At 39.6% G+C, this 102,715-nt stretch carries 100 protein-coding genes, 2 tRNA genes, 4 pseudogenes and 1 riboswitch; of the genes and pseudogenes, 21 read left to right on the forward strand and 85 right to left on the reverse strand.

Annotation, left to right across the window (positions count from 1 at the left end; genetic code table 11):
* The 4 genes from IEX94_RS08615 to sfsA all read right to left on the reverse strand — a co-directional run.
* Nucleotides 1-673: AAA family ATPase (locus tag IEX94_RS08615; RefSeq protein ID WP_229782632.1), on the reverse strand; the 673-nt coding region annotated here is incomplete at its 3' end.
* Between the two features lie 406 nt (nucleotides 674-1,079).
* The gene (locus tag IEX94_RS08620; RefSeq protein ID WP_188856843.1) at nucleotides 1,080-2,579 is read right to left on the reverse strand and encodes an amidase; all 1,500 of its coding nucleotides are present in this window, start codon (nucleotides 2,577-2,579) and stop codon (nucleotides 1,080-1,082) included.
* Between the two features lie 50 nt (nucleotides 2,580-2,629).
* Nucleotides 2,630-2,929 (reverse strand): AbrB/MazE/SpoVT family DNA-binding domain-containing protein, encoded by a 300-nt coding sequence (locus IEX94_RS08625; RefSeq protein WP_156857953.1) that lies wholly within the window; start codon nucleotides 2,927-2,929, stop codon nucleotides 2,630-2,632.
* 97 nt (nucleotides 2,930-3,026) lie between these two features.
* Nucleotides 3,027-3,710 (reverse strand): DNA/RNA nuclease SfsA, encoded by a 684-nt coding sequence (gene sfsA, locus IEX94_RS08630; protein WP_188856844.1) that lies wholly within the window; start codon nucleotides 3,708-3,710, stop codon nucleotides 3,027-3,029.
* Nucleotides 3,711-4,055: 345 nt separating this feature from the next.
* Between sfsA and IEX94_RS08635 the strand changes: the two genes are divergently transcribed.
* Together IEX94_RS08635 and IEX94_RS08640 are read left to right on the forward strand one after the other, a co-directional pair.
* Complete coding sequence (locus tag IEX94_RS08635; RefSeq protein WP_229782646.1) at nucleotides 4,056-5,069, forward strand: MBL fold metallo-hydrolase; 1,014 nt, start codon at nucleotides 4,056-4,058, stop codon at nucleotides 5,067-5,069.
* The gene (locus tag IEX94_RS08640; RefSeq protein ID WP_188856922.1) at nucleotides 5,066-6,454 is read left to right on the forward strand and encodes an FAD-binding oxidoreductase; all 1,389 of its coding nucleotides are present in this window, start codon (nucleotides 5,066-5,068) and stop codon (nucleotides 6,452-6,454) included. Before IEX94_RS08635 ends, IEX94_RS08640 begins: the two co-directional genes overlap by 4 nt.
* Nucleotides 6,455-6,521: 67 nt before the next feature.
* Here IEX94_RS08640 and IEX94_RS08645 read toward each other — a convergent pair whose 3' ends face one another.
* The gene (locus tag IEX94_RS08645) at nucleotides 6,522-7,439 is read right to left on the reverse strand and encodes a chemotaxis protein (RefSeq protein ID WP_188856846.1); all 918 of its coding nucleotides are present in this window, start codon (nucleotides 7,437-7,439) and stop codon (nucleotides 6,522-6,524) included.
* Nucleotides 7,440-7,638: 199 nt separating this feature from the next.
* The gene (locus tag IEX94_RS08650) at nucleotides 7,639-8,610 is read right to left on the reverse strand and encodes a DMT family transporter (RefSeq protein WP_188856847.1); all 972 of its coding nucleotides are present in this window, start codon (nucleotides 8,608-8,610) and stop codon (nucleotides 7,639-7,641) included.
* 139 nt (nucleotides 8,611-8,749) lie between these two features.
* Here IEX94_RS08650 and IEX94_RS08655 point away from each other — a divergent pair, with 139 nt between their 5' ends.
* Nucleotides 8,750-9,628, forward strand: coding sequence for a LysR family transcriptional regulator (locus IEX94_RS08655; RefSeq protein ID WP_188856848.1), 879 nt, complete (start codon nucleotides 8,750-8,752; stop codon nucleotides 9,626-9,628).
* A 68-nt stretch (nucleotides 9,629-9,696) separates the two neighbouring features.
* Here the strand turns inward: IEX94_RS08655 and IEX94_RS08660 are convergent, their stop codons facing one another.
* The 3 genes from IEX94_RS08660 to pdxS all read right to left on the reverse strand — a co-directional run bounded on the left by IEX94_RS08660 (nucleotide 9,697) and on the right by pdxS (nucleotide 12,761).
* The gene (locus tag IEX94_RS08660; protein WP_229782633.1) at nucleotides 9,697-10,227 is read right to left on the reverse strand and encodes a VanZ family protein; all 531 of its coding nucleotides are present in this window, start codon (nucleotides 10,225-10,227) and stop codon (nucleotides 9,697-9,699) included.
* A gap of 184 nt (nucleotides 10,228-10,411) precedes the next feature.
* Nucleotides 10,412-11,461, reverse strand: coding sequence for a C45 family autoproteolytic acyltransferase/hydrolase (locus IEX94_RS08670; RefSeq protein WP_188856850.1), 1,050 nt, complete (start codon nucleotides 11,459-11,461; stop codon nucleotides 10,412-10,414).
* Nucleotides 11,462-11,876: 415 nt separating this feature from the next.
* Nucleotides 11,877-12,761 carry a pyridoxal 5'-phosphate synthase lyase subunit PdxS gene (gene pdxS, locus IEX94_RS08675; protein WP_255454389.1) on the reverse strand — a complete coding sequence of 295 codons (885 nt, stop codon included), beginning with the start codon at nucleotides 12,759-12,761 and terminating at the stop codon, nucleotides 11,877-11,879.
* 115 nt (nucleotides 12,762-12,876) lie between these two features.
* Here pdxS and pdxR point away from each other — a divergent pair, with 115 nt between their 5' ends.
* The 4 genes from pdxR (at nucleotide 12,877) to IEX94_RS08695 (ending at nucleotide 17,759) form a co-directional block, all read left to right on the forward strand.
* Complete coding sequence (gene pdxR / locus IEX94_RS08680; protein ID WP_188856851.1) at nucleotides 12,877-14,277, forward strand: MocR-like pyridoxine biosynthesis transcription factor PdxR; 1,401 nt, start codon at nucleotides 12,877-12,879, stop codon at nucleotides 14,275-14,277.
* 381 nt (nucleotides 14,278-14,658) lie between these two features.
* Nucleotides 14,659-14,811, forward strand: coding sequence for a hypothetical protein (locus IEX94_RS08685; protein ID WP_188856852.1), 153 nt, complete (start codon nucleotides 14,659-14,661; stop codon nucleotides 14,809-14,811).
* A 178-nt stretch (nucleotides 14,812-14,989) separates the two neighbouring features.
* Nucleotides 14,990-16,351: a PQQ-binding-like beta-propeller repeat protein gene (locus IEX94_RS08690; RefSeq protein WP_188856853.1), complete on the forward strand. Its 1,362-nt coding sequence runs from the start codon at nucleotides 14,990-14,992 to the stop codon at nucleotides 16,349-16,351.
* A 133-nt stretch (nucleotides 16,352-16,484) separates the two neighbouring features.
* Complete coding sequence (locus IEX94_RS08695) at nucleotides 16,485-17,759, forward strand: glycosyltransferase family 2 protein (protein ID WP_188856854.1); 1,275 nt, start codon at nucleotides 16,485-16,487, stop codon at nucleotides 17,757-17,759.
* Nucleotides 17,760-17,774: 15 nt separating this feature from the next.
* Here IEX94_RS08695 and IEX94_RS08700 read toward each other — a convergent pair whose 3' ends face one another.
* From IEX94_RS08700 to IEX94_RS08710, 3 genes are all read right to left on the reverse strand, one after another.
* Entirely contained in the window at nucleotides 17,775-18,911 is a 1,137-nt protein-coding gene (locus IEX94_RS08700) for a DegT/DnrJ/EryC1/StrS family aminotransferase (protein WP_229782634.1), read from the reverse strand.
* Complete coding sequence (locus IEX94_RS08705) at nucleotides 18,874-20,226, reverse strand: nucleotide sugar dehydrogenase (protein ID WP_188856855.1); 1,353 nt, start codon at nucleotides 20,224-20,226, stop codon at nucleotides 18,874-18,876. Before IEX94_RS08705 ends, IEX94_RS08700 begins: the two co-directional genes overlap by 38 nt.
* A 104-nt stretch (nucleotides 20,227-20,330) precedes the next feature.
* The gene (locus IEX94_RS08710) at nucleotides 20,331-21,548 is read right to left on the reverse strand and encodes a glycosyltransferase (protein ID WP_188856856.1); all 1,218 of its coding nucleotides are present in this window, start codon (nucleotides 21,546-21,548) and stop codon (nucleotides 20,331-20,333) included.
* 88 nt (nucleotides 21,549-21,636) lie between these two features.
* On the opposite strand from IEX94_RS08710, the gene wecB reads away from it, so the two are divergent.
* A complete protein-coding gene (gene wecB / locus IEX94_RS08715) occupies nucleotides 21,637-22,710 on the forward strand; it encodes a non-hydrolyzing UDP-N-acetylglucosamine 2-epimerase (RefSeq protein ID WP_229782635.1) in 1,074 nt (357 codons plus the stop codon).
* Between the two features lie 42 nt (nucleotides 22,711-22,752).
* On the opposite strand, the gene IEX94_RS08720 is transcribed toward wecB, so the two are convergent.
* Genes IEX94_RS08720 through IEX94_RS08735 form a run of 4 tightly spaced genes read right to left on the reverse strand, consistent with a single transcriptional unit; the run spans nucleotide 22,753 to nucleotide 26,669 of the window.
* Nucleotides 22,753-23,757: a glycosyltransferase family protein gene (locus IEX94_RS08720; RefSeq protein WP_188856857.1), complete on the reverse strand. Its 1,005-nt coding sequence runs from the start codon at nucleotides 23,755-23,757 to the stop codon at nucleotides 22,753-22,755.
* 22 nt (nucleotides 23,758-23,779) lie between these two features.
* Nucleotides 23,780-25,006: a glycosyltransferase gene (locus IEX94_RS08725; protein WP_188856858.1), complete on the reverse strand. Its 1,227-nt coding sequence runs from the start codon at nucleotides 25,004-25,006 to the stop codon at nucleotides 23,780-23,782.
* A gap of 37 nt (nucleotides 25,007-25,043) precedes the next feature.
* Nucleotides 25,044-25,724, reverse strand: a complete 681-nt coding sequence (locus IEX94_RS08730) for an acyltransferase (protein ID WP_188856859.1) — start codon at nucleotides 25,722-25,724, stop codon at nucleotides 25,044-25,046.
* 18 nt (nucleotides 25,725-25,742) lie between these two features.
* Nucleotides 25,743-26,669 (reverse strand): glycosyltransferase family protein, encoded by a 927-nt coding sequence (locus IEX94_RS08735; protein ID WP_156856966.1) that lies wholly within the window; start codon nucleotides 26,667-26,669, stop codon nucleotides 25,743-25,745.
* 136 nt (nucleotides 26,670-26,805) lie between these two features.
* Between IEX94_RS08735 and IEX94_RS08740 the strand changes: the two genes are divergently transcribed.
* Complete coding sequence (locus IEX94_RS08740; protein ID WP_188856860.1) at nucleotides 26,806-27,741, forward strand: Gfo/Idh/MocA family protein; 936 nt, start codon at nucleotides 26,806-26,808, stop codon at nucleotides 27,739-27,741.
* Nucleotides 27,742-27,931: 190 nt separating this feature from the next.
* On the opposite strand, the gene IEX94_RS08745 is transcribed toward IEX94_RS08740, so the two are convergent.
* From IEX94_RS08745 to IEX94_RS08780, 9 genes and pseudogenes are all read right to left on the reverse strand, one after another.
* On the reverse strand, nucleotides 27,932-28,141 hold the full coding sequence (locus tag IEX94_RS08745) for a hypothetical protein (RefSeq protein WP_188856861.1): 210 nt from the start codon (nucleotides 28,139-28,141) through the stop codon (nucleotides 27,932-27,934).
* 16 nt (nucleotides 28,142-28,157) lie between these two features.
* Nucleotides 28,158-28,520: a DUF2642 domain-containing protein gene (locus IEX94_RS08750; protein WP_156856963.1), complete on the reverse strand. Its 363-nt coding sequence runs from the start codon at nucleotides 28,518-28,520 to the stop codon at nucleotides 28,158-28,160.
* A 32-nt stretch (nucleotides 28,521-28,552) separates the two neighbouring features.
* Nucleotides 28,553-28,987 carry a spore coat protein gene (locus IEX94_RS08755; RefSeq protein WP_188856862.1) on the reverse strand — a complete coding sequence of 145 codons (435 nt, stop codon included), beginning with the start codon at nucleotides 28,985-28,987 and terminating at the stop codon, nucleotides 28,553-28,555.
* Between the two features lie 20 nt (nucleotides 28,988-29,007).
* Nucleotides 29,008-29,571 carry a spore coat protein gene (locus tag IEX94_RS08760; RefSeq protein ID WP_229782636.1) on the reverse strand — a complete coding sequence of 188 codons (564 nt, stop codon included), beginning with the start codon at nucleotides 29,569-29,571 and terminating at the stop codon, nucleotides 29,008-29,010.
* 121 nt (nucleotides 29,572-29,692) lie between these two features.
* Nucleotides 29,693-29,902: a spore coat protein gene (locus IEX94_RS08765; RefSeq protein ID WP_188856863.1), complete on the reverse strand. Its 210-nt coding sequence runs from the start codon at nucleotides 29,900-29,902 to the stop codon at nucleotides 29,693-29,695.
* A gap of 299 nt (nucleotides 29,903-30,201) precedes the next feature.
* Complete coding sequence (locus tag IEX94_RS08770; RefSeq protein ID WP_156856959.1) at nucleotides 30,202-30,354, reverse strand: hypothetical protein; 153 nt, start codon at nucleotides 30,352-30,354, stop codon at nucleotides 30,202-30,204.
* Between the two features lie 426 nt (nucleotides 30,355-30,780).
* Nucleotides 30,781-31,059 (reverse strand): CD3324 family protein, encoded by a 279-nt coding sequence (locus IEX94_RS08775; RefSeq protein ID WP_156856958.1) that lies wholly within the window; start codon nucleotides 31,057-31,059, stop codon nucleotides 30,781-30,783.
* 577 nt (nucleotides 31,060-31,636) lie between these two features.
* A pseudogene (locus tag IEX94_RS20410) lies at nucleotides 31,637-31,890 on the reverse strand (DUF7986 domain-containing protein).
* A complete protein-coding gene (locus IEX94_RS08780) occupies nucleotides 31,890-32,108 on the reverse strand; it encodes a DUF7986 domain-containing protein (RefSeq protein WP_188856864.1) in 219 nt (72 codons plus the stop codon). The pseudogene IEX94_RS20410 and the gene IEX94_RS08780 overlap by 1 nt, the downstream one beginning before the upstream one ends.
* Before the next feature lie 165 nt (nucleotides 32,109-32,273).
* On the opposite strand from IEX94_RS08780, the gene IEX94_RS08785 reads away from it, so the two are divergent.
* Nucleotides 32,274-32,552 carry a hypothetical protein gene (locus IEX94_RS08785; protein ID WP_188856865.1) on the forward strand — a complete coding sequence of 93 codons (279 nt, stop codon included), beginning with the start codon at nucleotides 32,274-32,276 and terminating at the stop codon, nucleotides 32,550-32,552.
* A gap of 217 nt (nucleotides 32,553-32,769) precedes the next feature.
* Here IEX94_RS08785 and IEX94_RS19710 read toward each other — a convergent pair whose 3' ends face one another.
* From IEX94_RS19710 to IEX94_RS08915, 27 genes and pseudogenes are all read right to left on the reverse strand, one after another.
* Nucleotides 32,770-33,351 carry a cob(I)yrinic acid a,c-diamide adenosyltransferase gene (locus tag IEX94_RS19710; protein ID WP_229782647.1) on the reverse strand — a complete coding sequence of 194 codons (582 nt, stop codon included), beginning with the start codon at nucleotides 33,349-33,351 and terminating at the stop codon, nucleotides 32,770-32,772.
* Between the two features lie 267 nt (nucleotides 33,352-33,618).
* Nucleotides 33,619-34,125 (reverse strand): annotated as a pseudogene (locus IEX94_RS20000) (flavoprotein); the annotation flags it as partial.
* Entirely contained in the window at nucleotides 34,109-34,963 is an 855-nt protein-coding gene (gene eutJ, locus IEX94_RS08795; protein WP_156856954.1) for an ethanolamine utilization protein EutJ, read from the reverse strand. The gene eutJ and the pseudogene IEX94_RS20000, both read right to left, overlap by 17 nt.
* A gap of 57 nt (nucleotides 34,964-35,020) precedes the next feature.
* Complete coding sequence (gene mdh / locus IEX94_RS08800; RefSeq protein WP_370459773.1) at nucleotides 35,021-35,968, reverse strand: malate dehydrogenase; 948 nt, start codon at nucleotides 35,966-35,968, stop codon at nucleotides 35,021-35,023.
* Nucleotides 35,969-36,095: 127 nt separating this feature from the next.
* A complete protein-coding gene (locus tag IEX94_RS08805; protein ID WP_188856867.1) occupies nucleotides 36,096-36,380 on the reverse strand; it encodes a BMC domain-containing protein in 285 nt (94 codons plus the stop codon).
* A 20-nt stretch (nucleotides 36,381-36,400) separates the two neighbouring features.
* Nucleotides 36,401-37,897 carry an acetaldehyde dehydrogenase (acetylating) gene (locus IEX94_RS08810; RefSeq protein WP_229782637.1) on the reverse strand — a complete coding sequence of 499 codons (1,497 nt, stop codon included), beginning with the start codon at nucleotides 37,895-37,897 and terminating at the stop codon, nucleotides 36,401-36,403.
* 42 nt (nucleotides 37,898-37,939) lie between these two features.
* Nucleotides 37,940-38,152, reverse strand: a complete 213-nt coding sequence (locus IEX94_RS08815) for a hypothetical protein (RefSeq protein ID WP_188856869.1) — start codon at nucleotides 38,150-38,152, stop codon at nucleotides 37,940-37,942.
* A 46-nt stretch (nucleotides 38,153-38,198) separates the two neighbouring features.
* Nucleotides 38,199-38,693 carry a EutP/PduV family microcompartment system protein gene (locus tag IEX94_RS08820; RefSeq protein ID WP_373290819.1) on the reverse strand — a complete coding sequence of 165 codons (495 nt, stop codon included), beginning with the start codon at nucleotides 38,691-38,693 and terminating at the stop codon, nucleotides 38,199-38,201.
* 46 nt (nucleotides 38,694-38,739) lie between these two features.
* Nucleotides 38,740-39,081 carry an ethanolamine utilization microcompartment protein EutS gene (eutS, locus tag IEX94_RS08825; protein ID WP_188856871.1) on the reverse strand — a complete coding sequence of 114 codons (342 nt, stop codon included), beginning with the start codon at nucleotides 39,079-39,081 and terminating at the stop codon, nucleotides 38,740-38,742.
* Nucleotides 39,082-39,166: 85 nt separating this feature from the next.
* A complete protein-coding gene (eutH, locus tag IEX94_RS08830; protein ID WP_188856872.1) occupies nucleotides 39,167-40,270 on the reverse strand; it encodes an ethanolamine utilization protein EutH in 1,104 nt (367 codons plus the stop codon).
* Nucleotides 40,271-40,303: 33 nt separating this feature from the next.
* The gene (locus IEX94_RS08835) at nucleotides 40,304-40,570 is read right to left on the reverse strand and encodes a EutN/CcmL family microcompartment protein (RefSeq protein ID WP_188856873.1); all 267 of its coding nucleotides are present in this window, start codon (nucleotides 40,568-40,570) and stop codon (nucleotides 40,304-40,306) included.
* 242 nt (nucleotides 40,571-40,812) lie between these two features.
* A pseudogene (gene eutD / locus IEX94_RS08840) lies at nucleotides 40,813-41,427 on the reverse strand (ethanolamine utilization phosphate acetyltransferase EutD); the annotation flags it as partial.
* A gap of 26 nt (nucleotides 41,428-41,453) precedes the next feature.
* Nucleotides 41,454-42,242, reverse strand: a complete 789-nt coding sequence (locus IEX94_RS08845; protein ID WP_188856874.1) for a cobalamin adenosyltransferase family protein — start codon at nucleotides 42,240-42,242, stop codon at nucleotides 41,454-41,456.
* A 113-nt stretch (nucleotides 42,243-42,355) separates the two neighbouring features.
* Nucleotides 42,356-42,640: a BMC domain-containing protein gene (locus IEX94_RS08850; protein WP_188856875.1), complete on the reverse strand. Its 285-nt coding sequence runs from the start codon at nucleotides 42,638-42,640 to the stop codon at nucleotides 42,356-42,358.
* A 69-nt stretch (nucleotides 42,641-42,709) separates the two neighbouring features.
* Entirely contained in the window at nucleotides 42,710-43,291 is a 582-nt protein-coding gene (locus IEX94_RS20130) for a BMC domain-containing protein (protein WP_188856876.1), read from the reverse strand.
* Nucleotides 43,292-43,300: 9 nt separating this feature from the next.
* Nucleotides 43,301-43,954 (reverse strand): ethanolamine utilization microcompartment protein EutL, encoded by a 654-nt coding sequence (gene eutL, locus IEX94_RS08860; RefSeq protein WP_188856877.1) that lies wholly within the window; start codon nucleotides 43,952-43,954, stop codon nucleotides 43,301-43,303.
* A 43-nt stretch (nucleotides 43,955-43,997) separates the two neighbouring features.
* The gene (eutC, locus tag IEX94_RS08865; protein WP_188856878.1) at nucleotides 43,998-44,897 is read right to left on the reverse strand and encodes an ethanolamine ammonia-lyase subunit EutC; all 900 of its coding nucleotides are present in this window, start codon (nucleotides 44,895-44,897) and stop codon (nucleotides 43,998-44,000) included.
* Nucleotides 44,898-44,909: 12 nt separating this feature from the next.
* Nucleotides 44,910-46,277, reverse strand: coding sequence for an ethanolamine ammonia-lyase subunit EutB (locus tag IEX94_RS08870; protein ID WP_188856879.1), 1,368 nt, complete (start codon nucleotides 46,275-46,277; stop codon nucleotides 44,910-44,912).
* Between the two features lie 44 nt (nucleotides 46,278-46,321).
* Nucleotides 46,322-47,749, reverse strand: coding sequence for an ethanolamine ammonia-lyase reactivating factor EutA (eutA, locus tag IEX94_RS08875; protein WP_188856880.1), 1,428 nt, complete (start codon nucleotides 47,747-47,749; stop codon nucleotides 46,322-46,324).
* 135 nt (nucleotides 47,750-47,884) lie between these two features.
* Nucleotides 47,885-49,249, reverse strand: coding sequence for a histidine kinase N-terminal domain-containing protein (locus tag IEX94_RS08880; protein WP_188856881.1), 1,365 nt, complete (start codon nucleotides 49,247-49,249; stop codon nucleotides 47,885-47,887).
* Nucleotides 49,242-49,814 carry an ANTAR domain-containing response regulator gene (locus IEX94_RS08885; protein ID WP_188856882.1) on the reverse strand — a complete coding sequence of 191 codons (573 nt, stop codon included), beginning with the start codon at nucleotides 49,812-49,814 and terminating at the stop codon, nucleotides 49,242-49,244. Before IEX94_RS08885 ends, IEX94_RS08880 begins: the two co-directional genes overlap by 8 nt.
* 712 nt (nucleotides 49,815-50,526) lie before the next feature.
* Nucleotides 50,527-51,657 carry a 1-propanol dehydrogenase PduQ gene (locus tag IEX94_RS08890; RefSeq protein ID WP_188856883.1) on the reverse strand — a complete coding sequence of 377 codons (1,131 nt, stop codon included), beginning with the start codon at nucleotides 51,655-51,657 and terminating at the stop codon, nucleotides 50,527-50,529.
* Between the two features lie 171 nt (nucleotides 51,658-51,828).
* Nucleotides 51,829-52,017 (reverse strand): hypothetical protein, encoded by a 189-nt coding sequence (locus IEX94_RS08895; protein ID WP_188856884.1) that lies wholly within the window; start codon nucleotides 52,015-52,017, stop codon nucleotides 51,829-51,831.
* A gap of 192 nt (nucleotides 52,018-52,209) precedes the next feature.
* A riboswitch (cobalamin riboswitch) is annotated at nucleotides 52,210-52,393 on the reverse strand.
* 170 nt (nucleotides 52,394-52,563) lie between these two features.
* Nucleotides 52,564-54,096, reverse strand: coding sequence for an IPT/TIG domain-containing protein (locus IEX94_RS08900; protein ID WP_188856885.1), 1,533 nt, complete (start codon nucleotides 54,094-54,096; stop codon nucleotides 52,564-52,566).
* Between the two features lie 3 nt (nucleotides 54,097-54,099).
* Nucleotides 54,100-54,624 carry a hypothetical protein gene (locus tag IEX94_RS08905; RefSeq protein WP_188856886.1) on the reverse strand — a complete coding sequence of 175 codons (525 nt, stop codon included), beginning with the start codon at nucleotides 54,622-54,624 and terminating at the stop codon, nucleotides 54,100-54,102.
* Nucleotides 54,625-54,890: 266 nt separating this feature from the next.
* Entirely contained in the window at nucleotides 54,891-56,576 is a 1,686-nt protein-coding gene (locus IEX94_RS08910) for a methyl-accepting chemotaxis protein (protein ID WP_229782639.1), read from the reverse strand.
* 273 nt (nucleotides 56,577-56,849) lie between these two features.
* Nucleotides 56,850-57,038 carry a hypothetical protein gene (locus tag IEX94_RS08915; protein WP_188856887.1) on the reverse strand — a complete coding sequence of 63 codons (189 nt, stop codon included), beginning with the start codon at nucleotides 57,036-57,038 and terminating at the stop codon, nucleotides 56,850-56,852.
* A 537-nt stretch (nucleotides 57,039-57,575) separates the two neighbouring features.
* Here IEX94_RS08915 and IEX94_RS20385 point away from each other — a divergent pair.
* Nucleotides 57,576-57,749 carry an EamA family transporter gene (locus IEX94_RS20385; RefSeq protein ID WP_229782640.1) on the forward strand — a complete coding sequence of 58 codons (174 nt, stop codon included), beginning with the start codon at nucleotides 57,576-57,578 and terminating at the stop codon, nucleotides 57,747-57,749.
* A gap of 299 nt (nucleotides 57,750-58,048) precedes the next feature.
* Here the strand turns inward: IEX94_RS20385 and IEX94_RS08925 are convergent, their stop codons facing one another.
* The 5 genes and pseudogenes from IEX94_RS08925 to IEX94_RS19735 form a co-directional block, all read right to left on the reverse strand.
* Complete coding sequence (locus tag IEX94_RS08925; protein ID WP_188856888.1) at nucleotides 58,049-58,663, reverse strand: Fic/DOC family protein; 615 nt, start codon at nucleotides 58,661-58,663, stop codon at nucleotides 58,049-58,051.
* Nucleotides 58,656-58,844 (reverse strand): hypothetical protein, encoded by a 189-nt coding sequence (locus tag IEX94_RS08930; RefSeq protein ID WP_188856889.1) that lies wholly within the window; start codon nucleotides 58,842-58,844, stop codon nucleotides 58,656-58,658. Before IEX94_RS08930 ends, IEX94_RS08925 begins: the two co-directional genes overlap by 8 nt.
* Before the next feature lie 97 nt (nucleotides 58,845-58,941).
* Nucleotides 58,942-59,349 carry an HAAS domain-containing protein gene (locus IEX94_RS08935; RefSeq protein WP_188856890.1) on the reverse strand — a complete coding sequence of 136 codons (408 nt, stop codon included), beginning with the start codon at nucleotides 59,347-59,349 and terminating at the stop codon, nucleotides 58,942-58,944.
* Nucleotides 59,339-59,554: pseudogene (locus IEX94_RS19730) on the reverse strand (hypothetical protein); the annotation flags it as partial. The pseudogene IEX94_RS19730 and the gene IEX94_RS08935, both read right to left, overlap by 11 nt.
* Nucleotides 59,555-59,569: 15 nt before the next feature.
* Nucleotides 59,570-59,857: a site-specific integrase gene (locus tag IEX94_RS19735; RefSeq protein ID WP_229782642.1), complete on the reverse strand. Its 288-nt coding sequence runs from the start codon at nucleotides 59,855-59,857 to the stop codon at nucleotides 59,570-59,572.
* 187 nt (nucleotides 59,858-60,044) lie between these two features.
* Between IEX94_RS19735 and IEX94_RS08945 the strand changes: the two genes are divergently transcribed.
* Nucleotides 60,045-60,314 carry a restriction endonuclease subunit S domain-containing protein gene (locus tag IEX94_RS08945; protein WP_188856891.1) on the forward strand — a complete coding sequence of 90 codons (270 nt, stop codon included), beginning with the start codon at nucleotides 60,045-60,047 and terminating at the stop codon, nucleotides 60,312-60,314.
* 234 nt (nucleotides 60,315-60,548) lie between these two features.
* Here the strand turns inward: IEX94_RS08945 and IEX94_RS08950 are convergent, their stop codons facing one another.
* The 7 genes from IEX94_RS08950 to IEX94_RS08985 form a co-directional block, all read right to left on the reverse strand.
* Nucleotides 60,549-61,547, reverse strand: a complete 999-nt coding sequence (locus IEX94_RS08950) for a bile acid:sodium symporter family protein (RefSeq protein ID WP_188856892.1) — start codon at nucleotides 61,545-61,547, stop codon at nucleotides 60,549-60,551.
* A 375-nt stretch (nucleotides 61,548-61,922) separates the two neighbouring features.
* Nucleotides 61,923-62,180 (reverse strand): phosphotransferase family protein, encoded by a 258-nt coding sequence (locus tag IEX94_RS08955; RefSeq protein WP_188856893.1) that lies wholly within the window; start codon nucleotides 62,178-62,180, stop codon nucleotides 61,923-61,925.
* Between the two features lie 12 nt (nucleotides 62,181-62,192).
* Nucleotides 62,193-62,828, reverse strand: coding sequence for a choline/ethanolamine kinase family protein (locus tag IEX94_RS08960; RefSeq protein ID WP_188856894.1), 636 nt, complete (start codon nucleotides 62,826-62,828; stop codon nucleotides 62,193-62,195).
* Nucleotides 62,829-63,260: 432 nt separating this feature from the next.
* Entirely contained in the window at nucleotides 63,261-64,508 is a 1,248-nt protein-coding gene (locus IEX94_RS08965; RefSeq protein ID WP_188856895.1) for a glutamate-5-semialdehyde dehydrogenase, read from the reverse strand.
* Nucleotides 64,505-65,620 carry a glutamate 5-kinase gene (gene proB / locus IEX94_RS08970; protein ID WP_188856896.1) on the reverse strand — a complete coding sequence of 372 codons (1,116 nt, stop codon included), beginning with the start codon at nucleotides 65,618-65,620 and terminating at the stop codon, nucleotides 64,505-64,507. The genes IEX94_RS08965 and proB overlap by 4 nt, the downstream gene beginning before the upstream one ends.
* A 301-nt stretch (nucleotides 65,621-65,921) precedes the next feature.
* Nucleotides 65,922-66,338, reverse strand: a complete 417-nt coding sequence (locus tag IEX94_RS08975; RefSeq protein ID WP_268239586.1) for a T7SS effector LXG polymorphic toxin — start codon at nucleotides 66,336-66,338, stop codon at nucleotides 65,922-65,924.
* Between the two features lie 364 nt (nucleotides 66,339-66,702).
* A complete protein-coding gene (locus IEX94_RS08985) occupies nucleotides 66,703-68,184 on the reverse strand; it encodes a methyl-accepting chemotaxis protein (RefSeq protein WP_188856899.1) in 1,482 nt (493 codons plus the stop codon).
* Nucleotides 68,185-68,356: 172 nt separating this feature from the next.
* Here IEX94_RS08985 and IEX94_RS08990 point away from each other — a divergent pair, with 172 nt between their 5' ends.
* The 4 genes from IEX94_RS08990 (at nucleotide 68,357) to IEX94_RS09005 (ending at nucleotide 73,888) form a co-directional block, all read left to right on the forward strand.
* Nucleotides 68,357-69,385, forward strand: a complete 1,029-nt coding sequence (locus IEX94_RS08990) for a ketopantoate reductase family protein (protein ID WP_188856900.1) — start codon at nucleotides 68,357-68,359, stop codon at nucleotides 69,383-69,385.
* Between the two features lie 1,150 nt (nucleotides 69,386-70,535).
* Nucleotides 70,536-71,372 carry a DUF6398 domain-containing protein gene (locus IEX94_RS08995; protein ID WP_188856901.1) on the forward strand — a complete coding sequence of 279 codons (837 nt, stop codon included), beginning with the start codon at nucleotides 70,536-70,538 and terminating at the stop codon, nucleotides 71,370-71,372.
* A gap of 115 nt (nucleotides 71,373-71,487) precedes the next feature.
* Nucleotides 71,488-72,279 (forward strand): ABC transporter ATP-binding protein, encoded by a 792-nt coding sequence (locus IEX94_RS09000; protein WP_188856902.1) that lies wholly within the window; start codon nucleotides 71,488-71,490, stop codon nucleotides 72,277-72,279.
* Complete coding sequence (locus tag IEX94_RS09005) at nucleotides 72,272-73,888, forward strand: hypothetical protein (RefSeq protein ID WP_188856903.1); 1,617 nt, start codon at nucleotides 72,272-72,274, stop codon at nucleotides 73,886-73,888. The genes IEX94_RS09000 and IEX94_RS09005 overlap by 8 nt, the downstream gene beginning before the upstream one ends.
* Before the next feature lie 76 nt (nucleotides 73,889-73,964).
* On the opposite strand, the gene IEX94_RS09010 is transcribed toward IEX94_RS09005, so the two are convergent.
* From IEX94_RS09010 to IEX94_RS09020, 3 genes are all read right to left on the reverse strand, one after another.
* Complete coding sequence (locus tag IEX94_RS09010) at nucleotides 73,965-75,047, reverse strand: M20 family metallopeptidase (RefSeq protein WP_188856904.1); 1,083 nt, start codon at nucleotides 75,045-75,047, stop codon at nucleotides 73,965-73,967.
* Between the two features lie 44 nt (nucleotides 75,048-75,091).
* Nucleotides 75,092-76,141 (reverse strand): ATP-grasp domain-containing protein, encoded by a 1,050-nt coding sequence (locus IEX94_RS09015; RefSeq protein WP_188856905.1) that lies wholly within the window; start codon nucleotides 76,139-76,141, stop codon nucleotides 75,092-75,094.
* A 167-nt stretch (nucleotides 76,142-76,308) separates the two neighbouring features.
* The gene (locus IEX94_RS09020; RefSeq protein ID WP_229782643.1) at nucleotides 76,309-77,124 is read right to left on the reverse strand and encodes an alpha/beta fold hydrolase; all 816 of its coding nucleotides are present in this window, start codon (nucleotides 77,122-77,124) and stop codon (nucleotides 76,309-76,311) included.
* Between the two features lie 343 nt (nucleotides 77,125-77,467).
* Here IEX94_RS09020 and IEX94_RS09025 point away from each other — a divergent pair, with 343 nt between their 5' ends.
* Nucleotides 77,468-77,782, forward strand: coding sequence for a hypothetical protein (locus IEX94_RS09025; protein ID WP_188856906.1), 315 nt, complete (start codon nucleotides 77,468-77,470; stop codon nucleotides 77,780-77,782).
* Nucleotides 77,783-78,148: 366 nt separating this feature from the next.
* On the forward strand, nucleotides 78,149-78,430 hold the full coding sequence (locus tag IEX94_RS09030) for a hypothetical protein (RefSeq protein ID WP_188856907.1): 282 nt from the start codon (nucleotides 78,149-78,151) through the stop codon (nucleotides 78,428-78,430).
* Nucleotides 78,431-78,664: 234 nt separating this feature from the next.
* Here the strand turns inward: IEX94_RS09030 and IEX94_RS09035 are convergent, their stop codons facing one another.
* The 8 genes from IEX94_RS09035 to groES all read right to left on the reverse strand — a co-directional run bounded on the left by IEX94_RS09035 (nucleotide 78,665) and on the right by groES (nucleotide 90,759).
* Nucleotides 78,665-80,242 carry a SagB family peptide dehydrogenase gene (locus IEX94_RS09035; protein ID WP_188856908.1) on the reverse strand — a complete coding sequence of 526 codons (1,578 nt, stop codon included), beginning with the start codon at nucleotides 80,240-80,242 and terminating at the stop codon, nucleotides 78,665-78,667.
* 12 nt (nucleotides 80,243-80,254) lie between these two features.
* Nucleotides 80,255-82,201 (reverse strand): TOMM precursor leader peptide-binding protein, encoded by a 1,947-nt coding sequence (locus tag IEX94_RS09040; protein ID WP_188856909.1) that lies wholly within the window; start codon nucleotides 82,199-82,201, stop codon nucleotides 80,255-80,257.
* Complete coding sequence (locus tag IEX94_RS09045) at nucleotides 82,198-84,147, reverse strand: putative thiazole-containing bacteriocin maturation protein (protein WP_188856910.1); 1,950 nt, start codon at nucleotides 84,145-84,147, stop codon at nucleotides 82,198-82,200. The genes IEX94_RS09040 and IEX94_RS09045 overlap by 4 nt, the downstream gene beginning before the upstream one ends.
* Nucleotides 84,148-84,305: 158 nt before the next feature.
* Nucleotides 84,306-84,539, reverse strand: a complete 234-nt coding sequence (locus IEX94_RS09050; RefSeq protein ID WP_188856911.1) for a heterocycloanthracin/sonorensin family bacteriocin — start codon at nucleotides 84,537-84,539, stop codon at nucleotides 84,306-84,308.
* Between the two features lie 301 nt (nucleotides 84,540-84,840).
* On the reverse strand, nucleotides 84,841-86,622 hold the full coding sequence (locus IEX94_RS09055) for a S9 family peptidase (protein WP_188856912.1): 1,782 nt from the start codon (nucleotides 86,620-86,622) through the stop codon (nucleotides 84,841-84,843).
* Between the two features lie 1,057 nt (nucleotides 86,623-87,679).
* A complete protein-coding gene (locus IEX94_RS09070) occupies nucleotides 87,680-88,093 on the reverse strand; it encodes a hypothetical protein (protein ID WP_229782644.1) in 414 nt (137 codons plus the stop codon).
* Nucleotides 88,094-88,620: 527 nt separating this feature from the next.
* Nucleotides 88,621-90,252 carry a chaperonin GroEL gene (groL, locus tag IEX94_RS09075; protein ID WP_156856927.1) on the reverse strand — a complete coding sequence of 544 codons (1,632 nt, stop codon included), beginning with the start codon at nucleotides 90,250-90,252 and terminating at the stop codon, nucleotides 88,621-88,623.
* Between the two features lie 222 nt (nucleotides 90,253-90,474).
* The gene (gene groES, locus IEX94_RS09080; protein ID WP_156856926.1) at nucleotides 90,475-90,759 is read right to left on the reverse strand and encodes a co-chaperone GroES; all 285 of its coding nucleotides are present in this window, start codon (nucleotides 90,757-90,759) and stop codon (nucleotides 90,475-90,477) included.
* A 304-nt stretch (nucleotides 90,760-91,063) separates the two neighbouring features.
* Here groES and IEX94_RS09085 point away from each other — a divergent pair, with 304 nt between their 5' ends.
* A complete protein-coding gene (locus IEX94_RS09085) occupies nucleotides 91,064-91,780 on the forward strand; it encodes a CPBP family intramembrane glutamic endopeptidase (protein ID WP_188856914.1) in 717 nt (238 codons plus the stop codon).
* A gap of 51 nt (nucleotides 91,781-91,831) precedes the next feature.
* Here the strand turns inward: IEX94_RS09085 and IEX94_RS09090 are convergent, their stop codons facing one another.
* Nucleotides 91,832-92,764: a Cif family virulence factor gene (locus IEX94_RS09090; RefSeq protein WP_188856915.1), complete on the reverse strand. Its 933-nt coding sequence runs from the start codon at nucleotides 92,762-92,764 to the stop codon at nucleotides 91,832-91,834.
* A 213-nt stretch (nucleotides 92,765-92,977) separates the two neighbouring features.
* Nucleotides 92,978-93,613, reverse strand: coding sequence for a redox-sensing transcriptional repressor Rex (locus IEX94_RS09095; RefSeq protein ID WP_156856923.1), 636 nt, complete (start codon nucleotides 93,611-93,613; stop codon nucleotides 92,978-92,980).
* A gap of 146 nt (nucleotides 93,614-93,759) precedes the next feature.
* Here IEX94_RS09095 and IEX94_RS09100 point away from each other — a divergent pair, with 146 nt between their 5' ends.
* The gene (locus tag IEX94_RS09100; RefSeq protein ID WP_188856916.1) at nucleotides 93,760-95,682 is read left to right on the forward strand and encodes an ABC-F family ATP-binding cassette domain-containing protein; all 1,923 of its coding nucleotides are present in this window, start codon (nucleotides 93,760-93,762) and stop codon (nucleotides 95,680-95,682) included.
* A gap of 18 nt (nucleotides 95,683-95,700) precedes the next feature.
* Entirely contained in the window at nucleotides 95,701-97,032 is a 1,332-nt protein-coding gene (locus IEX94_RS09105; protein WP_188856917.1) for a hemolysin family protein, read from the forward strand.
* Between the two features lie 73 nt (nucleotides 97,033-97,105).
* On the opposite strand, the gene IEX94_RS09110 is transcribed toward IEX94_RS09105, so the two are convergent.
* The 8 genes from IEX94_RS09110 to IEX94_RS09145 form a co-directional block, all read right to left on the reverse strand.
* On the reverse strand, nucleotides 97,106-98,287 hold the full coding sequence (locus IEX94_RS09110; protein WP_188856918.1) for an FtsW/RodA/SpoVE family cell cycle protein: 1,182 nt from the start codon (nucleotides 98,285-98,287) through the stop codon (nucleotides 97,106-97,108).
* A gap of 277 nt (nucleotides 98,288-98,564) precedes the next feature.
* Entirely contained in the window at nucleotides 98,565-99,491 is a 927-nt protein-coding gene (gene tsaD / locus IEX94_RS09115; RefSeq protein WP_188856919.1) for a tRNA (adenosine(37)-N6)-threonylcarbamoyltransferase complex transferase subunit TsaD, read from the reverse strand.
* Nucleotides 99,488-99,937: a ribosomal protein S18-alanine N-acetyltransferase gene (gene rimI / locus IEX94_RS09120; RefSeq protein WP_156856918.1), complete on the reverse strand. Its 450-nt coding sequence runs from the start codon at nucleotides 99,935-99,937 to the stop codon at nucleotides 99,488-99,490. The genes tsaD and rimI overlap by 4 nt, the downstream gene beginning before the upstream one ends.
* Nucleotides 99,930-100,637 (reverse strand): tRNA (adenosine(37)-N6)-threonylcarbamoyltransferase complex dimerization subunit type 1 TsaB, encoded by a 708-nt coding sequence (tsaB, locus tag IEX94_RS09125; protein ID WP_156856917.1) that lies wholly within the window; start codon nucleotides 100,635-100,637, stop codon nucleotides 99,930-99,932. Before tsaB ends, rimI begins: the two co-directional genes overlap by 8 nt.
* 13 nt (nucleotides 100,638-100,650) lie before the next feature.
* Nucleotides 100,651-101,055 (reverse strand): tRNA (adenosine(37)-N6)-threonylcarbamoyltransferase complex ATPase subunit type 1 TsaE, encoded by a 405-nt coding sequence (tsaE, locus tag IEX94_RS09130; RefSeq protein WP_370459774.1) that lies wholly within the window; start codon nucleotides 101,053-101,055, stop codon nucleotides 100,651-100,653.
* A 63-nt stretch (nucleotides 101,056-101,118) separates the two neighbouring features.
* A complete protein-coding gene (thiL, locus tag IEX94_RS09135; protein ID WP_188856920.1) occupies nucleotides 101,119-102,087 on the reverse strand; it encodes a thiamine-phosphate kinase in 969 nt (322 codons plus the stop codon).
* Nucleotides 102,088-102,259: 172 nt separating this feature from the next.
* A tRNA-Asp gene (locus tag IEX94_RS09140) sits at nucleotides 102,260-102,336 on the reverse strand.
* 34 nt (nucleotides 102,337-102,370) lie between these two features.
* Nucleotides 102,371-102,447, reverse strand: a tRNA-Met gene (locus IEX94_RS09145).
* Nucleotides 102,448-102,715: the final 268 nt, after the last annotated feature.

The following is a 102,715-nucleotide window of genomic DNA, read 5'->3' on the forward strand; positions in this document are numbered from 1 at the left end:
GGATCGAGCGGTCGACATACACATCATCCACTTCAGCTTGAATCATCGTTAGTTCTGCATTGGACATGACGGCTTGAATGGTTTCAATCGGGTGCTTTAACGAGGTTTTCTCCAACAGGTCAATTTCTTCGGCAAAGGCCGGATAGCCCATTTTTAACTTTAAAATAAACCGGTCCAACTGCGCTTCTGGCAGTGGATAAGTCCCTTCATACTCAATCGGGTTCTGGGTTGCCATGACAAAGAATGGTTGGTTTAGTGTAATCGTGCGGCCGTCAACACTGACACTTTGCTCTTCCATCGCCTCAAGAAGTGCGGACTGGGTTTTCGGAGAGGTGCGGTTAATCTCATCCGCTAAAATAATATTCCCTAAAATCGGACCACCCCGGAATTCAAACTCCATTTCTTTCGGATTATATATGGAAATTCCAGTAACATCGGACGGAAGTAAGTCCGGGGTGAATTGAATCCGTTTAAAATCACAATCTAATGATTTCGCTAATGTCCGGACGAGCATCGTTTTCCCAACACCTGGAACATCCTCTAGTAGGACATGCCCCTTCGCAAGTAAAGCAACTAGGCTGAGGGTAATAACTTCCTCTTTCCCAATAATTACCTGGTTCATATTCTGAATGACTGGATTAATCTTTTCATTATAAACGATCACTTCTGCCATCTTATCCAACCCTCTCTCAACTTCTATATATCAAGCTATTGTTCTAGCATTTAGTATGTAACAGATTATTAGTAATTATACCATCACTATACAAAAAAAGAGTAGTGATGTAAAAGGAAGATAGCTGGATTTATTATAGTTCAGGGGACGCAAAAGAATGTAGGCTACAGGGTGAGGTTAGGATGTTAGAATTTGCGAGATTAGATCATCGGTATTCTAGCAAAGTAGCGAGAATCGGTGGCATTTGAGCGATTAAATCAGCCTTATTCAAGCGAAAGTGCGCAAAATCCGGGCATTCAAGCGATTAGAGAAGCGATAAGCATCCAAACAAGCATACTCGTCCACCTTCATAGATGTAAAAAACAAAAAAGCAGTGAACCATCACATCGTCCACTGCTTTCATCATTTATTTTACAAAATATGGATTCCCTTTCAATCCAATCCAGTGATCCGTCTGCTCGAGCTCGGAAGCAAGCTTCAGCAAGCGATGCTCCTCACCCTTCGAAGCAATCACTTGAACACCAAGCGGCAATCCTTCTTCCGATAAGTAAACAGGCAAGGACATCGCCGGCTGACCCGTCAAGTTAGCAAGCATGCCAAATGGCGTATAGGTCAAGCTCGGCAGGAACATATCGTAAACAAGCTGCTGTTGTTCGTCTTTCGTTCCTTTATGAATATCGCGCAGGAACGCCTCTTTCTTCTCCCCTGTCACTTCAAGCTGTCCAATTTTCGGAGCGATATCCGCTGTCGCAGGAGTAATATAGAAATCATACGTTTCATGCAGTGTCGCCATCTGAGCAGCTGCTGTATCCCAGGAAGCAAGACTTGCGGAGAAGTCTGCTCCGGAGATGGATTTTCCGGCAACATGCATCATCCAACCCTCAAGCTCGATATCATCTTCCGTCAACTCTCGACCGAGTGCCTGCTCCAAACCTTGCACGGTCATATTCATTTCACCGCTATTCATGATGTAGTAATCCTTCATCAATTGTATGCCATCTACACCATTCGTGCGTTCATCCACCTCATGCCCTTCCGACTCAAGCCAATTCACGACTTTCATGACGGCATTCTTCGCATCGTCTGACACCGGTGTGCCAACTGGAGACTCGGTGGTAAATGCAACTCGGAGCGGCTTTTTCTGACCGCCCTTCAAACTGTCCAAATAATGATCTACAAAAACAGGTGCATGGAAAGCCGCTTCTGGTTGGAACGTCTGCAACTGATCCATCATCGCTGCTGCGTCACGCACGGTTTTCGTCAGCATAAAGTTAATCGATGCACCTTGCCAGTCACGCCCTGCACCGGGACCAACTGGCATTCTTCCTCTTGTCGGCTTCAGACCAAATAATCCAGAGAAAGACGCCGGGATACGAATCGATCCCCCACCGTCACTCGCACCGGCAACAGGTACCACGCCGGAAGCAATTGCGGCTGCCGCTCCCCCGCTGGAACCACCCGGTGAATACTCGGGATTCCACGGGTTACGGGTTGGCCCATATAATTTTGGTTCGGTAATATTTTTTAAAGCAAATTCGGGTGTATTCGTATGCCCTAAAAATACAAACCCTGCTTCTCTTAGTTTTCTTACAAAATGAGATTCTACTTCAGCAACATAATTTGCAAGCAGTTTCGAGCCGGAGCTTAAAATTTCCCCGGGAAGTGATTGGGATACGTTTTTAAGCATCGTTGGCACACCGGCAAAGGGCGCCTTCCCTACTTCTATCTCTTCTGCTTCTGTTAATGCTTTGTCTTTCCGGATACTTGTTGCTAGATTCAAGTCTGGTTGGACTTCCTCCAAGCGATTCAGTGCTATTTCAGTTAATTCTTTCGGTGACACTTCTTTTCTTTCTAATAGTTCAGCTAAGCCTACTGCGTCATAGTGTACATATTCTTCTGTTTTCACTTCATCACCTCAAGTAAAAATTTGGCATTGCAACTTCACTATATCGTAATCTAGTCTTTTTTCAATATAAAAGCCTCTTTCTCTATGTCGACATAAAGAGAAAGGGGTGTTGGTTCCGTGATGCCTAATAGTCTTCTAAACTCGGCAGGGATTGTAATCGAACCTTTCGTTGAGACATACCGCTGATTTTTCTTGTCATCGAGGCCTGAATGGTAAATCCAAATTTCCTTTCCTTTTAGATGGATCTCAAGTAATGTACCCGGTTCAAAACCGAATTTTGTCCGTTCTTTTTTAGGCAGATTAATAATACCCGATTTATCGGATGCTCTCACTTTTTTCAGGAAAATCATACTGTTCACTCCTATGCTTCTTGGATTCCTGCTATACCAATATGAAAAAACTCACTCATTCCAATAGAACGCACAGGAAAAGAAATCTGTAAATGGATTATACAATGGGAAGTAGACGATCGAGTTGAATCGTGGATGCTGTTACATGACTATCATAAGCAAGAATGCTTACACCTAGACGTTCCGCCTCTTGTAAAGCCTCGTGAAAATGGGGGTCCATGACGCGATGTGACGTAAATGAATGACAGCCTTTCATCTGGATGACAAAAAGAACCGTCGCCTCATAGCCTTCTTGCACTGCTTGAATAAGTGTTTCCACATGCTTCGTTCCTCTTGTTGTCGGAGCATCAGGAAACATTGCAAGCCCGTCTTGTTCTAACGTGACACCTTTCACTTCGATAAAACCACCGCGCTCATCCCGGTAATAAAAAAGATCAAACCGACTGTTTCCGAAACGCGCCTCACGTTTCAAATCTCTTATTCCATGAAACTCTTTTATTTTTCCCGCGGCAAGTGCATCATAAACAAGCTTGTTCGGAATCTGTGAATCAATGTTAACCCAGCGTTCTTCCTTACGTGCTGCAATGATGGAAAAGCGGGTTTTCCGATTTGGATTATCTGAAGTTTCTAAAGAAAGCGGAACACCAGGCTTTAAAATTTCTGTTAAACGACCTGTATTTTTTATATGGACTTTTTCAAGTTCCCCATTAATATAAACTTCAGCGACAAAGCGGTTTAACTTCTTCGCAAAAATTCCTTCCACGACCTTCCCGTACTTCATCTCTACACATCCAATCCACTTGGGTTCCTATAAAATATTTCTAATTCCTCATTTTAGCATATCATGTTCTGCTCATTAGAGAAATTTTCATCACGTATTAACGGTCTGTAATACCCCCACTTCTAAACATGAGGGAAGCCCATTATGTGAGGGGTGGGGATAACAGTTCGTAAATCCCTGATTCTGTTCAACTAACATTCAGTGGGGAGAAGGGATCCCCACTGAATGAAGTTTCACTTTATGGAGTAAGTATTTGTATTTAGCAATCTTTCCGCTTATGATAGTACTATATATTTTCTGTAAAACTCTGACAACTCAACTGGGAGAATGGAGGAATCCATCTTGATGACCTATACGATTGAAAAAACAAATACGAAAATTATTCCGCTGGAAGTGCCAGCACCTAATACGTTAAAGAGCATTAACTTTTATTTACTTCAAAAAAATGACCGGACGTTTTTAATCGATGCTGGCCTTGATAAAGATACCTACTGGGAATACTTACAGCAATCCATGCAAGCAAACGGCATCCGGTTCCGTGATTTGACGGCAATTTTATTAACGCATCATCACTTCGACCACGTGGGGCTTGTTCACCGGATTTCTAAAGAATACGATACTCCGGTCTATATCCACCCCTACGCACTACCGAAGATAAAAGGAGACCCGGAATTTTTATATAAAAACTATACATTCTTCGCTGATTTACTGAATAAATTAAATACTGGAGAATTCGGAGCAGAACAGGTAAAGGCTAGATACAAGCGGCAAATGAACAATCCGAAAACAGCTTTAAACTGGAATGTGAAAGCAATTGAATCAAGTACACTATTCGACTTTGAAGTGATTGAAATCCCCGGACATGCGCCGGATCAAGTTGCGTTTTATTTACCAGAAGAAAGTATTATCTTCATCGGGGATTTATTAATCGATCATTTAAGGAGTAACGCCTTTGTCGAACCAGCACTGGATGGGACCCGAATCCCTGCCCTTACGCAACACGTAGCTTCGCTTGAAAAAATTATCGAGCTCAATCCGGAAACTGCCCTTTCTGGACATGGGAAGGTCATCTATGAACCTGCTAAACTAGCAAAGAGAAGGCTTGATGCGATTGAAGCAAAAGCAAAAAGCATCAAGTCCATCATCGAAGCAGGCATTACAACCGGAAGGGAAATCGTGAAAAAACGGCACCCAAACAAATACGAAGATATCTTCTTCACGCTCATGTCCGACACGCTAAGCTTCCTCGACTACCTCGAAACAAAAGGCCAACTAACCAAAAAAGAAAAAAACGGAATCTGGCACTGGGACACGGGGTCAGAGAATTTGTCCCAAAAACACTACGGTAAATGGCAATGAAAGGAGTCTACACATTGGAACAACTATTACAACATTTAAAAGAAAACTTAACAGAAGATCAGGTAACAACGAATAAAACCGTAAGAGAATTACATGGTCGCGACGAAACATATCTTGCAGAGAGTCTACCGGACGTTGTCGTCTATCCGAAATCAACAGCAGACGTTGCCCACATTATTAAAGTTGCCCAAAAGTTTAATACACCTGTCACCCCTTTTGGAGTCGGGTCCAGCCTAGAAGGTCATATCATTCCGTACAAAAACGGAATCACAATTGACTTCTCTTTAATGAATAAAATCTTAGAAATTAAAGCTGAAGACTTGCTCGTGAAGGTCCAGCCTGGTGTGACGAGGGAACAGCTCAATAAAGAACTGAAAAAACACGGATTGTTCTTCACCGTCGATCCAGGAGCAAACGCAACACTTGGAGGTATGGCTGCAACGAATGCAAGTGGTACAACTTCTGTTAAGTATGGTGTGATGCGAGACCAAGTGAGAGATATGGAAGTTGTTCTTGCAGATGGCAGCATTATCCATACAGGAAGCTTAGCAACGAAATCATCTTCCGGCTATCATCTGAACGGACTTTTCGTCGGGTCGGAAGGTACACTCGGCTGTTTCACGGAATTAACATTGCAAGTATACGGAATTCCTGAGCATATTGTAGCAGCCCGCGCGGTATTCCCGGATCTCTCCGATGCTTTCCAGGCTGTAACATCAATTTTACAAGCTGGTATTCCGATTGCACGGGTAGAATTTGTCGATGAAGCATCGATCGTTCAATTAAATAAATTCAGTGATACAGATTACCCGGCAGTCCCGACACTTTTCCTTGAGTTCCATGGAAATGCAGAAGGTCTCAAGGCAGACCTCGCCTTTGCAAAAGAAATTATGGAAGATCAGGGCTGTCAGGAGTTTATTTCTGAATCGGATACAGCAGCCCGCAATCACTTATGGGAAGCCCGTCATAACTTGGCCTATGCCTTTGCTCATGATTATCCAGGTAAAAAAATGATGCTCACCGATGTAGCCGTACCGATTTCGGAACTAGCGAATGCTGCAATTTATGCACGACAGGAAGTTGATAAATTAGGGATACCGGGCGGAATTGTTGGGCACGTAGGGGACGGAAATTTCCATTCCATACTAATGATTGATTTGGATAACGAAGAGGAGATCAGGAAGGCAAAAGAATTCAACAAAAACATTGTTCTCTATGCGCTGGAACGCGGTGGAACTTGTACGGGTGAACATGGTGTCGGGATTGGGAAAAAGCCATACCAAGAGCAAGAACATGGTGCTTCTCTTGAAATAATGAAGCAGATTAAGAAGACATTAGACCCGAATAACATCTTAAATCCAATGAAGATTGTAGATATCGATTAAGCGAAAGAAACGCATCGCAGCGGCTCAAACCCTTGAACCGTTGTGATGCGTTTTACTTTTCTCTAACCTATAAGATATATTTATCGATTTCTTTCACAAGGTCGACAAGCTGCGGTTTACTCACTTGTGCACTTGCTCCGACCTTTTCCCCCTTATGATATAAATCATCCGTGATCAGGGAGGAGAAAATAATGACCGGGATACCTTTCAGACGATTATTTTGCTTAATCCGGTGGGTCAGATGATGCCCGTCCATCTGGGGCATTTCAATATCTGTCAGTACAAGCTGCACGATTTCTTCGGGATCGACCGTTTGATCCTTCGCAAGTACTTCCAAATACTCCCAAGCTTCCTTCCCGTTTTGAAAAACTGTCACATTATCATAGCCGGATTTTTCCAATGTATCTTTAAGCAATGCCCGCAATACACCTGAGTCTTCTGCGAGAATGATTTTTTTCATCGTGCGTTCCCTCGGCCCTAACGCCTTAATACTGTCCACATTCCCGCCTAATTCCGGATTAATTTCGACGACGATTTTCTCAATATCAAGGAAGACCGCGAGCGTGTCATCATGAAGTTTAATCAAGCCTGTCGCATACGGTTGGTTGCCTGTGGCGAGTTCGCTTGGCTTCTCAATTTGCTCCCAGGAAATCCGGTTGATACGCTTCACTTTATGCACCCGAAAGGCAATCTTGATCTGGTTTAGTTCGGCGATAATAAAATGATCTTGCTCTGGATTTATCGAATCCTCTTTATTTACAATGTCTGAAAGCTTGACTACAGGTATGATTTCTCCCCTCAAGTGGATGACACCTTCTACATAGTCAGGAGCTTTCGGAATGCTTGTAATCGGAATAGGAGTGATGATTTCCCGCGTTTTCAGCACATTAATCGCAAAGGTTTCATCCCCTAATTCGAAAAGGATAATTTCCAGTTCATTCGTTCCGCTTTCTAATAAAATTCCATTGTTTATACTTTTTGTCATACCGATTCTCCTATCTCCAATACGTGAGATATTTTACACTATATTTTACGGTGTTACCACCATATTTTCAATCGATATTGACATGAAGCATTTTATATATCAAAATCCCATCGCTGTGACATGGTAAATTCTAGAATTTTTTTCATAATATGCAGCTCCCCCACCTGATGGAAATAGCTTTTTCCAGAAATCTGATTCATTACGATGTATGTTCCGCGAGACGTGAATTGGCGCTTTCTCTCATTTGCTTTTTCCGCTCGGTCATTCTTAAATAAAGGTTATTGCCGAGTAAGGAGACGATGATGAACAATGTACCGATATAATCATACGCTGTCAGGCTAGTGCCTTGGATAAATGAAATGGTCAGTGTTGTGATTGGTACAAAGTTAATGAATAATAGCGCATTAATCGGTGACAAGATCGTTACCCCGACGTTCCAGCCTACAAGTGCAATAACTCCGGGGAAAATTGTCATAAATGCCAAATGTGGACTTGTCACAACGAGCGTCTCAACCGTTGGAACTGAAACATAGCCGGTAAATGTTAAGATAGCAACGATAACTACCGCAGTTCCTGTCCCTAGCAAACAACTTAACGTGGAATAGCGTAATGCAGACCAACCAGCAAACCGCGGTCCCCCCATCGTATAGACAACCCAGCCAATCACTGCAATTAATATTAACAAGGATGGAAACATATTGCTCGTTGCGCCGAGGAATGATTGGATATCTCCCTTTGTAATAACCAATACCGCCCCGACAAAAGCAAGAACGACGAATCCTAAAGTAAGACTTTTCGGTAAGCTTTTATATAGCAAGGAGACGATCACGATGGAGATCATCGGCATTAATGCTTCCATGACCGAAGCAACCATGATTCCAGACTCCCCTAATAAGTCTTCTCCCCAGAAGATCAGCAAATTATAAATGGTAAATGCCATTGTACCGAAAAACCATAGTTGCTTTCCATTTCCTTCCAAACGGAAAGCCTGCTTCCCTTCTTTCCATAATAAAAACGCCACTAAAATGACGCTTACACCTACATAACGAATAATCGTAAAATAAAATGGATCGATATGTTGAAACGCCGAATGAGCAACTGGGAACATCGCACCCCAGGAAGCCGCGGCGATAAAACAAAGAATCGCTCCAAACCACAAACTCTTTCTCATTACTGCCCTTTTCCCCTCTCTTTATCTATTCTATTACGATTGTCTAATACTGTAGGTATCTTGTAAAACGAATTAAAATGATGACATCCATCACTTTAAGTGATACCATTGAGTTGCTATAAGATTGAGGGGGAAAGCCATGGAATTAAAGGATCTGGAAATATTCCAAGTTGTGGCGAAGAAAGGGACGATTACAGCTGCAGCGAAAGAACTTCGCTACGTCCAATCCAATATCACATCTCGGATTCAGAAATTGGAAGAAGAATTGAACACACCTTTATTTAATCGCCACCATCGCGGCATGACTCTGACACCGGAAGGAAAAAAGCTTTTGACATATAGTGAGGACATTACGTTGCTCGCCAAGGAAATGAAAAAAGCAGTGCAAAGTAAAGAAGAACCTGCCGGGAGACTCGAAATTGGCACAATCGAAACAGTCTTTCAACTGCCGAATATCCTTGCTTCTTTCGTTAAAAAGTACAAAAATGTCAATTTGTCGCTATATTCCGGAGTGACCGACCATTTGGAAAAACAAGTATTGGACCACCAGTTGGACGGTGCCTTTGTGACGGCGGGGAATTTCTCTCCAGAAATTGTGGCGCATGAAGTGATTGAAGAGGAACTTGTACTCATCGCCCACCACCAAGCGGATTTGACCGATGCAATCCAGGAAGAGCCGGTTCTTTGTTTTTCAAAAGGATGTGGATACCGGGCCCGTCTGGAGTCTTGGTATGAGGATGAGAATATTCATCCGAAGAAAATTATGGAGTTCGGTACATTGGAGACGATCCTCCGTAGTGTTGTCGTCGGACTGGGGATTGCCTTTGTTCCGAGATCATCCGTAAGTCATTTAGAAGAAAGTGGGCTGATCTCCTGTTATTCTTTACCGGATGCATATAGTAAAGTGAAAACAATGTTCATTCGGAGAGAAGATACATTCCTTACAAATACATTGCAGAAGTTTATTGAAACAATTGAAACGAATAAAGATATGGAGATTCATTCGCTTAAATATTAATACGAAAGACAGTTTTGCTAGTCATTATATTTACCTACTTTAAAATCTTACTACCTTCTTTAACTATTTTAATTGACTATAATTAGTAGTCCTAATAATCCTATAACGCAAACTGTACCAATTATACCTAAGACATTTAAGACTTTATTTATTTTCTGTTTCTCTTTAAATATTTTGCAGAGTATAAAGTAAACCCCAATGCCTACCATTCCACCTAATGTATTACCTATAAAATCTGTGATATCAGATGCACCAATGGCAAATACGAATTGAAATACTTCAAACAACAAACTTACACTCGCTATTGGTGCAATTTTTTTCAAAAACGACCAATTTGGCTTCAACATGCTCAAATAAATTCCAAAAGGTATAAAAATAATGATGTTTAAAATAATCTCATCAAAATCAATTTGATTATTAATAATCGTCAAATCTGCAAAAGGTACTATATTAATATTTCTCATGTAAGGCAATTCATAAGAAGATAAAGCCATTTTAAACAAGATAATCCAAGTTAATGCAAGCAGGTAGATAACTAGAAGACTAATAGTTATTACCCGTTGACGCCTTTTGATCTTTTCCACATTAAGCCGCTCCATCTGCTACCACCTTTTCCATTGTAAGAAGCATCGTACGGAGATAAACACTATACCCTGCTCCACCATTAAAACTACTCTCCCTAAATCTACTACCAGGTGTGGGACTTGCAGTCCGTAAATACCTGATTCTGTTCAACTAACATTCAGTGGGGGGGAAGGGTCCCCCACTAGATGAAGTTTCACTTTATCTAAGTCCATCATCCATATGGGCAAATCCGATGTCTGTATCAACCGCTCCGTAAACTTTCGATGTTGCTATATTTTCTCCCCGAAGCCAGCGAGAGAAATCAAATATAGTTGGTTCCCGATTTTCTCCAAGCGCAAGCCACGCTTGTTTTTCTTTTGGTAAATACGCAGACGTATGAATTGTTCCGGCCCAGCTTTTATATTGTTTGGAAAATACACCTTGCTCCGGATCATTCATAAAATGGAAGGCTTCCGCTACACTACCAAGAACTTCTTTTTCTGATATTTTTTCCAACCGGGCTTCAGAATCAACTAAATGCTGACGGTTCTCTTCTTTCAGGATTTCAAAATGGTTCGTACAGCTCTGCGCGCTCCGAACTGCCACACCTCGGGGACTTGTTTCAATGATGAATGTTTCTTCATTTGGGTCTAGTACGATATAGCTGAAACTATGTCGGTGCGGGATTTCTTTTAGAAAATCAAGCGTTTCTTCGACTGTAGCACAAGTCTCAAGAAGCATCCGGCCGATCATCCAGCAAACAAATCCTGCGCCGGGCTTTTTCCGATTAATTGCATTATATCCCATTACAAGACCTTTCTCATTCATGCCATCCATCCGACCGGTTATTCTCTGGGCAGGTCCGATTGTTGCGTATCCTGTATCAGTCGGCTCGTAAATATGATATCTGCCCTCATATGTTTTTGGATGGAAATCATAATTTCGCACCATAAAGTTTTTCCCGGTCACGATGGAACAGCCGCTTTTTTCAATGGGCAAGCGGTAGCCGGAAAAATCTCGCAAAATGATAGACATCGGGTGTTGCAATGCATCTTTCAACCCCTCAAGTTCTTCCCAAATTCCAGGTGCATATTTTGTAAGCATCTCTTTCGTTTCTTGTTCCTTTGCTGTAAACCTTGGCTGGCGCACTTTCCAGATCCGCTCCCGGTTTTTCATGATCAAGGAATCTTTGATTTGTTCACCGAGCATGAAGCCATAATCATAATGCGAACCACGAAACTGCACCACATCACTATAAATCCGCTTCAATCGTTTCCCTCCTCTATTACCATTGTACTTGAAAAGGGCTTCCGGGTCAGCCACGGGATATTGATACGCTTGGTCTGTGACCTGGAACGTTAAGATTACGCTAGGGCGGGAGCTATAGAGTCCAGTCACCTGACTTCACATGAAAATGGATTTTGATCAGAGTTGTCAGTAACCTAGAGCGCTAGTATTTTGCCGAGACGGGCATTGACAGGTCATTTCTGTGCTTTAACAAAGCCGTAAAAAGTAGTGGCTGGCACTAACAACTCTCATCATTACCCAACAATCATTCTCAAACAAAAAAACAGACACTGATCAACCGGATCAGTGCCCAATACATAAGCTATTTAGACCGCAAGTGGGACAAATGCTCTGACCCCCGTGTCCCACTTCCTCTGACCCCCGTGTCCCACTTCGATTACTTGCCGCGTTCTTGCATTCTTTCGTGTTCGCCTAGTGTGGAAATGTCGATTCCTTTCATGGCGGTGCCTAATTCTTTGGACAGTTGGCCGATTAATTCATAATCCTCGTAATTTGCTGTTGCTTGGACGATTGCTTTGGCGAATTTCTCTGGGTTTTCCGATTTGAAAATTCCTGAACCGACAAATACACCATCTGCACCAAGCTCCATCATTAATGCGGCGTCTGACGGAGTTGCAACTCCTCCTGCTGCATAGTTGGATACCGGTAATCTACCCGCTTCTTTAATTTGTTTTAAAATTTCATAAGGGGCACCAAGAAGTTTTGCCTCGGTCATTAATTCATCATCGCTCATCACAGAAACTTTTCGCACCTGTGCTTGAACTTGGCGCATATGACGGACAGCTTCTACAATGTTTCCAGTTCCAGGTTCACCTTTCGTACGAATCATTAAGGCACCTTCCCCGATTCGGCGAGCAGCTTCACCTAAATCTCTTGCACCACAAACAAATGGTACGGTAAAATCACTTTTCAGCAAATGGAATTCTTCATCTGCAGGTGTGAGCACCTCACTTTCATCGATGAAATCTGCTCCAAGTCCTTCTAGCACACGAGCTTCTACAATATGACCGATTCGAGCTTTTGCCATTACCGGAATATTTACAGCCTGGATTACTTCTTCGACAATGCGTGGGTCTGCCATCCGAGCTACTCCGCCTGCTTTTCGTATGTCTGAAGGCACACGCTCTAATGCCATGACCGCAATCGCACCGCTTTCTTCCGCGATTTTTGCCTGCTCCGCATTAACGACGTCCATGATGACCCCGCCTGTTTTAATCTTCTCCAATACTTCTGCATGTTTTGTCAGTCCTTGAATTGCCAAATGGACCACTCCTTTGATTTATTAGAATTTTAGTTTATTATAAGAGTATAGTGACACCATTAAAAGAACCAGATTATTAACTTTTGACAGGGTCAGATTGTAAGGAGGTCCCTAAATGAATATGTTAACTTGTCATTTAGAGCGAGAAAGTGAGATCCCGCTCTATGAACAATTATATAATTTTATAAAAAAAGAAATTATGGAAGGAAGAATTACGTATGGTTCGAAGCTTCCATCCAAACGGAAGCTCGCGGATTTTTTAAAGATAAGTCAGAACACGATTGAACAAGCTTACGATCAATTAGTCGCGGAAGGTTATATTGAGGCAAAACCAAGAAAAGGCTATTTCGTCCTCGCCTCGGAAGACCTCGAATATGTACAGCCAGCACGAACCATTCAGGAATACCAAATCGAAAAGAAACAAATCCGTTATGACTTCCATCCGAGCTGGATCGATACCGAGCATTTTCCCTTTGCCAAATGGCGGAAGTACGCGAAAGATATTATAACGAAGGACAATCAAGAATTACTTCTCATGGGAGATCCGCAGGGAGAGCTTCATTTAAGAGAGGAAATCGCGACTTATATTTATCAAGCCCGCGGGGTACAATGCTCTCCCGACGACATCATTCTCGGCGCTGGAATTGAGATACTACTGCAACAATTTATCCTGCTTATGGGGAGTAAGACTACTTATGGCGTGGAAGATCCTGGTTATCATGTCATGTCTCGAATGCTCAAGCACTATCCGAATAAAGTGTATCCTTTGCAGGTCGATAACGATGGGGTAAAAATTGGTGAACTCGAGCGAACACCAATTGATATTATGTACGTCACCCCGTCCCGGCAATTCCCTTTTGGTTCCGTACTTTCAGCCAACCGCAGGATTAAATTGCTGAACTGGGCAACGGAGAAGGATGACCGCTATATTATTGAAGATGATTATGACAGTGAATTCCGCTATACCGGTAAATCGATTCCATCCCTGCAAAGTCTTGATCAGAATGAAAAGGTCGTCTATCTTGGCACCTTTTCCAAATCCCTGATTCCGTCCATTCGAATCAGCTATATGGTGCTCCCGAAGCACTTAATGAAATTTCACAGGAAAAAGCTATCTTATTTCCAATGCTCGGTCTCTCGTATTGACCAGCATATCCTCGCACAATTTATGAAAGAAGGCGATTTTGAAAGACATCTTAACCGGATGCGAAATGTGTACCGGCGGAAAATGGAATTGACCTTAGAAACACTTGCATCGTATCAAGATTTCGTTGAGGTAATCGGGGACTTATCCGGCTTTCATGTTGTTTTGAAAATAAAAAACGGAATGTCGGAAGCAACACTCGTTGAAAAAGCTTATCAAGCAGATTTAAAAATATACCCGCTTTCCTTTTATGTGATGGAAGAGCAGTTCGGTGCGGAACCGATTATTTTGCTCGGATTTGCGAGCATACCCGAGACAGAATTGGAGGAAGCGATTCAGTTGTTGATGGGTTGCTGGGAAACTCAGAAATAAGCCCTTGTTTACCAATATATAGCGAGGAGGGATTGCTTTATGGACAAAGAATCGTACAAACGTCGAAAGCAAATGTTGTATCCACGTGACAATCTGAATGCCGTTGGGATGGATTAGCTGGAAAACAAGGATTTACTATTGAAGAACTTGATAACTTGATGATGCGGATCATTTTTGAAGCGAGAGATGAAAAAATCAAGTAATCAGTATTCAAAAGTAAAATAAAAATATTAACTCACTTGCTAATGTATAAACGTGACATTCGAAAACACTACGAACTGTCACGTTTTCTGTTTTACTTGAAAACCATTCCCTTCACACCCCCACCCCTTATCGGTACAATAGAAGTAAGAAGCAATATAAATGAAGGAGGATTCCACCATGCGATGCGGTGAAAAATGTTTTCGCGTAACAATTGAGAAAGATAATGAAACAAAAAGTATCCCCGTTTACGCCAGAACACAAATCGAAGCAAGAAGAGCGGTCCGCCGAAAATACGGTAAGGAAATTGTCATTCGTACCGTCCGAAAATAAATGCTTGAATGAGCACGAATTTTACCTGAATTGGTTCATCATACATACTCCTCGCTGACACCTCTTTTTCCCTAGTTAACTACCTATCCCTTCCATATATTTAAGCACTAAGCACCTTTCAGACTCGCCTAAATTGTCGTATTATTAAAACGAGTTTATCCAGAGAAAGGGTGCTTGCATGCTAAAGAAAATAAAAATACTTACTTATCCACTTATGCTTTTATTTATTCTCCTTTTACTAAGCGCATGCGGGGATGATGATACGAATGAAGCAGAGAAATCTGAACCGGATGATCCAGACACGGCTGACGTAGAAGAAGATACAGGAAACGATGAAAGTAATAAGAGCGTTACTACCGGGGAAGCTGCTTTCACTGCGTTAGAAAATCTGGAAGCAACAGCTATTACAGATGGGGATTTTGAAGCCGTAATGATTGAGGAGGGCCCGTCTCCAAATAACTACTATCATTCCATCGCCAGTAACGGTCTCCTTATCATGGAAGATAATGATACTAGTCTCTATATGGATTATTTAGAAGGGACATGGGGAGGCTTAACAACTTCGATTGAGTCGTTGGAAAGTGATGCGGAAAAAGGTAGAATTACCCATTCAAACAACAGCTATACCGAAATACTTGATGAAAAATATTATTTTATAAGTTCTCTCCCAATTGGTGATAACGAATTTGACAGGGAAAACGCCTTATTAGAATTAGATATGGAGTCAAGGGAAATTAGAGAAATCCTGCCTGAAGAAGGATTCAACACCATTGCAAAAAATGGGGACACTCTTTTTGTCGGAACGGATGAGCGTATTTATGCAATTGACCTTGAGACGAACGAAATTCTTTGGGAAAATGACGATGGAATTAGCAGTAGTTGGTTTCCACAGTTTTCTCTGACAGATAATAATATCGTCTTCTCCAGTTGGGAAATCCTTGAAGTGTACTCCCAGGAAACAGGAGAACTCATTTACGAAGATGAAGGTTTCTTCTATGATGTCGCAACGGATGGCGATATGTTTTATGGTCTAATGAATGTTTCAGACTACGGTGATGGGGAAATTCAAATCATTTCTTTCCATGAAGAAGATGGAAGGCAGGAAGAACTGACAGAGGCCGCCCCTATTGACCACGTCTATGATGAAAATAATGTTACACTTGATTTAATCAATAATCGCTTCTTTGTTAAAGTAGAGAACGGTATTTTAGCCTATGACGCAAGCTCATATGACCATCTTTGGACTGATGCTTACGGAACAATTGACGATCAAGATACGAATGATGATTTCAGTTATTATATGTACAGCGCTTATTCGGATGATTATATCTACATATACACCGAGGCATTAGGTAGCGCAAGCACGGATTCAAAAAACCTATTCAGTGTACTTGACGCAGCAACTGGAGAAGTACTAGAACACTATCATCTTGGAAGTGATGCGGCAGCCGGACCATTTCTTGACGAAGCGACTGGAAAGGTCATGATATACTACAATGAAGGTGACACATCCACTGCTTACATTCGCGACATTCAGTAAGTTTTCTAGTACGAACCTAAATTTAGGCAGAGTTGTTTTTGGGTTTATGACCAAATACAGCTCTGCCTTTTTCCAGTTATAAAAATTGACCATCTTCATATATATAATGGATAACAAGAATGGAGGAATCCATATGAAAGCAATTAGTGCTATTCTAATGGACTATCCGAGTTCCGCGCATCTTCACCGAGCATTAACCTCACTTTATAACATTAATTCCCAGCTACATTCCGTCACAATCCTGCAAGAAAAAGATATTCACCTTCCCATGCCTAAGAAGCAAAGCATGCTCCCAAATCCAGTTGTTCACACCTACCAACCAAATGGATTTGGAAAGCTTCTAAATGAAGTAATAGCACAACAAAAAAGTGAATACATCCTTTTTCTAAAACAGTCCGAGTATCTTTCTCCTAAAATCACAAATGAAGCACTCCAGTTGAACTCCTCCCAGGCGGTCATGCAGCATAACTACTCCCTAAAGCATATTTCGCTGCCCTTCCCCCTCCTCGTCCGGACAGCATATTTACAGAATCATCCCTTTCTACTGGATCATCAGCTCCCTTTCAAAGATGCACTCTTTTCTGCATGGCTTTCCACTATGGATGATGCAGTGGTAGTAGACAAAAAAGACCTAATAAAGCGGGCAACAGAAAGTACAACACGCGACCGGATCGAAAAGCTCCAACTGCTTGAAAAATATCACTACAAGAAAACCTCTACGGAACACCCAAGCCTCACCATTCTCATGGCAAACTATAATATGGAAAACTATGTGGAAGCCGCAATAACATCATGTCTTTTCCAAACCGAAAGGCCAGAACAAATTTGCATCATCGATGATGGTTCAACGGATGACTCCTATAAACACATACAAAACTGGCGACATGAGCCCGTAATCCAATTATTCACCAAGGAGAATGCGGGAAAAGCAAAGGCACTCAATGATTTACTGCCTTATGTTACTTCTGATTTTATTTTAGAGCTCGATGCAGACGACTGGCTTGACGCGGATGCTGTTTCTGTAATCAAAAGTCATCTCCCTCATCTACCTGAAGATGTTGCTGTCTTATATGGTAATTTCAGACGTTGGAAGCAGCGAGAAGGGAATATTCTGTTCAAAAGTATAACGACAGGAAGACCGGTTCATGAAAGAAAGGATTTACTGTCTTATCACTTCCCGCTTGGTCCACGAATCTACCGGACGGCTTCATTAAAAGCAATCGGCGGGTTTCCCATTGTTCCTTTTAAAAATGGCAGGTTGTTTGAAGATGTAAGTGTGCTAAACCGTTTAATCACAACGTATCGTTTGCAATATGAAAATTTCACCGTTTATAATATTAGGGAACATAAGGAAAGTATTACACGAAAAAACAAGAAGCAGTGGTATGAATTTTTAAATTACTTATAAATGTTATGTTAAAAATCATTTTTCTTCATTGCCTTTGCCTTCAAAAAACCGATTGATCGTTGAAATAATTAATCCCTGCTGCTGGGAGGTCATCATCGGATAAATTGGTAGGGCCAATATGCGATTTGCTGCTTGTTCCGCAACCGGGAACGCTCCTTTTTTATAATTCAAATAACGGAAAGCTTCTTGTAAATGTAAGGGGACTGGATAGTAAACCGCTGAAGCAATATGGTTTCTTGCCAATTCAGCCGCCAATTTATCCCGGTTATCCAGTTCGATACAATATTGATGGAAGGTATGCTCGCGACCACTCGGAACGTTTGGCTTCAATAAAAAGCCGGGTAAGTTTTTAGTATATCTTCTCGCGACTTCCTTCCTCTTATCCAAGAAAATATCTAAATAATATAATTTGACGAGTAAAATAGCTGCTTGCATCTCATCCAATCTGCTGTTCATACCAATTAAAGAATGATGATATTTTTTATCGCTCCCATGATTGCGGAGTTTGAGCATTGTTTCGTAGAGTGTTTTTTTATTCGTCGTGACAAGGCCCGCATCCCCGAGAGCTCCTAGATTTTTAGACGGGAAAAATGAAAAGCAGCCGATGTCTCCAATGGCACCAACTCGTTTTCCCTCAAACTCCGTGCCAATTGCCTGGCAAGCATCTTCAATCACACGTAAATTATATTTTTCAGCTAGGAACATGATCTCCTTCATATTTGCAGCCCTACCGTATAAATGGACAACTATGATTGCTTTTGTTTTCGGGGTAATAGCTGCTTCAATTTGGGCGGGATCCAAATTGTAGGTATCTGCTTCAATATCAACAAACACAGGAGATGCCCCAACTTCAGCAATTGCCTCAGCTGTGGCGAAAAAAGTAAATGGAGTTGTAATTACTTCATCTTTTGGGCCAATATTTAATGCTTTCAACGCCAAGACTAATGCATCCGTTCCATTCGCTACCCCGAGGGCATAGTTTGCTCCTACGTAGTCCGCGGCTAATTTCTCGAACATCTCCCCTTTTTCCCCAAGTACATAATTCCCACTATCCAACACTTCTGTCATTATTTCAAGAATAGGGGTACGTAATAAATTCAATTCTGCCTGTAAATCAACCATTGGAATCGGCTGCATTATTTCTTCCTTCATTGGAATCCCCCCGTCCATTTCCGATTCCGATATACGTCATATTTAATTTCTTTATTTCCTCTTCCTTTACTTTATTCCGACCGTCCAAAACGAGCTTGCAATTGGTGAACGCTGCAAAATCAAGATTCTCATATTCCTTATGGAAGGCTTGAATAATGATGGCATCTATTTCTTCAATCACCGAATCACTCAACTGTAGAGGGAGGACAGCATAACGTTCTATTTCACTTGTTGTAAACTGAGGATCATGCACAAGGATATTTGCCTTTGCTCGCTTAAGCTTATCAATGAGCATGAGCGCCGTAGACTTTGTAGGCTCTTTCACATTTTCCCGGTAAGAAAGCCCGAGGATAAGGATATTTTTATCCTGGAAAGTCCCTAACTCTTCTTCCATCTTCGCTAAGGAATAGTCAGCCATTTGATCATTAATCGTTCTCGCTAAGGGGGTTAGCCCACTAGTTAAGCCTTTATTGATGAAAAAGTAAGGATAGATTGGAATACAATGACCGCCAACGCCAATTCCGGGGTGATGAATATGCGAATAAGGCTGACTATTACTTACTGTAATCACTTCATTGATATCAACATTTTTCTCATCCGCAAACATAGCCAATTCATTCGCGAGGGCAATGTTGACGTCCCGGTAAACGCATTCTGCTACTTTGGAAAATTCGGCTGTTTCGAGTGTACTTACATCTATCAGCTCACAACCTAGAGACTTCGTATAAAATTGTTTTGCTAATGTGAGACTTCTTTCATCCAACCCGCCAACGATTTTAGGATAGCTCTGTAGATCGCGGATGATTCGATTCGAGTAAACTCTTTCCGGACTGTAGGCAAGATGAAAATCTTCCCCCATTTTCAAACCTGAAACTTCTTCTATTTTCGTACCAAATCTATTGCGCGTATCGCCCGGTGCAAGTGTTGTTTCAAATATGATAAGAGAGCCTTTCTTTAATCCTTTCGCTATGTCCAGCACCGCTTGATCAATGAACCGATAGTCTATACGATTATCATCATCAATGAGAACAGGGACAATGACAATTATGATATTCGATTGTTGAACGGCCTCTGCGGTCCGCTTCGTTGCAGACAACGTTTTACTATTATGAGCTTCGGAAACTAATTTTTCTAAACCTGGCTCATTTTTAATATGGGAAATCCCTTGATTGATCGATGATACAACATCTTCATTAATATCAGCACCATGCACATTAAACCCATTATTCGCAAACACTGCTGCTAATGTCAGTCCGATTTTACCAAGCCCGATTACAGCTACTGAATCGGTAGGTAAACTAGAATAGTCTGCCATACCATTCCCTCATTTCTTCATTAGTATGTGATACTTTATGTCTTATATTGTTTCATTGATTGTACGTATGATTAGAAAAATAGAATCTGGTTTATCCTCATCATTCATCCACCTTCGTTAAGCTCATCATAAATAGATAGAAGCCGCTTTTCCATTTTTGCCCAACTGAATCTCTCTTCCATCACCTTTCTCGCTTGAAGACTCATTGCATGAATTTGCTTTCGGTTGAAGTTAAGATCGAGCAAACCTTTAGCATAATCTTCCGCGGTTGCTTCACGCCCTTTAACGACATAACCGCAATTATATTTCCGAATAAATTCTTTCATATCGTCACATTGATTCACAACTACCGGTAGGCCATTATTTAAATAGCTGAAGAATTTATTCGGCATTGCATATCGATTGTTCAAAGACCCTTTCGCATCCAAATCCACCCAACCCAAATCTGCTCCTTTCATCTTTTCTGGTATCTCCTCATAATCGACCCAGCCAGTTTGGATAATCTTATCCTCTAGGTGAGATGGGATTAAAAGAGGGTTCTCTGATTTTTTATTTCCACCAATCAGAATGACTTTGAGCGGGAACTGTTCATTACATAATTCTGTTATCTTCATTAACTTATGGAAGCTGCCTCTTTTTCCATTCATGACGCCTTCATACACGAGAACGAGCTGCTCATTCTTCCCTTGTCCTGGATGATAACCATTACTAAGTGGAGGTGTGTTGTAAATAACTTCTACTGATAAGGCTGCGTCCAGTGAATGGAAATCCCGTTTAATCGATTCGGAAACAGTTATTATCGTGTCTGTTTCATTTAACATCAGCTTTAACATGTCGCGCTTAATTTGTTCTGTCCGACTTGCTTGTTTCAAGAGCGGGTCTGGATCGACTTCATGGCTATCATATATTAATTTGCTTTGCTTTCCCTGAGATGAGAGTGCCCGTTTTACTTGAACACCAGTATACAGAGAGTAAAATTCATGTGCATGATAAATATCAGCCTGCTGAGCAATCGCCAATTGAATGAATCGATCTGTATAGAGAATGTCTTTATTTTTTTTAATCGTAGTATAAAGTTTTTTTAACTGTTTTTCATGGTGGATTTCCTCATATGTTAGGATTTTGATGCCTTCATGAGAGAATTGTTCTTCCCTGAAATGCTCCTTAAACAGTGTACCGTCCACATCGAATAAATAACCATTCCTACGAGGTACAATCATCGTCACTTGAAATCCCGCTTTTACGAGACTTTTAGCTTCCTTCTTAAAGATTCTCGCATCTAAAAAAGGATGCTCCGATACTAATATACATACATGTTTCACGATAATTCTCACTCCTAACTGCACGAACTCCTGAACAACTAAAAACTTAAAGAATAAAATATAGAAATTGCTTGAGAAAGGAAAGTAGATGATGAAAGCATTGACGATTGTAGGTGCAAGGCCCCAGTTTATTAAAGCATGTATGTTGTCTAAAGCTTTTAAAAGCTATCCTCACATCAAAGAGATTATCGTTCACACGGGACAGCATTATGACTATAATATGTCTGATGTTTTCTTTAAGCAGTTGGATATTGCTGAAGCGGATTATAATTTAGCTGTCGGCTCTGGGACCCATGGTGAACAAACTGCCAACATGTTGCTGAAATTAGAAAAGTTAATGATGTCTGTAAAACCGGACGTAGTAATTGTGTATGGGGATACAAACTCTACTGTAGCCGGAAGTCTCGCTGCAGCGAAACTCCATATTCCCATTGCTCATATCGAAGCTGGTCTTCGCAGTTTTAATAAAAAAATGCCCGAAGAAATGAATCGAATCATTACCGATCATTTATCTGATTATTTATTTTGTCCAACGGATTATGCTGTGGAAAATTTAAATAAAGAAGGAATTAAGCAAGGTGTCTATCGAACGGGAGATATCATGTATGATACGATTACACATTTTAAACCTTTTGCAACAAAGCACTCTTTCTTATTGGATAATTTAAAACTTAAGGAAAAGGACTATTATTTAGCAACAGTCCACCGAGCAGAGAACACAGATGACCCTACCCGTTTAAAAGCAATATTCCGGGCCTTCCAGCAGTTGGATAAAGTTGTCGTCCTCCCCTTGCACCCACGAACAAAAAGTAAAATTATGGAATATCAATTGGATGATCTCGTCCGCTCTCCCAATATTAAACTCGTTGATCCTTTGGATTATTTTGGTATGCTCGCATTGGCTGCAAAGGCAGATATTATTCTCACGGACTCAGGAGGCTTGCAGAAAGAAGCTTGCATGCTTCAAGTACCGTGCGTCACCCTTCGTGAGGAAACGGAATGGCTGGAAACAGTGGAATCCGGCTGGAACAAACTAGCTGGTGCCGACTCCCAAACAATAATCGATACTATTCAAAATATACAGCGACCAACAGCAAATCAATCTCTTTATCGTGCCGGAGCTGCCTACAAAATCGCTAATATACTTCTCAAAGAATTTTAAAGAATAATGGAAGAGGTGACCAGCAAGTTCACCTCTTTTGAGTTATAATTTCTTGTAAACATCGATATATTGATGAATGACATTGGTCGCACTGTGATATTTTTTCACGTAAGCCCTGCCTTGGACACCTAATGCTTTCCATTGTGCCGGAGTATGAAGCAAATCTTTCAGTACATCAGCAATATTAGCTGGATTAGCATTCACAACTGGAAATTCTTCCGGATATTTACTTACAAGATCTTCCCTTATATAGCAAATAACCGGTTTTCCTAATGCCATCGCTTCTGTGGTAAGGTATCCCGCTGCTCCAATTCGTAATTGATCTATCACAAGATCCGCTTCAGTTAAAAGCTTCATCGTTTCCGCATGATTCAGGCCTTCAATTAGCTTAAATTCAAAAGACATACCTTCATTCTTCAACTTCTGAACAGCATCCAGTACAAACTCTGTTCCCTTTAAATTCCGTTTGGTCGGGGCGTGGACGACAAGAGGGTTTTGTTTAATAGTAGGGTAATTCGGCTTTAGCTTATGGATATCAATAATGTGGGGAATAACATGTGTATGCTTATAATAATCTTTTACATAGGTTTCTATTTCATAATCAAGCGCGATCGCATGATCAACATACGATGAAAGCTTCGTCAAATTCTCTCTAATTCTTTCTTCTGTCCATTCATTTTTCACACGCACATACGGATTTTTCTCCTTTGCAACAGAAAGGATACGGGCATCCGATCCCCTGTGGTGGACGACCATCTTCTTTCCCGCTTTATGAAGCGTCTCTAAATCACGCTTATCAGGAAAGAATGTGCCGCCAAAATGAAAATGAAAAACATCATAATCCTCGATAGCTTTCTTAAAAAAATTTTGAATCTTTTCCAATCGTTTGTGTTTTGGAATATCCTGTAAATTTAAGCAAATATCCGATTCAAACTGGTAACGATTCGCATAAAAATGGCATGCCGTCGCGTCAATGCCTTGCAGACGCAATGAGCGACATAGATTGATCATTGGTAAGCCGCCCTCCGGAATATGCAACACGCGCATCTATCTCACCTCGATTCTACCGTTACGGAGTTGGTAAAAGTTTTGCATAAACACCGGCCAACCGTTTCTCCATTTCCTCCCATGAATAAATTTCCTCCATTACTTTCCTTCCATTCTTACTCATCTTCTCTAATTTTTCCGGATTTCGCTTGAGATAAAGAAATGCGTTCGCAAAATCTTTTGCGTCCGCTTGCTGCTTTTGGATCACATAACCGCATTTATGCTTTCGGATGAAATTTTCCATCTCCTGACATTTATTTACGACTACCGGAACCCCGTTATTCAGATAACTGAAAAATTTATTCGGTAGCGCATAATCACTATTAAGCGAATAATGCACCTCTTCCAAATCAATCCAACCGATATCAATAGCTTGCATATGCTTCGGAATCGAATGGTAATCCACCCAGCCCGTTTGCTTGATGATTGTTGTAAGATGCTTCGGGATTTTAAGTGGAGTTCCAAACTGGCTGCCACCAATAATCTTAAATTGAAAGTCTAGTTTCTGAGAACATATTTCTGAAATTCCGAAAATCTTTTCCTGATTGCCTTTATGATGTGTAATATTTCCTTCATAACCAACTGTTAACTGACTTCCTTCATAAGCTTTTAGCTCAACGTCTTTGATAAGTGGAGGTGAATTATAAATCACCTCAATCGGTAAATCCGGCATTCGTGCTATATACCAATCCTTGATTGAATCGGAAACGGTAATCAAGTAATCGACTTCTTTCAACATGATGAACAGCTTATCTTCTAAGTTTTTCCTTTTTTCTTCAGACGTTCTCGGATGAAGCGGATCAGGTGTCAGCTCATGACTGTCGTAAATTAATTTTACCTTCTTTTCCTTCTCCTTCTGCATCCGCCGTTTAATACCAATTCCGGCAAAGAGCGATAAATATTCATGGGTATGATAAATATCCGCATCTTCTGCCATCGCCAAATTTGTTAGCGGATTATTGAAGCCTTCCGTTTCCCAAACATCTTCACTACTTAACACTTTATTCAATGATTTTCTCGTTTTTTCAGCGTGATAAGTGACTATTTTTATCCCTTCATGGATGAACACGTTACTTCTAAAGCTTTTTTTAAAAGGTGTGCCATCAATATCAAATAAATTACCATTTTTCCTAGGTACAATCATCGAGACGTCGTACCCCATCTTTTGTAGACTTTTGGCTTCCTTTTTAAATATCCTTGCATCCAAAAACGGATGATAGGCAACAACCATACAAACCTTTTTGGACATCTCGATTCTCCTTTCCTTTAAGAAGAGGCTAGTAGATTCAGGCATCGATTTCTTTAGCTGGTACCCCTGCAACAATTATATTTGTATCAACGTCTTTCGTTACGACAGCACCTGCTCCAACAATTGTATTCGAGCCAATCGTTATACCTGGCAACAAAGAGGCATTATTACCAATCTTTGCTCCTTGTTTAATACACGGTCCCTTCAAAGTGTATGCTTGTGCTCCCATGTATTTATCATTGGACATGGAAACACAAGGACCGATGAAAACATTATCCTCAAGAGTTGTATCACCTGTCACATAGGCTTGGGTTTGAATCGTGCAGTTCTTCCCAATCGTCGTGTTCAATTCAATAATCGCGGCTCTACCTATGACCGAGGCTTCTTCAATGTGGACATTTTCTCTAATGCTTGCGTGATCCCCAATAAAGACATTTCTCCCGATTGTACTGCCGGCATAAATTGAAACAAGATGCCCGATTTTCGTACCTGCTCCAATAATCAAATTACGCTCTGTAGGTGATTCTTTTCGCATTTTCTCATTTGCCGCCGGTTGAATGCCAACGACACAATTACTACCAATCGTGACATGCTCCCCAATTTGTGTTCCTTGTAAAATAACAGTATGATGGCCAATCACAACATTCTCACCGATAGAAACTCCGTCTTCGATTACGACGTGATGACCTAAATGGGTACTTTTAGGTATACTTGACAACTAGAATCCTCCTTTCCGCTACTCGCTTTCTAGAATACATTCAATTTTCTCCATAAGTTGCTTGGCCCGAATCCTCACCGTATGGTTCTCCTGAATGAATTGATGACCCTGTTCGGTAATCCGCTGTCTTTCCTTCTCATTCGCCAAATAATAGTCTGCTTTTTCTTTAAAATTACTTTCATCAATTGCGACGAAATGTTTACCTGGGATAAATCCTAAGCTTTCCAGTTCATTGAACGTTGGTGCTAGTAGGAGCGTTTTACATGCTAAGGCTTCATAATATTTCATCACAGGGTAATTATAGATCGAAGGACAGGTGAAGAAGATCTTCGTGCGGTTCAATTCCTTGGCATAATGTACACCAACCCGTTTATCTTTCTCCTCTTCCCTAGTGAAGTCACGATATCCTGGATGATGATAGCAGATGAACCGTGGATCTTTGGAATAAGCATTTACTATTTTCTCACGTAGTGGATAAGTCTTATTAACGGCACCTATCATTAGGAAATCTATGTCTTTTTCTAAAAAATAGTCTTTATATATTCCAGGATGAACAAAGTGAGGGAACCATTCTAGTTTATGTTTAAACTGTGGATATGTTTGGACGGATTTCTCCCATCCGATTGTAAAGAGGTAGTCAATTTTATTTTTATTGATATAATTTTCTCGTATTTTAACAAGGCGATGGACATCTGTCACAAATAATCCTGTCGGTATACTGCAATTCCTTAGTCCTTTAATCATTGGGAACAATTGGTGTCCCATATCATTCAGTATTAAAATAAAATCCGGCTTTGTCTCCAGCCTATTTAAAATATAATCAATATTGCCGGACTTCCTCCAAACGGTAAGGCGGACAATCCTTGCCAGTTCTTGTTCCAAATAATAAAAGTTTCTATTGATAAACCGGGAAGTATCTTCCCCAATAAATAAGACATGCCGCATCGATCTATAAACCCCTTTCTATTATCTCGTAGACAAGAGCCAAATTTAGATTTTCATTATGGCAGTCTATCTCGTTTCGAGTCTCTTGCATAGAATGACAGTAATCATTGAAATTAAATAGTGAGGAGATTTATCTATGAAAGTCGGTGTGATTGGAACTGGTAAAATGGGAGAATATCATGTGAAAACATATCTAGCATTACAAGATCATTGTCAGCTAGTCGGTATATTTGATAACGATGAAGATAGAAGCAGAGAAATTGCTGAAAAATATAAAGTGAAACAATTTCTATCCGTGGATGAACTTCTCCAAAGTGTAGACGCGGTAAGTATTGCTGTCCCAACGGATTATCATTATGAAATCGGTCTAGCATGCATCAGAAATAAGACGCATCTGTTGATTGAAAAGCCGATTACAAGCACTGTAGCAGAAGCTGATGATTTAATACAAAAAGCGAAAAAGGCTGGAGTGAAGCTGCAAGTGGGACATATTGAACTATTCAATCCACTCATTCCAATCCTGAAACAGGAACTGGAAAATGAAGAGATTATCGGTATCTCATTTTTCAGATTGAATCCGTACAATGCAAGACTAAAAGATATTGACGTCGTAAAAGACCTGATGATTCATGATCTTTATATTCTAGATGAACTTCTGAAGCAAAAAATAGTGGAATTCCATGCTTTAGGAAATATTATCGATCATTCAACGAAACACGCGGCTGTAATTCTTAAATCGACGCAAGGAGTAACTGTAGAGCTGATTGCCAGTTTTAAATCAAAAAGAAAAGTTCGGACAATTCAAGTGTTTACAAAAGAGGCCTTGATTGAAGCTGATTTGCTGAACAGAACGATACGCGTAACAAGAACATCCACACCTTTCTCAAAGAAAATTGCAGTTCCTTTAACAAAAACGATTACAATCGATAATAGTGTTCAGCCATTAGACATCCAATTAATAGAATTCCTTCATTGCATAAAATTTGATAAACCACCTGCTGTTTCAGGAAAACAAGGGAAACGAATCATGGAGCTTACAATTAAAATCAGCGAATCGATTCATCCAGCTTAAATTCTACAACACCAATTATCTATATGTTCAATTCTTACCTTTTATTTATTTTGTACTCAGCTTTCGCATTCTGGAACATATCGTTTTTATTCAAATGTGCGCAAGTTGAGTTTTGAATCTAAATGAAACAGCCCTGTCTAATTAAGGCAGGGCTGTTTTGAATTGGAACAGAACAGACTAGACTAGTTAATTAAGCTGCAGCGGGAAAGCGTGTGTAATTGATTGCATCAACGGATACATACTGCTTGAGATTATCGTAACCATTATCAACTTCGATAACTAGTACCAAATCGACAGTAACAGTGGATAAAATTCCTTCAATTAAATTATTGTCAGTCCCAACCTCAACAGTTGATCCGATTCGTTTAGCCATTTCAGCAGCAAAAGTTGCTTCAAACATGTCAAACCCTCCTTTATCATTCACTGACCAGTTCAATTGCTTCTATTCGGACCAAAACTTGTGACCCACTTTCAACAAGCACAATATAGTCGTCTTTAACAGCAAGCAATAATCCCGAAACCGTTCCAAATGGAGTTGTAACCTCCACTTGTTCGTTCACTAGAGTCATTAATAATTCTCTCATTGTTGTTGGAACATTTCCTGCCGGTGGTTTTCCAGTAGAAGGTGACGTAGACACTCCTCCAAAATCAATATTGAAGTCCACCGACGGAAAATCTATTCCAAGACCGGTTTTACTCTCAATGACGGTGCTTGTGTTTTGTGATAGTTGATTAATTAAGTTCAACAAATTTCTTTGTCTATTCGTTAGTGACGGCAAGATGATTCACTCCTTTCTTTCAAGATTTAGCATTAAAGGATTTCCAGCGAAACGATAACAGCAATAAGCAGTTGAATGAGTAATTGCAGGTTAATTGCAATATCCGTATCAATTGTCGTGATATTGACATCTTTCGATTTTTCCACGATTGTCTTCTGACGGTTGCTTTGTCTCGTTCTGGTAATTTGGTTAAAGTCTTGCAAAATATCTTCCACTTTGCCACCATCCGCAATGGCTAAACGGAGTACAACCGCAAGTGCCGCCTCAATCCCAATTTGTAAAGATGCTGCGGCTTGTGTGTCCGTTGTCTCTACCTCGACATATTCTGAGTCTTTAATAATAATCCATTCTTCTGATTGTTGCTTCGTAATATTTTTTTGATTCGCATCTTGCTCTACGATAGCCTGTGACCTATTTCTTTTATCATCGCAATGGTCTAATGCTCTCCATTCTTTCACTTTCGACATCAAATCCACCTCTTTTCATTTTATAGAATTTCAACTAATAGCACTAAGGCAACAAGTACTTGAAGCATTAACTGGAGATTAAGCGCTAGGTCTGTATCTCTAGTCGTTACAACCGCATCTTTCGTATTATAGATAAAGATTTTTTGCTTATTTCTCTGCGCCATATTAAAATGTTGAGTCAACTCTTGAGACACTGCATCACGTTGTGTGCCATCAGCAATCGAGATATTTAAAACAAGTGCAATGGCGAGCTGTAAAGCAGCTTGCAGGGATACCCCAATTTGCGTATCTGTTGAACTTACGGTGATATTACACGATTCTTTCACCCAAATTAGCTCTGCTGATTCCTGATCCATAAAAGATAATTCGGTACCCTCTTGCAGTACAAACGCATTGTTATCACTTGTGAAATCGGATTCTGTTGATTTATGGGATGGGCTTTTGCTAGATTCGTTAGAACATTTGCCACTACAGCTATGGCCACAGCTACAGCTTTTTAAAGGTTCTTCCATAAAGTAGGAATATCTATCTCCTTTTCCCCTGCTTACATCGTAATCATATTCCGAATGTCTATAAATCGTCATTTTGACACTCCTTTCTTATTGGCTATATAATATTGTTATGGTTTTTTCCTCTAGAAGATTGTACAGATTCACTACGTCTCATAAAAATAGCGAAAGCACCCACAGCAGGTGCTTTCACTATTTAATCACTTTTATCTTTTGCTTGATTTTGTTGGAAATCTGCAACCTGTTTCTTTAGGTCTTCCACCATTTCTCTAATCATCTTTTTCTGCTCTTCTGGTATATTATTCTTCACTTCGTCAGGCTTCACACCATTTTTCCTCAATATGGTCTGGACCATCACTTCCACCAGCTTTTCATTTAATGGCGGCTGTTTTGATGATTCACTCATATAACTCACCCTCCTGTTCACATGTCTATATTAGACTATGAGATCAATCGGTTAGCTGACTATGCTGTTGTCTATATGTTTACAGGAAGGGTAACTTGCTCATGTACAATCATACATTTAAGCAGAACTGCACCATTGTCTCTAGCAAAAATATTGCAAATGCATGTTATATAGTAAGGAAGGGGCGATCCTTCCTGAACGCTGCCCAAACAGTGTCCATGTTTATAATTCTTTTTCCACAACCCTTTCTATATTTTTAAAGCCACTATCCGTAGCAGATAGTGGCTCTTTTTTTCTCTCTATAATAATACGTTCAACATCATGATTAATTTCAATTTAAATTGCGTATTTCTTGTTTGCTCATCATAACATTTCTTTCCATACGTTTCGTCTTTTACTTTTTCCAGTCGTTCATCGACCATACATTTATATACAGCAATATCAATATGCACGATTGTTCCTCCCTTAATCACGCATTAACGGTCTGTAATACCCCGCCTAAACAAGAGGGAAAACCATATGTTAAGGTGGGGGTTATACAGTCCGTAAATACCTGATTCTGTTCAACTAACATTCAGTGGGGAGGTACGGAAACCCCACTGAATGAGTTTCACTTTATCATTTACCTGAATATGAGGAAGGCTGCTTGTTTTTCGGCATGTATCTGAAATTTGGTAATGACTAGAATAGAGCCACCTCAATTATTTTTATAAACATTCTCACTACCTCCTTTCAGAATTATCAATTGCTATACTCTTATTAATGCACGAAAACGTTCGGGGGAACAAGCGACAGAATGGTTATAATCAAACTTCCCCAGGGCTCTTCCAATAAAAGAAAGCGCGAAGTTCCTGAATAGAACTTCGCGCCGTCATTATTTATTTATAATTGTTTCGCATTTTATAAATGATTTTTCGAATCGTATCAAAGGATAAATGAAATTTCTTCTCTAATTCTTCAAATGATTTTCCCTCATTGTATAACTGGAATATCTCTTCATTTCGTTTCGCGATCAATTCTCTTGATCCGCTTACTTCTCCCCAAGCTGCCCGCTCTTTTTTTGCTTTCGGGATATAAATTAAATCCCCCTGGATATACTTCTGCATTTCTTTAAGCAGACTAGGGGGAAGCACCTCTTTTGCATTTTTGTACTGCATGTTTAACTTCCTCCTTGAAAACGTAGAAATCTAAATAACCGCTCTTTGTTAAATAGTCCATTTTCATCCTACTCCTTTCTTTTTAAATTTATGACCTGTTTCTTTTAATTACTTACCTTTGATTATAATTGATTTTCTAGACGATGGAAAGGTGTTAATTTTCCCAAAATTCACTTTAAATAATTAAGGACCGCGCTCAGGCGGTCCCATGCTGGTGATTCCCGCTAAGCGGAAACCACCTCACTAACTGTAATCAAAGTTATCAGCCTCCTTCCCGAAAGAGTCTGTCGGTCCGACACCTTTATTTACTCATTTTCCAGGTTCGGTTACAAGGGTAAGAATGATTATAATTGATTTTTCCCTGCTATCCCACGACTTATTTCCGAGAAGAAAGCTCATAGTTTAAGTCAAAAAAACCGATCATACTCCATTAATTGGTATTTGACGGTTTGAAATTAACTAGAACAGGGCATAACTAAATGATATAATATCCTATCGATTAAGAAACCTTTCTTTAAGAAATTTAAAAGTGGAGTTCGTTTCCAGAAAGTAGTTAACTAATACTAAACGTAAAATATTAATCGATATGTTTAAAATAAATGTCTTGGCCATCTGAACGATTAAGGTAAAAATAAGCAATAAACCGGTCGATCGATTCATCCCCGCTATTTACCTTCTTCATCATTTTTTACTTCTTTTCAGTAAAAATTGTAGATGCTCTTCTTTAAAAACAAAGACGAGACCCGAAGACATACAAAATCCATTTAACTCTATGAGCCGCGTGAATATAAGAACATTTAGCGGTATAGACTTACTGAACTCTATATCCACTAATGTAATAATATCATAGGATTCCTTGTAACGTCCTTTAAAAGAACGGTCCCCTTTTCCGGATTGCGCTCCATCACATGATAAAGTGCTGTATCGGATTTTACCATTGCAGATAATAGCTCTTTCTCAATATTATTTTCTGCTTCAAATTGTTCCATATATTCAGAAACTGCACTTCTATTATTTCTATATTTTTTATAAGCTTCCAATAGAGACATTTGTATTCACCCTATCCTTATTGTTGCTGCATGCTGTAATCCCCTTTAATATATGATAAAGAGTTTTCTAACACAGCCCCAACTTACAAAGAAATTTCTAAGTACGGGCAAAATTGAAGTTGTGATGTAATAAATTAAATACTTCATTCAGTTTGGAGGGATAACATGTTTACTTGCGGTTGGTGCATGAAGAAAATTTCTGCTGATCAACCATTATCTGCCGTTAATATTAAGTTTACAAAAGGGATGGATTTTTCAGAGCATGAAGGAGAAATCATTCCAGTCTATCTACAATCACTTGATAGAAATGTTTCAATGGTTGTAACGACAGCTGATTCGGAGGCGAAGAAGGCAGGTACAGATGGTATGTTTGCGGTTTGTAGCAGTGCTTGCGGAGTAAAATTGCAGGCTGCTCTAGCGAAAGATATGAATATAGACTTGTAATCTCATTCTACCATTAAGTCCTTTATTAAAAAACTTGGCAGTAAGAATGGATTTATACTTTCTTATCTGCCAAATAATAAAGATGCACCTTTAGCGAAATATGGTAAAGTGGAAGTGCCTGAACAACCAAAAATACCAATTTGCAAGGTGCATTTTCATGCAATCAAGAATAGCGCAAGATTTTTCATTGCCTTAAGCGATACTTCCGGCAACTGGTTTATTTATTCGAGTCTGGGGTCAAATGAAATACCTTTGCACTCCGAATATATTCCACATCGGGAATATTCAACCTAAAGTTAACAAGCCTTGCTGCCACAAAAAAGTAATCCGATAATCGATTTAAATATTGTAACACTGTAGGTGGGGGAGCATTTTCCTCTTTCATTAATGCTACAATCAGTCGTTCCGCTCGTCTCGCTACAGTTCTTGCAATATGAATTGTTGCGGAAGCCTTCGAGCCGCCCGGTAATATAAACCGTTCTATTTCCGGGGTTTCTTCTGAATACTTGTCAATCTTTTCTTCCAAATAATTAACCGTTTCCTCTGTTAATTTATTCTTTCTTTCTTTAACGACACTAGCGATGTCACCGCCACAATCAAAAAGTTCGTGCTGAATTTTCTCTAAGTCATCTATAATATCCGAGAACTGATCTTTGCTAAGTTCGGTTATCGCCTTGCCTACAAATCCATTTAATTCATCAATCGTTCCATAGGCTTCGACACGGATATCATCCTTAAATACACGTCCACCAATTAATGATGTCTTTCCTTTATCACCTGTCCGCGTATAAATCTTCATTTCAAAGTCTTTTGTTTCGTCAGTCGATTGATTTCGTGTTTGCTGATCAATTCTTACAATATTTATGCCTAAATCTTTTGCTGCTTCTTGTGCTAATGGGGTAACGATAGTATTTCTCGCAACTTTCAACTCCCCAACCATTCCTTTATATTTCAGTATATCTGCACGGCTCAATAAGTTTTTTGAAAAAACATTTTGCGCAATTGAATCTTTTGAATGGGCTCGTACCACATTTTCCTCGACAGCTTGATATAATTCGGTTGCTTTAACAAGCTGAATTCCGAATCTTTCAATGGTCGCTAAATGCGCTGCAGATAGCTCTTTATAGGCAGTGGATGCTATTCCTGCTTGATCCTGCAAGGATAAATCACTAGCTTCCCTCGCGGCAACTACAGGAATATTGTACATTAGGGCATGGGAGATGAGATTAGTCGTCATATTATCCGTGATTCCATTCGCTATCTTTGCCACTGTATTAGCGGTCAACGTGGGCATAATAATAATTGGAACGCCTTCATATAACGGACTCAATCCCATATTTTCACTTTCGAGATAGATCTCTTCTATATCTAATTCTTTTTTTAAATCATCGATTGAATAAATATATTCTGCACTTATAGACAATGCTACCTTTAGCTTCCAATTAGCCTGATGCATTTTTTTTAATTGAACGATTGATTCTTTAAAGCCTACAGCTCCGCCCGTAAATACTATAAGAGCTGTCTTCTTCTCTTTATCAACATGGCTGACTGTATGGTTAGCTTCCACGTTCATCCCCCTTATTTAAACCACCTTTAAGCGCGATTCCTAGTGGTGTGATAAGTAACGGATGCTCCGGCTTTACGATCTCAATTCCAATATACTTCTGGAAAACTTTTGTAAATTCACTAAAGCAACTTGCTCCGCCAACGACATAAATCGTTTCCACATCATCAAACCCTTGTAAATGCCTTTTAATAATGGCAGCCATCTTTTCAACGACTGGCTTGATAATAGGGAAAACCTCCTTTTCCTTAGTCTTATCTTTTTTCATCTTTTCCGCTTCCTCAAATGGTATTTTTTTAGCACCAGCTAAGACTAGACTCATATGTGTTCCGCCTGTCGGTTCATCCGCTGAGTAAATCACTTTATTATTTTTTAATATACTAATCCCTGTTGTTCCGCCACCTACATCAACGACAGCACCATCAGTTATCCTTAAAACAGCGGCTGCCGCATTCGTTTCTTCTAGGACGTCCGTCACTTCAAATAGTGCTGATTCAAGTACGTTCGTTATCACTTTTCGACTCCCTTTGTCTACCCGTGGCGGGATTGCCGTCGAAGCTTTCGTTAGAGGAAACCCTAATAATTCTTCCATATCCCGTTTCATTTTCTCTACAATATCCACAGCTTGCAAAAAATCAACAACAATTCCATCTTTAACAACAGAGGCTGGATATAATGCTCCGGCTAAAGGCTGATTTTCTTCGGTAATAACGGAAATTGCAATATTGGCGGTCCCCAAATCTACGCCAACTTTAACATTGCCAGAATAGACCGGGACCTTCTCTTTGTTGATAACTTTAGCAAAGGTGTTAACATAGTGATTAATTTCCCTAATAGATACTGACAAACGTATCAACCTTCCATTCCTACCTCAAGAGATATATTGGGCTATTAATTAATAAACTTAATCAACTGGTAATATTTCAATCACTTTCTTCACGTCTTCAGCTGACTGGTTCAGCTGCTTCTGTTCATCAGCTGTTAACGGTAATTCAATAACGCTCTCAATTCCGTTTCCTCCAAGAATTGTCGGAACACCGAGGTAAATGTCTTTATAACCATATTCTCCTTCTAAATAAGCAATGGATGGCAATATTCGCTTTTTATCCTTCACAATAGTTTCGGCCATTTGTACTAATGAAGCAGCGGGTGCATAATAAGCACTTCCATTTCCGAGCAAGTTGACAATTTCTCCCCCACCTTTTCGAGTACGTTCCACAATCGCATCGATTTTTTCTTGGGGTAGTAAATGATCGAGTGGAATGCCTCCTACATTAGAATAGCGAATTAATGGAACCATGCTGTCTCCATGGCCGCCTAGGACAAACCCGGTAACATCTTCAACCGCTATATTAAGTGCTTCCGCTACGAAGGTGGAAAAACGTGCTGTGTCAAGAACACCAGATTGACCGATAACGCGATTCTTCGGAAATCCTGTTGTTTTAAAGCAAGTATAAGTCATTGCATCGACCGGATTACTCAAGACAAGAATATAACTGTCAGGTGCATAACGGACAATTTCTTTTGATACATCAACCATAATCTTCGCATTGATGTTAACGAGATCGTCGCGACTCATCCCGGGTTTTCTCGCAATTCCAGCTGTTATAATGACCATATCAGCATCTTTTATATCTTCATAATTGGATGTACCGGTAACCTTTCCGTTAAACGGTTCCACTGGTCCCGCTTCCAGCATATCGAGCGCTTTTCCTTTTGTCGGATTCTGCTGTTCCGGAATATCAACTAAAACGACATCTCCCATTTCCTTTTGTGCTAATAAAAAAGCAGTCGTCGTTCCGGTAAAACCAGCTCCAATAACAGCAAACTTTCTTCTTTTAAACATAGACATTTTCTTCCTCCTTCATTTTTGTACATATGAGTAAAATATTATGACTCCACTCACTTGTTCCATCTTTAATTACAATAGGGACAGCTACTGACTTCACGCGCTGTCCCTATTTCCTACTAATTCAAGCTTACTCCGTTTTCGGAAGGATTGCATCTAATTCATTGTGTGGACGCGGGATAACATGTACAGACACTAATTCACCAACACGGTTAGCAGCTTCACTTCCTGCATCCGTTGCAGCCTTAACTGCACCAACATCACCTGATACTAAAACAGTGACTAATCCAGCACCAATCTGTTCTTTTCCAATAATATTAACATTTGCAGCTTTTACCATCGCATCCGCTGCTTCAATTGCACCTACCAAACCTTTCGTTTCAACCATTCCTAATGCACCATTAACTTTAGCCATTTAAAATTCCTCCTTATTTATTAATTTTGATATTCCCTTAAGATTTGTCTTACTAACTCTTCAATTTTCTCAGGGTTAATTGGTTGATCACCAATTGATTCTTTTACCCGACTTTCCACATTACTAAAGTTCGCCTCTGATGAATGATTTCCTTTTCCTGGGCGAGGTACTTCAACCTCTTTGATGCCGTGGGCCACCCGTTTAATATTAATTAAGTGGCGGGCAGTGATATTATCAGAACTGATATTACCACCATAACCTCCACATCCTAACGTTAAGGAAGGGGTTAAACCAGTCGTTGCTCCAACTGCTCCAATGGAGGATAGAGTATTAACCATAAAGCGGGAAACGGGCATTTCTTCTCCAAACGATTGAACAACTTGATCATCATTCGTATGAAGAGCAAAACTATGACCTCGTCCACCTAAGTTGAGCAATGCGAGAGATATTTCTTTTGCCTTTTCTTGACTTTCTGCCGTATACAACGGGAAGATTGGACCTAGTATTTCAACGGAAAGGGGTGCCTCTTTTCCAACTACGGTTTCTTCAGCAATAAGTAATCTTGTATCTGCTGGTACACGGATGCCTGCCATATCGGCAATTTTTTGAGCAGATACACCTACAACAGCTGGATTCACCCGATTGCCAAGCCAAACAATTTGCTCTAATTTTTCTTTTTCTTCAGCATTAAGGAAATAAGAACCGTTTCTCTTAAATTCTTCAATAGCCTTTTCTTTAATTGATTCATCGACGACAATGGCTTGTTCGGTTGCACAAATCGTTCCGTAATCAAACGTTTTACTGTCAACAATTTGTTTTACCGACTTTTCTACATTCGCTGTCCGTTCGATATAAACCGGGACGTTACCAGGACCTACACCATAAGCCGGTTTCCCTGAACTATAGGCTGCTTTCACCAAGCTATCTCCACCAGTAGATAAAATCAAATCTACATCCCGGTGATGCATTAACCCATCTGTTGCTTCCATCGTAGGCTCTGTTATCCAGCCGATTAAACCATCAGGAGCACCAGCCTTAATCGCAGCTTCATTACAAATTTTTAATGTCTCTACCGTACATTTTTTTGCACGCGGATGGGGACTTACAACGATAGCATTTCCCGTTTTAAGGGAAATAATTGTTTTAAACATAGCGGTTGAAGTTGGATTAGTCGTCGGAATAATGGCAGCTACCACACCGAAGGGATAGGCAATTTCGGTCACTCGATTAACTGTATCCTCCCTGATGACACCAACCGTTTTTTCATCTTTTATGGATTCATAAACATCTCTTGATCCGACTTCGTTTTTCATTATTTTGTGTTCGACTACACCCATTCCAGTTTCAAAAACAGCCATCTCCGCGAGTTCCTTTGAATGGCTATAAGCAGCTTCAGCAACTGCTTTAACAATGGAATCTATTCGTTCTTTGGAAAAAGTCATAAATTCCTTTTGGGCATCTTTTGCTTTTTTTACTGCATTTCTCATTTCCTGAATTGATGTTAAATCTTTATCCATAAGTGTCTTACCCCTTTCCATTAAATCTTACAGTTGTCTGTGTTACTCTTTAACATATGGTGTTATTTGGATCATTTTTTGCGTATCTTCCGGCTGAACAGTATCCACACTAGATTGCACGATTGGATCAGGTAAAGGACTTTCATGTTTCCATATTTTAACTGCCGAGTGGTTCAATGATGTCTTATTATCGTTTAGGTCTTTTACTACCTCGATCACTATTTTAGTTACCTTTTCCACAAATTCTCTGTCCACAGCACCACCTCCAGCTCTTTAAAATTAATTATTGTTAAAATATGGATTAGTCTCCACCATGAAAAATGATGTTGCGGGAGTCGCTCTGTCTGGTGTAATCTTCCATAGCCTTCATTGTATTCAACCGGACTAAATCATAGATCAGTTGAAGCCCTTCTCCTGTATAAGCGGAAGTGACAACGATTGGTCCCCGCACCATCGCTTTTTTCAATATCTGGATGGAGCGCTCAATGTCAGCTTCAGCATGGTCAGCTTTCGACACGACGCCTATCGGTAATTTATTGATTCCAGAACTAAAACCCGGTGCAAATATAGTTTTGTCATTCGTAGCATCTTGTAAAAAGATAACATGGGTCATTTCCATCGATGTTGCCATGATGTTTCGGTAATGTAATGGGTTCTCAATATACTCTCCCGGTGTATCGACAATCCAATCATCATAAATGAGCGATTGAGTTTTAACCTTTTTGTCTTTTCGTTCCCTTTTCAACAAAGCATCTGCTAATGTCGTTTTTCCAGCATCGATACCTCCGAGGACCATTACACGGTTATTCGTTCGCAAATTAATTCCCCCCATTCCATCCAAATCATGATTTCGTTATTTTCGTTGGGGTGAATGACAAAATTTCTTTTAAAAACTGGTTGATCTCATTTAAAGCAATTTCAACTTCGGATACACTGCCAACAAGGACCAAACTGCCGGTAAATCGATCTAAAAAGCCAATTTCAACATTCGCAGCTTTTGTCGCACGGTCTCCGGCAATAATCACCGATTCACTTGGAGTCAGTGTCAGTATACCTAAGGCCCCTGCTTGCTGGATACCAAGTTTGTCAAACATATCTTCATCAGGATTGGCAATTAAATGACTCAGTGTAATCTGTTTTCCTGGAACAAATTCTTGTATAAATCGCTTTTTTTCTTCCTCCATGCTCTACACCTTACTTTCTGATTACTCTCTTATCTTATCTTTTTCCATTACTTGAAGTAGTATGATGTATGCAACTGGAGCCGGGTCATTTCGCTTCTTTTTTATCACCTTTACCTAAAATCATGTTTGCAATGATAATGGCGATAATAACGGCGGCGATTCCACCAACAAGTTTTCCGACAACCATTGGAAATATCATTTCACGAGCTACACCAGCTGCGAATCCTAAATGATCACCAAGTACAAACGCTGCAGGTACAGAAAAGGCGACATTAATGATTTTTCCCCGATTATCCATATCTTTCATCAGGTTAAACATAGCAATGTTATTAGCTAGTGTCGCTACCAAACCAGCTGCAGATACATCGTTCATTCCTAACAGTTTTCCTACTTTCATTAAAGGTTTTTTGAAAACCCGGGTAATCACTTCAACCATTACGAAGGCTCCCGCTAAAACAATCGCGATGCTACCAACTATTTGAATCCCTTCTTCTAAAGGAGTAATTCCAGGAAGAACTGTTAATCCGGTAAGTACATCGACAATACCTATGGCTAGACCTAATGTTGCGATGACAACGACCCCATAGCCGAAGATTGTAAAAGCTTTAATGATTTTATCAGGTATTTTCCACAATCCAATAATAATCAAAGCAGCTAATAGGAAAATTGGAATAAGGTTTTTCATAATCATTACGATAGAATAGCCGGACACAAGCCCACCGACAATAGCTCCGATTGGAATTGCAATAAACCCAGCAAGCATTCCTGTTGCAAGATAGCTATGATCTTCTTTTTTTATAATACCTAGCGCTACTGGAATAGAGAATACAACCGTTGCCCCCATCATGGAAGCCAATATAACGCCTGAAAACATGGCAACATCCTGATCAATCGCCATCTCTTGCGCAAGCTGCAATCCGCCCATATCAATTGCAAGCAAGCTACCAGCAAACATCGCTGGGTCCGCGCCAAGTGCTGTATAGATTGGAACAACAATCGGGCTTAGTACTTTGGAAATAATGGGAGCTATAACAATAATCCCGACCATCGCAAGAGCCAAGGAACCCATAGCCATGATTCCTTCCTCAAATTTATCTCCTAACCCGAATTTATTATTAAATATTTTATCTAGAGCACCAACGATCATAAATATGACCATAATATAGATAACTATTTCATTTATTCCCACAGCTCGTCCTCCTCATTAAGGGAATAGTAAACACTATTCATCCGTTATATCAATCGAGTCGATAACACCGACAATGACTGAATCAATCGGAATTCTTTCTTTACCAAAAGCGGTTCGAGCACTACTACCTTTCGTAACAAGCACGTCATCCCCAACTCCAGCACTCGCTAAATCTGCAGCTACAAATGATGAATCCAACCCTTCAGAATATTTGGGTTTAACGACTAATAATTTTAGTCCATTCAACCTTTCATCCTTCCGGGTCGCCCATACTGAACCAATCACATGACCAATAATCATCATCCATTCTCCCTATGTCTTTGGATATTCAGATTATGTCTGCGAACATAGTCGGTAGCAAGTGGAGTTATAATGCTTGAAGCAGGAATCCGGATATTTTTAACATTTTGTAAAAATACTCTTTGCAGTTCATTTTCCGTGATTACCTTGTTATTAATTTCGGTAAATTCCGCAGTCTCATGTTTCACTTCATTCGTTGGAATAAATGACCGTATCTGGCTCTTATTTTCGGGTGCTTGTACAGCTGGTGACTTTTTTATAATTTTTGCTAGTGTACCTTTTTTAAAGCCACAAGCATTCGCCTCGTCAAAGTCAATATGCATATAAGTTCGATATTTTGGACTAACTCGAATCACTACTTCATCAAAAATGAGTGATCGATCACCAAATATTTTCACTTGAACGATTTCTTTATTTTCTACATGTAGTCTTTCCGCATCGTCAGGAGATACATGAATATGTCTTTTAGCAACAATTAATCCTTTATCTATCGTTAATTCACGGTCATTATTGATTAACTTGATACCTGGCGTCCCATCAATATCACCGCTTTCTCTTACAGGTGCCTTGATACCTAGAGATACGGCATCCGTTGATGATACTTCGACTTGTGTTGCCTTTCGTTCAGGACCTAGAATAACAACATTTTCCATCCTGCCTTTTGGACCTTCGATGGTTATTCTTTCTTTACATGCAAACTGACCTGGTTGGGACAGTTCTTTCGCCTTTGTAAGCTGATAGTCCTTTCCAAATAAAGCATCAATGGCTTCCCGGCTCAGGTGGATATGCCTACCCGATGCCTCAACTTCAACAAAAGCCTCTTCCGTCATCGCATTTTTAACTGCATTTTTTACCATGTCTACAATAATTTGATCCAAGTGTATCACCCCTCTTTCACTTTATTGTAATCACCAGTTTTATATTTAAACATCATGATCAAGCAAACAGAAGACAGTCGATTTAGGGCTAAAATGATATCGTCTCGTTCTGTGCTGCCATCTTCTTTTTTAAAAGCTTGATAAGCTGAAAGCTCCGTTTCCCTTACGAAGGTACGTATACTATTTAAAACAACTATTCCCTCACCCATACGATAATCGGGAGTAAAATATCCCTCTCCAAAATACTTTTCCGGCTGATGGGACATTTCCCTGATATCATGTTCATTCATATTAAGCAGGTGAATCTTTCCAAGTTCCTCTTCCATGACCTCAGAGCGGAGTATTTGACGTACAAAGCCAATCAGTTCTGATAAATCATCAATCAGTGCCGGATATTTAACGAGTTTCATTTGCCCTTCAATCATTTTTGCCTCCAAAGAGTCCAGCTTACCACGCAAAACAATACGTAGATGATCTTTAAACACAAGTAAATCTGAATGAAGAGAAGTCATATATTCGGGCTTTTCATCGATAAAACCACCATGCATTAATCGATATTTAAAAGAATCATGATTGTACAAATCAGATACACTGCTTTCATCATTCACCGATGTTTCCTCTTCGTTCGGTTCTTCAGACGAAAGTTCAACAAATTCGACAGTTACTTTTTTCTCCTGTAAAAAACTTTTCGCTGAGGGTGTTAATATAGTTCCTTTGGGAAGTTTCAGTACCGATTCTTGTAACTTATCTCTGTATTGTTGACTTCGTAATGAACTCTCCGTTAACACAGCCATCGCTTCACTTCCTTTTCACCGCGGGCAGATCCACTGTCTGAAATAAGATAAGGATGAAGCCCATTCCTCATCTTATCTAAAACCCGACATATTCCCTCATCATCTGTTTAATTTTACTTTTCTGCCTGTGGTAGGATAGCACTCATCTCACCATGTGGACGTGGGATGACGTGAACGGAAATAAGTTCACCCACACGATCTGCTGCAGCTGCTCCTGCGTCGGTCGCCGCCTTAACTGCACCTACATCACCGGTAACAAGAACGGTGACTAATCCTGCACCAATTGATTCTTTACCAATTAATGTAACGTTTGCCGCTTTAACCATAGCATCCGCCGCCTCAATTGAACCTACTAATCCTTTTGTCTCTACCATTCCTAATGCGTTTGTGTTTGCCATTTTAATTTCCTCCTTGAATTCGTTTATATTTTATATTCTGAGTGTGTATTTTTTTAAAAACTAATGCCTTTAATGTTTATCATTCGCCTTTAATAAGTGATGGATAAGCTCAGCCTTTTTGGATGTTTTAATTTTTTCAGGTTGATCCTTCATGACATTTGTCTTTCGGGCCAGCGTACGAAGCTGATTCACGGTCATCTTTTCCAACTTTTCTTTCTTGTGGACAACAGGTTTTTCAGAGCTTTCGGGGCTCTTCGCCTTAATAATTTCCGCTTCCTTTTTTTCAGGATCTACTGCCACCTGGGCGGGTTGGTCTTTTGATTGTTCCGATTGTTTTTCGTTAATTTCCTTGTCTTCAGTCGCTTGGTCAGCAGGTTCATTATCGGTTCTCTTAACTAACCGATTTGTCTCCGTATGCATTCTAGGTATGACGTGAGCTGAAATTAATGTACCAACGGATTCCACTACTTCACTGCCTGCATCAACAGCCGCCTTGACTGCCGCTACATCTCCAGAAAGTTGCACCGTAACATAACCGCCTTTAATGACTTCCGCATTGAGAAGTGATACATTCGCCGCTTTTAATGCAGTGTCTGCTGCAACAATGGCACCTACGAACCCTTTCGTTTCAATTAATCCTAATGCATCCATATGATTCACCTAATATCCTAAGGGATCGTTGGCAACTTGTTGCACAGCATCCGCAAAAGCGTCACAGGCGGCCTGACAAGCTGATTGACTTCCTGTCAGCAACGCTCCCCCAAAGTTGGTTTCGGAAGGTGGTCCATAGAAGGTGGCTACTCTTACATCTGCTGCCTTGAGTGCTAAATCCAATGCATATACTGCCTCTAATGGCGGTGCAATTAGATATGCAAGGGCCTCCCCAGTACGAATATTCGCTTCATTCGATAGAAATGTCCCGCTCCGTGAGACAAGGTGAGCAAAATAAGTGATTGAGTCATCATCATTTGCACTCATAAAGAAAGCATCATTTTCCATATAACTTATTGCTGCATCCAATCCGCTTTTTACTTCCTCTGGATTATTACCTGCTAAAACACCAATAACTTCTCCGGTGAGTTTCGATGTTGCGTTGTCTGCGCCAGCATACATAGACTCTGCATAAACAACGTCAACTGCAGCTTTTTTAGTAGCTTCATCTAAGGCGGCATATACAACATCATCAATATCACCAGTGATAATCCCTAAACTTCTTTGGTTTGACTGAAGCTTAAATTCCTTAGCCAGATCTTGACTGACATTTGAAATTAACTTTACGCCCAACACTTGAGCATAGATCGGACTATGTTTCATTTCAATTCCTCCGTTTCCCATTGGTTTATTAAACATACTCACTTCATACTTTATTTAAATCAAGACCGGAAGCTTTATGATCGATCATCCTTTTGATTAAATCAGCAATATGTGCTCCAGCTTCAACTGGCGGAGTTCCACCCTGATGGATGTTTGAAATCACCGTCCGTTTAGCTTCAGGCATATTCACGGTCGGCTTATAAGCGATATAAGCGCTCATTGATTCAGCTGTAACAAGACCAGGTCTTTCTCCTACAAGCAGACATACAACTTCTGCGTCCGTTAATTCACCAATCACATCCATAGCTGGAACTCGGCAATGTTTCACAAATAAATCATTCCCTACTTCAACACCTTGCATGTTCAAGCCTTGTTTAATTGCTGGCAGTATATCTTCCAGATTAGCTTCAACGGCTGCTGAGCTAAGACCGTCACCAACAACGATCTGCACTTCGGGATGACCGCAATGTCGTTTGATTTTTTCTTTTTCTTCATCAGAAAATTGTCTACCCAAATCTGGTCGAGTTACATATTCATCTTTATCCACAACAACTGTTTGCGTTGGAAAAAGTTGATTCTTATCCACAAATTCCTCATCGACATAGGAAAACACTGCATCCTGCGCCGCTGCATGGTCCGCTTTAAATCTTAATGAGGTCGATGTTAAATAACGAGCGCCAGTATGCCATACTCCTAATCTTGCTGGTGATTTATCTTTCAACTCGTAATATCCTTCTTCACTTTTAGGCTCTGGAACGAGCAATTCCTTTTTAATTTCCACTTCGGAAATGTCCGGCAAAACTGCGTCGGAGTTATTCTCAGAATTTGACGAATGGGTACTTTTTTCTGCATGCTGTTGGCTGTTCTCATTCGAACCATTTCCTTCAACCATCTCATTTAAAATAGTTTTAATGAGTGATTTCAGCTCTTGATCATTAACCATTTGTTTTCCTCCTTATGCTAAAAATAGTGAAGCATCGCCAGCTTTTTTCGTAAGCCTACCCGCGTCATCACGTATTCCCATTTGAATCAGCCATTCATTATACTCTTTTATCGGATTTAAATTTAGTAACTCACGTAAAGTTTGTATATCATGATAACCAAGTGATTGGTAATTCAACATCACGTCATCACCGTGTGGAACTGTAATTAAGAAATTAACCCCGGCTTGCGCTAGAAGTGTTGAAAGTATTTCCATATCATCCTGATCGGCTTTCATATGGTTCGTATAACAGACGTCAACACCCATCGATATACCTGAGAGTTTACCCATAAAGTGATCTTCCAGCCCTGCACGAATGACTTGTTTCGAATCATATAAATACTCAGGTCCGATAAATCCTACAACCGTATTAACAAGAAACGGATTATACCTTTTTGCAAATCCATAACAACGTGCTTCTAGAGTAAGCTGGTCAACTCCATGGTGCGCATTGGAAGATAATTCTGCACCTTGTCCTGTTTCAAAGTACATTACATTCGGTCCTGCCGATGTTCCCTCACGTAATACAAGATCTTGAGCTTCACTAATAAGGTCAGCCGTAATTCCGAAAGCTATATTTCCTTTTTCCGAACCTGCAATAGATTGGAAAATTAAATCTGCGGGGGCACCGCGACGGATAGCTTCCATTTGTGTTGTTACGTGCGCTAGTACGCTTATTTGGGTTGGAATATTATATTTATTTTTCACTTCGTCAAGCTTATGGAACATCCGTACAACGCTTTCTACTGTATCGTCAACCGGGTTTAAACCTAATACAGCGTCACCGGAACCATAGGAAAGCCCCTCTAATAAGGAAGCGACAATACCATCTTCATCGTCAGTTGGATGGTTTGGCTGTAATCGAGATGATAGTGTTCCAGGAAGACCGATGGTAGTATTACAATGAGCGGTGACATTTATTTTCTTTGCACCTTTAATCAAATCAAGATTAGACATAAGTTTTGCAACCGCAGCAACCATTTCAGACGTTAGGCCACGGGATAGCCGCTTAATGTCGTTCCCTGTTGTCTCAGTAGCTAAAATCTTTTCCCTCAACTCTTGTACCGTCCAATTTTTAATGGAGTCGTAGATTTTTTCATTTACATCATCTTGAATAATACGTGTCACTTCGTCATCTTCATATGGAACGGCAGGATGATTTCTGAGATCCTCCAACGTTAAGTTGGCTAGAACAACCTTAGCAGCCACTCGTTCTTCAGCTGATTCCGCTGCTATGCCAGCCATAACATCTCCAGATTTTTCTTCATTTGCTTTTGCCATAACATCATTGATTGTTTTAAATTGGTAAGTTCGTCCAAATAATACTGTTTTTAAAATCATAGTGATCCTCCCTCCAAATTTCAGGAAATTTTTTTATTTCATCGTTAATTAAAAACAAGCGTTTTGATTACGACTGGCAGCACATTTCCATCAGCGATAGGATGACCAATATCGATATAATCCCCATCACTTACCGATACGCTATCAATACAAATGAGCGATTGGTCCTTGCCAAGTATTGATAATAATGTTTGTCCAAGTGCTTTGGCTATATCATTTTCAACAATGACGATTAAAGGTAATCCCAGTTGGGTGTATGGTTTCATCCCTTCCGTAATGCCTTCTGCAGCCTTGACGATTTTAGGGAAACTAACGATACCATCTCCAGAAAATGAAAGGGCTACTTCTTGATTATTTTTCCGCACTTCGAACCATTCCAGCTTTTCCTGAATCGATGCTGCATACTCATCCGGATTATGTAGCAATTCGTCTTGCAGCTTAAGGACTGGTACATTTTTAACAGGAAAAACATCGCCTGAATACGTAATCGTACTTCCGCTTATTTCTGTTGTATGTGAACCAGCACCAACTACAGTGGCACGAATGAGCTCAGATGGTTCGACAAGGTTGAATGATTTTACTAGTTCTGACTCAGCAATCGCTGCACCAAGCATTTGTCCAATATCACCATATTTAAATACATCGCCATCCGTTTGGTTATAGATTGCTTCGGCAACACCTCCCGTAAATGAAATATGGGTTAACTGGTCGATCGCTTTAATGTTTTTATTCGTAATTATTTTTTCAAGTTGATTGGATGGAGGCTTAATCCCTACACTTTCTTCCAATAGCTGCACCATTTTGTCAACGATGGGTTGTAATAGTTCCTTTGTTGCCATTTGCCCAACTTTAATGTCCAGGCCACTTGTGTTAATTAAATCTTGGATTTTTTTAGAGATATATTCGATTTTTTTTGTACGTTGATTAATTTTTATTAATCGGCCACCAATATCCAAACAACCTGTATCAATGACTTCACCTCGATGCATTACTGCCAGATTACTTGTTCCGCCACCGATATCCAGGTTGACTATTTTAATGGAGTGTTCTTTTGAATACGTGTGTATTCCGGCACCTTTAGCAGCGATAATACTTTCTAAATCAGGTCCGGCTGTAGCAACAACAAAATCTCCAGCAAATCCACTTAAAGCTCGGAGAACCTCTTCGGCATTATCTTTTCTTGCCGTTTCACCAGTAATAATCACTGCACCTGTATTAATACTTTCTTTATTAACTGCAGCTTTTTGATATTCTGTTTCAACAAACTTTTGAATAGCATCTTGATCAACTTTTTCACTTTCAATAAGTGGTGTATTGATAATTTCACTTTTATAAATTACTTTTTTATCAACAATCATGATTCTCGGAACATTAAAAGCCGATGCAACATTTTCAATGGTTAAATTGGAAAATATTAATTGTGTTGTCGATGTTCCTATATCAATTCCTACACTTAATATTTTTTCCACCAAATTTTCACCTCCACTTCCTTCATAATTGACTTATAGAAAGCAAAAAAGCTTAAAGTACAAAAAGGACTACAAAAATCGCAGTCTACTTTATACCTTAAGCTTCTTTGCTTTCGGATAAGCTCATACACCATTGTATTAGCTCGATTTGAATCGGAATGTTATCTCCATTCCTTTATTTCTCTTATTAAATTTTATCGTTCCCATTAATTTATCTTTTACATAATTTTTAACAATCATCAATCCCAAGCAATTATTGTTAATTTTATCGATTTTGAAGCCTATTCCATTATCAATAACGGAGACAACGATGTCATCACGATCTTCTTTCAATGATACATGAATCAGGCCCTTTTTATGATTGGGAAACGCATGATCATAACAATTTTGCACAAGTTCATTGACTATGAGAGATACTGAGGTTGCGACATCACTTAACACAACAGGAGAACTTTCCGCATCAATGGATAATTCGATGTGATCCAGTACGGAATAACTTCGACGTAAATTATTGATGATAAATTTCAAAACAAGACTTAAATCGACCTCATCTCCAAGATGCCTTGCTAGAATATCATGTGTTGCTGCGATGGACATAACCTGATTAATGTTATTCGTCAGCACACGTTTGACCTCTTTATTATGGGTCCTTCTCTTTTCCATTCTCAAGAGCGAAGCCATCGTTTGCAAATTGTTTTTAATTCGGTGATGGGTTTCACGTACAGCCTCTGTTTTTGAAATGATTTCTGCTTCTTTGTCCTTCAGTTGTGTAATATCCCTAAGTATGATTGCGAAATCAAGTTTATCATCGTCTAGTAATATTCGTTTCAACCGATAATATTTGCCATCAAGTTGAATTTCTTTTAAAATTTTTTTCTCTTCTCTTAAGATCAAATCACGATAGGGGAGTTGTTTTCCAAATAAATCATTATAATAAAGATCTTCTGATTTATTATTTGAAAAAGCGTCCGCTATACTATTTTGAAAGATCAGCTTACCAGATGAATCGAAAAAATAGATTGCGTCTTCGATATAATTATTCACTCGTGCTGTCATTGTCATATAGTCTTTTAAATCTTCTTGTTTTGGATGCTCGTCCTCGTTAAATGATTTTTCTAATATATAGGTACCAAGCACACGGTCACCATGATTAATCGCATAAATACTTTGGCGAACTAGTTCATTTCCTTGAGTAAATGCTTTATACCCTTTGAGACTCCCGCCATACCTGGAGACTCTCCATACACCAGGCTCATTCATTTTCAGAGCGAGTTGACCGACAGGTGACTTTTTATATAACGATTGATTCGAAACAGGTAAAACGTGATATACGACAAGAGACGCCATGCTCCCTTTAAAAGGAACATCAATAAAAATGTCACAATCAAACAACTCAGCTAGCTCATCTAATGCATGGGCCTTATTGTAAATAATATCTATCTCTTCTTCATTGAGATCTGTATACATCTTGCACAGATCAATCATTTTTGATTTATCACTCATAGACAATCACGATGGTCCTAGCAATTTCACCAATTGTGGTCCGCCCATCCATACTCATTTTACGTAATAGCTTATACGCATCTTGCTCGTCAAGATTTTTCTCTTTCATTAAGAGACCCTTGGCCTTATCGATAAATTTACGATCTTCAAGTTTTTTAGAAACTTCTTCCACTTGTTGATTCAGAGACTGAATGTCCTTCGCTCTGGATATACACATTTCGACTGTTGGAATAAATGATTTCTCATCAAGCGGTTTCACCAAATAACCAAGGGCACCAACTTCTTTTGCTTGTTCGACAAATTCCTTGTCATAAAAAGCAGTTAGTAATAATATCCCGCCGGCAATATGATCATGCATTATTTTTTTGCTAGCTTTTAATCCATCAAGCATCGGCATTTTTATATCCATGATCACCAAGTCTGGTTTATGTGTCTTGCATTCATTAATTGCTTCGAATCCGTTTGATGCCTGGCCTACTACATCGTAGCCGGCCTCTTCCAATAATTCTTTTATATCCATTTTTGTAACAGGCTCATCATCGACTATCACAATTTTTTTAGCCATAACTTAGATTCTCCTTAGAATTTCTTTTCTATTTATCGTCCATTTCTAAAACGATAAATTTCTAAGACGTCTCTATTTACACAGAAATTCTCTTTTCTTTAAGAGCGTATTCAAAAAAGAGGATGAAAAAGACCGAGGTCGGCTAAGCGCGCAACGTCCTGTACGTCGAATTTCGAGGCGGCGAAAGCTCCCCGCACTAGAATGTACGTTAGTAGGTACATAAGGAGAGCAAAGACGAGCCAACGAGCTTCCATCGGATGTGGTGAGTTCTACGTTGTCCACAAGACGTGGACCGTTTTAGTAGAACCACCTTAATCACGAATTGTCCTTTTCACCAAACTTTTTGAACAACCTCTGAAAAAAGACATAAAGGAGCCTTGAAAAAGTCATAACCCTTTCAAAGCTCCTTTGCTTTAATAAACGCATTTTTTATCAATTTATGCACGTCTTTGTGCTTACTAATGATTATATAAGTAAAAGCGTTTACTTGCAAGCGAAACGTTACGTAATTAACGCCACGGTTTTGAATGACTTTGTCACGCATTAACCTGTAATACCCCCATCTCTATACAGGAGGGGAGCCCAGCGTGTGAAGGTGGGAGGATATACAGTCCGTAAATCCCTGATTCTGTAACATTCAGTGGAGGAGGTAAGGAAACCCCAACTGAATGAAGTTTCACTTTATCCAAAAGTTCAGGTACAACGACTGAACTTATCGTAAATTAGCTAAAATAGCTACTATATCTTCATTTTTTGGTTGAATTGGGTTCGTATTAGTACAACTATCTTGCAAAGCTGATCGCGCAATGTCCACTTTAACAGCTTCAGTGTATTCAATATCGTACCCTTTAAAATCAGCAGGCATACCTAGACCAGATCTTAGCTTTTCAATAGATTTGATAAGACTTCTTGTTCCAATAGCACTGTTTGTAGCAGGTAATCTAAGCATTTGAGCTAGGTAGGCATACTTATCTGCTGCAGGGTTTAAATCGGTGTTTAAATATCCTTCCAGACCAGCATTATATAGGATAACCTCCGGCAGCAAAATTGCGTTTAACCGTCCGTGCGGGATATGGAATTTCGCCCCGCACGCATGTGCAATACTATGATTGATCCCTAAGCCTGCCGCATTAAAGGCAATTCCAGCCATCGTGGAGGCTTGATGCATTTTCTCCCGAGCAATGGCATTATTTCCATCATGATAGGCCTCTGGCAAATAATCGAAAATAAGACGGATCGCCTTTTCGGCAAGGGCATCCGAAAATTCATTTGCGTTGGTCGCGACATACGCCTCGATAGCATGTGTTAATGCATCCATTCCCGTGTCTGCCGTGATAGTTTTAGGAACAGACTGAACTAGCTCGGTATCTAAAATGGCTTCTTCCGGCAATAAAGAATCTGCAACAAGTGGATATTTTACACCTTTACTGCTGTCCGTAATAATTGAAAAGGAAGTGACCTCTGACCCTGTGCCACTCGTTGTCGGAACTGCTATTAAAGGTAATTTTTCATAATTGTATATCTTACTTGCAAACTCTTTCATCGCTTTTGCCGCATCAATCGCGGAGCCCCCGCCTATCGTAACAACTAAATCTGGTTTAAAGGCAGCAATTTCTTGTACACCTGCAACAACATTTTCAACCGGAGGATCGGGAACAATATCACTAAAGACTTTCCATTCATTTTGCCCGACCTTTAAACGACTCTTAATTTCCTCAATTATATTTGATTCAATGATGAATGGATCAGCAACAATAAATACACGCTTATCGTTAAAACTTTTCAACCGGTCAAGTGCATTTTTTCCAGAATAAATCACTGTATGCAGTTGAATTTTCTCCATTTTCATTCCACACCTTTCATTGTTATTGTGATGAGGTTGTGTACAATACTATAAATTTCAAAAAAGACGCAAAGAAGCTCTATAGAAGAAATTTCTTCTATAGAGCTTCTTTGCCTTTTAAACCTACACGTCGTTGTGTAAATTTATTGTACTACTTCATTTGTAATTGTGTCAATCGTTATTATAACACTTCCTTAACCAAGCTTTCATTTCAGTTGATTGAATATTTTCATATACAATCGAACCTTCAACAAATACAAATGGTTCGAAACATTTCGATTGATTCACGAGATGAATGAACTGCCAAATTGAGCAGTCATACGATGAATAGAGCGCCCTCATCGCCGCTCTATTAACCATCCAAAGTTACACCATTGTAACTTTAATACAATGCACAAATAAGAGAGTTGGTGTTATAATAGCAGCAAGTCAACTTTATAGTTTCTAAACACAAAAAAACTCTTATCTTCTGTGGGAATAAGAGTTCACAGACTACACCCAATACTAACTCTATTGGATGTTATGTCATGCATCTCCTTTTCCTGGAAGGTTCATGTGCATTTTATTTTGGCAAGTCTCCTGACTTATGGCTGAACCTCACTCTGCCTTCCCAGTAAATCCAGTGGCTTCATAGAGTAAAGATACCATTTACAGTGGCCGGACCGTTCAGGATTTTCACCTGATTCCTTTTTAATCATATATATAATATATATGAACCAAAATAATACGTATTAATTTATATATTAACTATACAACATGTATGTGAAAATGACAAATATTTATTTCTAAAAGTTGTGATTTAATATTTGAAAACCGTGTGAAGTCTGTTGCACTATCACGGACTTCACACGGTCATTTTCTAATCACAGTAAGTTGACTTCGCTTAGCTCAATGCGAGCAGTTTTTCTATTCTTCTGTTACCTTAAAGAATGTGCGAATTGCTGGAATCCCTGTTCCTGGATGGTCATCACGATACGTCAATTGTGGCTTCCGGTAAATATCTGGGATTTGCACTTTTCCTTGGTAAATAGAAGGATAGATATCAAGTACATGATAACCTGGATCTCCAGATGCCACAAGAGGAAGTGTGATTGTACCTTGGCTATTAAATCCACAAATATAGCCTATATAAGCATTATCATATGTTACGCCTAATGCGTTATCAAATTCCGTCCAGCCGGCACCTTTAATGGTAACAGTAATTTCAGTTCCTGGTGGTCCCTCGGAAGGTGTGATTGATTCTACAGATGGCAGGATTCGCAGATACGTTTGACCATGAATTTCCTCCTCGACTTTTACGTCAATTAAATGAGGAATCCCACCGAGGTCATCCGGAATCTCGAATGGATATGTAAATTCGCCATTTTCATCTGTCATCACGGTACCTAACTCTGATACTTCGGAACTGAAGCCTTCTGCTGTTACCCGGTTACCTACCATTGTATGCCAGTCCAACGTAACTTCAACATTTTCCGGTAATCCACTACCAGTCATTTCAACCGGTTCGCCAACTACTCCCATCTCTTTATCTATGGAAATTTGAACACCCTCTTTATTTTCAGCATCGGGCATTTCTATTCCACCAGGTGCTGGCTCTGGTGGCTCTTCAACGTAGACTAGTTCTGTTTCTGGCTCGTCATCTGTCACTTCAAAAGTAAAATTCTGTGTATGAATGTAATTAATCGCGGATGAATCCCGACTTATATAAGGAGCACCAGAAGCTCCACTCTCAATTGTGATCATATGGTCACCAATGCCCCCTGCTGCACGTACAACACCTCTTGCCTTGCCGTTTGTAGAGACACCGGTAAACATTCCTGTATAGGCATTATCATAATTGAGATGCCAAACACTACCATACATTTGCCAGCTTAAGCCTTCTCCAATAATTTCAATTTCAGTTCCAATTGGGCCAGATTCAGGAGAAATACTAAATATAGTTTCAACGAAAAAGTTTGCTTTAGCAACTTTCTTGTCATTTTGATAAATAATAATATCATGGTCATCACCAAAACCTTCTGGAATTGTAATGACACCGCTCCAGTTTCCATCTTCATCCGCTGTACCGTCAGCTAGTTCCCTCTCCACTTCTTCATAGAGCGCCCCATTGAAAGAGTAATTATTATCTATGTCAAAGCTTCCTTCCATATCAACATACATGACTTTTAAGGGCTCTTTTGGCTCAAGTTCCTCCGCTGACAGATGAACCTCATCACCAATTCTACCTTCAGATTTATCCAGCGTTAACTTTCCGGTAAGTATTTCTTTTTCCTCAGGTTCGTCACTTTCTTCAGCTGATTCACTATCTGCCTTTTCACCATTTGTCGCTTCATCTGATTGATTATCTGTATTTTCTTGTGAGTCGTCTGATGCGCAACCGGTCAATATTAGGAGAACGAATAATAGCAATACAAATAATAGATTTTTAGTTTTTGACATATACTATTCTTCCGTTGTTCCTTCAATGATCGTCATTTTGGAAGGCTCCACATCAAAAGGTTCATACGCATATTCTTCTCCATCAACCGTTGCAATTATTTCATATTCAAGTGTACCAGTATTATAGTCTTCAGGAATTGTCCATCCAACTGTATAAAGCTGTGTGTCTTCCCCGTGATTTCCTAGTTCCATTTCAAATTCTTGTCCATCTTCTAGTACTACCTTAACATCCGCATCCTCAATTAACTCATCAGTAGTGGCGTCATTTACCGCTGCTCTAAATACCATGCGCCATCCTTGTTCAAAACGACTATTCACTACACAGACAGCATCTTCTACTAAATGTGAATTAATTGTATCTGCTTGGATTGCAACAACCCTATCCTCAGTTGAAGCTTCTTGTGTTACATCTGTCTCCTTGGTATCCGATTCACCGTTTTCCGAATCAGAATTATTACATGCCCCCAACAATACGCTTGTAATAAGTAGAACAAGCATAAATAATAAAAACTTTTTGTTTAACTTCATTTGAAGTCCCCCTTTGATGTTTATTTCATGAAAAGACTTTCTACTTAATACCTATCGCCTAATAACAAGTATAAATAAAAGCGTTTTCTAAACTTATTTCACTACTATCCTATATATCTTTCAAGAATATTATAGTGAAAAATTCAATTCTACCTGCAACAAAAGACCCCCACGCTAAACAGTCAGTCTAAATACAATTAACCATTTAGTATAGGGGTTTATTAATTTTGTGTTATAGAGAAAATCACTTAGGAATTAAGATAAGCTTACAACTTGAATTCATTCACAAGCATATTCAATTCTTCTGCCAACTTCGCCAGTTCATCAGAGCTTGCGGCAACTTCAACCATCGCAGAGCTCGTTTGTTGAATCGATGCTGAGTTTTCCTCTACCCCTGCTGCAGATTCTTCTGATATGGCTGCAATTTCTTGAATTGCTCGGTTCATCTGCTCATTACTTTCCGTTATCTCGCGCAGATTGAGAGAGACTTCTTTAATACTACCTGCGACACCGGTTACGGATGTTGTAATCCTTCTAAAAGTCTCTCCTGTTTTTGTAATCTGCTCGGTACCTCGGATGACATCTGCATATCCAGCCTTAAGTGACGCAACAACCATGCTGGACTCACTTTGGATCCGCTCGGCAATATCTGTTATATTCGTTACGGATTGGGAAGATTGTTCGGCAAGCTTTCTTACCTCATCTGCCACAACCGCAAATCCTTGACCATGCTCGCCTGCCCTCGCCGCCTCAATCGCCGCGTTTAATGCAAGTAAGTTTGTCTGTTCCGCGATATTATGAATGACTACTACTAATTCTGATATTTGCTGAGCATGGGTATCCAACCCTTCCACTTTCGATACAGCTTCATGAACTACTCGGTCTATTTCCGACATTTGCTCCATCGAAGCCTCCATCAACCCGGAACCTTCATTCGTCAAATGGAGTACTTCAGATGCCGTTTGTTGAATCTCTTCACCTTCTTCAGCTGTCTTTTGCAATTTCGTCGTGAATATCCCCATATTATTCGAAAGGTCCGATGCATTATTCGCTTGAGATTCAGAACCAGCTGCGATTTCTTCCATCGTAGCTGCCACCTGCTCCGAGCTTTCCGTTACTTCATTGGACGATTGGGTTAGCTCTTCACTCTGACTTGTGACCGTTTCGGACACGGTGTTAATCCGTTGCAACAGATCGCGCATATTTTTATTCATCATATTCGTCGATACAGTCAATTGTCCTGTTTCATCCTCCGCTTTTACTTCAAGCGGTTCTTGACTTAAATCACCAGCCGCTATTTTGTCCATTCGTTCCATGACTATTTTAATTGGACTTGAAATCATGCGGGCGAAAAGAATAGCAATTCCAATACTTAAGATTATTGCCAGAACCGAGATAACAAGTGATATTACTAATGTCCATACTCCCTCTGTAATCGCATTATCTGCTCCGTTAAGAATCATTGCCTCTCGACCCTCTGCCAATTGCTGGTAACTGTCCAGCAACCCTTCACCTATCGGGACAACATTCTCTTCGAATAACTGCAGCGCCTCCTCTACGTTTCCTTCGTCGTACATAGCAAATACATCATTTATGACTATTTCACGCCATTCGACTGTATCGTTAATAAGTTGCTCCATTTCTTCAGAATAATTTTTTTCAAGAATATCATCCTCAAATTCACGAGCTTCGTCTGTAAGAAGATCAAACTTTTCCTTAAATTCATTATCTCCCGTTAGTAAATAGCCACGGACACTGCCCACACGATTGGCAAAATTCGTAGTCAACCCCTCATCCGCTATCAGCATTGGCAGATCTTCATCTGCAATGTTCCTTAATACATTATTGCTTTGCGTAGTGGAGATAAAGCCCATGATTGAAATTCCAATAACAAAGGCGATTATAATAAAAAATCCTGCTAAAGTTCTTGCACGTATACTTTTAAATTTCACTTTTAATATTCGCTTCCCTTCCATGTTAAGCATTGAACATTTAATAAGATGGGTATCTCGTTCACATTGCTATAATTGACGACTGTTTCTAATGTTAATCTTCATTCTGGGTTCAGTTGCCATGTTGTAAGATGTTATCATCAGCGCCTGTCAGTTCGGTACTTTTTTCGCTGCTTTTAACTCTTGGAATACTTTCTCATCTTCAGGCAGGGGAGCCCAAGATTTGTAAAAAGCAGTTAATATATTGTCCACTTCAATCATTTCTTCCCCAATTTATTTTGCCGATATGACGCCATCCTTGACCTCTTGCACATGTTGCTCTGCAGCAACTTCTTCAAGCCCCTCTTCAATTTCGTTTACAAGGGCTTGCTTTCTTTCCACATCATCTTTCAACTCATTTACGGAACTGTTAGTGATAAATAACTGAATAAATAGACCTACCAGCAGTCCGCCAATGAGCAAACCAAATGTTTTCTTTATATGTATTCCACCTCACTCCAATTCAAACAAAAAATCCATATCCTACGAAAGAACTAGATTTTTATAGTATATTATGGAGTGTGTTATTTGTAAAGTTACTTATTTATTTTCTTGCATTTATCACGTATTAACGGTCTTTAACCCTCCCTCCTCTAAACATGAGGAGAAGCCTATATATGAAGGATGGGGGCAAAAAGTCCGTAAATACCTGATTCTGTTCAACTAACATTCGGTGCCGATTTGTTAATGTTAGTAGTTACTATTTGTTGGGGTGCATCTTACTTATTTATGAAAATGGGACTTGATTCAATAGAAGAGTTTAATTTAATTGCCCTTCGTTTTGGATTAGCATTTCTATGTGCTGCAGCTTTTTTCCTCATATGATAAGGAAAATAGACATGAACACTATGAATTATGCCATCATACTTGGCTTTAAATTATTTTTAGTGTTTACATTAATCACTTTTGGCTTAGATACTACTACCACATCAAAAATACACAACACCTGCTAGAACTGAATTGATTTTCTCTTTAGAACCCGTCTTTGCTGCACTATTTGGTTATATATTTATCAATGAGGTGATGGGTTCCACTGATTATATCGGGGCTTTATTAGCAATTGCAGGTGTCATTATTTCATCAACGAATAAAAAGGGAGAAAATAAGCGATTACTCAGCAAGAATGTATCATAGACAGAGACTTTAATATTAAACAAACCTGACTGTTATAGGAATCACATATTAACCTATCAAATATGTGATTTTCTATATTATTAAACTAACCTGCCCCTTTAGCTCCATTACTTCACACTTTAATACTAACATAATATTCCAAAAATATTAGTTAGTATTTACATAAGAAAAAGACGACCAATTGATGATCGTCTTATTTTATTATCGCACCCGTTACTTTAAGTGCAACAATTCACAATTAAGGAACACGGTAGCCAACTCTCTACACAAAAAAGACTAGCCTCGTTTTTGAGGATAGTCTACTCATTTGTTTCCATTATTTTTGTGAATAATTCCTCCAACAAACTGGTATCCCCGTTAACTATTCCATCCATATATAAATGATATATGTCATCATCTAAATTTAAATTTACTTCTAGTATATATCCTTTTGCTAAAGCAAGTACTCTAATGACTTCCCTTTGTGTTCTGCCGTTTCCTTCTCTAAACGGATGCATATAATTTAAATTATCCAATATTTCTGCTAAATATTTTATGATTGAGGACTTATCATTTGCTTGTTGATGATAATCTGTTATCAGTTTATTCATATATTCTGTACCGGTATCAAAGGCTTGCATCGCCATAAACGGATTCCCATCTTTTGATATATTAACTTGTCGAAATTCTCCAGCCCAATGATAAATTTCTTCAAAGAGGAATTGATGGATCTTCTGGATATCTCCCAACGAATAAACATGAATTGGATTTTCGAATAGATCAAGTAATTTGTTCGTAACAATACGATACTCCTTGGCCTGTAATTCTTGTGCAGATTTTATGTTAAATTTATTTCGCAGAACCCCGCTGTCTGGATATACATACAAATCATCCGGGTCTTCATATTTATATGATGCGTATCTTTTCCTAGTCATCGGATTTTTCCTTTTGTTTTAAAATAAGATAATCCTTCACTTGCTCAACATCTTGTTTCGTGGGCTGCCAGCCTTCAATCATATTCGAACTAATTGCGTATAATGCACCTCTAAATTCTTCCTGATTGTTAAACTTAACACCCATAATGTTTAATTGAGGTTTATTAACATCCAACTTCAATCCTTACACCTCCAATTGCTCATATACTTATTATACCATGGTTAAACCTGCGTAGAAACATATTCCTTCTACAAAGATTGCACCCAATTGTAAAACTTTATTTTGTTGCCCAAAAGACCAGAACGATAAAAAACAGTATTATAAATACAGCAACAATCAGACTTCCAATAGTACCAAAGTGGATAATGGGACTTGCAATAACTTTATTTAGATAAATTAAATCGAAAGATAAAGCCGATAACAATAATACCATTCCAGCAAGTACAACCGTCTGTTTCCTTGCGGATTGATTTGTTATATATCTAAAACCTGCAAAGGCAAAAAGAATAAAGACAACAACCTTTTCTATGGGTTTCCCGTTACGTTCTGCCTCTAATAAGTGGATTTTTAAATCATTCGTAATTTCCTCAATTTCATCTATATTTTTCCTACTGGAAGATAAGTAAACACGCAGATTTTCAATAAATATTTGACTCTCCTTGGAAAGCCCCAATTTATTTTTCATTCATCTCATCCCCTTTTGAATCTAATTTAGATTCTGAATTCAAAACATTATTTATATTGTTTTGTAAGGTCAATAAATCTACACCAAGTTCTGTTTGTCGTGTTGCAAATGAATGACGCAACTGATGTGGACTAAATATTTCATATTCTGTAAAGCCCATTTTCTTTTGCCTTCTCGTCAAGCTTCGTCTAGCTGTATGCTTATTTAATCTTGTACCACTTTATGATAAAAATAAGGCACCTTCTATATTAGAATTGAATAGGGGTCTTACTCCTTCCAAGTACCATTTTATAAGTAAATCCACACCATCTAACATAGGTACCCATCTACGTTTGTATCCTGATCCTTTCCCAAAACGAACTTGTATTTTGCCTTTTTCTCCTAAATCAAATCTACAATTTTTCACATCCATCATGATTATTTCATGGGTTCTTAAACCTGTTAGCTCAAGCATTCTAAAAATTGTATAATCCCTGGCAATAGTTGAATATTTTCTTGCTGTTTTCATTTCTTGTTTCAACCTATCCCAAAATCTTTCCAGTATTCCGGGTCTCGGAGGTATTACCTTGCCATTATGATCATCTTTTCTGTGATAGTAACGGTTAAATTTATCAAATAAGTTGGGAACTTGAACTCTATATTTTTCCCATATCTCATGCCCATGTCTGGTTTTTAGATATTCTAGGAAGCTTGGAATGGAGCAGATTACGAAATGTAATGGAATTGATTTCTGGAGAGACTTAAAATCAGACAGTTATTCGGACAGTTCAAAAGAAGGCACTCCTTATATTACAGGTGCTAGCAATTTTAAAGAAGGCACCGTGAACACGGTAAGAACAACGCAAAAACCAAGTGTTTTTTCAAGGAATGGAGATATTTTAATATCAGTAAAAGGAACAATAGGCGAATTGGCAATTAATCCGTATGATGTATCACACATCGCTAGACAAGTAATGGTCATCTAGTTATCTTAGCCGAACCATGTTATACTTATATAGCGATGAGCTGATTCGTGTAAGTCGAGGAACAGGTTAAACATGTGATGTGAACACATAGTTCTCTCGCCACGAATAATCGTTAGCGCCTATATTTATAGGCGCTTTTTATTTTACGTTGATAAGATAACCTCACCTATTGGAAAAATCAATTTGATGGAATAAGGCTTCTCAAAAGTCTGACGAACCTTTGAGAATCCTCTGTTAATTTGTTAATTTCTTTTTTTCTACAGCAGCATCGTTTGATTGTTCTTCAACTCGTGTGTTTTGTTTATTTGGAACTTCACTTTTCCCCCACTGAGAGGCAAGCACGGTACCGGTAATCAATTGCCAAGCAGACGCAAATGCACTTGGCAATGCTGCCAATGGTGTAAAATATACGGATGCTAAAGCAACACCGAGGCCAGAGTTTTGCATTCCGACTTCAATCGAAATCGCACGTTGATCTTGCACAGGTAGTCTACATAATTTCCCTGCATAGAATCCTAATAAAAGCCCGAAACCATTATGGAGCAACACCGAGAGGAATACTAGAATTCCCGCACTCGCAATATTTTCTTTATTATTTGCAACGATGGATGAGACGATAATCGTAATCGCAACAATTGATATTAAGGGCAGGACGGATGCACCTTTTTCCGTTGTTTTCGGGAAGTATTTATTAACTAATAGTCCTAGGATGATTGGAATAACAATTACTTGCACAATCGACATAAACATCGACATTGGATCAACGGGTAACCATTGCCCCGCGAATATTAATAATAGAAGTGGGGTCATGATAGGAGCAAGCAAGGTGGAAACACTTGTCATCGTAATCGAAAGCGGCAAATTTCCTTTTGCCAAATACACCATTACATTGGATGCCGTCCCGCCCGGTACGCTTCCTAACAAAACAAGGCCAGCAGCAATTTCTGCTGGTAATTGTAATAGGTAAGCAATAACAAACGCTACAGTTGGCATGATGGAAAACTGCGCAACGACGCCGATCAAAACAGGGATTGGTTTCGTAAAAACTAATTTAAAGTCGGATGCTTTTAATGTCAGCCCCATCCCGAACATGACGACTCCGAGTAAAATTGTTATGTATGATCCAAATGAAGAAAACCACTCTGGAACCAAGAAAGCAATGACTGAAAAAATGATGATAATAAGCGCGAAATATTTACCAGCTATGTTACTTATTTTGTTGACTACATCCATGACTGATTCCCCTCTTGTTTGTGCTTTGTTGGTGTGCCCCTATGTATAATTGAGATTGATAGTATCACTTTAGCCGGATAATGTAAAGTGAATGTTTAGATAAATTTAACATTGGTGATCCAGGAAGAAATAATGTAACTTAAGCAAAGGTTAGGTTTTACTTTTCTGCGGTAATATAAAAGGGCTCTTCCTCTTCAAGAAAAGCCCTTGATGCGACTATAAAGTGAAACTCATTCAGTGGGGTATCCTTACCTACCCCACTGAATGTTAGTATAACAGAATCAGGGATTTACGGACTGTTTCCCCCTTCACATATTAGGTTTCCTTCATGTTTAGAGAGGGGGTATTACAGACCGTTAATACGTGATAAATTGGTCATACAACATCATCAAAATTATACGTCGTATTGTATTCCGCAATATTTTTCATAGCTCGCTCCATGCGTTCCATTGCAAGCGCTCCATAATCTTCGCCTTTTGCCTCTTTATAAATCGTCCATAAACACCATAAATAATCTTGGAAAATTTCATGCAACAAAATACGCTGCATTTCTTCAGGTCTAGGATCGCGTCCAAAATAAGTTTTTAGGAAAAACAGTTGTTCTTCCTCTGTGAAAAATAATCTTTGAAACAATGTCGCTATATCCTACATTGGGTCAAACATTCCGCTATATTCCCAATCAATCAGATACAACTGATCTTTCTTATCTACTAAAATATTGGCAGGAACCGTATCTATATGACATGGAACCTCTATCACTTCCATCGTCTCATACACTTTTTTTAAGGCCAATATATGCTCTTTCATATGTGCAATCTTTTCCATCATGAAAGGTTGGACCTCTTGAACAAGGTTTTCATAGTGTCCCATTAATCCAAATAAATCAAACCGATTGGTCATTGGCTTCTTAGAATAGTGAAGTCGCTGGAACAGGTTAATGATTTTTTGCATGATTTGACCTTCTCTTGCCAATTCTGGAGTTAATGCTTTCGAAGACTCTAATTTCCGAGTAATCTTTAGCCCACTTTCTATATCAAAATATATAAGTTCTGGATTTATTCCAATTTCTGTTCCATATATTAGATTATTCATTTCCGATTGGCGGTCAATTAATTCGTCAGTTCCTTTGCCAGCAATCCTTACGACATATTTTTCCCCATTGACTGTGACAAAATAACTGTCATTTGTCATCCCACCGGGCGTCCGTCTCATATCTTCAATACTCGATATCGGAATATTCAGTGTATTTTCAATCAACGAGCTCATCAATTTTTTATCCATGTGACCCCCTCCATTTAATATTATTAGTACAGAAAACATGCATGCATTCGGCAGCAATTTTATTTATTGTTTCCTATACATTCAAAAAGAGCCAAAGGTGGGCTCTCTTAAATAAAAAATAGTATATGATTTACTGTATATATTATAACATATTCCCGCTTAATTGTAAACGTTACCATAACTGTCGTATCAACCTTTATACTCTCCCCCCCTCACGATTCCTTATAAAAAATATATAAGAAGAAATGTTGAGAACCACTGGTAGGTACTAATAAAGTAACACGACAACCTAAACCAAAGATTTTAATGAAGCCTCCCAGAAGTTCACTGAACTTTTGAGAGGCTTTTCTTAGTTAAATAAAAGTGAGCCGGTGGTGCAGCTGGTCTGACCCTTTGGTTTTAAAAAAAACTCTTCTGGAATTCCGCTAAATATCAACTTCTAACCTGCCCATCTCCTGTAATACGTACTTTACTCGAAGTTAATGCTTTGAGTCCCATTGGCCCTCTTGCATGTAACTTCTGCGTACTTATTCCAATTTCCGCACCATATCCAAACTCGAATCCATCCGTGAAGCGAGTCGATACATTATGATAAACTGCCGCTGCATCCACATGTTGTAGGAACATTTCAGCATTTCGAGCGTCTTCCGTAATAATCGCTTCAGAATGCTTTGTTCCATATTGATTAATATGTTCGATTGCTTCCTGCGGTGAATCCACCACTTTAACACTAATGGCATGTCCGAGATATTCATTCGCCCAGTCTTCTTCCGATGCTTCAAGAACGTCAGGGAAATCTTCACGAACCCGCTCATCAGCATAAATCTGTACATCATTCACTTTTAACTTTTCTAAAAGCTCCTTGCCATATTCGGCAAACCAGGAAGCATCGATTAAAAGCGACTCAATTGCATTACATACGGATGGGCGTTGCAATTTCGAATTTAAAACAATCACTTCTGCCATCGGTTGCTTTGCAGTTTGATCAATAAATACATGACAATTTCCAGCACCTGTTTCAATTACCGGTACGGTAGCTTCTCGAACAACCGTATCAATCAAGTTTTTACCACCGCGAGGTATTAATACGTCTAAATAATCATTTAACCGGAATAATTCGCTAGCTGTTTCTCTACTCGTATCCTCAATTAGCTGAACAGCATCAACGGGTAGTTTACTTTTTTCCATAGCACGGTGGATTGAGTTCACTAGCGCTAGATTGGAATTTTTAGCGGAGGAGCTTCCTCTTAAAATAACTGCATTTCCCGTTTTGAGTGTCAAGGTTGCTGCATCGACCGTAACATTCGGTCTAGCTTCATAAATCATCGCGACAACTCCAAGCGGGACACGTTTCTCCTCGATTTTCATCCCATTGTCTTTATGGATTGTTTCCAGGATTTCGCCGATCGGATCGTGAAGTACGATGATTTCCTCTATCGCAGCAGCAATCCCTTCTAGTCTTTCCTGATTTAACATGATTCGGTCCAATACAGATGAAGTAAGCCCACTTTCACGTCCTGCGGTAAGGTCCTTTTCATTTTCTTTAAGAATCATATCTTGATCGTTAAGTAATTGCGCTGCAATCAAGGACAGTGCTTCGTTTTTCTCTTCTGTTGTTGCGCTTGACATAGCATAACTTGCTTTTTTCGCAGCCTTTCCTTTTTGGATCACTTCACTCATGATAATGCCTCCCCTATTTTTTGTACACTAACCCATCCGTCACGGTGGATTACTTCGATAGATGGTGTAACTTTTTCTCTATCGCTATGGCTTTTGATTGTCCGTTGCAGTTCATCAGATGAACAGCTTATTTCTCCTTTTCCAAGTAAATCGTGCATCCCATACACCTGGACAACATCACCCTTTTCAAAAGTTCCACTTATTTTTAATATACCTGCAGAAAGTAAGCTACTTCCTTGATTGGATATAGCTTCTTCTGCTCCTTTATCCACATAGATTCCCCCCATTGCTTCAGAATGTAGCGCAATCCATTGTTTTCTCGTATTGATTGGAGCTTTGGAGGGACTCGCAATATACGTACCATCACCATTTCCTTGTAAAACTTGAATGAGTTTATCCTGTCCTTCTCCATAGCCGATAAAGACTGGAACACCGAGCATTGTTGCTGTTTTGGCTGCGATTAGCTTCGATTTCATTCCCCCAGTGCCTACCTTCGATCCAGTCGTATCTGTATCTTGAATCATTTCTTCTGTTATTCCATCTAAGTAGTCATATTTTACTGCGGCGGGGTTCGTTCGCGGATTTCCATTATAAATTCCATTGATATCTGTTAATATAATAAGCTGATCAGCGTGGATAAAGCCGCTGACCAAGGCGGATAGCATATCATTATCACCAAACGTCAGCTCTTCAACTGATACGGTGTCATTTTCGTTGATGATTGGTATAGCACCTCTTTCCAACAGCTCTGTCATTGTTGCGTAAGCATTTCGGTATCGCTCCCGGTCTGAAAAGTCATCTCTAGTTAACAACAATAAAGCTACCGTTATATCAAAAGCACTAAATTTCTCAATATAGGTCTGAATCAGCATACTTTGCCCAATCGCCGCGGCTGCTTGTTTACCTTTTAGGGTTACTGGTCTTGAGGAATAACCAAGCCCACGGAAACCTGCCGCAACTGCCCCCGATGATACAAGGATTACTTCATGGTTCGCTTCCCTAAGCGCAACAAGTGCATGAACATGTTCATCCAGTTTTTGCTGATCTATTCCCCCTTTTTCGTTCGTAAGTGAACTACTGCCGATTTTGACTACAATTCGTTGTCTACGCATTTGCTGTTCCCCCGTTTACTCTATTAACGCTTTACTTACTTTACAGAATAAAGTGATAAATCTGGTTATAATCCACCTAAAAAAGCCCCTTCATCCTATATTATAAGGACGAAAGGGCTTGCTTCCGCGGTACCACCATTACTTGAATGTATGCACATTCCACTTCATCAATAACGCTTGATCTCGCGCCCATGTGTTGCATGGGACTCCAAAGGCAGGTTCTGCAGGTTGTCTATGGCGGAATCTCTCAGCTTATAAATTCCACTCTCTTTCATAGCAAGTACTGCATACTATTCCTTTGTCACCGTTCGGATATATGTACACTATTATGGCGAGGAAAGATAAGATTGTCAATAGGGAACTGTTCAACGAGTTGCTTGGTTTGCTTTTCGCCTTGCCGGACCCGATGGATCAATTCATCAGGATGGAGCTGTGGCAGAGTAACAATATCGCGGACACTTTGTATCGTATGGTTCGCAGCATCTGTCAAATTCAGTGTTGTATTCTTAACATTTTGCAGTCCGTAATTAATATCATTTTCTAAAAAACTTTGCTCAATCCTTACATTTGGAATTAATTCAAACGACTGGATTGCTTGTTCCATCCGCTTCAATCCGTTTTCAAAATCAATTAGAATTTCATACAAATGGATTAAAAACTTCTCATGTGCTTCCTGTCTAGCTTGTTTTCTTCTTCCTTCATACTGGAGAAAGTGGATTCAAACTGATCCGCAATAGATTTCAATTCCGATAATGAGATTTTACTTTGGCCTCGTTCAGTTTAATTTCTTTAGTCATTGATTGCGAAGCTCCTCTCTTCTTTCTTTTAAAGCAGAAATACTTGAGTTGGTCGAAGCAATTTGTTCATGTAAGCTAGTGATTGATTGTTCGAGAGTCTCTATTTCTTGTTCTAATCTATTCAGAACAGTGTTTAATTGAACCGAATTGAACCGTTCCAATGTCTTTATAACTCGCCAATAATTCCACGCTTCCAATTGAAGAGGGAGACTTCTTTTGGAAGTGTGTTAAAAAAGCTGGAGTCGAGAGGTTTCCCCCTGCGACTCCAGCTTTTTTCATAATTGATCAATCCCCAACAACAATCCCTTTTAATTCCCCACTCAACCTATCGATCTCTTCAATCGCCTCATTGATATTGGCAATTAACTCATGTTCACTTTCTATCGTAGCAACAATTTCCTCTGTGGCTGATGCATTTTCCTCTGAAATATTTGCCACACTTTCTATTTGGGCTTGAATATCCTTAAAGTTTCTTGTCGATGATTGTACCTCTTCCATCCCTGTAGCGAGCTCTTCATTTGTATACTGGAAAGAACCTCTTATCTCTGCAAAATATGCAGAAATTTCCTCAACTATTTTTTCTCCTTCTTTAATAGCAGATTCTCCTTGCAGGGATCGACCGTGAGCATTTCGCGATTTGTCGAAGAGTTCAGTTGTAACGCTTTCAATATCAACGGTTATATTAGCACTTTGTTCCGCTAATCTGCGAACCTCATCCGCTACAATCGCAAAACCTCTTCCATGTTCACCGGCACGCGCCGATTCAATTGCAGCATTCAACGCAAGCAGGTTCGTCTGATCTGCGATATCCTTAATCCCCTGCAAGAGTGAATTAACGGTTTCGAGACTTGTCTGCAAATCATTCACCGTGACGACAGTTGTACTTATTGCAGTATTTACAGTGGACATGTGATTATTAAGCTGGTTGATCTTCTGCCAGCCTTCTTGCACGTTTTCGTTCATCGCCTCTGATTTATTTACAATATCCTGCGAGATCGAAATCGATCGATTTGCCCTCTCAACGGAATCCCCCATCGCTTCACTTATGGAACTAATACTACCTGCCTCTTCTTGAATTCCTGCTGCCATCTCTTCCACCGATTGATTAATTTGATGACTTGAATCGTAAATCGTTGTAATATTTGTGTTTAAATGGTCAATATTGTCGTCCAGTGTATGCGTATTTTCCTCAATCGTATGTATGGTTGCTTGTAATCGCTCGGTCAAGCGCTGGGCTTCCATTTCCTTGCGATAGGATTCATCAATTAGCTCTCTTCCCCATTTCGTCAATAAGTATAAAGCAGCCATTATTCCATTAATTAACGCTAGTACCGTAATAAATCCTTTAAAGTCACTATCGATTCCGAGCAGCTCTTCCGGTTCGCTCAAATAGGTTACAATAAATGCAAGATTAACAACGCCAATAAATATAAGTATAAGTTCTTCTTTAAAATAGAGTGTCACCATTGCGATAGACAAAAGAATAATATAATGCTTATTTAAAGCAAACCCATCTAAATAAAACATTGATGTCGCAACAATTAATGGCAGTAAGGCGAAGATTAACCCTTTTACATATGGCGGAAAAGGTAAAAAATAATTAGCGACTGATAAAACAACAACTAAAACTCCCGCTATAATAATACTAACCGTGTCATCCACACCTCGTGAAGAAACAATTGGTACTACTAAAAGTAAAACGATTGCTATCATCAGAAATAAATTAACCTTATGAACACGCTGTGTGTTATATGTATCTTGTTTCATGTCAATCTCCTTTTTCAATTTTCTTATACATCCCGCTTCTATTATCGGTTATCCGGAGGCGAAGTTAAATCAAACTGTAAATATATGTATTTATTCACTCCACATGATTTTTCCATAAAAATACAGTATACTATCCTATGTTATCACAACTTATGTACTAGGAGGAAGTAATATGAGAATCGCAATTTTGGGCGCAGGGTCCTTAGGGACAATCATTGGAGCATACCTTTCTAAGAACAACGAACTAGTTGAGCTGATCGATGTTAATCAGGCGCATGTGGATGCCTTAAATCAATCGGGGGCTACAATTACTGGTACAATAAATGAAACGATCCCTGTAAAAGCAATCACACCGGATCAAATGGAGGGCCATTATGATTTAGTGCTTTTATTAACGAAGCAATTGTATAATACAGACGTTTTGAAAAATCTCACTCCACACTTAGATACGGATAGTATTGTTTTATCATTACAAAATGGGGTTCCAGAAGATTCCTTAGCTTCTATTTTAGGAAAGAAACGAATAGTTGGCGGATCAGTTGAATTTGGAGCAACGTGGGTCGAGCCCGGGGTATCTGAATTAACAACAGCTGCTGAGTCTTTCCAAGCAAATGCTTTCCAAATCGGTGAGTTAGATGGGACAACTACAGACCGCATTCAACAAATTAAAGGTATTCTTGATGCTGTAGGTAACACAACAATTTCTGCAAATCTCATCGGAACAAAGTGGGCAAAATTGCTAGTAAACGTCGCGATGAGTGGTATGTCCGCTGCTTTAGGTTGTACATATGGAGATGTTTTAAAGGATGAAGTTGCAGTAACGAGTGCTGTCATGTTAGCCGATGAAACGATTAAAGTTGGCACTGCATCCGGTGTCGAGTTTGACGAACTTGCTGGATTTAATTTAAACATCTTTAATATTGCTGCAGACAAATCGAACTTGCCAGAAGCTATTGGCTTTTCGAAAAAAGCATTTGGCCCACAAGCTTTACTGAAAGCAAGTATGCTGCAAGACCTTGAGAAGAAACAAAGAACGGAGATTGATTATATAAATGGGTTTGTAGCTTCGAAAGGAAAAGAAGTGAACATCAACACTCCGTTTAATGATTTACTTGTGCGATTGGTGAAGAAAGCCGAGGAAGGAAAAGGGCTTCCTGAATTTGAGGAGAATCTTGCTTATTTTAGAGAGTTGCTTTCCTAATTTATCACATATTAACGGTCTGTTTATTATTTGTAAACACAGCTTTCATTATAAAAAATTTTATGTACTTTTCATTATACAACCATCGTTATTTTCGGTTTTTAGATACAATTACTAAATTGATTACAGACACCACAAGAGCCACAATTGAAATCATTAAGGCTGCAGCCACCATAATTTTCACCCTTTATGTTGATTTTTTTGAATAAAGAGGGTATGATTGACATAGATTATGGTTAGGAGGAGATTTTACTCCCCTCCCATGTGGTTTAGAACTCTAACGTTGTGAGCGTTTAGAGTTCTTTTTCTTTTTACGTCTTTTGTTGTCTCTATCTAATAATATGACAATCAGATTAGTGATTGCTATTATCAGATTGACTACAGACGTAATCAGAATCAAAACCTGCTCCATACTTCTATGCCCTCCCTTCTATAAAGGGATGGAAGGTATCATACCCTCAAGTCTAAATATACATAATTATTTACATTTACTCAAGTCGTTCCAATCTTTTAAGACACGTTCAAAATATATTTTCTTCCTACATACCACTTACGACTCCCAAAGTCTGCTTACCATATGTAGCTACTAAATACTTTGCCATTTTTTTAAAGTACTCCGGTACAATGCAGTGATCCTTCACCGTCTTATTTTGCTATTGAGGCTGGGACATAACTATTCTAATATGAATTAAATCCGAACAAAACTGCTAACTAGCCCCGGGAATATACGGAGACTCCAGCAGGAGGCCGGCTAAGTACGGTCACGTCCTGTGATCAACGCCGGCACTAGAACCTCCTGTTCGTCGGTCGGCATCGGTGAGACCCCGCAGGGCGGTAGCCCGAGGCAGACTAAGAACGCCACGTCCTGTGGCAACGTCTGCATTAGCACATCCTATGCGTCGAGGCTCACCAGCCGCCTGCGGAAAGCGTAGTATATTCCCGGAGCGGTTGTTGATGCTCTTTCTTATCATTTGTTCGGATTTATAACCATACTAAGAAGTTATGTCCCAGCCTCGTGTTTTTTTATACTTGCACATTTTTAAAGATCCCCTAAAAATAGTATGCTAGAACGCGTGTATAATTGAACTGTAAATGAGGATAACCAAAAAATCATTTTAAATATATAGTCTAAATAGGAGAGGGTAAAAATATGGCAGCAAATATTAAAGAAATGAAAAATGAAAAGAAAGAACAGCTTTTTCAGCTTACGAATGAATTTAGTAGGATACATTTAAATGAAGAATATGATGTAGTAATCGAAAAATTAATAAATAAAATGGCTAGAAAACGTGAAGTTCCATTCCTTAAGGGGAGAATTGATATTTGGGCAGCTGCTATCATCCATGCACTCGGAACAATCAACTTTTTATTTGATAAGGATACAGAGCCATATGTTTCTTCTCCATCTGTTATTTATGATCACTTCAATACCAAACAAAGCACCACCTCACAAAGGTCAAAGCAAATTAGGGATATGTTTAATTTGTCTTATTTTGACAGCACTTTCGGTGTAGAATCAGTCAATAAACGCAGTCCATTTAATCAATTAACAACTATCGATGGCTTTATAGTTCCGAAAAGTATAATAGAAGAAGAATTCGTTATAAGTGATTGGGAGTTAAGAGTTGCAGAAATAATAGGCTTATCTTTAGTAAAAAAAGCATACAGTGATTTAGAATTGTCTGAATTACTGCAAGTAACGGATGAAAGACTCCTTCGCTATCATGCATTCTTGCAAAAAGAAATGAAATTCCCTTTTAGAATAACGACTAAACAACAAATTGGTCTATTTTTAATAGAAGAACATATCGATTTTATTCGATTAGAGCAGGACATAAAAGTTCATCATCTATATGGAATTTTAGTGGAATGCATCCAAAAAGAAGAAAAAAAATATATCCCTTTAGCCGAATTGGAGCTTGATGAGAGTCATGAGAATTATAACTTAGTGAATGATTATCAGGGCTGGTTTTGGAATTATCGATAGGTCTAAGTAGAGAACATCTATCTATATTCACACCCTACACACCATTGCATTCCCAATCACACATTGTTATGTTAGAAAGTGAATAACAGATGAAGGGAAAGTGGGGTTTAAAGGGATGAAAGAAAAAGTGTTATCACTGCAAAATCTAAGAATGAGTTATTCCGATAAGGACGTTCTAAATGGGATTAACCTAGAAGTTTACCGCGGACAAATCATCGGATATATCGGTCCGAACGGTGCAGGGAAAAGTACAACATTAAAAATCATGCTCGGATTAGTTGATGGTTATGGCGGGGTCGTCGAAATCTTTGGTAAGAATATTGCATCAAGCGATGTTACATATAAACAAAAAATTGGTTATGTACCCGAAAACGCAGAGATTTACGATAACTTGACAGCTGCTGAATATCTCACATTTATAGGTGAATTGTATGGTATGGACCGGGAAATTGCGGAAACGAAAGCATGGAGTCTTCTAGAAGAATTTGATATGGGAGAAGTTTTCCATTCGAGAATCTCCTCTTTCTCTAAGGGGATGAGGCAAAAGGTTCTGATCATCTCTAGCCTTCTGCATAATCCGGATTTGATTTTCCTTGATGAACCATTAAGCGGGTTGGATGCAAACAGTGTGATGGTTATTAAAGATATGCTGGAAGCTTTGGCTAATCAGGGAAAAACGATTTTTTATTCCTCTCATATTATGGATGTCGTTGAAAAGATAAGTAATCGCATTGTTCTCTTAGTGGACGGTGAAATTGCTGCGGATGGTTCTTTTGATGATCTCAAAGAGCAAAGTAAGGCGGGTTCGCTTGAAGCGATATTTAATCAATTAACAGGATTTGATGAGCATCAAGAAACAGCGAGAAAAATTGTCTCCATTGTAACTGGGGATGAGCAACATGGGTGATATCCGTATTTTAAAAGTGTTGGATATTTTCCAGTCGGTTTTCCGTAAATTAAATATTGATTATGAAATGATGCGGAAAATCCTTGAAATAAAACTGACAATGGATGGCCGGCGTGTTCCAACCATTCTCAGTAATGCGAAGAAAAAGGAAGGAAATCAATTTCTTAAATCGTTATGGATTTATGCAATATATGGTCTTCTCCTTCTTCCATTTGGATTTTTGGGTGATAATTATTTTTTCCAGGTAAGTATTATAGCAGGAGTTGCCATGTTCATCCTGACTACATCGCTGATTTCAGACTTTTCCTCTGTACTTCTGGATATCCGGGATAAGGTGATATTGAATACAAAGCCAGTAAATAATCGGACGATCCATGCAGCTAAGTTTTTTCATGTTGCGATTTATTTGACGCTGCTTACCGGGGCATTCATCTCGATACCAGCATTTGTATTTCTTTTTACAAAAGGTTTTATTTACTTTCTTCTATTTCTTGTAATCATCTTTTTAATAGACCTATTAGTATTGGCTCTTACTGCATTAATCTATATGCTGGTGCTACGACTTTTCGATGGTGAAAAATTGAAGGATATTATTAATTACGTGCAAATATTACTTGCTGTAGGAGTGATAGTCGGCTATCAAATTATTATAAGGTTATTTGACGTTGTAGATTTCGAGTATGTGTATGACTTTAGCTGGTGGCATGTATTGATCCCGCCAATATGGTTTAGTGCACCATTTGAACTTGTGCTAAATCATAATTATACGAGCGAGATTATCATTCTTTCCGTACTTGCCGTATTAGTACCACTCCTTTCGTTTTTCTTCTATTACTTGTCTATGCCAGCTTTCGAACGGAATTTGCAAAAGCTGATGGAAGAATCAAGTACGAAAAAGAAGAAAAAACGGACGCTAAATGACCTGATTGAAAAATTAATTTGTTTTAGCAACGAAGAAAGAGTATTTTACCGCTTTTCTTCCATTATGATAAGCCGGGAAAGAGATTTTAAATTAAAGGTCTACCCTTCATTGGGAATGGCATTTGTTTTCCCATTAATCTTCCTTTTTAACAATTTGAGCTTTCAAACACTGGAAGAGTTAGGGCAAGGAAAATCCTTTTTAACCATTTATTTTTCCACTGTTATCATCGGAACAGTTGTTTATATGCTGCAGTTTTCCGCAAAATACAAAGGTGCATGGATTTTTCGAACAACACCGATTCAAAAGCATTCTATTGTCTATAGTGCTGCTTTAAAAGCAATGTTTGTAAAGCTGTACTTACCGATTATGCTTGTACTGTCGATTCTTTACATCTGGATATTTTCCATTCGTATCCTGCCTGATATAGCAGTTGTTTTTGTCATTGCTTTATTGCTGATGCTTATCGCTTATAAGCTGTTTAATAAAGGAGAATATCCGTTTACCGAGCCGATTGAAACGGCCCAGCAAGGCGGTAGTACTGCATGGATCATTATCCTGTTAATGATTATTATTGGGATATTTGTGCTAATACATCTATTAATCTCCTTTATACCTTTTGCAATTTATGGTTATCTGGTGGTTCTTATCGTGGTTACGACTATTTTATGGAAGCGGACGTTTAGGTAGAAGTTAACGAATTGAAGGACAGTCTGAACCGACTCTAATCGGTTAAGTGGACTGTCCTTTTTCATTCGCTTATCAGCTACTTTCGCAAATTACCTTCCAAAGATAAAACAAAATCCATCAGCACATCCCGGTATTCTCTCACCGAATCAACGTAAACCATTTCGTTCTCACCATGCCAATCACTGCCGATCGGTCCAAATTCTACAGCGGCACCTCCATACTCGGTAAAAAATTGTCCATCGCTGGAACCATGTTGGCCGAATAGATTAACTTTTTCCAGATGAGTAATTCGTTTAATTGATTCTTCTAACGCTTCCACATAAGGATTGTCTTCTTTTGTCTTGATTGGATTATTGCGATTATGGATTGATAATCTGCAGTCTGTAATTGTCTTAATCTGATGAACGATATCTTCCGGAGATTGATGTGGCAGATATCTGATGTCCAGTGACATCTCACACCGCTCTGGGACTTTATTATAAACGGTCCCTCCTTGGATCTTTGCGAGATTGATAGAGGGCTTTGTAAACATGGATGAACTTTCTTGTGCAAAAGGAAGCTCTAATATTTCTTCATAGAGTTCAATTGCTTTCGTTATTGCATTTGTACCTTCCCAAGGTCGGCTTCCATGTGCAGGTTTTCCCAGGACAGTAATATCAACCTGGAGTACTCCTTTAGACTGAATGCCGATCCCTAGGTTTGTTGGTTCACCGCAAATAATAAAGTCTCCCAAGTACCCTTTTTCCGTTAAATATTTGGTTCCATACTTGCCACCTGTCTCCTCATCTGGAACGATTTGAAGCATAACCTTGGATGTTAATTCCATATCTTTCAATTGAGCAGCTGCCACCATCGAGGCAGCCACCCCTGCTTTCATATCAGCAGTACCACGGCCATACATTTTCCCATCTTCCATATATGGTTGGAATTGTCTTTCCTCTGCTGCAATGACATCGATATGTCCGTTCAAGACAATCCTAGAATCACCTTGGCCTAATTCACTTACAAGCATGTGAAATCCGTGACTTTCTATTTTTTTAACAGGGACATCTTGGTTGGTTAACCATTGCTCGCAATAAGCAATTGCTTCATTCGCACCTGCCTTTGTGGAACTGTCTATTTTTATTAATTCTTCTAGTAAGGGAATTGGATCACACATTTTATCCCTCCTGCATTTAAAATATTCAAGTGTTTTACCAGCAGCTATTCTTCAAGTGCTTCCATGATTTTTCGTTTATTTATGGGTACAACGATATCATGACGCGCTAGCTCGATATTAGGTTTTTGATGCAGCCACTCTTCTTGTATTTCCTTCCCTGCAGTTAGTGCAATAATTGCAGATGGAATATCAGCTCCCGCTAAGTGGGTAAATGCATAGCCACCGCCAAAACGGGGATTAATGTCAATAACATAATAATCCTTCCCATTAAAATAAACATCTGTGTTCATATAACCTGCATGGCCAAAACCTTCACCTAGCTGCTGTGCAATGTCTGTTAATTCCGGAATATTTATGGTAATACATCGGTCAATATCTCCGCCCCTCATACCTAATTGCTTCCTAGCAAAGGATGTAAGAAAGTGGCCATTTAAATCGTTAAACATATCGACACTAAACTTATCCCCTTCAATCACTTCCTGAATGATGATATTATCTTGCGGTTTTCTTGAAGTGTCTCCATCGAGTGGGCTTACCTTAATCTCCTGAATAGCATGCTGATAAGCAAATTCCATATCCTCTACATTGTCAATAAGTTCTATTCCTATTGAGGCGGAACCATTACGAGGCTTCACGATTAACGGAAAGAATACTTCTTGTTTTTCCAATGCTCTTTTCGCATCTTCTGCGTTAAAATAGGAAAGTGGGGATTTTACGTTAAACGGTTCTAGCAACTCTCGGTATTTCCCCTTATCCCGCACCTTTTCTACAATACTGGAATTCGGCGCAAATACAGATACACCTAATTTCTCCAGTTCTTTTTTGTGGTCTGATATTTCGGGTACTTCCCAATCATTTAATGGGACAAGACAGTCGACCTCATGCTTCTTGCAAATCTCAATAATTGCATCCATATAATTTGTATCTGTTTGTTCTGGAATTACATAATTCTCGTCTCCAGCTTGGAGTGACGGGGCATTATATTCAGGATCGGCAACAATTATTTTCCCATCGATACCAACCTTTTTTAAAGCATCCTTAAAAAAATTTACCAAGTCTATTCTTCTTGCTGTTGATGTCAATAAGATGTTCAACTTGTTCAACTCCTCGTTGTTTATATCATTTTTCGGAAACAAGATATTAATGTTTACCCAGCATGATAAACTTTAATCTTTTCCCTTATTCGGAAAACTCGCACACTTGGGAGCATTGAACATCGACTATCTTGTTTAAGAATCGAATATATACGTCATCTAAAAAATTAATCTCTTGAAGACATACGCTCAATAAATTCATCCATTTCCTCTGCTATTTTCTTAAACTCAGTATGGTGAATATAGTGGGAAGCATCTAGTTTTATAATTTCCTGGTCATATATTTTAGCGAAATCTTGTTGTAATTCGGTCCATAATTTAGAATCAAAACCTGTATCTTCCCCGTTCGAAACAAACAGAAGCATCGGAACTTCAGGTTTGTCCCCCCGCTCCACTACCCTTGCATTTTCTTTAATTTCCTTTACCTCATTCAGCATATTCTTCGTCAATGTCCGCCTGTAGAAGACAATCTCATATAATGCTTTATCTTCCTCCTTTAATACCTTATTGTTCATCAGGTCACTTCCATCAAGCATTGGCAGCCAGCGGATTAGTCCTGTTTTTGCGATGAATTCACCTAAGCGAATGAGTGGCATTGGAATATCCATTTCCTCATACACAGATGGAACAGCCATATCCAATCCAATAATTGCTTCAACTTCTTCAGGATATGTTTGTGCCCAATATAACGTCTCAACCCCTGACATGGAAAGGGGCACTAATATGTAAGGTCCTTCTATCTTCGCCTGTTGCAATGCTTCGCGTGTTTCATGAAGTATCGTATGAATATCCCGGTTCGAGTCTGTAATTTCACTAAACCCGTAACCAGCCTTTTCAACAACTGCAATTCGATTCTCATCACTCAGCAAACAATACAATGGTTTAAAATCCAACAGCGGCGAACTCGTTCCGCCACCTGCAAGAAATACGAAAGTTTTCTCACCGTCGCCTTCCGAGTAAACATGCATGAGATGATTATTCACTTCAACCATCTCTCCTGGTGGAGTAAATTGTTCCTCCTCTTGGGAGATTCGTATTTTATGATTGACATAAGCTGCCCCATAACAAATACGAGGAGACCAGTTAGTACTAAAAAAGGAATGATAATAACATATTTAAATGCTTTCTTCACATTTTTCTCCCCCAGTCTGTTTTTTTCTTTCAGCATAACATACTAGTTTGAGTGAAAGTTGAAGGGATACCTTTCTTCAGCAACAAACTTTTCAAAAAATAAAAAACAAACGATTTATCCAAGGTAAACGTCAACTCATAAAAGTTAATTATGTATATAGTATAGTAGAACGATGAAAAGGAGGAGAAAGTGATATGTCTGAGCACGAAAGAAAATATGATCATGATGGAAACCAAGAGTATTTTTACTCTGACGGTAGAGATCATGAAGATGCAGATGTAGATGTAGATTTTGATTTTGATTTTGATAGTGATATCGATGTAGATAACAGAAATGACAATGATAATGATAATGATTTGAAAAACAAAAACCGTAATCTAAACGTTGCAAAAGTTATCAGAAGCGGCAACTCAAATGTTAACGTTAGAACCCGTGTAGAAGATGAAGAAAACGATCATGACCATCGCCGTAGAAAACGCCATCGCAGAAGAAGAAAAAGATGTCGTTAAATGAACGATTAGTGGGATAGCTTTATTATCCCACTTTTTTCTTATAACGTGAAACTCATTCAGTGGGGAATTCTTTACCCCCCACTGAATGTTAGTTGAACAGAATCAGGTTTTTACGGACTGTATATCCCCCACCTTGACATTTTAGTTTCCCTCATGTTTAGAAGTGGGGGGATTACAGACCGTTAATACGTGATAAAGTGAAACTTCATTCAGTGGGGAATTCTTTCCCCCCACTGAATGTTAGTTGAACAGAATCAGGTTTTTACGGACTGTATATCCCCACCATAACATTTTGGTTTTTCCTCTTGTTTAGAAGTGGGGGGATTACAGACCGTTAATACGTGGTGAAAGGAGAGATGTTACTTGGAAAACGCAAGAAGCAATGTCCATCCGATTGATTATAGAAGCGATACACGATCTACCATTGATTATAGCGGTAATTCCGATGTCGATATAGAAGTCAACGTTGATACCACTCCGATTGCATATGCTATGTTATGTACACTTTTAGCTACAAAACAGATATCTGACTTTGAATTCAAAAAAGCTGTCCGTAGATTAGAAGATTTAACTAAAAAAGGAAGAAGTCCGACAATCAGAGATATGAATGATTTATCCCAAGTGAAACTATACAAAAAACGATGACATTAAAAAAAGTGGGTCTCCCACTAATTTCAGCAAACGTATGAAAGATCTTCCCTTAAATGTGCGGTAAATCCCCGTTAAAGATGTTGTGGGCGGTACCATCTTTAACAGGGATTTACCGTTTATTGCGTTATAAATACCTAGGCTTTTAACTTTCTAATAAAGTGAAACTCATTCAGTGGGGATATTACAGACCGTTAATACATGGAATTCCCTAACTCCCTGCAAGCTACATTATCCGTGCAAGCTTCCCTTGAGCATTGGACGTGGTCGGTAGGGACCAATTGGGAGCTGGATTAGGCTGGTCCTTCCTTGTCGATTGATTTTATAAAGTTCATCACTCAAATTAGCGTCAAACCCTAGCAGCGGGTGTCCTCCCATCCCAAGGGCTGACGCAGCCAAAAGCAATCGTTGCACGAGCATACCTGCTTCCATCTGCTGTATTCGGTAACCCCTGTATCCTAATTCTTTCTTATAGAAATCCTTATCACCTGCCACATGCAGGCAAATTGGAACCTGGAGTAAATTTACATTATTAAAAGACATTCCATTCTGCAAATGAAGTCGATGGTCTCCGGGACGAATTTCCCTTAACATGTGTTCGGTGCTATCATAATAGTACGCCCCATTTGGAATTCCTTCAACCATGTATAAACTGCTGTAAATTGTTACACGAGGCGGATCATTGTTATACGCAACATCCAAATCATTTCTGTATGAAAAAGCAGCCATTGCTTCTTGGAGAAGGGCAGCCAACTGTTGTTGATCCACCTTCTCCAATACGAAATCCATGTCTGGAGAAAATCGATTTTTACATATTTCCGCGAGATCATAGGGCAAGGATTTTGTATGAGGCAATGTCACCGTGTTCTCCCCATATTCTGCAATTGTCCTCCCCTTTATTTCTCGAAATGACCATGTAGATTCTAGGTTAGATGCTTTATTCATTGCAGTTATCATCGGATATTCTTTGATCCGTAGTGACCGCTCGAAATGATTGGTTTGAATTGCTGGCAGCTCTTGTTTCAATTCATCCGCTATAATATTTTTGTGGCGGTCCTCTCCGCTCATAGACCAGTTGGTGGCTTCCACCGACAGGGGAATTACACTATATACACTCTCCTCCAGATCAGATAGTCCAAGCAGATGATTTATTGCGGTATCAAGAAATTGAAAGTACACACCTGTGGCAAAGCCAAACCGCTTCGCTACCTCCATTAGCTGTCCAATCAGCACACCAGCATCTAACCCTTGGAGTCGATACGCAAAGTTGTTGTATTTAAAAAAGTTTTTCCAAAACATTGTCGAGACAAAGACAATACCGAAACACGAGGGGATGTCACACCGATTCCCCAGAGCTCTAGCTAAATAGAAATCGAAATTTCCTTCCCGCAGCAACACCAAGCTGTGATGTGCTACATCATAATGGTAAACTCCATCCGGGAGTCCTTCTACCTTTAAATAAACGTACAATTCGTTAGGATATAGCGCCCCGCCAGATGGAGCATAACGCCTATAGGACTGCATCGGAAAGGTATCTTGATCTGTCGAATCTATTTGCATGACGGATTGACTCAATTGAGTCAATCCGAATACATACCAGAGAAAATGGCCAACTCTATTGATATCCAGTTTTGCAGAAGGTTCTCCACCAGTAAGCGTCAGTGGTACTTCTTCGGACAATGGAGCGACCGGTAATCCACGGTAAAGTTTATATGCAAGCGGTGCATCCTCCCAATCCACTTCCCAGTTCGGCTGATTTGCTTTATCAATATCAAAATGCAAATTGTGCAGAAATTCTTCCAGACTCATCCTCTACCTCCTTTAAGGAAACGGGTGCGGATGTGGATTGAGTTGTTCGATTGTCAATGGTTCTTTCGTGAACTTAAGCTCCATCGGGACTCGAAGTACCCTCTCAAGTCCTGTTAAGCGGGTAAGATGATGCCCGAATGTCATCGGCAGCATTCCCGGAATCAGTACTTTTACGCAATACAAACCGTTTCGTATCGTTTCCGGAGTCGACTGATCTACGACAATTACTTCAAGGTTTAATCGGCGGAACACCTGAAGAATATCTTGCAAATCATCGGTAAGATCTGCATGATTCGACTTCCAATTAAACCTTTCATTAAAGGAGCGCATTGGACCATTTTCGTCAAACAAAAAACTAAAACGCTCTTCTACTTGCGGCAAACCGCAAAGCATGCCGTGATCTTCCATCTGCCTCACCAAGGAAGAATCATGCAGCATTCTTTCATACTCCTCTTTGTTCGCTTCAAATTTTTCATCGAGGTTGAGCATCATGCCAGCAAGCTCGTGAATTGCGCCTTTCACCGCCCGTACCGGATCTAGATGAGCCCCAGCTGCACAAATGAGATTTAGTCCCTTTTCCTTTCTGTTTTTAGCTATTGCAAAAATACTTGGAATACCGTGTTCCATCGTAGCGTCATACAAATACAAATCATACCCGGCGACCACTCGCATTCGCTTGACCATTAATTCCAACTCCTGGTCGTTAGCTGTAAAAGGATCTATTCGCGGAAGATTAAGCTTTGCGTACCATGTCATTAAGAATGAATCACGCTCGATCACTTCCATAATTCCATGAAAAATGGCCTCTTCTAAACTTCCTCCAAGCGCACAACCATTTGAAGTTTCATAGACAAAACCTTCCGTTCCGTGTCCAACACTGTAATAAGCAAGGAGCTCTGGGACTAGAATAGGACGCTCCTGTAAAAACGAATAACCCCATACCCAATCAATGGTACGGTCAGGATCAAACGGCTTGAATGGAAAACCAGGCTGCGCATATTGTTCCTTTGCGTGTACGCCTACCCTCAAAGGATGAAGTGCTTGATTTTCTAAGTTACGATAACGATCATGGACCACAGTCCGTTTGCCGCGCGGTTTTATACCGCAGTACCGCTCCACCCCTTCTAAAATGGCTGTCAATATGCTCTCTTCGTATGAATGGGTCCGGCCACCTGTTCCTTCGTCCCCTGCTAACATAGGCAGATTAACACTCGCATCAGCAAATGGAGTAACTAGGTCATACATTTTACTGTTCAAAATGCCAGTACGATTATCCAGATAATCATTTACAATATCTTCCTTTATCTCATCCAACCGACGGCTACGGAAACTGCTGGAACTTATCTTCGGACTCGGTTGCAGTGAAACTTGGGCTAAATCTCGCGAATCGTCGGGTAATTGACCACAGACCGGACATAACGGGTTGGGCAGAAAAGAATGCCAGGAGCTCTTCAGTGTTTTCAAATCAATTGAATAAACCTTGCCTTCTGAATAAACCCGATCACCCCGCAATAAATTCTGTACCTCTCCACCTATCAGGTAAGCCATTTGTAAAAGTCCCGTACGTGAAGCCCACGGATCACGTTCCATTCCTCTGGCCAGTTCAAGTCTTTGTTGTACCTCCACCATCTCTATTCGGTCCCGACTACCCATAAGAAGCCGCATATCCGCACATTGAGAGCAGCCTGCTGCACCTGGTTGTACAAGCGGGCCCACTATACCTTCACCAAATGAAACAAAGCCTCTGAGCCAGGGAGTACTAGTTTTTTGTAATACTTCTTCCGCATTTTGATGAACGGAGGGTCTCCAACCATCATCCAAAAACAGCACCAAATCCGTATAACTTGGAATACCTTCACCGAGATTGGACTTACGTATAATTGGATAGTTTGCTGACAGTTCGTGACTTACACAATCAGCCAGCACCCCTTCTCCGACAATCAACACGAAGGAGTTCATCGTGAATCCCCCTCTCGCAGCAAGACACCAAACACTCCGGCTAGTCGCTCTTTAAAAACAGGTTCAAGCCCATATTCGGCTACGAAGACCCGTTTACCATTCCATTTCAATCTTTCCATGGCTCCTTGTAGAATGTCGGCTTGTATCCTCTCTTCACACACGGGAATATCAAGACTAATTGGTGAGTTCTCTTCTAAATAGATGGATGAGGACGATACCTTACAAATTAGGTTGCTCGAGGAATCCGATTTATTTTGCACTTTGCTAATTGCCTGCTGTAAAGCCCTTCGTAACGCCATTGTTACATTTAAATCTATACTGCCATACCACTCATCTTCCGCACCTATCCATATTACAGGAAAACCAAATACTTCCTTTCCTATCCCGATAATTGGTGCTCCCTGCATCGTGGTTAATGTCTCTAAATAGAACCGGCATTTTTCATCTTCTATAGAATTCAACTGCACTCGGGAAACAGAATACTTCTGATTAAATTGTTGCTTGCGAAGCTCCTCTCTCAAACACTTTTGTAACCCACGTCCAACACCTTCCACAAACGATTCACCAGCTCCAATCCCGATCATTTCATCCGCTACTACTGAACCATTTTCAAGTGGCAGCGCATTAACAATCAAGCTCGCCATTCGCTCCCCATATGATTCAATTCCTGTTAGTCCTGCCTCCAGGCGTGCTTCCTTATGAGTCAAACCTGAGCAGACATCCTCATGCATCAGCCCAGCTGGTCCCTCCGACAACGGGTCCACTACCTGAATGCGACATTGAGCTAACGGGAGCTGCTTTAAATCACCTTCCTCCCAAATATGAAAGATTCCTAATTCCGCTGATGTTAACTGATCGAAAGAAAGAAGTAAATTATCTGATTCAACTTCCTCTATATTTGTTTGAATCCGGTCCTCGACATTTTCAACCCATTCAGCAGATATATCACCTGTCACCAGAGGATGAGGCAAAAATGCATGCCATTTTCCCTCTAATGTATCCAGATTTAGAAGAAAAATCCTATTATTCTTTTCCAATTCTGTGACTCCTGTAATCTTTTTAAACAACTCAAATACAATCATATTAGCTAACAATGAACCAGAATTTACGGAGGAACCTTGAGACTTCCTATCTTTAGATAAAGCGGATTCATGTAAACGACGCCATGCCGTTTCCCAACACACCTCGGAATCCGGATGTACGAGTGGACCTGCCAAACCTACTTGCTGCAGGCATAAAGCTGGGAGAAACATCTTGTTCTCTTCCCTGCAAACCGTATGAAGTTGTCTAAGTTCCTCTAGTTCTCCCTTCTGACTCACATACAATATGGAATCAAAAGGCTCCACTATTTCTCGCCAACTCTCCTGCTTTTGCGAGAACTCTTTCAAGTTAACCTCTGGGTCTTTGATTCGTGCATGCTCCACGAGTTGATTTAACCTCTGTCTATTGGTCGGAACCTCGTTTGTAACTAACACCTGTATCTTAGTCAAACCAGTCTCAAGCAAAGAAGAAACAACAGAATTTAACATAGGACCAGAGCCAACTGCCAGCACGTTAGCCTGACGAAAACCTTGAAAACGGGCCGCCCCGGAACCAACTAAATTGTCAACAAATTCAATTTGAGATGCATACTTATTAAGATGATAATCCGTCAATTGATGCGGGAGATCCTGACTTAAATCACGTACATATCCATTCTCATAAAGTACTTCTGCAATTTCAAAGACCCGATTTCGGTAAGGGTCAGGTAATCCGTTAGTCAAATATTCTAATGTATACTCCCCATTGAACATCGGTAATAGTTTTTCAACCCACTGATCGATCCCACTGCCTTCAATGCGGAAAGAACTTGAATTGTTCCGAAAATATACTCCTCGGTTTGGTTCCGGGAGATAAAACGTGTCTCTTTTCACTTTTAGACGCATAGAAGGTTTCAAATTCGGCATCTCTAGCCTCCTTATCCTTTTGACCATAATTGTTCATTAATACTGCCACTTTCATCGTATGTACCGTAATTTGTCCATTATGTCTTGTTTTTTTAGGGAAATACCCCTGCAAAAATGCAGGGGACTTCTAAAATTGAATACTAAACAATTTAACGGGTTTACCAAAATCCACCGTGACAGCGACCGCATCTGAAGCAATTGGCGCATCCAAAACAACGAGCGCAACCAAAGCACCGGAAGCCAAAGCATCCGCCAAAACCGAAACATCCACCAAAACCAAATCCAATTAGCTCTTGATTCATATCGTACTGATTTTGCTCCCAAGGTATTGCCTGAGTCGCTTGAAAGTCGTCAACATTCAACATTTGAATTTCATTATGAAAATTATTCATTTTTCTTTTCCCCCTAAATTTAAATTAAAAGTCAGGTCTCCATAACCGAAACGATAACTGCCATGTTAATCAAGTAAGAGGTGTTTTCCAGATAACAATTATTATTTTTCGAGTACTCATCAACAAATTATGTACAACAGATGGGTGTCGTTACTAATACAGGAGCCTATTTTACGGAACTGTTAAAATCAATACATTTTGTTAATCGCATAAAATTAGGCCCCCAACCAAAGTGATTGAGAGCCTAGATAATCAAAAGTTAATATTTTGAGAACGAAGGTGTATGATGAGCGTCATTATATTAATCACAGCCCATATATTTCTCAAGAAAAGCGGCTACGAGAGAGTAAACATAGATTTCATTCTCTGGTTTCACTATTTTATGCCCCTCCCCTTCCATGCGATGATAGGTAACGGGATGTCCTCGTTGCTTCAGTTTAGAGACAATTTGCTCTGACTCTCTAATGGGAACACGTGGATCATTTGCACCATGGAAGACTAACAAAGGAGCAGTAATCTCGTCAGCATGATTCAGCGGATCAATCAAATCAAAAAAATCCCCATCCTCTTCAACCGTACCGTATTCAATTTCTCTAAGCCGCTTTCTCCATGGACTCGTAGTTTGGATAAATGTTCGCAGGCTCGACATGCCAACAATATCAATTGCAGCAGCCCATAAATCCGGAAAATGACTAATCGCCGCAAGCGTTAAAAATCCACCATAACTGCCTCCGAGAAGAGCGATTTTACTCGTATCAATAGCTGGATCTTGTTTAAGCCAATCCACTAAGGAGACCACATCTTTAACCGCATCCAACCGTTTGCGTACATCATCGAGATGGGTATACGTTTTTCCATATCCTGTGCTTCCACGGAAATTAGGTGCTGTGACGGCGTAGCCCTGATTTAGTAAGAATTGTAAAAGGGGATTGAAGGACGCCCGGCTTTGACTTTCCGGTCCTCCATGAAGATAAATAATAACTGGGCGTTTCTCAGCAGTTAACTTTGGTTTATAGTAAAAAAAAGGGATTTGAAGACCGTCAAATGAACGATAGGATAGTAGTCTTGGCTCCGTTAGCTTTCCTAAGAGAGGGTTGCTTGTATTGATTAACGGTTGAGCCTGAAGGGTTGAAAGGTGAAGTGACCATAGTTCAGAGGGATGCGCAGGTCCATTTAATTTAAAAAGCAGCATTTGTCGTTGAGGTAAAAAGGTGAGATTGGTTATCACTCCCATAGGGTTTTCCCATGTAGAAAGTGTCCCTTTATTCAAATCAAAAAAATAACCTTTTGAGATTCCACCTTGATTTTCGGTAAAAGCAAACTGGTTGTTTTCCTTATTAAATGCCAACCCTTCAAAATCCCATTCCCCCTGTCGCAACGAAGTTATTTGCTTCGTAGGCAGATGAATGCGCATCAGTCCGTAGAATTCACTATCTTTGTTTGACAATAAATATAAATCTTCCCCGTCCTGACTAAAATGGATATCACGGTAACTTGTTTCATCTGAATGCTCTGTAATCCAGTCGATGTTTCCAGTTAAAAGAGATAAAATTCCTAAATCATGATCCAGCGGAGAGTTCGTTCTTCTGATTAATAGTGCATTTCCATTAGGAAACCATGCTACTACAGAAAATATACCGTCTTCAGCAAAGACTAGATGAGTTTCAAAAGTCTCGAGATTCTGGATATAAATATCTAAAAAGGCAGGATTCCGTCGATTACTGGACCAGGCAATCCATTTTCCATCAGGTGAGCTTCCCCCATACCGATGTACATGTTCAGGCGATTTGGTAAGAGGGATGAGCGTCTTATTTTGCTTAAGGAGATATAATTGCTCCCTTTCATTCCCAGTAGGATCCATCCCGATAATTAAATCTGAAGTGCCCTTAACATATTTTACAAACGTAATACTTTCTGATATAAAAGATGGCTGCTCAGGTTCTCTCTGATCTAGATTCCACTTTTCTACTCGTACCGATCCGTTATATTCGACAATCACACTTATTTGATTATGATTTGGTTCATAATCATAATCACTAATCGTACGCTGGTGGACATAAAGGTCTGGAATCTTTTTAGTCATTTCTTTCCCCACCCATTCTCTAGTTTATGAATGAAAACAATATGGAGTTTTCTTAAAATGCTCTTGATACAATAGTGACGTTCAGAACATTATATTTAAGAAGAGTGGGCAGTATGCATTGTCCCTCTTTAGTTACAACTGCGAGTTCAAATGACATGGCGAAATAATTGGTCGAGGAATTGAATTGAATGGATCAGTTCAGCAAAAACCCTTTTTTTAAAATACCGAACCTATCTGTTTTATTAAGTGTGGCATGAGGTATCGAACCTTCAAATAATTGAAGGTTTACTGAAAAAAGTCATTGCTCAAATGAGGTTTTTGCTGTAATATTCCAATTGTTTTTCCATCCCAAAGAAGTGGAACAACAAGGAAAAGAATAAAAAAGCAAATCGATTTATAAACAAATTCTGCAAATCCGTTTGTTAAAAAGAGTCCAGCTGCAAGAGACCAGCTAATCTTAATTAACAGATAGTCTATAATCACAGCCAATAATTGCGACAATGGAGGTACCAAAGAACTTTCTTTTATTTTTTCACCCTTGGCAATCAGGTTCTTTCGAGATGGAAACAGAACAAATATACTGCGTTTTAAACTAATGAATATCGATGGAAGAGCACCTGCGTGGCAGTCCTTGCTGAAAAGATCCTTTGCGCTATATTTACCTTTAGCAACATCATGGATCCTAAATATATTTACTAGTATCGAGTTGGATATAAATTCAAACCTTTATCCTTATCACGTATGGACCACTGTGATTATATTTGCATTTCTCATCATGATCTGGGCCGTATTATTTATCCATACGATGATCATCCTTATTAAAAGAGGGAAACGGAACTTTTACTTTGACTATGTAGCGGATTTAGTACCAAGGAAAAAATAAATCTAATCCAAAACTGCAAACCCCACCCCGGGATTTGCTGTTATTTTTTTAGAGATTATTAAAAAGTCCAGTGAAAATGACACTTCGCATATCTAAGTTGGCTAAGGCTGTTTTTAGTCGGCCTTCCTCTCATTCATTTCTTGCGCGTCGGAAGTTCGTGGCGGTGCGCACCATTTATTCTTGCGCTTTTCTAAACAGCTCCTCCACTTCGGAAAACTTTTCCTCATAGGTTTCTTGATTAATATCATACAAATCAAAGTAGATATCCCCTTGTTCATCTGAAATATCTAAATAGCTTTTCCTAAATTCCTTGCTAAAATCAAGATAAATATGTTGTTCTAATATTCCTTCTTCATGAAGATATTTTAATGTATATTTTAAATTCTCACTTTGTCTGTACGTTTTTTCTTTTTGAAAACTTATAATTGGGTATTTTTCAGAAAGTTTATCGAAAGCATCAAGAATTGCAGTTTCAAATTGTTGGCTCAGATTGTCTGAGATAAGCTTTTTTCCACCTTTTTGAATACCAGAATAAATAAAGTTAGTTAGTAAATTTTGTATCATAGGATTCGTCATTAATTCTAACACTTTAATCACACTCTCTTATATTAATATTTAATGACATTTTATCTTACATTCTTTAAATAATAATCTCAAATTTTTCCCTTACTCGCTTTTGCAATCATCTATTATTATTCAATTATCCATTAGCAGGATATATATGGGTTAGTGTTCTAAATCTTTGTAATGGTGCAGCATTCTCAAGTAGTGCATATTGAAGCTCATTACGTAGAGAGAAAAGAAGATTAATTAAAATAGAATGACTTTATGCATAGATTGACAAGAGTATAAAATTCCTCATTCACTAAGACATACGTATGCCTCTTTTCTTGACATGGCCACAATTGACTTGGAAGAAACTATGGATAGATTTGGTCATACTCCAGAAAGTAACAACAAGAAATATTTATCTCGCGTTACAAAGCAATAGAAAAAAGAGGCTTCTCAAAAGTTTGATCAACTTATGAGAAGCCTACTACTTTAATGTATCGAATGTTAGCCAATCATTCTCATTTAACTCAAAAACCCTTATATATCAAGATGTTAGACGGCTATCACATCATGCCGCCCATTCCACCCATACCGCCCATATCAGGCATTCCGCCGCCAGCGTTTTCTTCTGGCTGGTCAGCAACTACAGCTTCAGTAGTCAAGAACATAGCTGCTACAGATGCTGCGTTTTGTAGTGCAGAACGTGTAACTTTTGCAGGGTCTACGATACCAGCTTCAATCATGTTTACCCAGTCGTTTGTAGCTGCGTTGAAGCCGATGCCGTTTTCTTCGCCTTTCAAGCGCTCAACGACGATGGAGCCTTCAAGACCTGCGTTGTCTGCGATTTGACGAACTGGTTCTTCGATTGCGCGAAGTACGATATTAACACCAGTTGCTTCGTCACCTTCAAGCTCTAGTTCGTTAACTTTCTTGTAAACTTCAAGAAGTGCAGTACCTCCACCAGCAACAATTCCTTCTTCTACTGCTGCACGTGTAGAGTTCAGTGCGTCTTCGATACGAAGTTTACGTTCTTTCAATTCTGTTTCAGTTGCAGCTCCTACTTTAATTACTGCAACACCGCCTGCTAATTTCGCAAGACGCTCTTGTAGTTTTTCTTTATCGAATTCAGAAGTAGTTTCTTCTACTTGTGCACGGATTTGTGCTACGCGGCCTGCGATTTGGTCTGGGCTGCCAGAACCTTCAACGATTGTTGTGTTTTCTTTTGTAACAACAACCTTAGCAGCGCGTCCAAGTTGTTCGATTGTAGTGCTCTTCAAGTCAAGTCCTAAATCTTCTGTAATTACTTCACCACCAGTTAGTATAGCGATGTCTTCAAGCATTGCTTTACGACGGTCACCGAATCCTGGTGCTTTAACCGCAACTGCGTTAAATGTTCCGCGAAGTTTGTTCACAACTAATGTTGCTAGTGCTTCACCTTCTACATCTTCTGCGATAAGAAGTAATGGCTTGCCTTGTTGAACAACTTCTTCAAGAACTGGTAGTACTTCTTGGATGTTACTGATTTTCTTATCTGTAATTAGGATATATGGATCTTCTAGAACTGCTTCCATTTTATCTTGGTCTGTTACCATGTACGGGGAAGCATATCCGCGGTCAAATTGCATACCTTCTACAACGTCAAGCTCTGTATTGAAACCTCTTGACTCTTCAATCGTGATCACGCCGTCTTTCCCAACGCGCTCCATCGATTCAGCAATTAGCTCTCCTACTTCTTCATCGTTAGCAGAAATTGCTGCAACTTGTGCGATAGACTCTTTGTTCTCTACAGACTTGGAAACATTTTTTAATTCTTCTACTGCTGCTTGAACAGCTTTTTCAATACCGCGGCGGATACCTACTGGGTTTGCACCAGAAGTTACGTTTTTCAGTCCTTCGCGGATCATTGCTTGTGCAAGAACTGTAGCTGTTGTTGTACCGTCCCCTGCTACATCGTTCGTTTTAGATGCTACTTCAGATACGAGCTGTGCACCCATGTTTTCGAATGCATCTTCCAGTTCGATTTCTTTTGCGATTGTTACACCGTCGTTCGTGATTAGAGGTGCACCGAATTTCTTATCTAATACAACGTTACGTCCTTTTGGTCCAAGGGTAACTTTCACTGCATCTGCTAATGTATCTACCCCACGAGCTATTGCACGACGTGCGTCTTCACTAAATTTAATATCTTTTGCCATGGTTACATTTCCTCCCTAAATTCTATTATTAAAGGTTGTTCAAAAAGTCCGGTAAAAATGACACTTTGAGAAAAAGAGGTTCTACTAAAACCGTCCACGTCCCGTGCTAGTGTCGGTGTTGCAAAACGAATCGCATACTTAGCCGACCTCGGTCCTTTTATCCTCCTTTTTGAACACTCTATTGATATATGTTTTAAGTTTCTTAAGTATAAGTTAATTGAGTTATGAAATAACAGCTAGAATATCACTTTCTCGTAGAATCAAATATTCTTTCCCGCCGTATTTCACTTCTGTTCCAGCAAACTTAGAGAAAATAATGCGGTCTCCTTCAGACACTTCCAGTGCAATCTTTTCACCACTGTCTGTTACACGGCCAGAACCTACTGCTACTACATTACCTTCTTGTGGTTTTTCCTGTGCAGAGTCTGGAAGTACAATTCCGCTTGCTGTTGTTTCTTCTTGCTCTACAAGTTCGATAACAACACGATCTCCTAATGGTTTAATCATCTAGAACTCCTCCTTGATTCTAAAGTTTTTATATTTTTGTTAGCACTCACTTCGCTCGAGTGCTAACTCCAATTATTATAATAAGTAATAAGTCAAAAAAATGCAAGCGATGTATGTTTAATTTTTGTGATTTTCTATTTTTAACTGGAAAAGGAGCTGGAAATAGATATTAATAAGGATTTGAACATATAATTGGGTAAAGATAAGAATGTAATGGGACAAATGCTCTGACCCCATGTCCCGATTTATGTTAAAATACATTTGTGTGATTTTATCACGGATTATATAGAAGGAGTCGTTGGGTTTGCCGAAAAGATATTGGTATGTGATTTTGACGTATTTGGTTATGCAGTTTTCTGCCCTTCCGGTAGCGTTGTATATGGAATTGTATTTCCCTGAAAGTTATTCACAAAATATGATATATTGGTCGATTTTTAGTTTTACTGCTGGACTGCTCGTTACGTTATGGCTAATGAGGCCAGACATGAAAATGCCAGCACACCGGGATGCTTCCCCTGTTTCTTCCGTTATCCTTTGGTCTATATTTGGGGTGTTTCTAGCCTTCTTTGCTCAAACAATTGCCGCTATGATTGAAATCTATATTTTCGGCATCCCGGCAGGATCGGAGAACACAATGGGGATTATGGAATATGCCCGGGCAAATATGCTCTTCATTTTGATTCCAGCAATTATTGCGCCAATCCTTGAAGAGATCATTTTTAGAAAGATTATTTTCGGTAGTCTCTATAAGCGCATGAACTTCTTTTTCGCCGCTATACTATCAGCGCTCGTCTTTGCTGCTTTTCATGTAGACTTTTCCCATCTTCTTATGTATACAGCAATGGGACTCGTATTTGCTTTCCTTTATGTAAAAACAAAACGGATTATCGTTCCGATTATCGTCCATGCAGGGATGAACTCTTACGTTGTTTATAAGCAGTATAACTTAACACCAGAAGAAATCCAAAAAATGATTGATCAGCTTGAACAGTTGCAGACAATTTTGTTGAGCTGGGTATGAAAAAAAGCGGGATCCTGACGGACTATTCAAACGTCATCTCCCGCTTTTTTATTATATTTCATTTAACATCGTAATGATTTCATCCGTATCTTCAATCGTTTCTTCCATTACCGTATAGCGTACAAGATATAAGTCCTCATCTTTAACGAAAATGCGGCCGATTTCTTCTTGATTTGGTTCTTTTGCATCCCCATCTACACGGAATTGGTACATGACTTCACTTTCCGTTGCATAGAGACGTTCAAAATCAAATTCTCCTGTTGTCATATCTTGTAAGCTTAGCTCCAGCACATCAATGAAATTCGCAAGCCCGCTTCGTTCATTACCATCTTCATAATAATCATAGGTGATGATTGCACTGTAATTCCCTAAGGTTTCCGCAACCGGAATGTATTCAGCGGTTGCTTCCCCTTCCGCTTCATCATAACCGGCAAGCATCCATTCTTCCTCATCAAAAGGAGTAGGAAGACTAGAAATTACTTCCACATAATCTCCAGTCATCTCAACCTCTTCTCTTTCCTCAGGCAGTGGATTGACTTCGAAGATTTCCGACTCATAAATTTTCCATTTACCGTCGTCTGGACGAAGAATATGTTCTCCTCTTGTTTCGTTGTTCTCGAAGTCGCCTGAATCTTTTTCAATCGTACGTTGTGTATAGTGGACGACAGCTTCATCCTCAGATTGTTCTTTCATCTCAAGATCTGCCAACTCGATATCCAATGAATACTCAAAGAACTCAGTGATCGTCTCCTTTGTTGATTCATAAGCAGGAGATTCCCCGTGAATTGTCTCCATATAACCGTCCAAGTCCTTTGCCATCAACGCTTCAACATTATCCTCAAGGACAGCAAAAAATACATCCTCCCCTGCTTCAACCTCTTGCTCTGATTCCGTTTCTTTCTCCTCTGTATTATTCGAGCAAGCTGCTAAAAACAGACAGGAGAGTAAAAGCAATACTCCTGTCCATATTTTACGATTCAACACGTTTTCCCACGCCCCTACTATTTTCTCCCGTTTCACTATCTTTCTTGTTTCTTTATCACGTATTAACGGTCTGTAATACCCCCACCTCTAAACATGAGGGAAGCCCAATATGTAAAGGGGATAAACAGTCCGTAAATACCTGATTCTGTTCAACTAACATTCAGTGGGAGGTAAGGAATTCCCCACTGAATAAAGTTTCACTTTATGTGTGCTCTATTTTGATTGCAATGGATAATGCTTCAAAAAGTAAACAAGTGCCTGTAGTTCAACCGCTAAATCGATATGATGAACGCGCACATCTTCCGGTACTGTAATACGAACAGGTGTGAAGTTCAAGATTCCTTCAATCCCTGCTTTAACTAATTTTTCTGTAATAACATCAGCTTCCGATACAGGTACAGTGAGGATCGCGACAGAGATTCCCTCAATTCTCTCCATCATTTCATCTATCCCGTAAACTGGAACACCCCCGACAATTTGACCGATTTTCTCTTCATCACTATCGAAGGCCATTTTGATTTGGATATTATTATTTTTCGTAAAGTTATAATTTAAAAAGGCGGTACCTAGATTACCGACACCGATTAAAGCAACCTCTGTCGTTTCATGTTGGTCGAGTGTACTGCGGAAAAATCCGAGCAAGTATTCGACATTATAGCCGTAACCTTTCTTTCCTAAAGCGCCGAAGTATGAAAAGTCACGACGGATTGTAGCGGAGTCAACTTTGATTGCTTCTGATAGTTCCTTTGAAGAAACCCGTTTTTTCCCTTGTCGATTCAGATTATTTAAATAGCGATAATATAACGGAAGCCGCTTTGCTGTTGCTTGTGGTATTTTGTTTTGTCTCATATCTGTTCCTCATTTCATTAATAACGATAATAATAGTTATACTTATGTCTATTCTACCAGAAAACGAGCGAAATGTCGTGATTATTTTCACATATAATTTCCTTCTTCTGCTTTTTGCGTTACAATACATATAATGGGGTGAATGTATGATTTTAATGCAAATGAATGGACTTTCGAAATCCTTTGGTTCGGAAACCATTTTATCAAATGTAAAACTTGAAATTAAAGATCTTGATCGAATAGCAATTGTTGGGAGAAACGGGGCTGGAAAATCTACTTTATTAAAAATAATGGCCGGCGAACTTTCTTATGATACCGGGGAACTTATTAAGCCGAAAGAACTTACAATCGGTTACCTTTCACAACATATGGAATTAAAATCCGGCAAGACAATCTGGAATGAGCTTGTCACCGTATTCGACCATTTAAAAAAACAAGAAGAAAATTTACGGAAGATAGAAGAGAAATTGCAGGATACTGAGAAGCTTTCAAATGATGAATATCAAAGTTTACTATCGGAATATGATCGCCTGCAGCACGCTTACCAGACCGGTGGCGGCTATACGTATGAAGCTGAGATTAAGGCAGTATTGAATGGACTTAATTTCCAGGATTATGATTACCATACAATGATTAGTGAACTTAGTGGCGGCCAAAAAACAAGGCTCGCTCTCGGCAAGCTGCTCCTGCAAAAGCCACAACTCCTGCTTCTTGATGAACCGACCAACCATTTAGATATTGAAACATTAGGCTGGCTCGAATCCTATTTAAGCGGGTATCCAGGAGCAGTTGTCATTGTTTCCCATGATCGCTACTTCCTTGATAAAACCGTATCCCTCGTCTATGAAATTTCAAGACATGAGACGAAGAAATATCACGGGACATATAGTAAATTTCTCGAACAAAAAGCAGCCGACTACGAACGGGAACGGAAAGAATTTGAAAAGCAGCAAACAGAAATAAAACGGATGGAAGATTTCGTCCAACGTAATATCGCCCGTGCCTCTACTACGAAACGGGCGCAAAGCAGACGGAAACAGCTTGAACGAATGGAACGAGTGAACAGACCGCTTGGAGACGAGGCTTCTATGTCCTTCTCTTTCGATATAGAAAGAAGAAGTGGAAATGATGTCTTGAAAATAGAAGACCTTTCCCTCCGCTATCCGGATGAAGATGAATATACCTTCAAGCAAGCAAACCTCCGCCTCACCCGCGGCGAACGGGTTGTCCTTATTGGACCGAACGGGGTTGGTAAAACGAGTTTACTTAAGATTCTTATCGGCAAGCTCCAGGCAACGAACGGGTCCTTTGAACTGGGGACAAATGTGAAAATCGGCTACTATGATCAGGAACAGGCGAATCTTTCCTCCAATAAAACAGTCCTGCAGGAATTATGGGATGAATACCCGCTTGTAATGGAAAAAGATATCCGCACGGTACTAGGCAATTTCTTATTTAGTGGAGATGACGTTTTAAAAACGGTCGATCAGTTAAGTGGTGGAGAGAAAGCGAGGCTCGCCCTGGCAAAACTAATGATGCAAAAGGCTAACCTGCTTATACTTGATGAGCCGACAAACCATCTGGACATCGACAGTAAGGAAGTGCTGGAAGCAGCATTAATGGACTATCCTGGTACAATCCTCTTTGTTTCCCATGACCGTTATTTCATTAATCGCATTACAGACCAAGTCGCGAAAATGAGCAAGAACGGGATTAAAGTATACCTAGGGGACTATGATTACTATCTTGAAAAAATAGAAGAAGAAAAAGAGTTCATTAAACTTTCCAAGGAAAAAACGGACAAGCCAAAGATCGATAACAGACGCAGGAGCTTTCAGGAAGAAAAACAGCTGCAAAGTGAGAACAGAAGAAAAGAAAGAAAAATAGCCCAGCTTGAAGTAGCAATTGAAGAAAAAGAATTGGATATCGCAAGGCTCGAGGAGGAAATGACGAAACCTGAAGTCTTCCAAGATCATGAAAAAGCATTAGAATTAACGAAAAAAGTTGATGGGATGAATCAAGAATTGGAAAAACTAATGGAAGAATGGGCCAATTTACAAGATGGATAGAAACTGGAGGTTGGCCTTATGACAATAGCAATAACGACACTTATTATTCTTATTTTAATTAACGCATTTTTTGCCGCTTCTGAAATTGCATTAATCGGATTGAATGATAATAAAGTAAAACAGCAAGCAGAAGCTGGGCATAAGAAATTTATCCTGTTATTTAATTTAATCTCTGAACCGAGCCGTTTTTTAAGCACGATTCAAATTGGGATTACAATGGCAGGCTTTCTTGCCAGTGCCTTTGCGGCCGATTTCTTCGCAGGCCCACTTACCGCATGGTTGAATACACTCGGTTTACCGCTTCCCTATTCGACATTAAACACCGTGAGTGTCATCCTGATTACGATGCTTTTATCTTACTTTACGCTCGTTCTCGGTGAACTTGTACCGAAGAAGCTTGCCCTGCAGAAATCGGAACAAATATCTCTTGCGGTGGCGAGACCATTGACCGGCTTATTTACGATTTTTTCTCCCCTTGTAAAATTCCTTACCTTTTCAACGAATGGGTTTGTTCGCCTCTTAGGTGCTGACCCGCATGCTAAGGATGAGGATATTACCGAGGAAGAGATTCGTATGATGGTCGATGTCGGGGGTGAACGTGGTACAATTCAACGGTTAGAAAAAGCGATGATTAACCGGATTTTTGAGTTCAATGATAAAAGTGTCTCAAATATCATTACCCACCGGATTGACATGGCAGCCCTACCAGTTGAGGCCACATTAGAGGAAACAATAAAGGAGATTAATGAGCACCCATACAGCAGATTACCTATTTATGATGGGGATGTGGATAACATTATCGGCATCCTGCATGTGAAAGACCTATTCCGCTATCTTGATCAATTCAGTCACACGGATTTTTCTTTAAAAAAAGTCATGCGGAAACCGTATTTCGTCATTGAAACACGCAAGATTGATGAATTGTTTGCCAGTATGAAAAAACAAAATATCCATATTGCGATTGTCCTCGATGAATACGGTGGGACAGAAGGTTTAGTAACGATCGAGGATATTATTGAAGAAATCGTCGGAGAAATTTCAAGTGAAGACATTCTTTTCCACACACAGTTAGGAGCAAACGAAGAATTCCAAGAAATCGGTACGAATGAGTATGTAGTTAAAGGTACAATCGGCTTATACCAATTGGATGAAATGCTTGCCATCGGATTACCAATTCATGAGTTTGATACATTAAATGGATTTCTTATCCATGAACTTGGACATATACCATCCTCTGATGAGGAAGTTGTCATCCCTTATAACAAAGCTGAATTTAAAGCGACGAAAATAGGTGAAAATCGGATTGAAGAAGTGTTTATTACGATGCAAACAACTACGAGAAAGAGTTAAAAAACAATTCTTCTTCGTTTTCCTGCCACCTATGAATTAAAAAATGAGCACTCTCTTGGAGAGTGCTCATTTTTTATTTAAATAAATAATCATTCTGTATCGTATATTCCACAGCAATCCGGTAAATGAGTCCCACTCCAAGCATTGTTGCCATCACGGAACTTCCACCATAACTAATGAGTGGCAATGGAATACCTGTTACTGGCATAACCCCGATTGTCATACCAATGTTCTGAAACACATGGACAAGTATCAAACTCAAGAAGCCAAAACAGAAATACGAAGCGAAAGAAACAAACTTATACATATTTAAGCCCAGTGTTACGAGCTTATAAAGCAATAGAAAGTATAAAAGAATCACAAAAGAACCGCCAATAAATCCGAATGTCTCTCCGATGATGGAGAAAATAAAATCAGTCTGTGCTTCCGGATAATATACTTCGGCCCCGCCAAGACCTTTCCCTGTTAATTGTCCAGAACCAAGTCCCATATAGGCCCGGTCAAAATGCCAGTTGGCCGATTCAGTTGACTGGGTAGGATCAAACCACGTCAGAATACGGTCGATTTGATAATGTCTGCTCGGACCTGCAATCAATTTAGCTAGTGCCGGAAATTGTACGATAAAGATAAGTAAACCACTTAAAAATGTACCAACAATCGCTACTAGACTAAGAATGATCTTCCAGCTGATACCAGCAAAAATGATCATCATCCCGAGAATGAATAAATAAACCATCGCTGTACCAAAGTCGGGTTGCAACATAATCAAGCCGACTGGAAGCAGCGTAACCCCAACCATTTTCAGTAAGAGCATCGTATCTGACTTTATCGTGCTCTCTTCAAATTTTTGCTTATGTTTACTAATCACAACCGATAAATATAATATCGTCGTCAATTTAACGAATTCAGCCGGTTGAATGGATACTCCTGGTATTACTGCGTTGAACCAGCTTTTCGCACCATTTACCGAATAAGCGATGGAAGATGGGCTCACATATAAAATAACTAATGCTAAAATACCAGCAGCATATATATATACGGCACCCTTATACAATTGTTCCATATCCAAAAATTGTACCGATACAGCAAACAGTAGTCCTACAGAGAACCAGACAATCTGCTTCATAACAAAATTCTCTTCTGCATATTGTTCAAACTGAGCTGCATTGTATATCGCAATAAGACTTGTCACCATAAATAAAACGATTAAAATCAATAAATCGGCTTGCACAAAATAGGACTGTTTTTTTGTCATAGCTGCTTCACCATACTTCTTTTCTAAAATCTATCTTTCCCCAACTATTATCCACACACTTTTGAAAGAATAAAGTTGTTCACAATGGTCATCAACAAAGCCATCCACATTATCCACAAAAAATATGCTTTTTTATCCTGTTTTTATTCACAATACGAACAGCGTCATACAAAGGTTTCAACATTATATCCACAAGGCTGTGAATAAGAGCGAGTAAACTCCACAGTTGGTTGGGGATTTCTCTCTTGTTATATAAGCTCGAGAGAGGGATTGGCGTTCAAATCAAGGCAGTCCCGCTACATAACGATAACGGTGGAATTAATAGTGGAATTTCTGCTCGTTCGAACTGGGTTTGCATTTCTGCACGCAAGCCACGGTTTGCTGCAACCCCGCCTGCGACAATTACTTGCTTCACGTTTTTTTCCTTGGCAGCACGCAATGTTTTTGTGGTTAACACTTCAATCACACTCGCCTGAAAGCTTGCTGCAATATCCTCTTTCTTTAATGTTTCTCCGCGTTGTTTCGCATTGTGAATCTTGTTGATAACAGCAGATTTTAATCCACTGAAACTGAAATCATAGCTGTCCTCACTGAGCCACGCCCGCGGGAAATCGATTGTTTCCTCCCCTAGAGCAGCTAACCGGTCGATCTCTGGCCCGCCTGGATATGGTAAATCCAACATTCTTGCAACCTTATCATAAGCTTCTCCAGCGGCGTCATCGAGTGTCTCGCCAATCAGTTTAAAATCGCCATGTTCCTTCATTAAAACAAGTTCTGTATGACCACCAGAAACGATTAAGGCAAGCAATGGAAATTCAAATTCCCGCTCGAATCGATTCGCATAAATATGTCCCGCAATATGCTGGACCCCGACTAAAGGCTTTTGTTTCGCAAAGGCAAGTGCTTTTGCAGTATTGACACCTACAAGCAAGGCACCGACAAGTCCAGGCCCTTCCGTTACTGCAATTGCATCAATATCCTCCCATTCCACTTTCGCTTCTTCAATCGCTTCTTCAAGTACCATCGTCATCTGTTCCACATGATGGCGAGAAGCTATCTCTGGGACAACTCCACCGAAACGTTTATGGCTTTCAATTTGAGAAGCAACAACGTCTGAAAGTATTTCCGTCCCATTCTTTACTAAAGCAACCGCAGTTTCGTCACAGCTCGTCTCGATACCTAAGATAATTTTATCATTTTTCATTTTAAACTCACCCACATTACAAGTGCATCTTCCTGATCATCTGTATAGTAATTCTTTCGGATGCCTCCAGGAAGAAGCCCGAATTTACGGTACATTTTTTGTGCCACTACATTGGAAACCCGCACTTCTAACGAAAGCTGCACGGCCCCAACACGAATTGCCGTCATCATCAGGTGATGGAATAATTGTTCACCTAGCTTCTTCCCGCGATACTCAGGTAGAATAGCAATATTTGTGATTTGTGCCTCATCAATGACAATCCACATCCCGGCATAACCGATAACCTCACCATCATAATCGACAACAAAATATAAAGCATGCCTATTATCTGTTAATTCATGATAAAAGATATCCGATGTCCAAGGAACAGGAAAGGAAGATTTCTCTACTTCCAGTACACCGGGTACGTCTTCAATTTCCATTTTTCGTATCGTAATTTTAGTCATTGCTTTCTTTTTCCTTTTGTTGTTTTAACCAGTTCGCTTCCGCCTCGGCCAAACGTAAGTAATTCGGTGCAAGTCCATGAATATTATCCGGCTCCATCGTCATACTTGCAAGGCCAAGATGGGCTGGATTAGTTATATGGTAAGGACCTTCTGGAATCACAGCTAGCTCGCCCATTGTTTCTATAATTTGTTCTTTAAATGCCGAAACATCTGGACTTAAAAATAATACAGATTTACCTTTTTCCTTTAAATCTTCCAGGATATTTACAAATGGGGTGTTCTGATCAGGAACGGGATTCGTTATGTTTCCGCCCTCCCATTCATAAATTCCTGTATAAACAAGCCCCCTGCGCGCATCAAAAAACGGGCAAACTAACCCGTCAAAAAAACGCCCCTGGTAACTGAGTGCCTCTAGACTTGAAACACCAACAACAGGAGTCCCAAGCGCCCAGGCAAGTGTCTTTGCCGTTGTTAGGCCAATTCGTACTCCAGTGTAAGAGCCCGGACCTTTCGCAACGGCTATCCGGTCTAATTCTTCGACACGCATCCCCACTTCTGCCATCAACTTATCAATTGCTGGCATTAACCGAACCGAGTGGTTTTTCGTCAAATTTGTCATGATTTGCCCAATCACCTGATCGTTTTTCATGATGGCAACGCCGAGGACATGATTTGATGTATCAATGACAAGTAAATTCATATTTTGGTTACCCCTAATCCTTCATCTCATGTAAGATGCTACTATAATGATCACCAAACGCTTTTAACTTCAATTTCCTTGTTTGGTCATCATCCGTATATTCAATATTAATTTCCAAGCGTTCTTCAGGTAAATAGTCTTCAATAAACTTCGCCCATTCAACAACAGAAACGCCGTCACCATGAAAGTATTCCGAAAATCCGATATCTTCATCTGAATCTTCCAACCGGTATACATCCATATGATATAAAGGAATTCTTCCCTTATATTGCTTAACGATTGTAAATGTAGGACTGTTTACATTACGTGTAATCCCAAGTCCTTTTGCCAACCCTTTAGTAAAAGTTGTTTTTCCAGAGCCCAACTCACCTTCTAAGGTAAGTGTATCACCTGGTCGTAAAAAATTAGCGAGCTTCATCGCAATCTTTTCTGTTTCTTCATGGGAATGGGCAATTAATTCTACCACACTCAAATGTTCCACCTACTTTAAATGTGTATATCCTTCTTTTTGCAACTTGGTCATATTCCCGTTCTTCTTAAGATATACAGCATGCTCATCTTTATTAATCACATGACCAATTTCAGTCACTTGAAGATTTAATTTTTCCGCTGCCTGTTGAACTGTCTGCCAATCCTTTTTTGCAACCGTACCGACAAGTTCAAAATCTTCCCCACCAAAATACTTCCACTTTTCCTGAAGTCCCATGGGAAATGCAGCAAGCCCGGGATGAACGGGTATTTTTTTATCATCCAAGATAATCGAAACATGAGACGCTTCAGCAATCTCATAAGCCTCATTGCCAAGACCATCGCTTATATCATTTAATGCTAATCGCTTTATACTCCCAAGCGAACTAGCAAAAGCTATCCTAGGAACAGGAAGTTGATGTCTGTTAATGAAATACTGCCTATGGACACTCTCCAAGTCATGTTGCAAAATATATAAACCTGCCTGGGAATCACCTAACGTTCCTGTGACAAATACAATATCATCCACTTCCGCCAGATTTCTATATCTGGCTTTCCCCTGTTCGATTTGACCAATAACTGTAACAGATAAAACAAGCTCATTACCCGATACCGTATCACCGCCAATTAAATCAGCATTATAACGATCAGCCAAATGTTTCATTCCATTAAATATTTCACTCAGCTTCGACTCTTTCATTCTGTGCGGTACAACAATCGAAACTAAATAATACATAGGTAACGCGCCCATTGCGGCAAGATCACTGAAATTTGCAGCCAACGCACGGTAACCTAATCGAAAAAGATCCGTCGTTTTTTCCGTAAAATGAACTCCTTCAACAAATGTATCTACAGCAATTGCAAGCTCCCCGGCTGCCTCACGGAAAACAGCGGTATCGTCTCCAATCCCCCGTTGCAAGGATGATTGCTTGTATGTTTTTTGTTTTTGTTTAATCGCTTCTATTAAGGAAAACTCGTCCATAGCCTTCACCTTTTCATCTATTTACATTATCTATCATAGCAAAATACGATGTAAAAAGAAATATTCGAGATGTTTCTTACGCCCTCATTAACGATATATTTTCGATAAATTACTTAAAAACAAAAAAACAAGATTTCTTATTCGAAATCCTGTGCAAATAAACTATGTGTAATGGCGGTCCGGACGGGACTCGAACCCGCGACCTCCTGCGTGACAGGCAGGCATTCTAACCAACTGAACTACCGGACCCTAATTTTATTTTTTTAAAAAATTAAATGTTATTTGGTTGCGGGGGCAGGATTTGAACCTGCGACCTTTGGGTTATGAGCCCAACGAGCTACCGGACTGCTCCACCCCGCGATAGTGTAAAATATGCAATTGTGATTCATGCATAATAAAGGAATAAAGGACTGTTCGTCGTGTCTTGGGGTAATTCGGAGAAGCTTACACTCCTCAAAAAGCCTATTCAGAGATGTTTCTCAATGATGTTACGGCTTTACTCCACACCGCGATAATAGAAAATATGCAATTATGATTCATGCATAATAATTAAAATCTGCCTGGCAACGTCCTACTCTTGCAGAGACAAAGTCTCAACTACCATCGGCGCTGGAAAGCTTAACTGCTG

This window comes from Oceanobacillus indicireducens (genome assembly GCF_014647195.1).
Taxonomy (GTDB): Bacteria; Bacillota; Bacilli; order Bacillales; family Amphibacillaceae; genus Oceanobacillus; species Oceanobacillus indicireducens.

What these genes read in the sequence shown, in the direction of transcription:
- IEX94_RS08625 (WP_156857953.1), bottom strand. Translation starts at nt 2,929, where the DNA reads ATGATTTTCCTGAAAAAAGTGAGAGCATCCGATAAATCGGGTATTATT.
- sfsA (WP_188856844.1), bottom strand. Translation starts at nt 3,710, where the DNA reads ATGAAGTACGGGAAGGTCGTGGAAGGAATTTTTGCGAAGAAGTTAAAC.
- IEX94_RS08635 (WP_229782646.1), top strand. Translation starts at nt 4,056, where the DNA reads ATGACCTATACGATTGAAAAAACAAATACGAAAATTATTCCGCTGGAA.
- IEX94_RS08640 (WP_188856922.1), top strand. Translation starts at nt 5,066, where the DNA reads ATGAAAGGAGTCTACACATTGGAACAACTATTACAACATTTAAAAGAA.
- IEX94_RS08645 (WP_188856846.1), bottom strand. Translation starts at nt 7,439, where the DNA reads ATGACAAAAAGTATAAACAATGGAATTTTATTAGAAAGCGGAACGAAT.
- IEX94_RS08650 (WP_188856847.1), bottom strand. Translation starts at nt 8,610, where the DNA reads ATGAGAAAGAGTTTGTGGTTTGGAGCGATTCTTTGTTTTATCGCCGCG.
- IEX94_RS08655 (WP_188856848.1), top strand. Translation starts at nt 8,750, where the DNA reads ATGGAATTAAAGGATCTGGAAATATTCCAAGTTGTGGCGAAGAAAGGG.
- IEX94_RS08660 (WP_229782633.1), bottom strand. Translation starts at nt 10,227, where the DNA reads ATGGAGCGGCTTAATGTGGAAAAGATCAAAAGGCGTCAACGGGTAATA.
- pdxR (WP_188856851.1), top strand. Translation starts at nt 12,877, where the DNA reads ATGAATATGTTAACTTGTCATTTAGAGCGAGAAAGTGAGATCCCGCTC.
- IEX94_RS08685 (WP_188856852.1), top strand. Translation starts at nt 14,659, where the DNA reads ATGCGATGCGGTGAAAAATGTTTTCGCGTAACAATTGAGAAAGATAAT.
- IEX94_RS08690 (WP_188856853.1), top strand. Translation starts at nt 14,990, where the DNA reads ATGCTAAAGAAAATAAAAATACTTACTTATCCACTTATGCTTTTATTT.
- IEX94_RS08695 (WP_188856854.1), top strand. Translation starts at nt 16,485, where the DNA reads ATGAAAGCAATTAGTGCTATTCTAATGGACTATCCGAGTTCCGCGCAT.
- IEX94_RS08700 (WP_229782634.1), bottom strand. Translation starts at nt 18,911, where the DNA reads ATGAAGGAAGAAATAATGCAGCCGATTCCAATGGTTGATTTACAGGCA.
- IEX94_RS08705 (WP_188856855.1), bottom strand. Translation starts at nt 20,226, where the DNA reads ATGGCAGACTATTCTAGTTTACCTACCGATTCAGTAGCTGTAATCGGG.
- wecB (WP_229782635.1), top strand. Translation starts at nt 21,637, where the DNA reads ATGATGAAAGCATTGACGATTGTAGGTGCAAGGCCCCAGTTTATTAAA.
- IEX94_RS08720 (WP_188856857.1), bottom strand. Translation starts at nt 23,757, where the DNA reads ATGCGCGTGTTGCATATTCCGGAGGGCGGCTTACCAATGATCAATCTA.
- IEX94_RS08725 (WP_188856858.1), bottom strand. Translation starts at nt 25,006, where the DNA reads ATGTCCAAAAAGGTTTGTATGGTTGTTGCCTATCATCCGTTTTTGGAT.
- IEX94_RS08735 (WP_156856966.1), bottom strand. Translation starts at nt 26,669, where the DNA reads ATGCGGCATGTCTTATTTATTGGGGAAGATACTTCCCGGTTTATCAAT.
- IEX94_RS08740 (WP_188856860.1), top strand. Translation starts at nt 26,806, where the DNA reads ATGAAAGTCGGTGTGATTGGAACTGGTAAAATGGGAGAATATCATGTG.
- IEX94_RS08745 (WP_188856861.1), bottom strand. Translation starts at nt 28,141, where the DNA reads ATGTTTGAAGCAACTTTTGCTGCTGAAATGGCTAAACGAATCGGATCA.
- IEX94_RS08755 (WP_188856862.1), bottom strand. Translation starts at nt 28,987, where the DNA reads ATGTCGAAAGTGAAAGAATGGAGAGCATTAGACCATTGCGATGATAAA.
- IEX94_RS08760 (WP_229782636.1), bottom strand. Translation starts at nt 29,571, where the DNA reads ATGACGATTTATAGACATTCGGAATATGATTACGATGTAAGCAGGGGA.
- IEX94_RS08765 (WP_188856863.1), bottom strand. Translation starts at nt 29,902, where the DNA reads ATGAGTGAATCATCAAAACAGCCGCCATTAAATGAAAAGCTGGTGGAA.
- IEX94_RS08775 (WP_156856958.1), bottom strand. Translation starts at nt 31,059, where the DNA reads ATGCAGTACAAAAATGCAAAAGAGGTGCTTCCCCCTAGTCTGCTTAAA.
- IEX94_RS08780 (WP_188856864.1), bottom strand. Translation starts at nt 32,108, where the DNA reads ATGTCTCTATTGGAAGCTTATAAAAAATATAGAAATAATAGAAGTGCA.
- IEX94_RS08785 (WP_188856865.1), top strand. Translation starts at nt 32,274, where the DNA reads ATGTTTACTTGCGGTTGGTGCATGAAGAAAATTTCTGCTGATCAACCA.
- IEX94_RS19710 (WP_229782647.1), bottom strand. Translation starts at nt 33,351, where the DNA reads ATGAAGATTTATACGCGGACAGGTGATAAAGGAAAGACATCATTAATT.
- mdh (WP_370459773.1), bottom strand. Translation starts at nt 35,968, where the DNA reads ATGTCTATGTTTAAAAGAAGAAAGTTTGCTGTTATTGGAGCTGGTTTT.
- IEX94_RS08805 (WP_188856867.1), bottom strand. Translation starts at nt 36,380, where the DNA reads ATGGCTAAAGTTAATGGTGCATTAGGAATGGTTGAAACGAAAGGTTTG.
- IEX94_RS08810 (WP_229782637.1), bottom strand. Translation starts at nt 37,897, where the DNA reads ATGGATAAAGATTTAACATCAATTCAGGAAATGAGAAATGCAGTAAAA.
- IEX94_RS08820 (WP_373290819.1), bottom strand. Translation starts at nt 38,693, where the DNA reads ATGGTCCTCGGAGGTATCGATGCTGGAAAAACGACATTAGCAGATGCT.
- eutS (WP_188856871.1), bottom strand. Translation starts at nt 39,081, where the DNA reads ATGGAGGAAGAAAAAAAGCGATTTATACAAGAATTTGTTCCAGGAAAA.
- IEX94_RS08835 (WP_188856873.1), bottom strand. Translation starts at nt 40,570, where the DNA reads ATGATTATTGGTCATGTGATTGGTTCAGTATGGGCGACCCGGAAGGAT.
- IEX94_RS08845 (WP_188856874.1), bottom strand. Translation starts at nt 42,242, where the DNA reads ATGGCTGTGTTAACGGAGAGTTCATTACGAAGTCAACAATACAGAGAT.
- IEX94_RS08850 (WP_188856875.1), bottom strand. Translation starts at nt 42,640, where the DNA reads ATGGCAAACACAAACGCATTAGGAATGGTAGAGACAAAAGGATTAGTA.
- IEX94_RS20130 (WP_188856876.1), bottom strand. Translation starts at nt 43,291, where the DNA reads ATGGATGCATTAGGATTAATTGAAACGAAAGGGTTCGTAGGTGCCATT.
- eutL (WP_188856877.1), bottom strand. Translation starts at nt 43,954, where the DNA reads ATGAAACATAGTCCGATCTATGCTCAAGTGTTGGGCGTAAAGTTAATT.
- eutC (WP_188856878.1), bottom strand. Translation starts at nt 44,897, where the DNA reads ATGGTTAATGATCAAGAGCTGAAATCACTCATTAAAACTATTTTAAAT.
- IEX94_RS08870 (WP_188856879.1), bottom strand. Translation starts at nt 46,277, where the DNA reads ATGATTTTAAAAACAGTATTATTTGGACGAACTTACCAATTTAAAACA.
- IEX94_RS08880 (WP_188856881.1), bottom strand. Translation starts at nt 49,249, where the DNA reads ATGAGTGATAAATCAAAAATGATTGATCTGTGCAAGATGTATACAGAT.
- IEX94_RS08885 (WP_188856882.1), bottom strand. Translation starts at nt 49,814, where the DNA reads ATGGCTAAAAAAATTGTGATAGTCGATGATGAGCCTGTTACAAAAATG.
- IEX94_RS08890 (WP_188856883.1), bottom strand. Translation starts at nt 51,657, where the DNA reads ATGGAGAAAATTCAACTGCATACAGTGATTTATTCTGGAAAAAATGCA.
- IEX94_RS08895 (WP_188856884.1), bottom strand. Translation starts at nt 52,017, where the DNA reads ATGGTTAATAGAGCGGCGATGAGGGCGCTCTATTCATCGTATGACTGC.
- IEX94_RS08900 (WP_188856885.1), bottom strand. Translation starts at nt 54,096, where the DNA reads ATGTCAAAAACTAAAAATCTATTATTTGTATTGCTATTATTCGTTCTC.
- IEX94_RS08905 (WP_188856886.1), bottom strand. Translation starts at nt 54,624, where the DNA reads ATGAAGTTAAACAAAAAGTTTTTATTATTTATGCTTGTTCTACTTATT.
- IEX94_RS08925 (WP_188856888.1), bottom strand. Translation starts at nt 58,663, where the DNA reads ATGACTAGGAAAAGATACGCATCATATAAATATGAAGACCCGGATGAT.
- IEX94_RS08935 (WP_188856890.1), bottom strand. Translation starts at nt 59,349, where the DNA reads ATGAAAAATAAATTGGGGCTTTCCAAGGAGAGTCAAATATTTATTGAA.
- IEX94_RS19735 (WP_229782642.1), bottom strand. Translation starts at nt 59,857, where the DNA reads ATGAAAACAGCAAGAAAATATTCAACTATTGCCAGGGATTATACAATT.
- IEX94_RS08945 (WP_188856891.1), top strand. Translation starts at nt 60,045, where the DNA reads ATGGAGCAGATTACGAAATGTAATGGAATTGATTTCTGGAGAGACTTA.
- IEX94_RS08950 (WP_188856892.1), bottom strand. Translation starts at nt 61,547, where the DNA reads ATGGATGTAGTCAACAAAATAAGTAACATAGCTGGTAAATATTTCGCG.
- IEX94_RS08960 (WP_188856894.1), bottom strand. Translation starts at nt 62,828, where the DNA reads ATGGATAAAAAATTGATGAGCTCGTTGATTGAAAATACACTGAATATT.
- IEX94_RS08965 (WP_188856895.1), bottom strand. Translation starts at nt 64,508, where the DNA reads ATGAGTGAAGTGATCCAAAAAGGAAAGGCTGCGAAAAAAGCAAGTTAT.
- proB (WP_188856896.1), bottom strand. Translation starts at nt 65,620, where the DNA reads ATGCGTAGACAACGAATTGTAGTCAAAATCGGCAGTAGTTCACTTACG.
- IEX94_RS08985 (WP_188856899.1), bottom strand. Translation starts at nt 68,184, where the DNA reads ATGAAACAAGATACATATAACACACAGCGTGTTCATAAGGTTAATTTA.
- IEX94_RS08990 (WP_188856900.1), top strand. Translation starts at nt 68,357, where the DNA reads ATGAGAATCGCAATTTTGGGCGCAGGGTCCTTAGGGACAATCATTGGA.
- IEX94_RS08995 (WP_188856901.1), top strand. Translation starts at nt 70,536, where the DNA reads ATGGCAGCAAATATTAAAGAAATGAAAAATGAAAAGAAAGAACAGCTT.
- IEX94_RS09000 (WP_188856902.1), top strand. Translation starts at nt 71,488, where the DNA reads ATGAAAGAAAAAGTGTTATCACTGCAAAATCTAAGAATGAGTTATTCC.
- IEX94_RS09005 (WP_188856903.1), top strand. Translation starts at nt 72,272, where the DNA reads ATGGGTGATATCCGTATTTTAAAAGTGTTGGATATTTTCCAGTCGGTT.
- IEX94_RS09010 (WP_188856904.1), bottom strand. Translation starts at nt 75,047, where the DNA reads ATGTGTGATCCAATTCCCTTACTAGAAGAATTAATAAAAATAGACAGT.
- IEX94_RS09025 (WP_188856906.1), top strand. Translation starts at nt 77,468, where the DNA reads ATGTCTGAGCACGAAAGAAAATATGATCATGATGGAAACCAAGAGTAT.
- IEX94_RS09035 (WP_188856908.1), bottom strand. Translation starts at nt 80,242, where the DNA reads ATGAGTCTGGAAGAATTTCTGCACAATTTGCATTTTGATATTGATAAA.
- IEX94_RS09040 (WP_188856909.1), bottom strand. Translation starts at nt 82,201, where the DNA reads ATGAACTCCTTCGTGTTGATTGTCGGAGAAGGGGTGCTGGCTGATTGT.
- IEX94_RS09045 (WP_188856910.1), bottom strand. Translation starts at nt 84,147, where the DNA reads ATGCCGAATTTGAAACCTTCTATGCGTCTAAAAGTGAAAAGAGACACG.
- IEX94_RS09050 (WP_188856911.1), bottom strand. Translation starts at nt 84,539, where the DNA reads ATGAATAATTTTCATAATGAAATTCAAATGTTGAATGTTGACGACTTT.
- IEX94_RS09055 (WP_188856912.1), bottom strand. Translation starts at nt 86,622, where the DNA reads ATGACTAAAAAGATTCCAGACCTTTATGTCCACCAGCGTACGATTAGT.
- groL (WP_156856927.1), bottom strand. Translation starts at nt 90,252, where the DNA reads ATGGCAAAAGATATTAAATTTAGTGAAGACGCACGTCGTGCAATAGCT.
- groES (WP_156856926.1), bottom strand. Translation starts at nt 90,759, where the DNA reads ATGATTAAACCATTAGGAGATCGTGTTGTTATCGAACTTGTAGAGCAA.
- IEX94_RS09095 (WP_156856923.1), bottom strand. Translation starts at nt 93,613, where the DNA reads ATGAGACAAAACAAAATACCACAAGCAACAGCAAAGCGGCTTCCGTTA.
- IEX94_RS09100 (WP_188856916.1), top strand. Translation starts at nt 93,760, where the DNA reads ATGATTTTAATGCAAATGAATGGACTTTCGAAATCCTTTGGTTCGGAA.
- IEX94_RS09105 (WP_188856917.1), top strand. Translation starts at nt 95,701, where the DNA reads ATGACAATAGCAATAACGACACTTATTATTCTTATTTTAATTAACGCA.
- IEX94_RS09110 (WP_188856918.1), bottom strand. Translation starts at nt 98,287, where the DNA reads ATGACAAAAAAACAGTCCTATTTTGTGCAAGCCGATTTATTGATTTTA.
- tsaD (WP_188856919.1), bottom strand. Translation starts at nt 99,491, where the DNA reads ATGAAAAATGATAAAATTATCTTAGGTATCGAGACGAGCTGTGACGAA.
- rimI (WP_156856918.1), bottom strand. Translation starts at nt 99,937, where the DNA reads ATGACTAAAATTACGATACGAAAAATGGAAATTGAAGACGTACCCGGT.
- tsaB (WP_156856917.1), bottom strand. Translation starts at nt 100,637, where the DNA reads ATGAATTTACTTGTCATTGATACATCAAATCATGTCCTCGGCGTTGCC.
- tsaE (WP_370459774.1), bottom strand. Translation starts at nt 101,055, where the DNA reads ATGAAGCTCGCTAATTTTTTACGACCAGGTGATACACTTACCTTAGAA.
- thiL (WP_188856920.1), bottom strand. Translation starts at nt 102,087, where the DNA reads ATGGACGAGTTTTCCTTAATAGAAGCGATTAAACAAAAACAAAAAACA.